113 protein-coding genes, 6 tRNA genes, 3 rRNA genes and 1 other RNA gene (2 of these 123 running past the window's edge) are annotated in these 110028 nt (G+C 67.6%); 59 read left to right on the forward strand and 64 right to left on the reverse strand.

Features of this window, described 5'->3' with window-relative positions; genetic code table 11:
- Positions 1-501, reverse strand: partial view of a 50S ribosomal protein L16 gene (locus LI334_RS11550; RefSeq protein ID WP_227260979.1) — the 5' portion only. It extends 36 nt beyond the left edge of the window; the window shows 501 of its 537 coding nt (coding positions 1-501); the start codon lies at positions 499-501; its stop codon lies off the left edge, out of view.
- 119 nt (positions 502-620) lie between these two features.
- Here LI334_RS11550 and LI334_RS11555 point away from each other — a divergent pair, with 119 nt between their 5' ends.
- The 3 genes from LI334_RS11555 (at position 621) to LI334_RS11565 (ending at position 5183) form a co-directional block, all read left to right on the forward strand.
- Positions 621-1853, forward strand: coding sequence for a carboxylate--amine ligase (locus tag LI334_RS11555; RefSeq protein WP_227260980.1), 1233 nt, complete (start codon positions 621-623; stop codon positions 1851-1853).
- A 375-nt stretch (positions 1854-2228) separates the two neighbouring features.
- The gene (locus tag LI334_RS11560; protein ID WP_227260981.1) at positions 2229-3581 is read left to right on the forward strand and encodes an LLM class flavin-dependent oxidoreductase; all 1353 of its coding nucleotides are present in this window, start codon (positions 2229-2231) and stop codon (positions 3579-3581) included.
- Positions 3582-3617: 36 nt separating this feature from the next.
- Positions 3618-5183: an ATP-binding protein gene (locus tag LI334_RS11565; protein ID WP_227260982.1), complete on the forward strand. Its 1566-nt coding sequence runs from the start codon at positions 3618-3620 to the stop codon at positions 5181-5183.
- Between the two features lie 76 nt (positions 5184-5259).
- Here LI334_RS11565 and LI334_RS11570 read toward each other — a convergent pair whose 3' ends face one another.
- From LI334_RS11570 to LI334_RS11580, 3 genes are all read right to left on the reverse strand, one after another.
- Positions 5260-5457, reverse strand: coding sequence for a cold-shock protein (locus LI334_RS11570; RefSeq protein ID WP_145844272.1), 198 nt, complete (start codon positions 5455-5457; stop codon positions 5260-5262).
- 61 nt (positions 5458-5518) lie between these two features.
- Positions 5519-6961 carry an MATE family efflux transporter gene (locus tag LI334_RS11575; protein WP_227260983.1) on the reverse strand — a complete coding sequence of 481 codons (1443 nt, stop codon included), beginning with the start codon at positions 6959-6961 and terminating at the stop codon, positions 5519-5521.
- Positions 6962-7011: 50 nt separating this feature from the next.
- Positions 7012-7800: an enoyl-CoA hydratase/isomerase family protein gene (locus LI334_RS11580; RefSeq protein WP_227260984.1), complete on the reverse strand. Its 789-nt coding sequence runs from the start codon at positions 7798-7800 to the stop codon at positions 7012-7014.
- A gap of 75 nt (positions 7801-7875) precedes the next feature.
- On the opposite strand from LI334_RS11580, the gene LI334_RS11585 reads away from it, so the two are divergent.
- Positions 7876-8586, forward strand: coding sequence for a lipase family protein (locus tag LI334_RS11585; protein ID WP_227260985.1), 711 nt, complete (start codon positions 7876-7878; stop codon positions 8584-8586).
- A gap of 108 nt (positions 8587-8694) precedes the next feature.
- On the opposite strand, the gene LI334_RS11590 is transcribed toward LI334_RS11585, so the two are convergent.
- Positions 8695-8768: transfer RNA gene (locus LI334_RS11590), tRNA-Phe, on the reverse strand.
- Between the two features lie 200 nt (positions 8769-8968).
- Positions 8969-9041: transfer RNA gene (locus tag LI334_RS11595), tRNA-Val, on the reverse strand.
- A gap of 60 nt (positions 9042-9101) precedes the next feature.
- Here LI334_RS11595 and LI334_RS11600 point away from each other — a divergent pair.
- From LI334_RS11600 to LI334_RS11610, 3 genes are read left to right on the forward strand one after another with little or no spacing between them, the layout of a single operon-like run.
- A complete protein-coding gene (locus tag LI334_RS11600; protein ID WP_227260986.1) occupies positions 9102-9551 on the forward strand; it encodes a DUF192 domain-containing protein in 450 nt (149 codons plus the stop codon).
- Between the two features lie 36 nt (positions 9552-9587).
- Positions 9588-11525, forward strand: a complete 1938-nt coding sequence (locus LI334_RS11605; protein WP_227260987.1) for an ABC transporter ATP-binding protein — start codon at positions 9588-9590, stop codon at positions 11523-11525.
- Between the two features lie 50 nt (positions 11526-11575).
- Positions 11576-12541, forward strand: coding sequence for a TIGR03557 family F420-dependent LLM class oxidoreductase (locus LI334_RS11610; protein ID WP_227260988.1), 966 nt, complete (start codon positions 11576-11578; stop codon positions 12539-12541).
- On the opposite strand, the gene LI334_RS11615 is transcribed toward LI334_RS11610, so the two are convergent.
- From LI334_RS11615 to LI334_RS11630, 4 genes are all read right to left on the reverse strand, one after another.
- On the reverse strand, positions 12538-12714 hold the full coding sequence (locus LI334_RS11615) for an HVO_0416 family zinc finger protein (RefSeq protein WP_227260989.1): 177 nt from the start codon (positions 12712-12714) through the stop codon (positions 12538-12540). The two genes, LI334_RS11610 and LI334_RS11615, sit on opposite strands and share 4 nt — an antisense overlap.
- Before the next feature lie 87 nt (positions 12715-12801).
- Positions 12802-13398, reverse strand: coding sequence for a hypothetical protein (locus LI334_RS11620; RefSeq protein WP_227260990.1), 597 nt, complete (start codon positions 13396-13398; stop codon positions 12802-12804).
- Positions 13399-13470: 72 nt separating this feature from the next.
- Entirely contained in the window at positions 13471-14982 is a 1512-nt protein-coding gene (locus LI334_RS11625) for a carboxypeptidase M32 (RefSeq protein WP_227260991.1), read from the reverse strand.
- 26 nt (positions 14983-15008) lie between these two features.
- Positions 15009-16100: a M20 family metallopeptidase gene (locus LI334_RS11630; protein ID WP_227260992.1), complete on the reverse strand. Its 1092-nt coding sequence runs from the start codon at positions 16098-16100 to the stop codon at positions 15009-15011.
- A 132-nt stretch (positions 16101-16232) separates the two neighbouring features.
- On the opposite strand from LI334_RS11630, the gene LI334_RS11635 reads away from it, so the two are divergent.
- The 3 genes from LI334_RS11635 to LI334_RS11645 all read left to right on the forward strand — a co-directional run bounded on the left by LI334_RS11635 (position 16233) and on the right by LI334_RS11645 (position 19946).
- A complete protein-coding gene (locus LI334_RS11635) occupies positions 16233-18092 on the forward strand; it encodes a PINc/VapC family ATPase (protein ID WP_227260993.1) in 1860 nt (619 codons plus the stop codon).
- 76 nt (positions 18093-18168) lie between these two features.
- Entirely contained in the window at positions 18169-19200 is a 1032-nt protein-coding gene (locus tag LI334_RS11640; RefSeq protein ID WP_227260994.1) for an ABC transporter ATP-binding protein, read from the forward strand.
- Positions 19197-19946: an SAM hydrolase/SAM-dependent halogenase family protein gene (locus tag LI334_RS11645; RefSeq protein ID WP_227260995.1), complete on the forward strand. Its 750-nt coding sequence runs from the start codon at positions 19197-19199 to the stop codon at positions 19944-19946. Before LI334_RS11640 ends, LI334_RS11645 begins: the two co-directional genes overlap by 4 nt.
- Here the strand turns inward: LI334_RS11645 and LI334_RS11650 are convergent.
- Positions 19943-20227, reverse strand: a complete 285-nt coding sequence (locus tag LI334_RS11650; protein ID WP_406675861.1) for an ArsR family transcriptional regulator — start codon at positions 20225-20227, stop codon at positions 19943-19945. The genes LI334_RS11645 and LI334_RS11650 overlap by 4 nt on opposite strands.
- A gap of 106 nt (positions 20228-20333) precedes the next feature.
- Between LI334_RS11650 and LI334_RS11655 the strand changes: the two genes are divergently transcribed.
- The 3 genes from LI334_RS11655 (at position 20334) to hflX (ending at position 23958) form a co-directional block, all read left to right on the forward strand.
- Positions 20334-20636 carry an EMC6-like membrane protein gene (locus tag LI334_RS11655; protein WP_227260996.1) on the forward strand — a complete coding sequence of 101 codons (303 nt, stop codon included), beginning with the start codon at positions 20334-20336 and terminating at the stop codon, positions 20634-20636.
- A gap of 1 nt (position 20637) precedes the next feature.
- Positions 20638-22467, forward strand: a complete 1830-nt coding sequence (locus LI334_RS11660; protein WP_227260997.1) for a ribosome biogenesis/translation initiation ATPase RLI — start codon at positions 20638-20640, stop codon at positions 22465-22467.
- Positions 22468-22638: 171 nt separating this feature from the next.
- Positions 22639-23958, forward strand: coding sequence for a GTPase HflX (hflX, locus tag LI334_RS11665; RefSeq protein ID WP_227260998.1), 1320 nt, complete (start codon positions 22639-22641; stop codon positions 23956-23958).
- Positions 23959-24142: 184 nt separating this feature from the next.
- Here the strand turns inward: hflX and LI334_RS11670 are convergent, their stop codons facing one another.
- A complete protein-coding gene (locus LI334_RS11670; RefSeq protein WP_227260999.1) occupies positions 24143-24664 on the reverse strand; it encodes an archaemetzincin family Zn-dependent metalloprotease in 522 nt (173 codons plus the stop codon).
- Between the two features lie 39 nt (positions 24665-24703).
- On the opposite strand from LI334_RS11670, the gene LI334_RS11675 reads away from it, so the two are divergent.
- The 4 genes from LI334_RS11675 (at position 24704) to npdG (ending at position 27457) form a co-directional block, all read left to right on the forward strand.
- Positions 24704-25093: a UPF0146 family protein gene (locus LI334_RS11675; RefSeq protein ID WP_227261000.1), complete on the forward strand. Its 390-nt coding sequence runs from the start codon at positions 24704-24706 to the stop codon at positions 25091-25093.
- 27 nt (positions 25094-25120) lie between these two features.
- Positions 25121-25987 carry a TIGR01548 family HAD-type hydrolase gene (locus LI334_RS11680; RefSeq protein WP_227261001.1) on the forward strand — a complete coding sequence of 289 codons (867 nt, stop codon included), beginning with the start codon at positions 25121-25123 and terminating at the stop codon, positions 25985-25987.
- Between the two features lie 313 nt (positions 25988-26300).
- Positions 26301-26747, forward strand: a complete 447-nt coding sequence (locus LI334_RS11685) for an OsmC family protein (protein WP_227261002.1) — start codon at positions 26301-26303, stop codon at positions 26745-26747.
- A 41-nt stretch (positions 26748-26788) separates the two neighbouring features.
- Positions 26789-27457, forward strand: coding sequence for an NADPH-dependent F420 reductase (npdG, locus tag LI334_RS11690; protein WP_227261003.1), 669 nt, complete (start codon positions 26789-26791; stop codon positions 27455-27457).
- Here npdG and thiD read toward each other — a convergent pair.
- The 3 genes from thiD to trxA all read right to left on the reverse strand — a co-directional run bounded on the left by thiD (position 27454) and on the right by trxA (position 30192).
- Positions 27454-28770, reverse strand: coding sequence for a bifunctional hydroxymethylpyrimidine kinase/phosphomethylpyrimidine kinase (gene thiD / locus LI334_RS11695; protein WP_227261004.1), 1317 nt, complete (start codon positions 28768-28770; stop codon positions 27454-27456). The genes npdG and thiD overlap by 4 nt on opposite strands.
- Before the next feature lies 1 nt (position 28771).
- Positions 28772-29695, reverse strand: coding sequence for a sulfide-dependent adenosine diphosphate thiazole synthase (locus tag LI334_RS11700; RefSeq protein ID WP_227261005.1), 924 nt, complete (start codon positions 29693-29695; stop codon positions 28772-28774).
- A gap of 227 nt (positions 29696-29922) precedes the next feature.
- Positions 29923-30192 carry a thioredoxin gene (gene trxA / locus LI334_RS11705; protein ID WP_227261006.1) on the reverse strand — a complete coding sequence of 90 codons (270 nt, stop codon included), beginning with the start codon at positions 30190-30192 and terminating at the stop codon, positions 29923-29925.
- A gap of 106 nt (positions 30193-30298) precedes the next feature.
- Here trxA and LI334_RS11710 point away from each other — a divergent pair, with 106 nt between their 5' ends.
- The 5 genes from LI334_RS11710 to LI334_RS11730 all read left to right on the forward strand — a co-directional run bounded on the left by LI334_RS11710 (position 30299) and on the right by LI334_RS11730 (position 32871).
- Positions 30299-30460 carry a preprotein translocase subunit Sec61beta gene (locus tag LI334_RS11710; protein ID WP_227261007.1) on the forward strand — a complete coding sequence of 54 codons (162 nt, stop codon included), beginning with the start codon at positions 30299-30301 and terminating at the stop codon, positions 30458-30460.
- 41 nt (positions 30461-30501) lie between these two features.
- Entirely contained in the window at positions 30502-31095 is a 594-nt protein-coding gene (pdxT, locus tag LI334_RS11715) for a pyridoxal 5'-phosphate synthase glutaminase subunit PdxT (protein ID WP_227261008.1), read from the forward strand.
- The gene (locus tag LI334_RS11720; RefSeq protein ID WP_227261009.1) at positions 31092-31547 is read left to right on the forward strand and encodes a bifunctional nuclease family protein; all 456 of its coding nucleotides are present in this window, start codon (positions 31092-31094) and stop codon (positions 31545-31547) included. The genes pdxT and LI334_RS11720 overlap by 4 nt, the downstream gene beginning before the upstream one ends.
- A complete protein-coding gene (gene hisE, locus LI334_RS11725) occupies positions 31544-31834 on the forward strand; it encodes a phosphoribosyl-ATP diphosphatase (protein WP_227261010.1) in 291 nt (96 codons plus the stop codon). Before LI334_RS11720 ends, hisE begins: the two co-directional genes overlap by 4 nt.
- Before the next feature lie 77 nt (positions 31835-31911).
- Complete coding sequence (locus LI334_RS11730; protein ID WP_227261011.1) at positions 31912-32871, forward strand: NOG1 family protein; 960 nt, start codon at positions 31912-31914, stop codon at positions 32869-32871.
- Here the strand turns inward: LI334_RS11730 and LI334_RS11735 are convergent, their stop codons facing one another.
- Both LI334_RS11735 and LI334_RS11740 read right to left on the reverse strand, forming a co-directional pair.
- On the reverse strand, positions 32872-34170 hold the full coding sequence (locus tag LI334_RS11735; RefSeq protein ID WP_227261012.1) for a TIGR00341 family protein: 1299 nt from the start codon (positions 34168-34170) through the stop codon (positions 32872-32874).
- 39 nt (positions 34171-34209) lie between these two features.
- Positions 34210-34896 (reverse strand): SIMPL domain-containing protein, encoded by a 687-nt coding sequence (locus LI334_RS11740; protein WP_227261013.1) that lies wholly within the window; start codon positions 34894-34896, stop codon positions 34210-34212.
- Positions 34897-34999: 103 nt separating this feature from the next.
- On the opposite strand from LI334_RS11740, the gene engB reads away from it, so the two are divergent.
- Positions 35000-35617 (forward strand): GTP-binding protein EngB, encoded by a 618-nt coding sequence (gene engB, locus LI334_RS11745; protein WP_227261014.1) that lies wholly within the window; start codon positions 35000-35002, stop codon positions 35615-35617.
- Between the two features lie 271 nt (positions 35618-35888).
- Here the strand turns inward: engB and ddh are convergent, their stop codons facing one another.
- Together ddh and LI334_RS11755 are read right to left on the reverse strand one after the other, a co-directional pair.
- Positions 35889-36812, reverse strand: a complete 924-nt coding sequence (ddh, locus tag LI334_RS11750; protein ID WP_227261015.1) for a D-2-hydroxyacid dehydrogenase — start codon at positions 36810-36812, stop codon at positions 35889-35891.
- Positions 36813-36953: 141 nt separating this feature from the next.
- Complete coding sequence (locus tag LI334_RS11755) at positions 36954-38162, reverse strand: NUDIX domain-containing protein (RefSeq protein ID WP_227261016.1); 1209 nt, start codon at positions 38160-38162, stop codon at positions 36954-36956.
- An 89-nt stretch (positions 38163-38251) separates the two neighbouring features.
- Between LI334_RS11755 and LI334_RS11760 the strand changes: the two genes are divergently transcribed.
- The 6 genes from LI334_RS11760 to yciH all read left to right on the forward strand — a co-directional run bounded on the left by LI334_RS11760 (position 38252) and on the right by yciH (position 44486).
- On the forward strand, positions 38252-39013 hold the full coding sequence (locus tag LI334_RS11760; RefSeq protein ID WP_227261017.1) for a coenzyme F420-0:L-glutamate ligase: 762 nt from the start codon (positions 38252-38254) through the stop codon (positions 39011-39013).
- Complete coding sequence (locus LI334_RS11765) at positions 39000-39959, forward strand: 5,10-methylenetetrahydromethanopterin reductase (RefSeq protein WP_227261018.1); 960 nt, start codon at positions 39000-39002, stop codon at positions 39957-39959. The genes LI334_RS11760 and LI334_RS11765 overlap by 14 nt, the downstream gene beginning before the upstream one ends.
- A 78-nt stretch (positions 39960-40037) precedes the next feature.
- Entirely contained in the window at positions 40038-41021 is a 984-nt protein-coding gene (locus LI334_RS11770; protein ID WP_227261019.1) for an AAA family ATPase, read from the forward strand.
- Positions 41018-41998: a DUF58 domain-containing protein gene (locus tag LI334_RS11775; RefSeq protein ID WP_227261020.1), complete on the forward strand. Its 981-nt coding sequence runs from the start codon at positions 41018-41020 to the stop codon at positions 41996-41998. Before LI334_RS11770 ends, LI334_RS11775 begins: the two co-directional genes overlap by 4 nt.
- Positions 41995-44193, forward strand: a complete 2199-nt coding sequence (locus LI334_RS11780) for a transglutaminase family protein (protein ID WP_227261021.1) — start codon at positions 41995-41997, stop codon at positions 44191-44193. The genes LI334_RS11775 and LI334_RS11780 overlap by 4 nt, the downstream gene beginning before the upstream one ends.
- Positions 44193-44486, forward strand: a complete 294-nt coding sequence (gene yciH / locus LI334_RS11785) for a stress response translation initiation inhibitor YciH (RefSeq protein WP_145844410.1) — start codon at positions 44193-44195, stop codon at positions 44484-44486. Before LI334_RS11780 ends, yciH begins: the two co-directional genes overlap by 1 nt.
- Positions 44487-44749: 263 nt before the next feature.
- On the opposite strand, the gene LI334_RS11790 is transcribed toward yciH, so the two are convergent.
- Entirely contained in the window at positions 44750-45103 is a 354-nt protein-coding gene (locus LI334_RS11790) for a rhodanese-like domain-containing protein (protein WP_227261022.1), read from the reverse strand.
- Between the two features lie 47 nt (positions 45104-45150).
- The gene (locus tag LI334_RS11795) at positions 45151-45684 is read right to left on the reverse strand and encodes an NUDIX hydrolase (RefSeq protein WP_227261023.1); all 534 of its coding nucleotides are present in this window, start codon (positions 45682-45684) and stop codon (positions 45151-45153) included.
- Positions 45685-45746: 62 nt separating this feature from the next.
- On the opposite strand from LI334_RS11795, the gene LI334_RS11800 reads away from it, so the two are divergent.
- Entirely contained in the window at positions 45747-46181 is a 435-nt protein-coding gene (locus LI334_RS11800) for a metal-dependent transcriptional regulator (protein ID WP_227261024.1), read from the forward strand.
- On the opposite strand, the gene LI334_RS11805 is transcribed toward LI334_RS11800, so the two are convergent.
- The 6 genes from LI334_RS11805 to LI334_RS11830 form a co-directional block, all read right to left on the reverse strand.
- Positions 46148-46576, reverse strand: a complete 429-nt coding sequence (locus LI334_RS11805; RefSeq protein ID WP_227261025.1) for a DUF5809 family protein — start codon at positions 46574-46576, stop codon at positions 46148-46150. The genes LI334_RS11800 and LI334_RS11805 overlap by 34 nt on opposite strands.
- Positions 46576-46923 (reverse strand): DUF5810 domain-containing protein, encoded by a 348-nt coding sequence (locus LI334_RS11810; protein WP_227261026.1) that lies wholly within the window; start codon positions 46921-46923, stop codon positions 46576-46578. Before LI334_RS11810 ends, LI334_RS11805 begins: the two co-directional genes overlap by 1 nt.
- Positions 46924-46951: 28 nt before the next feature.
- Positions 46952-47434 (reverse strand): GNAT family N-acetyltransferase, encoded by a 483-nt coding sequence (locus LI334_RS11815; protein ID WP_227261027.1) that lies wholly within the window; start codon positions 47432-47434, stop codon positions 46952-46954.
- A 40-nt stretch (positions 47435-47474) separates the two neighbouring features.
- Positions 47475-47675 (reverse strand): hypothetical protein, encoded by a 201-nt coding sequence (locus LI334_RS11820; RefSeq protein WP_227261028.1) that lies wholly within the window; start codon positions 47673-47675, stop codon positions 47475-47477.
- Between the two features lie 79 nt (positions 47676-47754).
- Entirely contained in the window at positions 47755-49743 is a 1989-nt protein-coding gene (locus tag LI334_RS11825; RefSeq protein ID WP_227261029.1) for an aconitate hydratase, read from the reverse strand.
- Between the two features lie 108 nt (positions 49744-49851).
- Positions 49852-50829: a YeiH family protein gene (locus tag LI334_RS11830; RefSeq protein WP_227261030.1), complete on the reverse strand. Its 978-nt coding sequence runs from the start codon at positions 50827-50829 to the stop codon at positions 49852-49854.
- 76 nt (positions 50830-50905) lie between these two features.
- Here LI334_RS11830 and LI334_RS11835 point away from each other — a divergent pair, with 76 nt between their 5' ends.
- On the forward strand, positions 50906-51367 hold the full coding sequence (locus tag LI334_RS11835) for a deoxyuridine 5'-triphosphate nucleotidohydrolase (RefSeq protein ID WP_227261031.1): 462 nt from the start codon (positions 50906-50908) through the stop codon (positions 51365-51367).
- Here LI334_RS11835 and LI334_RS11840 read toward each other — a convergent pair.
- Both LI334_RS11840 and LI334_RS11845 read right to left on the reverse strand, forming a co-directional pair.
- On the reverse strand, positions 51362-52102 hold the full coding sequence (locus LI334_RS11840; protein ID WP_227261032.1) for a DUF6612 family protein: 741 nt from the start codon (positions 52100-52102) through the stop codon (positions 51362-51364). The two genes, LI334_RS11835 and LI334_RS11840, sit on opposite strands and share 6 nt — an antisense overlap.
- 46 nt (positions 52103-52148) lie before the next feature.
- Positions 52149-53990 (reverse strand): ATP-binding protein, encoded by a 1842-nt coding sequence (locus LI334_RS11845; RefSeq protein ID WP_227261033.1) that lies wholly within the window; start codon positions 53988-53990, stop codon positions 52149-52151.
- A gap of 92 nt (positions 53991-54082) precedes the next feature.
- Between LI334_RS11845 and LI334_RS11850 the strand changes: the two genes are divergently transcribed.
- Positions 54083-55000: a VOC family protein gene (locus tag LI334_RS11850; protein ID WP_227261034.1), complete on the forward strand. Its 918-nt coding sequence runs from the start codon at positions 54083-54085 to the stop codon at positions 54998-55000.
- Positions 54997-55638, forward strand: coding sequence for an alpha/beta hydrolase (locus LI334_RS11855; RefSeq protein WP_227261035.1), 642 nt, complete (start codon positions 54997-54999; stop codon positions 55636-55638). Before LI334_RS11850 ends, LI334_RS11855 begins: the two co-directional genes overlap by 4 nt.
- A 619-nt stretch (positions 55639-56257) precedes the next feature.
- Here LI334_RS11855 and LI334_RS11860 read toward each other — a convergent pair.
- Complete coding sequence (locus tag LI334_RS11860; protein ID WP_227261036.1) at positions 56258-57307, reverse strand: tyrosine-type recombinase/integrase; 1050 nt, start codon at positions 57305-57307, stop codon at positions 56258-56260.
- Between the two features lie 117 nt (positions 57308-57424).
- Here LI334_RS11860 and LI334_RS11865 point away from each other — a divergent pair, with 117 nt between their 5' ends.
- The 3 genes from LI334_RS11865 to LI334_RS11875 are packed head-to-tail and all read left to right on the forward strand — an operon-like array spanning position 57425 to position 58835.
- Positions 57425-57718 (forward strand): helix-turn-helix domain-containing protein, encoded by a 294-nt coding sequence (locus LI334_RS11865; protein WP_227261037.1) that lies wholly within the window; start codon positions 57425-57427, stop codon positions 57716-57718.
- The gene (locus tag LI334_RS11870; protein WP_227261038.1) at positions 57718-58002 is read left to right on the forward strand and encodes a hypothetical protein; all 285 of its coding nucleotides are present in this window, start codon (positions 57718-57720) and stop codon (positions 58000-58002) included. Before LI334_RS11865 ends, LI334_RS11870 begins: the two co-directional genes overlap by 1 nt.
- A 32-nt stretch (positions 58003-58034) precedes the next feature.
- On the forward strand, positions 58035-58835 hold the full coding sequence (locus tag LI334_RS11875) for a hypothetical protein (RefSeq protein WP_227261039.1): 801 nt from the start codon (positions 58035-58037) through the stop codon (positions 58833-58835).
- A gap of 399 nt (positions 58836-59234) precedes the next feature.
- On the opposite strand, the gene LI334_RS11880 is transcribed toward LI334_RS11875, so the two are convergent.
- The 8 genes from LI334_RS11880 to LI334_RS11915 form a co-directional block, all read right to left on the reverse strand.
- Positions 59235-60143 carry a hypothetical protein gene (locus tag LI334_RS11880; RefSeq protein WP_227261040.1) on the reverse strand — a complete coding sequence of 303 codons (909 nt, stop codon included), beginning with the start codon at positions 60141-60143 and terminating at the stop codon, positions 59235-59237.
- A complete protein-coding gene (locus LI334_RS11885) occupies positions 60136-60951 on the reverse strand; it encodes a hypothetical protein (protein ID WP_227261041.1) in 816 nt (271 codons plus the stop codon). Before LI334_RS11885 ends, LI334_RS11880 begins: the two co-directional genes overlap by 8 nt.
- On the reverse strand, positions 60948-61514 hold the full coding sequence (locus LI334_RS11890; RefSeq protein WP_227261042.1) for a hypothetical protein: 567 nt from the start codon (positions 61512-61514) through the stop codon (positions 60948-60950). Before LI334_RS11890 ends, LI334_RS11885 begins: the two co-directional genes overlap by 4 nt.
- Before the next feature lie 75 nt (positions 61515-61589).
- On the reverse strand, positions 61590-63734 hold the full coding sequence (locus tag LI334_RS11895; protein ID WP_227261043.1) for a hypothetical protein: 2145 nt from the start codon (positions 63732-63734) through the stop codon (positions 61590-61592).
- 7 nt (positions 63735-63741) lie between these two features.
- Positions 63742-64125, reverse strand: coding sequence for a hypothetical protein (locus LI334_RS11900; protein WP_227261044.1), 384 nt, complete (start codon positions 64123-64125; stop codon positions 63742-63744).
- A gap of 4 nt (positions 64126-64129) precedes the next feature.
- Entirely contained in the window at positions 64130-64486 is a 357-nt protein-coding gene (locus LI334_RS11905) for a hypothetical protein (protein WP_227261045.1), read from the reverse strand.
- Positions 64487-64555: 69 nt separating this feature from the next.
- Complete coding sequence (locus LI334_RS11910; protein ID WP_227261046.1) at positions 64556-66259, reverse strand: hypothetical protein; 1704 nt, start codon at positions 66257-66259, stop codon at positions 64556-64558.
- 864 nt (positions 66260-67123) lie between these two features.
- Positions 67124-67196 (reverse strand) — tRNA-Arg (locus LI334_RS11915).
- 79 nt (positions 67197-67275) lie between these two features.
- Here LI334_RS11915 and LI334_RS11920 point away from each other — a divergent pair.
- Positions 67276-67611, forward strand: a complete 336-nt coding sequence (locus LI334_RS11920; RefSeq protein ID WP_227261047.1) for a CHY zinc finger protein — start codon at positions 67276-67278, stop codon at positions 67609-67611.
- Here LI334_RS11920 and LI334_RS11925 read toward each other — a convergent pair.
- Positions 67608-69014 carry an MATE family efflux transporter gene (locus tag LI334_RS11925; protein WP_227262339.1) on the reverse strand — a complete coding sequence of 469 codons (1407 nt, stop codon included), beginning with the start codon at positions 69012-69014 and terminating at the stop codon, positions 67608-67610. The two genes, LI334_RS11920 and LI334_RS11925, sit on opposite strands and share 4 nt — an antisense overlap.
- 176 nt (positions 69015-69190) lie before the next feature.
- Between LI334_RS11925 and LI334_RS11930 the strand changes: the two genes are divergently transcribed.
- Complete coding sequence (locus tag LI334_RS11930) at positions 69191-69790, forward strand: DJ-1/PfpI family protein (protein WP_227261048.1); 600 nt, start codon at positions 69191-69193, stop codon at positions 69788-69790.
- 261 nt (positions 69791-70051) lie between these two features.
- Here LI334_RS11930 and gnd read toward each other — a convergent pair whose 3' ends face one another.
- From gnd to LI334_RS11955, 5 genes are all read right to left on the reverse strand, one after another.
- Positions 70052-70957 carry a phosphogluconate dehydrogenase (NAD(+)-dependent, decarboxylating) gene (gene gnd / locus LI334_RS11935; protein ID WP_227261049.1) on the reverse strand — a complete coding sequence of 302 codons (906 nt, stop codon included), beginning with the start codon at positions 70955-70957 and terminating at the stop codon, positions 70052-70054.
- A gap of 38 nt (positions 70958-70995) precedes the next feature.
- Positions 70996-72930 (reverse strand): ABC transporter ATP-binding protein, encoded by a 1935-nt coding sequence (locus LI334_RS11940; protein ID WP_227261050.1) that lies wholly within the window; start codon positions 72928-72930, stop codon positions 70996-70998.
- 50 nt (positions 72931-72980) lie between these two features.
- Entirely contained in the window at positions 72981-73823 is an 843-nt protein-coding gene (locus tag LI334_RS11945; RefSeq protein ID WP_227261051.1) for an ABC transporter ATP-binding protein, read from the reverse strand.
- Positions 73824-73825: 2 nt separating this feature from the next.
- Positions 73826-74962, reverse strand: coding sequence for a FecCD family ABC transporter permease (locus tag LI334_RS11950; protein ID WP_343750027.1), 1137 nt, complete (start codon positions 74960-74962; stop codon positions 73826-73828).
- Between the two features lie 89 nt (positions 74963-75051).
- Complete coding sequence (locus LI334_RS11955) at positions 75052-76200, reverse strand: ABC transporter substrate-binding protein (protein WP_227261052.1); 1149 nt, start codon at positions 76198-76200, stop codon at positions 75052-75054.
- A 196-nt stretch (positions 76201-76396) separates the two neighbouring features.
- Between LI334_RS11955 and LI334_RS11960 the strand changes: the two genes are divergently transcribed.
- The 3 genes from LI334_RS11960 (at position 76397) to LI334_RS11970 (ending at position 80706) form a co-directional block, all read left to right on the forward strand.
- On the forward strand, positions 76397-79030 hold the full coding sequence (locus LI334_RS11960) for a valine--tRNA ligase (protein ID WP_227261053.1): 2634 nt from the start codon (positions 76397-76399) through the stop codon (positions 79028-79030).
- 203 nt (positions 79031-79233) lie between these two features.
- Positions 79234-79554 (forward strand): hypothetical protein, encoded by a 321-nt coding sequence (locus LI334_RS11965; RefSeq protein WP_227261054.1) that lies wholly within the window; start codon positions 79234-79236, stop codon positions 79552-79554.
- Between the two features lie 48 nt (positions 79555-79602).
- Positions 79603-80706, forward strand: a complete 1104-nt coding sequence (locus LI334_RS11970; protein ID WP_227261055.1) for an aminopeptidase — start codon at positions 79603-79605, stop codon at positions 80704-80706.
- Positions 80707-80968: 262 nt separating this feature from the next.
- On the opposite strand, the gene rnpB is transcribed toward LI334_RS11970, so the two are convergent.
- An RNA gene (gene rnpB, locus LI334_RS11975) (RNase P RNA component) lies at positions 80969-81280 on the reverse strand.
- 197 nt (positions 81281-81477) lie between these two features.
- Here rnpB and LI334_RS11980 point away from each other — a divergent pair.
- Positions 81478-82107, forward strand: a complete 630-nt coding sequence (locus LI334_RS11980; RefSeq protein WP_227261056.1) for a TIGR00296 family protein — start codon at positions 81478-81480, stop codon at positions 82105-82107.
- Here the strand turns inward: LI334_RS11980 and LI334_RS11985 are convergent.
- Genes LI334_RS11985 through LI334_RS11995 form a run of 3 tightly spaced genes read right to left on the reverse strand, consistent with a single transcriptional unit; the run spans position 82104 to position 86279 of the window.
- Positions 82104-83249, reverse strand: coding sequence for a nicotinate phosphoribosyltransferase (locus tag LI334_RS11985; RefSeq protein WP_227261057.1), 1146 nt, complete (start codon positions 83247-83249; stop codon positions 82104-82106). The genes LI334_RS11980 and LI334_RS11985 overlap by 4 nt on opposite strands.
- A 31-nt stretch (positions 83250-83280) precedes the next feature.
- Positions 83281-84750: an Hvo_1808 family surface protein gene (locus LI334_RS11990; protein WP_227261058.1), complete on the reverse strand. Its 1470-nt coding sequence runs from the start codon at positions 84748-84750 to the stop codon at positions 83281-83283.
- 47 nt (positions 84751-84797) lie between these two features.
- Complete coding sequence (locus tag LI334_RS11995) at positions 84798-86279, reverse strand: Hvo_1808 family surface protein (protein WP_227261059.1); 1482 nt, start codon at positions 86277-86279, stop codon at positions 84798-84800.
- Positions 86280-86363: 84 nt separating this feature from the next.
- Between LI334_RS11995 and LI334_RS12000 the strand changes: the two genes are divergently transcribed.
- A complete protein-coding gene (locus LI334_RS12000) occupies positions 86364-86936 on the forward strand; it encodes a cysteine hydrolase family protein (protein WP_227261060.1) in 573 nt (190 codons plus the stop codon).
- 69 nt (positions 86937-87005) lie between these two features.
- Positions 87006-87446, forward strand: coding sequence for a DUF4385 family protein (locus LI334_RS12005; RefSeq protein ID WP_343750113.1), 441 nt, complete (start codon positions 87006-87008; stop codon positions 87444-87446).
- Here LI334_RS12005 and LI334_RS12010 read toward each other — a convergent pair.
- The gene (locus LI334_RS12010) at positions 87443-88279 is read right to left on the reverse strand and encodes a hypothetical protein (RefSeq protein ID WP_227261062.1); all 837 of its coding nucleotides are present in this window, start codon (positions 88277-88279) and stop codon (positions 87443-87445) included. The genes LI334_RS12005 and LI334_RS12010 overlap by 4 nt on opposite strands.
- A 51-nt stretch (positions 88280-88330) precedes the next feature.
- Between LI334_RS12010 and LI334_RS12015 the strand changes: the two genes are divergently transcribed.
- Entirely contained in the window at positions 88331-89011 is a 681-nt protein-coding gene (locus tag LI334_RS12015; protein WP_227261063.1) for a lipoate--protein ligase family protein, read from the forward strand.
- Positions 89012-89035: 24 nt separating this feature from the next.
- On the forward strand, positions 89036-90307 hold the full coding sequence (locus tag LI334_RS12020; protein WP_227261064.1) for a dihydroorotase: 1272 nt from the start codon (positions 89036-89038) through the stop codon (positions 90305-90307).
- Here the strand turns inward: LI334_RS12020 and LI334_RS12025 are convergent.
- Positions 90295-90738, reverse strand: a complete 444-nt coding sequence (locus LI334_RS12025; protein ID WP_227261065.1) for a hypothetical protein — start codon at positions 90736-90738, stop codon at positions 90295-90297. The two genes, LI334_RS12020 and LI334_RS12025, sit on opposite strands and share 13 nt — an antisense overlap.
- Positions 90739-90820: 82 nt before the next feature.
- Here LI334_RS12025 and LI334_RS12030 point away from each other — a divergent pair, with 82 nt between their 5' ends.
- On the forward strand, positions 90821-91291 hold the full coding sequence (locus LI334_RS12030) for a DUF7529 family protein (RefSeq protein ID WP_227261066.1): 471 nt from the start codon (positions 90821-90823) through the stop codon (positions 91289-91291).
- Here the strand turns inward: LI334_RS12030 and LI334_RS12035 are convergent.
- Positions 91288-92010, reverse strand: a complete 723-nt coding sequence (locus LI334_RS12035) for a DUF7847 domain-containing protein (RefSeq protein ID WP_227261067.1) — start codon at positions 92008-92010, stop codon at positions 91288-91290. The genes LI334_RS12030 and LI334_RS12035 overlap by 4 nt on opposite strands.
- 43 nt (positions 92011-92053) lie before the next feature.
- A complete protein-coding gene (locus LI334_RS12040) occupies positions 92054-92701 on the reverse strand; it encodes a DUF5806 family protein (protein WP_227261068.1) in 648 nt (215 codons plus the stop codon).
- 79 nt (positions 92702-92780) lie between these two features.
- Between LI334_RS12040 and LI334_RS12045 the strand changes: the two genes are divergently transcribed.
- On the forward strand, positions 92781-93149 hold the full coding sequence (locus LI334_RS12045; RefSeq protein ID WP_227261069.1) for a universal stress protein: 369 nt from the start codon (positions 92781-92783) through the stop codon (positions 93147-93149).
- Positions 93146-93664, forward strand: coding sequence for a GNAT family N-acetyltransferase (locus LI334_RS12050; RefSeq protein ID WP_227261070.1), 519 nt, complete (start codon positions 93146-93148; stop codon positions 93662-93664). The genes LI334_RS12045 and LI334_RS12050 overlap by 4 nt, the downstream gene beginning before the upstream one ends.
- Here the strand turns inward: LI334_RS12050 and LI334_RS12055 are convergent.
- On the reverse strand, positions 93661-94101 hold the full coding sequence (locus tag LI334_RS12055) for a universal stress protein (protein WP_227261071.1): 441 nt from the start codon (positions 94099-94101) through the stop codon (positions 93661-93663). The genes LI334_RS12050 and LI334_RS12055 overlap by 4 nt on opposite strands.
- A gap of 81 nt (positions 94102-94182) precedes the next feature.
- On the opposite strand from LI334_RS12055, the gene LI334_RS12060 reads away from it, so the two are divergent.
- The 3 genes from LI334_RS12060 to LI334_RS12070 are packed head-to-tail and all read left to right on the forward strand — an operon-like array spanning position 94183 to position 96580.
- Positions 94183-94968 (forward strand): sugar phosphate isomerase/epimerase family protein, encoded by a 786-nt coding sequence (locus LI334_RS12060; RefSeq protein ID WP_227261072.1) that lies wholly within the window; start codon positions 94183-94185, stop codon positions 94966-94968.
- A gap of 46 nt (positions 94969-95014) precedes the next feature.
- A complete protein-coding gene (locus LI334_RS12065) occupies positions 95015-95452 on the forward strand; it encodes a universal stress protein (RefSeq protein WP_227261073.1) in 438 nt (145 codons plus the stop codon).
- A gap of 36 nt (positions 95453-95488) precedes the next feature.
- Positions 95489-96580, forward strand: a complete 1092-nt coding sequence (locus LI334_RS12070; protein ID WP_227261074.1) for a DHH family phosphoesterase — start codon at positions 95489-95491, stop codon at positions 96578-96580.
- Here LI334_RS12070 and LI334_RS12075 read toward each other — a convergent pair.
- Entirely contained in the window at positions 96577-97005 is a 429-nt protein-coding gene (locus tag LI334_RS12075) for a DUF5807 family protein (protein WP_227261075.1), read from the reverse strand. The two genes, LI334_RS12070 and LI334_RS12075, sit on opposite strands and share 4 nt — an antisense overlap.
- 40 nt (positions 97006-97045) lie before the next feature.
- Positions 97046-97441 carry a 30S ribosomal protein S6e gene (locus tag LI334_RS12080; RefSeq protein WP_227261076.1) on the reverse strand — a complete coding sequence of 132 codons (396 nt, stop codon included), beginning with the start codon at positions 97439-97441 and terminating at the stop codon, positions 97046-97048.
- Between the two features lie 84 nt (positions 97442-97525).
- Between LI334_RS12080 and LI334_RS12085 the strand changes: the two genes are divergently transcribed.
- The 6 genes from LI334_RS12085 (at position 97526) to LI334_RS12110 (ending at position 100805) form a co-directional block, all read left to right on the forward strand.
- The gene (locus LI334_RS12085; RefSeq protein ID WP_227261077.1) at positions 97526-97795 is read left to right on the forward strand and encodes a hypothetical protein; all 270 of its coding nucleotides are present in this window, start codon (positions 97526-97528) and stop codon (positions 97793-97795) included.
- 38 nt (positions 97796-97833) lie between these two features.
- The gene (locus LI334_RS12090; protein WP_227261078.1) at positions 97834-99087 is read left to right on the forward strand and encodes an MBL fold metallo-hydrolase; all 1254 of its coding nucleotides are present in this window, start codon (positions 97834-97836) and stop codon (positions 99085-99087) included.
- Between the two features lie 42 nt (positions 99088-99129).
- Positions 99130-99795 carry a DUF7119 family protein gene (locus LI334_RS12095; RefSeq protein ID WP_227261079.1) on the forward strand — a complete coding sequence of 222 codons (666 nt, stop codon included), beginning with the start codon at positions 99130-99132 and terminating at the stop codon, positions 99793-99795.
- 45 nt (positions 99796-99840) lie between these two features.
- Positions 99841-99914, forward strand: a tRNA-Lys gene (locus LI334_RS12100).
- Positions 99915-100289: 375 nt separating this feature from the next.
- Positions 100290-100502 carry a hypothetical protein gene (locus LI334_RS12105; protein WP_227261080.1) on the forward strand — a complete coding sequence of 71 codons (213 nt, stop codon included), beginning with the start codon at positions 100290-100292 and terminating at the stop codon, positions 100500-100502.
- A 48-nt stretch (positions 100503-100550) separates the two neighbouring features.
- Entirely contained in the window at positions 100551-100805 is a 255-nt protein-coding gene (locus tag LI334_RS12110; RefSeq protein ID WP_227261081.1) for a glutaredoxin family protein, read from the forward strand.
- On the opposite strand, the gene LI334_RS12115 is transcribed toward LI334_RS12110, so the two are convergent.
- Genes LI334_RS12115 through LI334_RS12130 form a run of 4 tightly spaced genes read right to left on the reverse strand, consistent with a single transcriptional unit; the run spans position 100786 to position 103730 of the window.
- Entirely contained in the window at positions 100786-100959 is a 174-nt protein-coding gene (locus tag LI334_RS12115; protein ID WP_227261082.1) for a hypothetical protein, read from the reverse strand. The two genes, LI334_RS12110 and LI334_RS12115, sit on opposite strands and share 20 nt — an antisense overlap.
- On the reverse strand, positions 100959-102464 hold the full coding sequence (locus LI334_RS12120) for a cytochrome b (protein ID WP_227261083.1): 1506 nt from the start codon (positions 102462-102464) through the stop codon (positions 100959-100961). Before LI334_RS12120 ends, LI334_RS12115 begins: the two co-directional genes overlap by 1 nt.
- A gap of 1 nt (position 102465) precedes the next feature.
- Positions 102466-103149, reverse strand: a complete 684-nt coding sequence (locus LI334_RS12125; protein ID WP_227261084.1) for a QcrA and Rieske domain-containing protein — start codon at positions 103147-103149, stop codon at positions 102466-102468.
- Positions 103149-103730, reverse strand: a complete 582-nt coding sequence (locus LI334_RS12130; protein ID WP_227261085.1) for a hypothetical protein — start codon at positions 103728-103730, stop codon at positions 103149-103151. The genes LI334_RS12125 and LI334_RS12130 overlap by 1 nt, the downstream gene beginning before the upstream one ends.
- A 191-nt stretch (positions 103731-103921) precedes the next feature.
- Here LI334_RS12130 and LI334_RS12135 point away from each other — a divergent pair, with 191 nt between their 5' ends.
- Positions 103922-104614 carry a plastocyanin/azurin family copper-binding protein gene (locus tag LI334_RS12135; protein ID WP_227261086.1) on the forward strand — a complete coding sequence of 231 codons (693 nt, stop codon included), beginning with the start codon at positions 103922-103924 and terminating at the stop codon, positions 104612-104614.
- A 167-nt stretch (positions 104615-104781) separates the two neighbouring features.
- Here the strand turns inward: LI334_RS12135 and LI334_RS12140 are convergent.
- The 5 genes from LI334_RS12140 to LI334_RS12160 form a co-directional block, all read right to left on the reverse strand.
- Positions 104782-104857, reverse strand: a tRNA-Cys gene (locus LI334_RS12140).
- 126 nt (positions 104858-104983) lie between these two features.
- Positions 104984-105105: ribosomal RNA gene (gene rrf, locus LI334_RS12145) — 5S ribosomal RNA — on the reverse strand.
- Positions 105106-105220: 115 nt separating this feature from the next.
- Positions 105221-108137: ribosomal RNA gene (locus LI334_RS12150) — 23S ribosomal RNA — on the reverse strand.
- Positions 108138-108397: 260 nt separating this feature from the next.
- Positions 108398-108469 (reverse strand) — tRNA-Ala (locus LI334_RS12155).
- A gap of 108 nt (positions 108470-108577) precedes the next feature.
- A 16S ribosomal RNA gene (locus LI334_RS12160) occupies positions 108578-110028 on the reverse strand (it continues 22 nt past the right edge of the window).
- Together the 16S, 23S and 5S rRNA genes with 2 tRNA genes alongside form the textbook arrangement of a ribosomal RNA operon.

Below are 110028 nucleotides of genomic sequence, written 5' to 3' on the forward strand. Positions count from 1 at the left end.
CACCGTAATCTTGCACGGCGGCGTGATCTTGTTGTACGCGCGGCGGAAGGCTTCCTTGACGACGGCGGCTTCCTCGGGCTGACACCAGGCCGTGAAGATGCGGTCGCCGGGGTAGATGCGGGCGGCCGTGCCGACGGGCACGCCGAACGCCTGCCGCATACCGTCGGAAACGCGGTCTGCGCCCGCGCCGGTCGCCTGCTTGTTCTCGCGGAGGATCTGGTGCGGGAACTTGCGGAGGATCATCTTGTAGTTCCCCTCGCCGAGTTCCTTGATGAGGTGGCGGTTCGCGGAGAGGCGCGCGGCCTCCATCGAACCGTGACGGATCTGGCACTCCTCCTCGGTTTCGAGGCTAATCTGGACGGGGTAGTCCTCCGGTTCGGACTGGAGGTCTCCCATCTTGAACTGTGCGATCTTCGAACCCGGAATGCCCGTGACGTAGTCGCGACGCGTGTACGAGGGCTTATCGATGGTCCGGTACATGGAAGCCGGATTGTCAGCCATGGTTACTACAGGCGTGTTCGGTCAGCGCGCCCATAAACCCATCCTTTTGCGGCGACCGGAGTACCGGCCAGGATTCCCCGTATCGGTTCGTTTTACCCCGCGGCGCGGGAGACTGAGGTATGGCCGAATTCCGCACGCACGACGAACTCGTGGACGCGGTGGCGGACGCCGACTTCGACCGGCCGCCCGCCGTCGTCGCGAACGCACACATCACCGGACTCGGCGTGGCGCGCGCGCTCTCCGCCAACGACGTGCCCGTCATCGCCATCGACCGCGTCGGAGACGGGGCCGCGCCCACGTCCGACGCCGTGGACTTCGCTGGCCGCGTCACCTACCCATTGGACGACCTCGCCGGGTTCCGGGAGGACGTGGAAGCCATCGCGGACGCCGCCGGCCACGACCTCGTGGCGTTCGGCTGTATGGACGAGTGGGTGCACGCGTTCGCGGACGCAGACCCCGACGGCGTCCGCCTGCCGTTCGCCGCGGAGCGCGTGGACGCCGTGCTCGATAAGAGTTCGCTCTACCGCATCGCGGACGACCTCGGCGTTCCCTACCCCGAAACCCGGTGGTTGGACGAGACGAGCGTCGCGGACGCCATCGACGACCTCGGCCTCCCGCTCGTGGTGAAGCCCGCGCTCAAGCGCGAGTTCGAGGAGGCCGTCGGGACGAACGTCGTCGAGGTCGCGACTGAGGAGGAGTTCCGGGACGTCGTGGAACTCGCTTCCGAGGAGGATATCGAGGTGCTCGCTCAGGAGAAGGTCGAGAAGGCGACGGGCGAGGACGCCAGCCTCGCGTCCTACGTCCCGCCGTCGGGCACGAGCGACGCGCTCGGCATCGTCGGGAACGCCCGAGTCCGAAAACCGCTCGGGTACGGCACGTCCTGCGTCGTGCAGCGCACGGAGAACGACGCGCTCCGCGAGCGGGCGCTCGGCGTGCTCGACGAGACGGACTACTACGGCATCAGCGAGAGCGAGTTCGTGTACGACGAGAACCGCGAGGAGTACGTCCTGCTCGACATCAACACCCGGCCGTGGAAGTGGATCGGACTCCCCGTCCAGGCCGGCGCGAACCTCCCGCTCGCCGCGTACGCGGACGCCACCGACACCACCTACGAACCCGGCGAACTCCACGACGCGACCTGGGTGTTCCTCCCGGACTACCTCGAACTCCTCGCCACCGACCAGTCCTTCGTGGACGTCCTCCAACCCAGCGACTGGACGAGCTTCCTCTCCGGCGACTTCACCGAGCGAGACGACCTCACCGCGGGCGTCTACCGGCCCGACGACCCCGACCCAGCCTACCAAATCCTCCGCAACACCCTCGGCATGCAGGACTACTACTGCGCCTGCTAACCCACCTTTTTACTGTGAGGGGGTCGCAAGGCGACCCCCTCCAGCAAAAACCTGGAGGGAAAAGCCGGTCGCCGGAGGCGACCGGTGAATCGCGCCGCGCGCGGCGCGAATGCGTCCCCATTGCCACAACCGTGCCGCCACAGCGACCGCTCCACCGCCTCGCGCGAACGTTCAAATAGGAGGGCGCGGCCAGCGGTCGGTATGTCCTGACGAGTCGCCGCGCGGGGTCGGGTTCGGAGGCGGTGACGATCCCCGCGCGGTCGTAGTGTCACCCGAAAGCCATTCTTGCCGGTGTCGGTGACGAACGGGGGGAGACACCACGCAAACTCGCCGGTGTCCGTCGCTATTAGGCGGTCGCGGCCGTCCCGATACCTAATGAGCGACGACCACCTGCATCTGAACCTCTTCACGATGAACTCCGTGGAGCACGTGACGGTCGGGTCGTGGCGGTACCCCGGCGACCAGTCGCACCGCTACACGGACCGCGAGTACTGGACGGAAGTCGCGCGAACGGCCGAGCGCGGCGGGTTCGACGCCGTGTTCTTCGCGGACGTGCGCGGCGTCTACGACGTGTACGACGACTCCGTCGACCCCGCCATCGAGAAGGCGGTGCAGACGCCGTCGAACGACCCCGCGTACGTCGTGCCCGCGATGGCCGAGGTGACGGACGACCTCGGGTTCGCGGTGACGAAGTCCACGTCGTACAACCACCCCTACCAGCTCGCCCGAGAGCTCTCGACGCTCGACCACGTGACTGACGGCCGCATCGCGTTCAACATCGTCACCTCCTACCTGGAGAGCGCGGCGGCGAACCTCGGGCTCGACGGCCGCATCGAGCACGACGAGCGCTACGACCGCGCGGACGAGTTCATGGAGGTCTGTTATCGGCTCTGGGAGGACTCCTGGGAGGACGACGCGGTCGTTCGCGACCGCGACTCCGGCACGTTCACCGACCCGGAGAAGGTGCACGACGTGGACTTCGATGGAGAGTACTTCCAGGTTCCGGGGCCGCACGGCTGCGAGCCGAGCCCGCAGCGCACGCCCGTGCTCTACCAGGCGGGGTCGTCCGACCGCGGTCGGGAGTTCGCGGCGCGGAACGCGGAGGCGGTGTTCGTCAGTCAGCCGAACGAGCAGGCGGTCACGGACTACATGGCAGACGTGCGAGAGCGCGCCGAGTCGTACGGCCGCGACCCGGACGCGCTCGAATTCTTCCCCGGAATCGTCCCCATCGTCGGGGAGACCGAAGCCATCGCGGAGGCGAAACACGAGAGTTACGTGGACGCCATCGACGTCGAGGGCGTGCTCACCTTGCTCTCCGGGTTCGTGGACATGGATCTCTCCGAACTCGACCCCGACCAGAAGCTCGAACACATCGAGACGGAGGCCATCCAGGGTGTTGTGAACGCGTTCACGACGAACGACGACCGCGAGTGGACGGTGCGGGAGGTCGCGGAGTTCGCGGGTCTCGGCACCACGTCGCCCGTCGTCGTCGGGACGCCCGAGCAGGTCGCGGACGAGCTCGAGCGCTGGCACGACGAGGTCGGCGTGAACGGCTTCAACGTGAAGGAGGTCGTGCGCCCGGACACGCTCCAGGAGTTCGTCGACCTCGTGGTTCCCGAACTCCGCGAGCGCGACCTGCTGCCCGAGGAGTCGTCGTCGGGGACGCTCCGGGAGCGGACGTTCGGCCGTAGCCGACTGCACGAGAGTCATCCGGCGCGACAGGAGTAACGTTCATTCCGTCGGGCGCTCATTCTCCGACGACTGATGGAGCCGACGAGCACCGACGAGGAGCACATCCACGTCGGGGAGACGGCGGACGGCACGCCCGTGGAGTTGCCGACCGTCGACATCCTCACGGGACGCGCGTTCCTCACGGGGAAGTCCGGGAGCGGGAAGTCGAACACGGCGAGCGTCGTCATCGAGGAACTGCTCGACGCGGGCTTTCCCGTCCTCATCGTGGACTGCGAGGGCGAGTACTACGGGTTGAAGGAGGAGTTCGAGTTACTGCACGCGGGCGCTGACGAGGAGTGCGACATCCAGGTCGGTCCGGAGCACGCGGAGAAGCTCGCGAGCCTCGCGCTCGAACAGAACGTCCCCGTCATCCTCGACGTGTCGGGGTTCCTGGACGAGGACGCGTCGGACGAGCTGGTGCGGGAGACGGCGCGGCAGTTGTTCGTGAAGGAGAAGAAGCTGAAGAAGCCCTTTTTGCTGGTCGTGGAGGAAGTCCACGAGTACATCCCGGAAGGCGCGGGGATGGGCGAGACGGGGCGGATGCTCATCAAGGTCGGGAAGCGCGGGCGCAAGCACGGCCTGGGCGTGATGGGTATCAGTCAGCGGCCGGCGGACGTGAAGAAGGACTTCATCACGCAGGCGAACTGGCTCGTCTGGCATCGGCTCACCTGGGAGAACGACACGAAGGTCGTCGGGCGCATCGTCGGCTCCGAGTACGGCGAGCAGGTGTCGGAACTGGACGCGGGCGAGGCGTTCGTGCAGGCGGACTGGACGGACGACGCGGTGTCCCGCATCCAGTTCAAGCGCAAGCGGACGTTCGACGCGGGCGCGACCCCGGGGCTCGACGACTTCGAGCGCCCCGAATTGAAGTCGGTGAGCGAGGGGTTGATGGACGACCTGGCGTCGATTTCGGAGCGCGAGGAGCGCGAGGAAGACCGCATCGCGGAGCTGGAGGAGGAGCTCGCGGCGAAGCGCGAGCGCATCAACGAACTGGAGGAGGAACTCCGGTCGGCGCGGAACGTCTCGATGGCGGCGCGCCAGATGGCGAACGTCCTGACGGCCGAGGGCGTGCAGACGACGCTCCCCACGGACGCGGACGAGGACGTGGAGGCGTTGCGCGCGAAGGTCGAGCGGTTGGAGGACGCGCTCGACGAGGAGGAACCCGAGTCCTACGACATCGAGGAGATTCAGGAGAAGTTCAAGGAACGCGGGGAGGAACTCGCGGACGACCCCGATGCGGCGGCCGACGCCGACAGCGGGGGCGAGCAGTCGGCGCGCGTGGACGCGCTGTTGGAGTCGCCGTCGGTGCGGGTGCGGGTGGAGGCGGCGATACGGGAGTCGCAGTGCAACGAGGAGCGCGCGCGCCGACTGCTGGACGAACTCGACGGCGAGCGCACCGCGCACGACCTCTGCGAGGCCGCGTCCCTGCCCATCGGGGACGCGCAGAGCCTGCTGGACGCGCTGCGGAGTCGGCGGCTGGTGACGCGGAACGCGAACCGCGAGTACGCGTTCGACGGCGAAGAACTGCGGCGGTTGGCGCGCGGCGACGACCCGCGGGGCGCGGTGTCGGAACTGAGCGAGCAGTGGCGGTTCGACTAACGGAGGACGGAGCGGTCGCTACGGGGCGTGAATACGTGGAAAATCTGTTTTGCTACCGTTACCGCGGGGTTACGTCTTATTCGAGGCGCTTGAGGTTCTTCGCGCGAGGACCCTTGGGGGCGTCCTCGATCTCGAATTCGACTTCCTGACCTTCTTCGAGGTCCGGGCCGCCAACGTCCTCCATGTGGAAGAAAACGTCCTCGTCCGCATCCTCAGTCTCGATGAAACCGTAACCGCCAGTGTCGTTGAAGAAATCAACCGTACCAGTTGCCATTACAAATCTATAGAGTGGCTCCCCACTGATAACCCTTCCGCGATAGATACTGTCACCCCGGTTAGTCGTCGGCGGGGGTGCCGGGGCGGAACTCGCGGCTGCGTTCCTTCCAGACGCCGGTGGAGAACCACCAGTAGTTGATTGCGGCGGGGACGAACGTCTCCGCGACGAGGGAGAGATAGAGGCCGACGAGGCCGAGGTCGGTGTACGCGCCGAGCGCGGCGAGCGGGAGCGCGAACCCGAACATCCCGACGAGCTGGCTGTAGAAGGGGACGCGGGTGTCGCCGGCGGCGTCGAGCGGGCCGGCGGCCGCGCCCTTCACGGCCTGTGCGAGCACGGCGATACAGCAGACGTAGACGAACGCGGTGGTCGCGGGGACGGTGCCGGGCGTGGCGTCGGGGCCGATGAACAGGTCGGCGATGGGGTGGGCGAACGCGGCGACGATGGCGGACGCGACGAGGTAGGTGCCGATGGAGAACAGCACCACGTCCTTCGCGACGGCTTCCGCGCCGGCCTCGTCACCCCGGCCGAGGTTCTGGCCGACGAGGCTGCTGGACGCGAGGCCGAACCCCCAACCGGGCGTGTTCATGAGCGCGTAGATGCGGCGGGCGACGGTGTAGGCGGCGAGGACGGTGGTGCCGAAGCTGGCGACGATGGCGAGCATCGGGATGCGGGCGACGGTCCAGACGCCGTTCCGGCCGACGACTGGCGTGCCGATGCGGACGATGTCGGTGACGGTTTCGCGGTCGAAGTAGCGGTCGCGGAGGGAGACGGCGGCGGGGAGGGGGTCGCAGAAGGGGAGGCGGCCGCGGGCGAGGCCGACGGCGAACGCGGTGGTGCCGAGGACGTTCGCGAGCACGGTTCCGAGCGCGGCACCGGTGACGCCCATCCCGAGCCCGAAGATGAAGAGGGCGTTCAGGGCGATGTTGGACGCCGCGCCGCCGCCGCGCACTATCATCGGCGTATAGGCGTCGTCCGCGCCGATGTAGATGCGGCTTCCGACGAGGTTCAGGCCGGCGAACGGCACGCCGAACGCGAGGATGCGGAGGTAGTCCGCGCCGTAGGTGACGGTCGCCGGGTCGTCGGAGAGGAGGCCGAGGAGGTCGGTGGGGAAGACGAACAGGACGGCGGCGAGCGGGAGGGTGAGCGCGAGGACGACGAGGACGCTGGAGCGAATCGCCTGCCCGAACTGGTCGTAGTCCTCCGCGCCGTGGCCCTGGGAGACGAGCGCGATGGTGCCGGCGGCCATCCCGCCGCCGATGGAGAACGCGAGCCCCCAGAACGGGGACGCGAGGCCGACGCCGCCGATGGCGGCTTCCCCGAGGACGATGCCGACCATCGCCACGTCGGCGGCGTTCTTCGACATCCGCGCGAGGCCCGTGACGATGCGGGGCCACGAGAGGTCGGTGGTCGAGCGCACGTGCTGGTGGTCGACGAGGCCGGCCCTGGAGAGGAGGAGGCCGACGCCGAGGATGACCAGCCGGACGGGGTTCGGAAAACGCACTACACCCAACTATTTCGGTTCGAAACAATAGGGGTTTCCATCCGGACTCGTTAGCGTCCGGAGAACTCGGGGTCGCGGCCCTCCAACTGCGCCTCGAAGCCCTCGCGGCGGTCGTCGGTGCCGTAGACTTCCATCGCGAGCGCGTGCTCGTAGTCGAGGCCCTCGTCGAGCGGCACGTCGAACGTGTGTGAGAACGCCCGGAGCGCGTTCTCGACGCCGCGCGGGGCGTTCTCCGTGAGCGAGTCCGCGAGTTCGCGCGCCCGGTCGTCCACCTCGTCGTCGGGCGCGACCTCGGTGACGAGGTTGATACGGTCGGCCTCCGCGGGGTCGACGAACTCGCCCGTCAACACCAGTTCCTTCGCCTTCGCGAGGCCGACGAGCCGCGGGAGGCGCTGCGTCGACCCCTGGTGGGGGAAGATGCCGAGGTCGACCTCGATGACGCCGTACTTCGCGTCCGCGCCGAGCACGCGGAAGTCGCAGGGGAGCGTGAGTTCGAACCCGCCCGCGATGCCCGCGCCCTGCACCGCGGCGACGGTCGGCGTCGTCATCCCGTCGATGGCGTCGAGGAGCGCGCGGAAGTCCCGGTGGAGCGCGTCGTGCTCGCGCACGTCGTTCTCCGCCATCATCTCCAGGTCGAAGCCCGCACAGAACACGCCGCCCTCGCCGCGGAGCGTCGCCGCGCGAACCGCATCGTCCGCGTCCACGGCGTGCACCGCGTCCGTGAGGTCGCGCACCGCCGCGCCGGTGAGCGCGTTCCGCTTCTCGGGGCGCGTGATGACCACGTCCGCGCGGCTGTCCTCGACCTCGATTCGCACGTGCTCGCTCTCGATTGACGGCATACCGTGGCGTGCACGACAGCCCGTGATAAAGGTACGCACGGCAAACGCTTTGGGCGCGCCCGCCCCACTCCGGGTATGCGACGCGTCGACTACGGCGACGGCGACGACCGCCTCGTGTTCGTCCTCGGCTGGGGGAACCGCCCCGAACACGACGGCGTCCAGTGGCTCATCGACCACCTCATCGACGAGGGCTACCGGGTGAGCGCGTTCGAACTCCCGCGCACCATCACGGACTTCGAGCGCGAGTACCTCGCGCCCGTCCAGTCGTTCGTGGACGACCGCGACGAGTACCGCCTCCTCAGCCACAGCACGGGCGGCCTCGTCGCGCGCCACCTCGCCACCGACGACGCCCTCCAGACCCGCACCTACCTCAGCCCCTGGTGGGGGTTTCACGCCGACCTCCAGAACCCCATCGTCTCCCTCGCCACGAAACTCCCCGTCTCGATACCGATTCTGCCCGCCGAAGTCACTCGGGAGAAACTCGGAAGCCTCGCAAGCGACGCCTGGGTCGCCGACGCCCCCGACTACGCCGCCCCCACCTTCCTCCGCGAAGCCAAACGCGCCCAGAACACCCTCCCGCCGTTCGACACCCGGGACGCCGTCTTCTACAACCCCGACGACCCCATCGTCAGCGGCCCCACCATCAAAGACCACACGCCCGAATCGAACCGCGTCGCGTTCACCGACGGCCACGAACTCTTCAACTCCAGCACGCGCGACGACCACATCGACGCCGTGCTCGCCGCCGTCCGCGACGGCGCGAACGCACTCCCACGGCGCGCCTGATGGCGTCGGGGCGCGAGTGACCCCATGGTCACATCTCCGCGGACTCTGCGCCGAGAAACCGCCGGAACGCGTCGCTGTCCGGTGAATGTGTTTCGAGTAGAATCGGAATGCCGCCTCCCCGATTTGAACGGGGGACAGCTCGATCTTCAGTCGAGTGCTCTCCCAGTCTGAGCTAAGGCGGCGTGCATCCCAACCGAGGGGGAGTGCGTGAAAAAGGGTTTCGGATTGCCACCGGACGGCGACATTCCCGACTCGTAGCGCAGAACGAATAGTGGGTTCAGGCGGATTCGAACCTCGGTCGGACGTGCTCACGTCGTTGCGCGCGCCCTCCCTGATTCGAAGCCGCGACCCATTCGCTCGTCACGGTCGCTCCTCGCAGAAGTGGGTCCGGGCGGATTCGAACCACCGGCCTCTTCCTTGTAAGGGAAGCGTCATAACCGCTAGACCACGGACCCGCACCGAATTTTGGCCGGTGAGCGGGGAAAACGTTTGCCTTTCGCCCGACTAGGTGTGGTATGGTGCGTCGTTCGACGGTGGTGGCGGTGGTGTTCGTCGCGGCGCTCGCGGGCGTGGGTGTGTGGTGGTTCGCGGGCGACGGGGTGTCGCGCGCGCACGTGACGGTGGAGACGGCGAACGACAGCGTGGTGTTGGAGATGGTGGTGGCGGACACGGCGCGGGAGCGCTACGAGGGGCTCAGCGGCACCGCGAGTCTTCCCGCGGACGGGATGGTGTTCCGGTACGCGTCGGTGGGCGAGCGGGCGTACGTGATGCGGGGGATGAACTACCCCATCGACATCGTGTTCGTCGCGGACGGCGAGGTGACGGCGGTGCATCACGCGGTGGTGGAAGACCCGCCGCTCACGCGGTACCGGGGGCGCGCGGACTGCGTGCTCGAACTTCCCTACAATTGGACGGCGAGGCACGGCGTGAGCGTCGGAAACGACGTGGCATGTTTCGGTTCGTAGGAAACCCTTTTGTCAGGGTGTCACTTTCTACCAGTAATGAGTACCTTGGACGACGACGACCCGTTCGAGGACGTCCGCGCGGACTCCTCGAACGCGATGCGTCGCTTGTTCGACGAGTACGGGAGGGAGAACCGGTTCGCGTTCGTCGTGGGGGTGGTGGCGAGCCTCTTCGCGCGCGTGCTCGACCTCGTGCCCGCGCTGATGCTCGGGTACGCCATCGACTCCATCCTCTACGACTCCTATCCCTTCCTCGGCTTCCTCCCCGCCGGCCTCCAACCGGCAGGTGACGTGAACCAACTCCTCGTCGCGTCGGGAATCATCGCGTTCGCGTTCTTCGGGGGCGCGGGCTTCCACTGGTTCCGGAACTGGGGGTTCAACTCGTTCAGCCAGCACATCCAGCACGCAGTTCGTACCGACACGTACGACAAGATGCAGCGGCTGAACATGGACTTCTTCGCCACGAAGCAGACGGGCGAGATGATGTCCATCCTCTCGAACGACGTGAACCGCCTGGAGCGCTTCCTGAACGACGGGATGAACTCGGCGTTCCGGCTGTCCGTGATGGTGTTCGCGGTCGGCTGCGTCCTCTTCTACCTGAACTGGAAGCTCGCCATCATCACGATGCTCCCGGTGCCGATTATCGCGTGGTTCACGTACCGGTTCGTGAAGAAGATTCAGCCGGAGTACGCGGATGTGCGTTCCTCGGTCGGGAAGATGAACTCGCGGCTGGAGAACAACCTCGGCGGCATCCAGGTCATCAAGACGAGCAACACCGAGGACTACGAGGGCGAGCGCGTGGAGGACGTCAGCCAGGGGTACTTCGACGCGAACTGGGGGGCGATTACCATCCGCATCAAGTTCTTCCCGGCGCTCCGCGTCATCGCGGGCATCGGGTTCGTCCTGACGTTCCTCGTCGGCGGGTACTGGGCGGCGGTCGGCGCGCCGTTCGGCCTCGCGGGAACGCTCACCATCGGCCAGTTCGTGGTGTTCATCCAGCTCAGCCAGCAGTTCATCTGGCCGATGGCGCAGTTCGGGCAGATTATCAACATGTACCAGCGGGCGCGCGCGTCCAGCGAGCGCATCTTCGGGCTGATGGACGAGCCGTCCCGCATCGAGGAAGACCCGAACGCTGAGGAACTCGACGTGACCGATGGCGAGGTCGTCTACGAGGACGTGACGTTCGGCTACGACGACGAACCCATCATCGAGGACGTGTCCTTCGACGTGGACGGCGGCGACACGCTCGCGCTCGTCGGGCCGACGGGCGCGGGGAAGTCCACGGTGCTGAAACTCCTCCTGCGGATGTACGACCCCGACGAGGGCCGCATCGAAATCGACGGTCAGGACATCCGGAACGTCACCCTGCCGTCGATTCGGCGCTCCATCGGGTACGTGAGCCAGGACACCTTCCTGTTCTACGGGACGGTGGAGGAGAACATCCGGTACGGGTCGTTCGACGCCAGCCAGGAGGAGGTCGTGGAGGCCGCGAAGGCCGCGGAAGCCCACGAGTTCATCACGAACCTCCCGGACGGCTACGAGACGAAGGTCGGGGAGCGCGGCGTGAAGCTCTCCGGCGGCCAGCGCCAGCGCATCGACATCGCGCGCGCCATCCTCAAAGACCCGGACATCATGATTCTGGACGAGGCGACGAGCGACGTGGACACGGAGACGGAGATGCTCATCCAGCGCAGTCTGGACGAACTCACCGAGAACCGCACCACGTTCAGCATCGCCCACCGGCTCTCCACCATCAAGGACGCAGACCAGATTGTCGTCCTCGAAGACGGGAAGATAGTGGAGCGCGGCACGCACGAAGACCTGCTCGCGGAGGACGGCCTGTACGCGAACCTCTGGGGCGTGCAGGCGGGCGAAATCGACGAACTCCCGGACGAGTTCATCGAGCGCGCCGCGGAACGCACGAGCCAGGTGGACGTGGACGAGGACGCGGAGACGACCGCGCAGGACGACGACTGACCGCCGAGGCGGCCACTAACTGTTTTCCGTCGGCGTTCCACGCCCCGAGTATGGAGGTCGGTTTCTTCGCCGCGCACGAGCAGTACGCGCCGAGCACGCTCCTCGACCACGCGGAACTCGCGGAGGACGCGGGGTTCGATTCGGTGTGGACGAGCGACCACTTCCATCCGTGGTGGCACACGGGCGCGCACTGCGGGGCGGCGTGGCCGTGGCTCGGCGCGGCGCTCGAACGCACGGACTCGGTGCGGATGGGGACGGGCGTGACGCCCCCGGTGGGGCGCTACCATCCGGGCTTGCTCGCGCAGTTCGCGGCGACGCTCGGGTCGATGTATCCGGGGCGCGCGCACCTGACGCTCGCGACCGGGGAGGCGATGAACGAGCGCCCGCTGGGGTTCGAGTGGCCGGACTACCCGGAACGTCGCGCGCGCCTCGTGGACGCCTGCCGCATCTATCGGGAACTGATGACCGGCGAGTTCGTGGACTACGACGGCCACTACTGGAATCTGGACGACGCGAAACTCTACACGCGGCCCGACGAGGACGTGCCGCTGTACGTCGCGGGAAACGGCGTGCACTCCGCGGAGGTCGCGGGCCGGTACGCGGACGGCTTCCTCACGCTCGCGCCGATCGAGACGTACGAGACGGAGCTCGTGCCCGCGCTCGAAGCCGGCGCGGCGGAAGCCGGACGAGACCCGAGCGAGGTCAAGCGAATCCGGCAAGCGGGCGTCTCGTACGCCGACGAGTACGCGGACGCGCTCGACGCGGTGGAGTTCTGGACGGGGTCGATGGCGGTCGGGTTCGACGAGGCCGTGGCCGACCCCCGCGAAATCGAGTCACGGGGTCGGGAGATACCGCGAGCGGAGTGGAGCGAGTGGGGGCTCGTCACGGACGACGTTACGGAGGTGCGGGAGTTGCTCGCGCGCCACGAGGACGCGGGGTTCGACGAGGTGGAACTCCTCTCCAGCAGTCCGAATCAGGAAGGGTTCGTCGCGGCGATGGCGGACGACGTGCTCTAGGGCGACCAGCCGCAGACCGTGCAGGTGGTGGCGTCGTCGTCGTGGAGTCCGCCGCAGTCGGGACACTGTTTCTTGTTATAGCTTCGGTCCCACGTCGCGGGCGACGTGTCGTGACCGCGTGCTTCGAGGAACTCGTCGAGGACGCCGTCGGTGGACTCCTGTGCGCTCGACATTACATGCCATGGTATGACACACCACGACTTAAGCGTATCGGGCGGACAGACGGCAGGTATCGAACCGGGAAAACGAGCGGGTGCGGGCTAGATGCTGTCGATGACGCCGCCGATAGCCCCGAAGACGAGCGGGTAGACGAGGCCGGCGAGGAGGACGGCTGCGGAGAGCTCCGGCGCGAGGGCCGCGGTCGTACCGAGCGCGGAGACGGTGTACTCGAAGACGAACACGCCGGCGACGGCGAGCACGAGGTACCCGCCGGCGATACCCGCGCCGACGCCCGCGGCCTGCGCGCCGCTGAGGGTCGCGCGAACGCGGCGCGCGGCGAGGAAGCCCGCGAGCACGAGGACGAGCGCGGGCACGACGTAGTAGACGAGTTTCGGGACGGTGCTGGTGAGCGCGGAGATGGCGTCGGTGAGGCCGCCCGCGGCCGCGCTCTCCAGGTAGTTCCCGGACGCGCTCTCACCGCCGACGCTGACTGCCACCTCCACGTTGTGGGCGTTGTAGAACACCCAGCCGGCGACCTGCCAGCCGGGAATGTCGCCGCTGGACTCGACGCCGTCCACGAGCATGAACGCGTAGACGAGGACGTAGTTCAGGACGTACGCGGCCGCACCGATGGCGGCGCTGACGGGGAGGGCTGACGGAACCGGACTACCGGAACCGGACTGGCGATTCGTTGCCATACCTGAGTCCGGGACGCCCGCACACATAAAATCTCGCACCCGGCCGGCCGTGAAAAAGACGGTTCGCGGGCGTTAGAGGTCGTAGAGGTCGCGGAACTTGGACTCGGCGTAGTCGAGGAAGTAGTCGGCCGTGTAGGGTTCGCCGGTCGCTTCCTCGACGAGGTCGGGCGTCGTGTAGCGCTTGCCGTGCTGGTGGACGTTCTCGCCGAGCCAGTCGTGGAGCGCGTCGAAGTCGCCGGCGGCTACCTTCGCGTCGAGGTCGTCGATGTCCTCGTCGGCGCTCGCGTAGAGCTGGGCGGCGAGCACGCTCCCGAGCGAGTACGTCGGGAAGTACCCGAAGTTGCCGTGACTCCAGTGGATGTCCTGCAGGCAGCCCTCCGCGTCCGTGTCGGGCGTGACGCCGAGGTACTCCTCCATCTTCTCGTTCCAGACCTCGGGTACGTCTTCGACGTCGAGGTCGCCGCTGATAAGGTCGCGTTCGATTTCGAACCGGAGGATGATGTGCATGTGGTAGGTGAGTTCGTCCGCCTCCACGCGGATGCGGTTCTCCGGATAGATCTGGTTCGCGGCCTCGTACACGTCCTCGACAGTCGCGTCGTCAATGCCGTCGAAGTGCTCCTTGAGGTCGTCGAGCACGAGGTCGTAGAACGCGCGACTGCGCCCGATGTGGTTCTCCCAGAGCCGGCTCTGGGACTCGTGGACGGTGAGGTCGCGGGACTCCCCGAGTGGATTCCCGTACTCATCCTGGGGGACGCCGAGGTTGTACTGGGCGTGGCCGTACTCGTGAACGGTGCTCATCAGCGCGCCGAGGGGGTCGGACTCGTCGAAGCGCGTCGTGATGCGGGTGTCGAACTGGTTGCCGGACGTGAAGGGGTGACTGGAGGTGTCGAGGCGGCCGCGTTCGAAGTCGTAGTCCACCTTCGCCAGCACGTCCCGGCTGAGCGCCTCCTGGGCGTCCTCGGGGTAGGTGCCGTCGAAGGGCTGGGCGAGGTCGGCGTCCGCGTCGTTCAGTTCGTCGATGAGCGGGACGAGTTCGTCGCGCAGGCGGGTGAGCACGCGCTCCGCGGTGTCGAGGTCGAGGTAGGGTTCGTAGTCCGCGAACAAGACCTCGTAGGGGTCGGCGTCGGGGTCGATGTGTTCCGCGTACTCGCGCTTAAGTTCCACGAGGTCTTCGAGGTAGGGCGCGAACGCAGAGAAGTCGTCCTCGGCCTTCGCGTCCTCCCACACCTGCAACGCCTCGCTCGACGTCTCCGAGATCTCCTCGACGAGTTCGACGGGCACGGCGTCCGCGCGCTCGTACTGGCGTCGAATCTCGCGGACGACCGCTTCCTGTTCGGGGGTGAGGTCGGCGTCGTCGAGTTCGTCCAGCCACTCGCCCACGTCGTCGTCCGTCAGGAGTTCGTGGTGGATGGCCGACAGCGCCGAGAGCTGTTTCGAGCGGGCGGGCGCGCCGCCCGCCGGCATCATCACCTGCTGGTCCCACGAGAGCACGCCGGACGCGCCGCCGACGTACGTGAGGCGTTCGTACTGGTCGAGCAGTTCCTCGTACGCGGCAGGAGCGTCAGTCTCCTCTGCGGTTGCCATGTGAAAGAGTCACTCGTGGGGACGTATCAATCCTCCCGAACCGGCCAAGCGTTCGCCAGCCCGCGGTAGGTCTCGTAGCAGACGTCGAGGGTGTCGAGGGAGACGCTCTCCGTCTTCGTGTGGGCTTCGCCGGGTTCGCTCGCGCCGCAGACGACGCACGCGGTTCCCTCGTCGGCGAGCCAGCCGGCGTCGGTGGCGTGCGGTTTCACGACGTGCCTGGGCGCGCCGGACTGGGCGTCGGCGGCGGCGTCGAGCACGGCGTCCGCGAACGCGTCGCTCGTGCACTCCATCGGCGGGAGGTCCTGGTCGACGCTCCACGAGACGCCGGGGACGCTGGTGACGCGGTCGAGGTCGGCGCGCTCGCCGGGGACGGTGCGTTCGTCCACGGTGACCTCGCAGGTGTCGGGGATGACGTTCCACGCGCTCCCGCCGTCGATGCCGGTGACGGCGACGCTCCCCTCGACGCGCTCGCCCATCACCTCGACCGCGGGGAAGTCGAGTTCGCGCACCACGTCCACGGCGTCGCTCGCGCGGTAGATGGCGTTCTCGCCGGACGCGGGTTCGCTCGCGTGCGCGGCGACGCCCTGCGCGTAGATGGTGCTGCCGCGGCGGCCCTTGTGCGCGACGACCACGTCGGTGACGCCGTCCGTGGTGTAGCTCGTGGAACCCTCCGCGACGACGGCGTAGTCGGGGGCGTCGTGGCGTTCGAGGTGGTGCCGGACGCCGATGCCGCCCTGTTCTTCGCCGACGAACGAGCAGAAGACGAGTTCGCAGTCGGGGTCGGCGTCCCGGAACGCGACCATCGCCGCGGCGACAGCGCCCTTCATGTCCGCCGCGCCCCGGCCGTACAGCCGGCCGTCCTCCTCGTACACGACGTACTCGCCGTCATCGACCTGTTCGTCCGCGGGCGGCACCACGTCGTGGTGACCGACGAGCGCGACGGAGTCACCGGAACCCTTTCGCGCGATAATATTTCCGCCGTTCGGGGCGTCGTCCCGGAGTACGTCGGCGTCCGTGTGCTCGCGGAGCCAGTCCTCGATTTCGTCGCCGGCGGCGGTCTCGTCCTCGTGGCTCGGCGTCTCGACGAGCCGTCGCGCCAGCGCGTGTACGTCGTCCATACTCGTGGGTGGGTGCGCGGGGGGAAAAGCTGGCCGGGTGCGGGACGCCGGCTGACCGGGCGCGACACGACGAGGCGGCGCGTGTCGGCGGCGACGAACACCCTTATCAGCGGCCCGCAGGTATGTGGGGGTATGAAATTAGTGCCGGACACGAGCGTCGTTATCGACGGCCGCGTGAGCGCGGGCGTCGAGTCCGGCGAGTACGCTGACGCGACGGTTATCGTCCCCGAAGCGGTCGTGGGCGAAATCGAGGCGCAGGCCAACAGCGGCCGGAGCACCGGCTGGGACGGCCTCTCGGAGCTTCAGCGACTCGCGGACCTCGCGGACGACGGCGACATCGACCTGCAGTACGTGGGCGACCGGGCGACCGAGGAGGACATCAAGCGCGCCGCGGCGGGCGCTATCGACGCCATCATTCGGGACGTGGCGGTGGAGCACGACGCGACGTTCGTCACGAGCGACATCGTGCAGTCCGAGGTGGCGAAGGCGAAGGGCCTCGACGTGCAGTACCTCGAACCGCTCGACGAGGAGGCGGGCGCGCTCGACATCGAGCAGTACTTCGACGAGTCCACGATGAGCGTCCACCTGAAGGCGGGCGTGGTGCCGATGGCGAAGCGCGGCGACGTGGGCGACATCACGTACCAGGAGATCGGCTCCACGAAGCTCGACGTTGACACGCTGAAGGAGTACGCGAACGAGATCGTGGACACCGCAAAGCGCACGGACGAGGGGTTCGTGGAGCTCTCCGAGGAGGGGATGACCATCGCCCAGATTCGGGACATGCGTATCGCCATCGCGCGCCCGCCGTTCAGCGACGGGTTCGAGATTACGGCGGTGCGTCCCATCGTGAAGACGACGATGGAGGAGTACGAGTTCGCGGGCGAACTCAAGGAGCGGATGCTCGAACGCGACCGCGGCATCCTCATCGCCGGGTCGCCGGGCGCGGGGAAGTCCACGTTCGGGCAGGCGGTCGCCGAGTTCCTGGACGACAACGGCTACGTCGTGAAGACGATGGAGAAACCGCGCGACCTCCAGGTCGGCGACGAAATCACGCAGTACACGGAGCTCGGCGGGTCGATGGAGAACACCGCGGACTCCCTGCTGATGGTGCGGCCGGACTACACCATCTACGACGAGGTGCGGAAGACGGACGACTTCGAGGTGTTCGCGGACATGCGGCTCGCGGGCGTCGGGATGGTCGGCGTCGTGCACGCGACGCGCCCCATCGACGCGCTCCAGCGGCTCGTCGGGCGCGTGGAACTCGGGATGATTCCGCAGATCGTGGACACGGTCGTGTTCATCGAGGCGGGCGACGTGGACACCGTCTACGACGTGAGCACGGAGGTGAAGGTGCCCGAGGGCTTGATGGAAGAAGACCTCGCGCGGCCCGTGATTCAGGTGTCGGACTTCGAGACGGGTCGGCCGGCGTACGAGATTTACACGTTCAACCGCCAGGTCGTCACCGTCCCCCTCGACGAGGCGGGCGGCAGTTCGGAGTCCGGCGTCGGGAACCTCGCGAAGCAGGAGATAAAGCGCGAGATTCAGTCCGCGACCCGCGGCCCCGTGGAGGTCGAACTCCGCGGGCAGAACACCGCCGTGGTGTACGTCTCCGATGACGAGATCAGTCACGTCATCGGGAAGGGCGGCGGCCGCATCAGCGAAATCGAGGAGCGCCTCGGCATCAGTATCGACGTGCGGACGCTGGACGAACTCCCGGACACGCCGACCGCGTCCGGTGCGGACGGGTCGGGCAGCGCGGAGCCGCAGGGCGAGGTCGTGACGCCCGACATCACCTCCCGGCACATCAACATCCCCGTGGAGAGCGCGAGTCCGGGCGACACGGTGGAGGTGCAGGCGGACGGCGACTACCTGTTCACCGCGACGGTCGGGCGCGGCGGCGACATCCAGGTCTCGCGGGGGAGCGCCATCGCGGAGGAACTCGAACGCGCCATCGACCGCCAGGAGCGCATCACGGTCGTCGCCAACGACTAATTCGACGGTGCTAACACCGAGTGGTCAGAAGTGGAGGCTATGACTATCGGCCGCGGCGGGACGGAGGTGCGTACTCGTGGTTGACGTGTCCCTGGACGGCGTGACGAAGGCGTTCGGCGCGACGACGGCGCTGGACGACGTGTCCCTCGACGTCCGGGACGGCGAGTTCTTCACGCTCGTCGGCCCCTCCGGCTGCGGGAAGACGACGACACTCCGCGCCGTCGCCGGGTTCGAAGAACCGACCGCGGGCGCGGTTCGGTTCGACGGCGAGAACGTTACTGGGGTTCCCGTGGACGAGCGCGACGTGGGCATCGTCTTCCAGAACTACGCGCTCTTCCCGCACATGACGGTCGGGGAGAACGTCGCGTACGGCCTCCGCTTCCGGGACGCGCCCGGCGGCGCGAGCAGGGACGAACGCGTCGCGGAACTGCTCGACCTCGTCGACCTCTCCGGGTTCGAGGAGCGCGACCCCGCGGAACTCTCGGGCGGCCAGCAACAGCGGGTCGCGCTCGCCCGCGCGCTCGCGCCCGGCCCGAGCCTCCTCCTGCTGGACGAGCCGATGAGCGCGCTCGACGCGCGGTTGCGGGAAACGCTACGCCGGCACGTCAAGCGCATCCAGCGCGACCTCGGCATCACAACCATCTACGTCACCCACGACCAGGAGGAGGCGTTGAGCATCTCCGACCGCCTCGCCGTGATGAACGACGGCCGCGTCGAGCAGGTCGGCACGCCACAGGCGGTGTACCGCGCCCCCGAAAGCCGGTTCGTCGCGGAGTTCGTCGGCGACAACAACGTCCTCGACGGCACGGTCACCGGCCGCGAGGGCGGCGTCGCGACGGTGGACGTGGACGGGGAGACGCTCCGCCTCGCGACCCCGGACGGGAGCGCGGGCGACCGCGTGACGTTCTGCGTGCGCCCCGAACGACTCATCCGGGACGCGGCGTCGAACCGCCTCGACATCGACGTGGACACCGCCGAGTTCCTCGGGGAGACGACGAGAGTGTACGGGACGTGGAACGACCGGCAGGTCGTCGTGCGCCTCGACGACGTGCCCGAAACGGACACGCTCACGCTCGGGTTCGCGCCCGAGGACGCCACCGTCCTATGATTACGCTCACGTCCGACTTCGGCACGCCCTATCCCGCGGCGATGAAGGGCGTGATTCTCCAGCGCACCGACGCCCGCCTCGTGGACGTCGCGCACGACCTCCCCCGGCAGGACGTGCGCGCGGCCGCGTTCTGGCTCCGCGAGGTCGTTCCGCACTACCCGCCCGCGGTTCACCTCGTCGTCGTGGATCCCGGCGTCGGCACCGACCGCGCCGCCGTCGTCGTGCGCGTCGGCGAGCACGCGTTCGTCGCGCCCGACAACGGCGTCGTCCGCCCCGCCGCCCGCGCGCTCGACGGCGACGTCGAGGTGTTCGAAATCGACGACGGCGACGCGGCGAGTTCGACGTTCCACGGCCGCGACGTGTTCGCGCCCGCCGCCGCCGACGTACACGAAGCCGGCGTGGAGAACATCGAGGCCGTACCGGGTATCACGCCCGCCGCGGACTGCGTCGACCTCGCGCTCCCCGACGCGACCGTGGAGGGCGACGTGGCGCGCGGCGAGGTGCTGGTCGTGGACGACTTCGGGAACGCCATCACGAACATCCCCGGCGAGTTCGTCGCGGACGCCACTAGCGTGTTCGTGAACGGCGAACGCGCGCCCGTCGAACCGTCGTACGCGCACGTCGGGGTCGGCGAGCGACTGGTGACGGTAGCGAGCCACGAGAACGTCGAACTCGCCGTGAATCAGGGCCGGGGCGCGGACGCGTTCGGCGTCCAGCCCGGAGACAGCGTGGAGGTAACGCGTTAAGTCGCGGTTTCGGCTTCGGTTTCGGCGTCGTCGGGGATCGTGGTGAGGGAGTAGAGGCTCTGGCGAGCGTCGGCGAAGTAGATGTCTTCGTCGACGACGTCGCGGTTTTCGAGGCGTTCGAGCGCGTACCGAACGGTGCGCGCGGACAGCATCGACTCCTCCACGATTCCCTTCTGGGTTTTCGGGCCGTCGTATTCGAGAACCTTGTAGACGAGTTTCGCGCTCGGCGGGAGGTCTTCGAGGACGTCCTCTGCTGCATCCATCGTTACGAATCGAAACATCCCGGACGACCATAAATCTGCGGGAACTCTTCTCGTGGGGTGGTGTGTCAGGGGCGGTCGTACGACAAGCGAACTGCTTTTGAGCGTCCCGCGCGCAGTCCCGGGTATGTCGACCGAGACAGCGCCCCGAATGGACGCTCACCGCCGCGGCGTGGCCGTGACCACGGTCGCCTGCCTCACCGGCGTGGCGGCGGGCGTCCTGTCGAGCGCGCTCGCGACCGGTGCGACGGACACCACCGGCCTCGGGCTCGCCATCGTCGCGATGCTCGTCAACCTCGGGGTGCTCCGCGTGGTCGGCGTGAACGTCAACGAATTCGGCGCGAAAGACCACCTCTACACCGCGTTCATGACGTTCGCGCTCTGGTTCATCACGTGGGGCATCCTCCTCACTGAATCGGTGAGCCTGTAGGATGGCCCAGGACAGCATCGCGGTCGTGGACCTCGACAGGTGCTCCCCCGACCGCTGTAACTACGAGTGCTCGAACTACTGTCCGCCGAACCGAACCGGGAAGGAGTGCATCACGCTCCGCGGCGAGGACGCCGAGACCGGCGGCCCCGACCAGGTGCAGATTTCGGAGGAGATCTGTCTCGGCGAGACCTGCGGTATCTGCGTCGAGAAGTGCCCGTTCGACGCCATCGAAATCATCAACCTCCCGCAGGAGTTGGAAGACCGCGCCACCCACCGGTACGGCGACAACGCGTTCGCGCTCTACGGCCTCCCCATCCCCGAGAAGGGAAAGGTGACGGGCCTGCTCGGCCCGAACGGCATCGGGAAGTCCACGGCGGTGAAGGCGCTCGCGGGTGAAATCACGCCGAACCTCGGGCGCGTCGAGGACGAACCCGGCTGGGACGAGGTCATCGAACACTACCGCGGCACCGAACTCCAGGACTACCTGAAGGGCGTGCGGGACGGCGACATCAACGTCGCGCGCAAACCCCAGTACGTCGACCAGATTCCGGAGACGTTCGACGGGAACACGCGCGAACTCCTCGAACGCGCGGACGAGCGCGGCGTGCTCGACGAGCTCGCGGAACGCCTCTCCATCACGCCCGTGCTCGACCAGGAGATAGACTCGCTCTCCGGCGGCGAACTCCAGCGGGTCGCGCTCGCGGCGACGCTCGCGCGGGACGCGGACTTCTACTTCGTGGACGAGCTCACGCCCTACCTCGACATCGGCCAGCGCGTCACCGCCGCGCGGCTCGTCCGCGAACTCGCCGAGGAGGAGGACAAGGCCGTGCTCGTCGTCGAACACGACCTCGCGGTGCTCGACCTGCTCGCGGACAGCCTCCACGTCGCGTACGGAGAGCCGTCCGTGTACGGCGTCGTCACCGACCCGAAATCCGTGCGGAACGGCATCAACGAATATCTCAGGGGATACCTCGACAACGAGAACATGCGGATTCGCCCCGAAGCCATCGAGTTCGAGGAGCACGCGCCGCGGCCCGTCACGGAGGCGGAGACGCTCGTGGACTACCCCTCGATGGCGAAGTCCTACGGCGAGAGCGAGTTCAGCCTCGACGTCGAGGGCGGGGAGATTCGGAAGAACGAGGTGCTCGGCGTGGTCGGCCCGAACGGCATCGGGAAGTCCACGTTCGCGAAACTGCTCGCGGGCCGCACCGAACCCACGACCGTGAAGGGCGAGGACACCGACCTCGACTTAGACCTCGACATCGCGTACAAACCGCAGTACGTCGAGGCCGACCAGCACATGCGAGTGGACGCCTTCCTCTCCTCGATTACGGACGAGTTCGGGACGAGCTACTGGAACACGGAAATCGCGCAGCCGCTCCAGCTCGACCGCATCATGGAGCAGAACCTCGCCGACCTCTCCGGCGGCGAACGCCAGCGGGTCGCCATCGCCGCGACGCTCAGCCGGGACGCCGACCTCTACCTGCTCGACGAACCGAGCGCGCACCTCGACGTGGAACAGCGCGTGCTCGCGACGCGCGCCATCCGGCGGTACGCGGAGAACCACGAGTCCACGGTGATGGTCATCGACCACGACATCTACATGATCGACCTCGTCTCCGACCGCCTGATGGTGTTCGACGGCGAGCCCGCCCACCACGGCCGCGCCAGCCCCGCCCAGGAGATGCGCGCCGGGATGAACGAGTTCCTCGCGAACCTCGACATCACCTTCCGCCGCGACGAGAACCTGGGGCGACCGCGCATCAACAAGCCCGGAAGCCAGCTCGACAAGCAGCAAAAGCGCGACGGCGAGTACTACTACACGCAGTAAGAACGGGCGGCGTCGAACCCGTCGAGTAGGCCCAAGATTCTTGTAGCCCGCCCGAGTCCGTCGAATCGACATGGAGACCCTTTCTCAGTAGCCGGGGCCGCCGCCCGGTAGCGACTGGGTCGGCCGGCTCACGACGCGTTCGTTCGTCGAGCAACCGACACCCAGAATCCAATGTCACGAGAAGACACAGCGATAGTAGCGAAGCGCGTAGACGAGTCTCCGGCGGACACCGGAGAGATCAGGGCGCTCGCGCGGTCGGCGGGCTACGCCGTCGCCGGCGAGGTCGTCCAGCAGCGCGCCCCGCATCCCGGTCACGAGTTCGGGACGGGCGCGATTGCGGAGCTGCGGCGCGACGTCCGGGCGGCCGACGCGGACGCCGTCGTGGTTGACAACGACCTCGACGCGAACCGGGCGTTCGCGCTCGCCGACCGCCTCCCCGCCGACACGGGCGTCCGCGACCGGAAGCGCCTCGTCATCGACATCTTCGGCGAGCGCGCGGAGACCCGGCGCGCCCAACTGGAGGTGCGGCTGGCCGAACTAGAGTACGAACTCCCGCGGGCCGAGGAGCGCGCGAAGCGCGGCGAGGACGTGGGACGCCGGGGGTTCAAGAGCTCCGGCGAGTCCCCGGCCTCGCAGGTTCGCGCGGCGTACAAGCGCGAAATCAAGCAGGTCGAGGACGCGCTCGCGGACATCGAGACCGCGGACGCGACGCGGCGCGCAGACCGGCACGCGGCGGGGTTCGACCTGGTCGCGCTCGCCGGGTACACGAACGCCGGGAAGTCCACGCTCCTGCGGCGGCTCGCGGACGACCACGCGGTCGGGGAGAACGACCGCCGGCACGCCGACCTCGCGGAGGTCGCGGCGTCCCACGACGGCCTGTTCACGACGCTGAACACGACGACGCGCCGGGCGACCGTCGGCGACCACCGGTTGCTGGTGACGGACACGGTCGGGTTCGTCTCCGGGCTCCCGCACTGGCTCGTGGATTCCTTCGAGTCGACGCTCGCGTCCGCGTACCGTGCGGACGCGGTGCTGTTGGTCGCGGACGCCACCGACCCGCCGGCGCGCCTCCGTGAGAAGGTGGCGACGAGCCGGGACGTGCTCGCCGACCACCGGGACGCGGACGACGGCGTCGTCCCCGTTCTGAACAAGGTCGACGCGGCAGACCGGCTCGACGAGAAGCGGCGGGTCGTCCGCGAGGTCGTCGGCGACCCCGTGTGCGTGAGCGCGCTTGACGGTGACGGACTGGAGGCGCTCGGCGACCGTTTGGCCGCGGCGCTCCCGGAGCGCGAGACGGCGCGGTTCTCGCTCCCGCAGTCGGACGACGCGATGTCGTTCGTCTCCTGGCTCTACGACCACGCGAACGCGGTCGAGGTCACGCACGGCGAGACGGTGGAAATCGAAGTCTCGGGGCGACCCGAGGTCGTGGCGCTCGCTCGCGGCCGCGCGAGTGACGCTGGGGCTGACACGGCGGCGCGTCGAGATTCGTAGCGGGCGCGCCGCCGGGTTTCGCGCTCCACGCTACGGCTCGTCTCAGAGCACGCCGCCCGCTGGCCGCCCGTTCGTATTTGAAGGTTCGCGCGGTCGCGAGGACGGGTCGCGCATTCGCGCCGCTCGGCGGCGCGATTCACCGGTCGCCTTCGGCGACCGGCGTTTTTCCCTCCAAAAAGGTGGGTTAGAAGACGGCGCGTTGACAGCTCCCGCAGAGGGTCTGTTCTTTGCGGTCGACTTCCTGGACGGTGGGGGAGAAGCTCATGGCGCAGCGGTTGTTGTCGCAGTGTTCGAGGCCGAGGGTGTGGCCGAGTTCGTGGACGACTTCCTTGCGGACGCGGTCGGAGAACACTTGGGTGGAGGAGCGGTCGGAGAACCCGCCGTCGCTGGAGGTCTGGAGGCGGTAGGTGGAGACGACGCAGCCGCGGCCGTCGAGGTAGGCGAGGCCGAAGACGTAGTTGCGGCGGCGGTAGTAGAGGTCGTTCGGGGTGAGGGCGATGGCTTTCTCGCCGGTGCCGGCGCGGGTGGCGATGTCGATGAAGTCGCTGGCGCGGTACTGGCCGCGTGCGCTGTCGTACGCGCCGTCGGGGACGGGTTGTTCCGCGGCGAGGGTGACGTCGCAGTCGTAGATGGAGCGGAGGCCGGTGGAGGCCTCGCGCTTGACGCTCGCAGGGACGTCCCCGATGGGGACGATGTCGACACGCATGGGAACGTCTATGCCGTGGTGTGGCATAAACATCCCGACGTGAGCGATTTCGCGGGAGAACTGGTGGACGCGCTGGCGGACGCGGAGCGCGTGGTGGAGGTGGGCGTGGGGCGGCGGCCGGACGTGGCGGCGCGTGTGGCGGCGCGCGGGGTGTCGGTGGTGGCGACGGACGTGGTCGAGCGGGAGACGCCGCCGGACGTGGCGTTCGTGGTGGACGACGTGACGACCCCCGATATCGAGGTGTACGAGGGCGCGAACGTGGTGTTCGCGCGGAACCTCCCGCCGGAACTCCAGCGGCCGGTCGCGGACGTGGCGAGGCGGGTGGGGGCGGCGTGTTACTTCACGACGCTCGGCGGCGACCCGGCGGTGGTGCCGGTGGAGCGCCGGACGCTCGGCCGGGAGACGGTGTTCGTCGTCTCCCGGAACTGATTTTTCGCGGGCGGGGCGAGTGAGTGTATGAACGTGGACACGGTCGTCCTGGACGTGGACGGCGTGCTGGTGGACGTGGCGGACTCCTACCGGCGCGCCATCGTGGAGTCCATCGAGGCGGTGTACGGGGAGACGATTCCGAAGGCGGGGATTCAGTCGTTCAAGGACGCGGGCGGGTTCAACAACGACTGGACGCTGACGGACGCGGCGGCGCTGTTCGTGCTCGCGAAGCGCGAGGGCCTGTCGATGAGTCTGGACGGTTTCACGGCCGAAGTCGAGAAGCGCGGCGGCGGGCTGTCGGCGGCGGAGGCCGTCGTCGAGGCGGCGCTCCCGGCGGACGCGGCGGCGCGCGTGCGCGCGGAGTGGGAGCCGGAACGCCTCCGGGAGACGTTCCAGGAACTCTACCTCGGCAGCGAGTTGTATCGAGAAATCGAGGGCGAAGAGCCCGCGCGGGAGACGCGCGGGTTCATCAACGACGAACCGGTCATCGTCACCGGGGAGACCGTCGAGCGGTTGACGAGCGAGTACGCGGTGTGCGTGCTGACCGGGCGGCCGGAGGCGGAGGCCGAAATCGCGCTCGAACGCGTGGGGCTGGACGTGCCCGCGGAGCGCCGGTTCACGATGGACGACTGGGAGGAGGGGAAGCCGCATCCGCGCGCGCTGGTAGCGCTCGCGGAGCGCTGCGACAGTTCGGGAGTTGTGTTCGTCGGTGACACGCTGGACGACATCGAGACCGCGGTGAACGCCGCGGACGCCGACCCGGAGCGCGACTACCACGGCGTCGGCGTCCTCACCGGCGGCCTGACGGGGGCGGAGGGACGGCGGAAGTACGAGGACGCGGGCGCGACCGCCGTGCTGGACTCCGTGAACGACCTCCCGGCCTTCCTCGATTAGGGGCCGCGCCACGCGAGCGCGAACCCGACGGCCGTGAGGAGGACGCCGAGCAGGGCGAGCGTGGACGCGACGAGGTCGGCGACGGTGCCGACCCACGCGGCGTCGAGGTAGGCGGCGAGCGCGGTCGATTGGACGGCGACGAGGAGGAGGGCGAGCGAGCGCCGCGCGTGCGTGTCATGCCCGGGGGATGTGGCGCGGTGCGACTTCGTGGGTGCGGTCGGTGGTAGTGGCGAGTCTCGCGGCTACCTCGTTTCGCCGGTAAATCCGGACGGCGACGGCGTCTCTTTGCCGTTCGCGGGTGTGGTGTGTTGTGATGAGTTCGGAAACCCAGCTGGCGGAGTTCTCGGTGAGCGCGGAGTCGAACGACGCGGCGCAGACGGTCGTGGAGACGCGCGGCCACGAGTTCGTCGTGGACGAACCGACGGCGAACGGCGGGCAGGACGAGGGGCCGACGCCCGTCGAGTACCTGCTCGGCGCGTGGGCGGGCTGTCTGAACGTCACGGGGCACGCGGTCGCGGACGACCACGACATCACCATCGAGTCGCTCGACATCGACCTCGCGGGCGGCCTCGACCCCCGGAAGCTCCAGGGGCGCGCGGACGACGTGCGCGCCGGCTTCCAGCACATCGAGGTCGAACTCGACGTGGAGTCCGACGCGACCGAGGCGGAGTTGGACGCGTGGCTCGCCGCCGTCGAGGAGCGGTGTCCGGTCGCGGACAACCTCACGTCGGAGACGCCGACGACGCTCGGGTTCGCGTAGAAGCCCGACATTCTTATTCGCGGCCCGGGTGACGTACCGGTATGCGAATCGCGTTACTCGGCGGCACGGGCGACATCGGCGAGGGCCTCGCGCTCCGCTGGGGGTACGACACCGACCACGACATCGTCATCGGGTCGCGCGACCCCGCTCGCGCCCGCGAGAAGGCCGGGGAGTACGAGACGGAGCTGGACAGCCGCGGGCTCGACCGGAAGATTACGGGGTTCGAGAACGCGATGGCGGCCGACCGCGCGGACGTGGTCGTGGCGGCGGTGCCCGCCTACCACCTCAGCGACACCGTCGAGTCGGTGGCGGAGAAACTCGACGAGGACACGATTCTCGTGTCGCCGGCGGTGGGGATGCAGCGCGACGAGGACGGGTTCCACTACAATCCCCCAGGTGCGGGGAGCGTGACGGCGCTCGCGGCGGACGCCGCGCCGGACGACGTGCCCGTGGTGGGGGCGTTCCACAACCTCGCGGCCGACCGCCTCGCGAACCTCGACGTGGAACTCGACCTGGACACGCTCGTCGTGGGCGACGACGACGACGCGAAGGGACTGGTCGCGGACCTCGGCGGCGAAATCGAGGGTCTGCGCGTGCTGGACGCGGGGCCGCTCGGCGTCGCGGCGGAGGTCGAGTCGGTGACGCCGCTCGTCATCAACATCGCGATGAACAACAAGGGAATGCACGACGTCGGCGTGACGTTCGACTAGCGCGGTCGCTCGCCGACGGCGCACGCGAGCGCGAGGAGGCGGTTTTCGAGGGCGTCTATCGAGTCCGCGAGGAGGCGAACCATCGGTTCTTTGCCGTGCGCGCCGCCGTCAGCGATAGCGTGGGGTGCGCGCTCGCGGGTTCGCATCGCGCGGTCGGCGGTCCAGTCCATCGTGCCGTCGGCGTCCGCGGGTTCGTTCGTCCGGTCGAGGAACACGACGTCGTCGAGGGCGTCGAGCGCGGCGTCGGTGCGGCGGACGTTCGCGGCCGCGGAGACGGTCGGGTCGTGCTGGCGGACGCCGCAGAGGAGGCGGGCGACGTGGCTGGACGCGCCGCGGCGGACGCCGGCGGGCGCGCGGACGCCGTCGACGGTTCGGGTGAGGCGACCGTCGGTCGCGACGATTTCCGCGGGTCGCGTCGCGCCGTCGGGGGCGGCGGCGAGCGTCGTTCCGACCTCGGGAATCACGCCGGCGGGGGCGGCGCGTTCGACGGCGCGAACGGCGTCGGTCAGGGCGTCCGCGGTTCGCGCGGTGTCGGCGTCGGTGTGGAGGGGGCCGAGGTGGTTCACCGGACCGTCGCCCGCGCCGAGGTCGAGGCCGCGTTCGATGGTTCGCACGACGTAGTCGGTGGCGGCTTCGACGGCGTCCGGGAGCGGAGTGCCGGCGGCGAGTTCGGCGGCGAGCGCGGCCGAGAGCGTACAGCCGCTCCCGTGAGTGGTCTGGGTGTCGATTCGGTCGTGTTCGAACGTCGTCGCGTCGTCCGCGACGAGGACGTCCACGGGGTCGCCGTCGAGGTGGCCGCCGGTGACCAGCACGGCGTCCGCGCCCAGGTCGCGGAGGCGGTCGCCCGCGCGCCGCATGTCGGTGGCGTCCTCGACGGTCGTGTCCGCGAGGAGTTCGGCCTCGGGGACGTTCGGCGTGAGGAGCGTCGCGCGCGGGAGGAGGGTGTCGCGGACGGCGCGGACGCCGGCGTCGTCGAGGAGGCGGTCGCCGGACTGCGCGACAACAACGGGGTCGACGACGAGCGGCACGGCCGGAAGGGCGTCGGCGACTGTCTCGACGGTGTCGGCGGACGCGAGCATCCCGGTCTTCGCCGCGGCGACCGGGAGGTCGTCGCAGACGGCTGAAATCTGCGAGGCGACAGTGTCCGGCGGGACGCGGTGGATGTCGCGGACGCCCGTGGTGTTCTGCGCGGTGAGCGCCGTGACGGCGGACGCGCCGAACGCGCCGCGCGCCTCGATGGCCTTGAGGTCGGCCTGCACGCCGGCACCGCCGCCGCTGTCCGAGCCCGCGACGGTGAGCGCGACGGGTCGCATCTCAGTCGTCCGCGACGGCGGTCGGTTCGACGCCGAGTTCGACGGGCGGCGCGTCGCGGTCGAGTTCGTCGAGCGCGACCTCGGCGGCGCGCTTCCCGGAGAGGAGCATCGCGCCGAACGTCGGCCCCATCCGCGTGAGACCGTGGTAGGTCGCGGTCGAGAGGCCCGCAGTGAGGAGGCCGTCGTGCACGAGGCCGGTCTCCTCGACGACCTTGTCTTCGGAGTCGGAGACCCACATCGAGTCGTGGCCCGGGGAGTCGTGGCCGGGCGCGCCGTACTCGCCCTCGCCGCTCGTGTCCATCCCGGTCGCCTGCGTGGTGTCGATGCCGGGCGCGTCGAGCACGCCGCGCTCGTGGAGTTTGGAGACGACGACCGCCTCGTGGCCGGTCGCGTCCACGACGAGGTCGGATTCGACGGCGACGGGGTCGACGCACGTCAGTTCGCGGGGGAGCGAGTGGACGGGCGTCCAGTTGAGAACCGCGCCCGCGACCCGGTGGTCGTCCCGGACGACGACGTCCGTGAACTCGGTCATGTTCTGGACGCGCGCGCCGGCGTCGCAGGCGGCTGCGATGAGCGCGCTACTGCAGTGGGGGGCGGACGCGACGTAGAGGCCGTCGGACTCCTCGGACTCCTCGTAGGGGACGCCGAGTTCGTCGAGAACCGCCTGTCCGGGGTCGCGGACGGTGAGTTTGTTCATGAGGAAGCCGCCGAGCCAGAACCCGCCGCCGAGGTAGTTGTTCTTCTCGACGACGGTGACGTCCACGTCGCGCTCGGCGAGTTCTTTCGCCGCGGTGAGGCCGGCGGGGCCGCCGCCGACGATGATGACGTCGCTCTCCGTGCCGTCCATGAATTCGCCGTGCCACGACTGCGCGATGGCGCGGGTGACCTGTGCTTCGCCGGTGTCCGCGAATCCGTCGAACTCCATTACATCACTAGGTGGTACAACTGAGTAATTAAAGGTGTGGGGTCGGCGGATACGACTCCCAAAGAACCACGAATCAGCAGACACAGCACCTATTCCCGGCGGAATCGCGAGTGGGAGAAGTGGAAGGGTGTCGGGCGACGGCGCAGGTACGACTCCGGACGCCTCGGAGAGACCGACGGAGCAAGAGCTACGCGGTGGAGGGGTGTCGCGAGAAATACCGGGGCCGATTACGCGCCCGCTTCCTCGAAGGCGGCTTCGAGCTTCTCGGCCTGCGTCACGCCGACGAAGCGCTCGACGATGCCGTCGTCGTTCTCCACGACGATGGTCGGGATGGAGCGAACCTGGTACTCGTTCGCCACGTCCTGGGCGTCGTCGACGTCGATCTTCTCGAACTGGACGCGGTCGCCCCACTCCTCTTCGAGCTCTTCGAGAATCGGGTCTTGCGTCTTGCACGGGCCACACCAGTCGGCGTAGAAGTCCTTGAGGGTGACAGTCATCGGTCTACTCGGGTTTGCCCTTCCGCTCGCATAAGGGTTTCTCAGAGCACGGCGCTTGCCGCCACCCATGGAAAGGTTTAGGCGGCCCGAGCGACGAATACGGGGTATGAGCAGTGGTCAGAACTCGGGCGGCCTGATGTCGAGCGCGGGACTCGTCCGGTACTTCGACTCCGAGAGTTCGAACGCGATTCGCGTCGGTCCGAAGTCCGTCGTCGCGTCCGGCGTCGTGTTCGGCATCGCCGTCCTCGTTCTCAGCATGATGTTCTGAGTTCCGGGGCGCATAAACCGCTCCCCCGCGAACCTCCGCGTATGACTCTGACAGCCGGTGTCGTCGCCGTCCAGGGCGACGTCAGCGAACACGGCGACGCGATTCGGCGAGCGGCCGCGAACCACGGCCGGGACGCCGAGGTCGTCGAAATCAGGAAGTCCGGAATCGTCCCGGAGTGCGACGTTCTCTTGCTCCCCGGCGGGGAGTCCACCGCCATCTCGCGACTCCTCGCCCGCCAGGGTATCGACGACGAAATCGAGCGGCACGTCAAGACCGAAAAGCCCGTGCTCGCGACGTGCGCCGGCCTCATCGTGGCGTCCCGGGACGCGCGCGACGAGCGCGTGGAGACGCTCGACCTCGTGGACGCGACCGTGGACAGGAACGCGTTCGGCCGGCAGAAGGACAGCTTCGAAGCACCGCTGGACGTGGCGGGCCTGGACGAGCCGTTCCCGGCGGTGTTCATCCGCGCGCCCCTCATCGCGGAGGTCGGCCGGGACGTGGAGGTGCTCGCGTCCTGGGACGAAAAGCCCGTGGCGATTCGAGACGGTCCGGTCGTCGGCACGTCCTTCCACCCCGAGTTGACGAGCGACAGCCGCATCCACGACCTCGCGTTCTTCGCGGAGGCCGAGGCGTGAGCGACCTCCTAGACGCCTCCGTGGAAGCGGTGAAGGTCGCGGGAAGCCCGGACGGCCCCGTTCCCGTGCTCGTGCTCGCCGTGGACGGCCGTCGGGACGTGCTCCCCGTGTTCATCGCGTTCGAGGAGGCTGAGTCCATCGCGCGCGGCCTCGACGCCGAAGACTTCGGCCGCCCGCTCACCCACGACCTGACGCTCGACCTCGTGGAGGAACTCGGCGGGCGCGTCACCCAGGCCGTCATCCGGGGCGTCGAACAGGGGACGTTCGTCGCGGACATCCACCTCGACACGCCGCGCGCGAACACGGTCGTGGACTGTCGGCCGAGCGACGCCGTCGCGCTCGTCGCCCGCACGGACGCGCCCATCAAGGTCGCGCGCGAGGTGTTCGAGGACGCCCGCGAACCGCTCGCGAACTACGCGGACTTCGACGACATCCGGGAGGTGGCGCGATGAGCGACGACCTCCTCCGCGACCTCTACGCCGTCATCGAAGACCGCAAGGAAACCCTCCCCGAGGACTCCTACACCGCCAGCCTGTTCACGCACGAGAAGGGCGAGAACGCCGCGCTCGAAAAACTCGGCGAGGAAGCCACCGAGTTCGTGCTCGCCGCGAAGGACAGCGACCGCGAGGAACTCGCGCACGAGGGCGCGGACATCGTCTACCACATGCTCGTCGTCCTCGCGCAGAACGACGTGGACATCGAAGAACTGCTGGACGAGCTTCGAGAGCGGCGGGGATAGCCATATCACCGAGCGACGTGCGGCGTTCGCGCGTCGAAAAACGCCTTCTTTTAAGTGTCGAGTGAGTACGTGTGGGTATGATTTTCGAGGACCTTCCGACGACCCCGAAGTCGGAGGAACTCATCGACAAGGCGTTCTCGCGCGCGGCGCGGTCGGGGCGAGCGAAGCACGGGCGGGAGGCCCAGGAGTCGATGCTGCAGACGGCGTCGAACATCCTCTCGGACAACCTGGAGAACGTCGTGACGGCGTGGCCGGACTTCGGCGAGGTCGACCCGTTCTACCGCGAGCTCGCGGACGCGGTGGCGGACGTGGACGAGATTCGGTCGAGTCTCTCCGAGGTCGGGTGGGCGTCCCGGAAGACGAAGGACCTCGGCCGCGAGTACCAGGGGAAGCTCCCGGGCGACGTGGAGGGCGCGCGGAAGCTCCGCAAGCAGGGGTTCGCGCGGATGGGGTCGGTGATGCGCGAAATCGAGGACGACCTCGAATACTTGAACGACGTGCGGAACAAGCTCGCGAAACTCCCCGACATCCGGCCGGACGAGCCGACTATCGTGGTCGCGGGCTACCCGAACGTGGGGAAGTCGTCGTTCGTGAACTCGGTGACGAACGCGCGCAACGAGACCGCCGAGTACCCGTTCACGACGACGGGCGTCCGGGTCGGGCACATCGAGCGCGACCACATCCGCTACCAGCTCGTGGACACGCCGGGCCTGCTCGACCGGCCGCGCGAGGAGCGAAACGACATCGAGAACCAGGCGGTGTCGGCGGTCGCGCACGCCGCCGACGCGGTGCTGTTCTTCCTGGACGCGAGCGAGACCTGTGGGTACGAACTCGACGACCAGTACGCGCTCCTCGACGGGCTTCGCGGGGAGTTCGCGGACGCGCCGTTCGTGGTCGCGTGCAACAAGAGCGACCTCTCGACGGACGCGGACGCGGACTACTTCCTGAGCGTGGAGACGGGCGAGAACGTCGGCGCGGTGCTCGACGCCGCGGTCGAGGCGGTGGATTACGACGCCGACCTGCCGTTCGAGAACTGATTAGCCGCTCGCGCTGTCGATTTCGATGAACCGCACCTGTACGGCCACATCGGTGCCGAGCGCGGCGTCGATTCTGTCGTCGAGGACGTTCGCAAGTCCGGGGTAGGTTTCGCCGGGCGGCGCGCCGACGGTGACGACGACGCGCGTCGGGGACTGCGTGAACACGATGCCCTCGCTGAACTCCACGTCGGCGTCGAGGAAGATGATGTCGGCGTACTCGGGCGCGGTGAGCGCGGTTTCCGCTTCGGCGGAGACCGTCTGCTCGGTGTTCGCGTGCTGGTAGGACGCGAGCGTGACGCCGCCGAGGAAGACGGAGAGCACGATGATGCCGGCGAGGAGCGCGCCGACGCGTTTGAAGGTCGCGGCGCGGGCGTCGGACTGCCGGAACCAGTCCTCGGGGCGATACCCCGACAGCCAGAGCACGCCGAGCGCGGCGAGGTTGATGGAGAGCATGTTCACGAGCACGAGCACGCCCGACCCGAGCGCCATCGACGGGAGGCCGTACGCGATGCCGACGCCGACGGTGGCGGCGGGCGGGATGAGCGCGACGGCGATCATGACGCCGACGAGCGCGGAGGAGACGCCGGTTGTGAGGCTGACCGCGCCAGCGACGCCCGCGCCGAGCGCGACGGCGAGCGAGAGGAAGTCGGGCGCGAGGCGCTCGCGGACCTGGCCGATAGTGGAAGGGTCGAGGCCGGGGGGGATGAGGTTGAGGGTGCGGACGCCGAGCGCGAACACGGCGGCCGCGGCGACGGCGAGGCCGAGGCCGAGCGCTTGCATGCGGACGCCGCGCCGGAACAGGTCGGCGTCGTCCACGACCGTGCCGACGCTCGCGGCCATCGCGGGGCCGATGAGCGGCGCGATGACCATGGAGCCGACGACGGTCGCGGGGGAGTCGAGGAGGAGGCCGGCGGTGGCGATGACGGCGCTCACGACGGTCATGATGGCGTACGTCGGAACCGCGGACGCGAGGTCGCTCGCCTTCGCCTTCAGTTCCTCTCGCGCGATTCGGTCCTCGCTCCCCTCCTCCTCGTACTCGGCTTCGAGCTGGTCGAAGTGCCGGGAGATGACGGTTTCCGCGCTCAACACGACCGTGTAGGCGTCCTCGCCCAATCCGACCTCGCGGAGGGTGGCGAGCACGGGTTCGACGGCGTTCGTCGGCAGGGGGAAGTAGACGACGGCAGTGTACTCGCGGCCGCTGGCTTCCTCCGTGACGACGTAGTCCACGCCCTCGTCGTCGAGCGCGTCGAGCACCGCGTCCCGCTTGCCGGCGGGAATCGTCACCTGGATGAGTCGCACGACGCCACCGACGGCGCGCGGGGAGAAATGGTTTCGGGGTTACGCGACGCTGAACGTCACTGAGACGCTGGCGGTCACCGCGACTGAGCCCTCGCGGATGTCGGTGCTGGCGGTCGAGATGCCCTCGCTGTAGACGTACCCCACGTCGGACGAGGAGACGGTCTGGACGCCCGTGACGCTGAGGTTCGCGGCGGCGGCGAGCGCGTCCGCGTCACCGCGCGCGTCCGAGACGGCGGCGGCGAGCGCCTGCCGGTGGAGTTCCTCGCGGGTGTCCTCGCTGAGCGTGAACTGCACGCCGTTCACGCGGTTCGCGCCGTTCGACAGCGCCACGTCCACGAGGAACCCGGCGTTCTCCACGTCGTCCGAGGTCACGCGGAACGCGTGGACGCCGCGGTAGGTCTCACCCGTCTCGCGGTCGCGGACGGAGAGGTCGTAGCGGGACGTGACGATGTCCTCGCTCGCGACGCCCTGGGATTCGAGCGAACTCGTCAGGTCGGCGGCCGCGGCGTCGAGCTGGTCGCGCACGTCGCTCGCGGAGTCACCGGACGCCTCCACGGCGACGTGGAGAACGACCTGGTCGGGCGTGGCGTAGATGGTTTCCGAGCCGGAGACGTCGATGGTCTTCGATGCCGTGTCGTCGGAGGACGCGGCCTGGACGCCGCCGAGACAGCCGGCGGTCGCGACGAGCAACGCGAGTCCGAGCACGGAGAGCAGTTTCTTCGACATACAGCCGTCGAGAGGACGCCCCGGGGTATCAACCTCGCTATGACTCAAATCGCGGCTTGTGTTACGACGGCAGGCTTACCCGCCGGGACGAAGTACGACGAGTATGTTCGAAACGCGGCCCGACCGCACCGACGAAGTCGCCCTCATCGGGCGGTCGAACGTCGGGAAGTCCACGATTATGCGCGAGCTCACGGGGCACACGTTCACCACGGGCGGGAAGCCCGGCGTCACTCGGGAGCCGAACCACTACGACTGGGCGAGCGAGGACTTCGTCATCACCGACCTCCCTGGGTTCGGGTACATGCAGGGCGTCCCCGAGGAACGCCAGGAGTCCATCAAGACCGACATCGTCCACTACCTCGAAGAGTACGCGGACAACATCCTCGTCGGCGTCATCGTCCTCGACGGGAAGAGCGCCGTCGACATCATCGACCGCCACACCACCGAGGAGAGCATCCCGCACACCGTCGAGATGTACCACCTCCTCCGCGAACTCGGCGTCGACACCGTCATCGCCGTGAACAAGATGGACAAGGTGGACGACCGGGACGACCGCCTCGACGCCATCGCCGACCGCTTCGGTCTCCTCCCGCCCTGGAAGCAGTGGACGGACACCATCGCGCCCATCACCGCGAAGAAAGGCAACATCGGCGCGTTGGAGGACGCCATCAACAGCCACCTCGAAGACCACAAGCGCCACGACCTCAAGAAGTTCTTCTAGCCCACCTTTTTCTTCGTCGGGTTCGCCGAAGGCGAACCACTCCTCGAAAAATCTGGACCAAAAACTCTCGCTCGCTCCGCGAGCGAGTAGGCTGCGAACGCGTTACCGCACTGCTTCAACACCGCACCCGAACCAGTTCCGAACCGCGACCAGGTGAACGTTCAAGTAGGAGAGCGCGGCCAGCGCGCGGTATGTTCTGAGTGGTGGCGCACGGGAGCGGATTCGGTGAGCGGCGACGAATCCCGTGCGCGCGGTGTGTCGCCCGAACGCCCTATGCGACGCGGTTGACGAACTCCTCGTCCGCGTTCGCGTGGAGGACGTTCTGTCGGACGAGGTCGGCGATGTGCTCGTAGTAGTCGCGCTCGGCGGCGGCGGCGTGCGGCGTGACGAGCACGTCCTCGTAGTCCCAGAGCGGCGAGTCCGAGTCGAGGGGTTCGTCCTCGAACACGTCCAGCGCCGCGCCCGCGAGTTCCCCGGCGTCGAGCGCGTCCACGAGCGCGTCCTCCTGTACGACCTCGCCGCGCGCGACGTTCACGAGGTAGGCGTCGTCGCGCATCGCGGCGAACTCGTCGGGCCCGAACAGGCCCTCGGTGTCGTCGGTGAGCGGACACGCGAGCGCGACGAACCGCGCGTCCGCGATGGCGTCGTGGAGGTCTTGCGGGCCGTACACCGCCCGCGTGTGCGGCGTCTTCACGGGCGTGCGGCGGACGCCGGTGACGCGCATCCCGACGCCGTCGGCGCGCCGCGCGATACCCTGGCCGAGCGCGCCGAGTCCGACGACGGTGAGGCGTTCGTCGAACAGCGTGAACGGCTCGTCCCAGTCGGGTCGAGTCCACTCCCGTTCGTGCTGGGCGTCCCGGAACGTGTGGAGGCGGCGCGCGAGCGCGAGCATCTGCCCGACCGCGTACTCGCCGACGGACGCGCCGTGAATCCCGGAGCTGTTCGTGAACGCGACGCCGGCGTCCGCGAAGTCGTCCAGCGGAAAGCGGTCGTAGCCGGCCTGAATCGAGTGCACCCACTCGACGCTGTCGAGGAAGGCGTCGCGGTGGAGGAACGTCACGACCGCGTCCACGCTATCGAGGTCGTCGCCGACGATGGACACGTCGGGGTCGACGGATTCGAGCGCGTCCCGCAGGCGTTCCGGCGGGAAGACGATGGAGACGGAGTCGTGGATACCGAGGTGGTCGATGTTCATGCGAGTAGCTACCGAAGGCGGGCGATTGAACGTTGTGGAACGGGCGACTCGGGAAGAAGTCCTCGTCACAAGGGGCTCGGTGGGGGTAACACCTCGTCACTGTCGCCCACTCGCGGTTGGGCGTCCCCGAGTATAGGCGTTTCACTCCCAGTCCGCGAGCCGTCGGTGTTCCGCGGCGACGCGGTCGATGGCGTCGGCGTCGAGCGCGCCGGTCTCGGTGACGACCGCGTCCACGAGGCCGCGGGGCACGGTCTCGAACAGCGGCGCGGTCACGTCGATGTCCGCGTCGCCGTCGTAGACGAGCGCGTGCTCGCTCTCCTCGGTGGGTTCGACGCGCTCGGGCGCTAGCTTGTCGCGGGCGCAGACGGCGTCAACGGGAATGCCTGCCTGGTCGGCGGCGAGCGCGAGCGGGTACGTGCCGGTCTTGTTCACGAGGCCGCCGTCGGGCTGGACTGCGTCCGCGCCGACGAGCACGCGGTCGGCGGCCGCGAGCAAGCCGGGCGCGGCGGCGTCCGTCGTGAGCGTCACGTCGCACTCACCGGCGAGCGATTCGGCGACCGGGACGCCCTCTCGCTCCGGGCGTGACTCGGCGACGACGACGCGGTCGGGGTCGCCGGTTTCGAGCGCGCGCCGGACGGTGCCCGAGCGCGAGAGCGTGACGACCGTTTCTCCCGCGAGCCGGTCGGCGGCCCGTTCGGCGGCGCGGTCGTCCGCGGCGGCCGCGTCGTCGATGCGTTCCTGAACGGCGTCACCGAAATCGGCGTCGTCGTCAGCGGACGCCATCGCGCGGTTCACGCGGTTCGCGACGACGACCATGTCCCGGGCGGCGCGGAGGTCGCGGGCGACCGCGGCGAGGTCGTCCCGGCCGTCGATGGCGGCGTCGCGGAGGACTTCGAGCGCGCGGAGGGAGAGCCACGCGGAGCCGTGGTCGCGGTCGTCGCGAACCGTTTGGAGCGTCGGGGCGACCCGCCGGTAGGACGTCCAGAGGTCGGGGACGGTGTCGCGGCGGCGTATCTCGACGGGGTTCACCCACTCCCAGTCGGTCGTCTCTTCGTTCGGCGTCACGTCGCGGCGCTCGCAGTCGAAGAGCGCGGGGTGGACTGTCCAGCGGGTGCCGCGGTCGGCGTCCTCGACCGTGAAGGGGTCGCCGCGGCGGACGAGCGTGCAGGCGTCCCGAAGCCCGGTCTCCTCGTCGATTTCCCGCCAGGCCTGTTCGTCCGGTCGTCCTTCGGCGTGGCCGGCGACCATTCCCCACCGGCCGGCGTAGGAGCCGACGGCGTCGCTCCGTCGGAGGAGCAATACGCGGCCGCGGTTGCGGAGGACGCACGTGACGACGTCCACTTCGTCCATACTCGTGTTCGGGACTGCGGGCACATAGGCGGTGAGGCCGGAACGTCCGGTACCGCCGTCTCTTTCACGCGACGGCGAACACTGTGGGTATGGAAGCGTTCGCAGTGCCCGGCCTCCCCGAAATCGAGGCGGGCGACGACCTCGCGGCGCTCGTCGCGAACCGCGTGAGCCTCCGCGAGGACGACGTGGTGTGCGTGGCGAGCACGGTGGTGTCGAAGGCGGAGGGGCGGACGGCCGCCCTCTCGGACTATCCGGCGGGGCCGCGGGCGCGCGAAATCGCGTCCCGGCTGGAGTCGGTGACGGGCGAGGAGAAAGACCCGCGGTTCGCGCAGGCCGTGCTGGAGGAGTCCACGGACGTTCTGATGGACGCGCCGTTCCTCCTCACCGAGACGCGGTTCGGGCACGTCGGCGTGAACGCGGGCATCGACCGGTCGAACACGGGCGGCGACGACCTCCTCCTCTTGCCGAAACAGCCGTCGGAGAGCGCGGAGCGCATCCGCGATGGGTTGCCGGTGGACTGTCCGGTGTTGGTGACGGACACGTCGGGCCGGCCGTTCCGGCACGGCCAGCGCGGCGTCACCCTCGGCTGGGCGGGGATGCCGGCGTCCCGGGACTGGCGGGGCGAGGAGGACAGGGACGGCCACGAGCTCGAAGTGACGGTCGAGAGCGTGGTGGACGAACTCGCGGCGGCGGCGAACCTCGTCTCCGGCGAGGGGAGCGGGGGGACGCCCGTGGTGGTGGTGCGGGGGTTCGAGTTCGGCGACCACGACGGCTCCCAGGAGCTCTACCGCGAGGTGTCGGGCGATTTCGTGCGGCAGGCGCTCCGGGGGTGGTCGTATGAAGGGCGTTGAGCTCACGCCGGAGGTTCCGGTTCGGGAGGTCGCGTCGTTGGCGTCGCTGGCGGAGGACGAGGGGTTCGACACGGTGTTCGCGTCCTCGCACTACAACAACCGCGACCCGTTCCAGGCGCTCGCGCTCGCGGCGGACGCGACCGAGGCGGTTCGTCTGGGGCCGGGCGTCGCGAACCCGTACGAGACGCATCCGGTGACGCTGGCGTCGAAGGCGGCGACGCTGGACGAACTGAGCGGCGGGCGCGCGGTGTTCGGCGTCGGCGCGGGCGACGCCTCGACGCTGCGGAACCTCGGCGTGGAGCGCGACCGACCCTTGCGCCGCGTGCTGGAGTCGTTCAAGGTCGCCCAACAGTTGTGGGACGGCGAGCGCGTCGAGCACGACGGGACGTTCGTCGCGCGGGACGCGGGCCTGAACTACGAGCCGGGCCGGATTCCGGTGTACGTGGGCGCGCAGGGCCCGCACATGCTCCGGATGGCGGCGAAGCACGCGGACGGCGCGCTGGTGAACGCGAGCCATCCCGACGACTTCGCGTGGGCGCGCGACCGGCTCGACGAGGGCCTGGACGAGCGGCCGGCCGAGCGGGGGGCGTTCGAGGCCGTGGCGTTCGCGTCGGTGAGCGTCGCGGTGGACGGCGAGGCGGCGCGGGCGGCGGCGCGGCCGCCGGTCGCGTTCATCGCCGCGGGCGCGGCCCCGCCCGTGCTCAACCGGCACGGCGTGAGCCGCGACCGGGCGGCGCGCGTCGGCGAGCACATCGAGGCGGGCGAGTTCGACGCGGCGTTCGACGCGGTGTCCGAGACGATGCTGGACGCGTTCTGCGTCGCCGGCACGCCCGACGAGGTCGGCGCGCGCCTGGACGAAATCCGGGCGTACGTGGACGGCGTGGTCGCGGGGTCGCCGCTCGGCCCGAACCGGGAGGTCGCCATCGAACTGCTCGCGGACGCGTAGCGGCGGGCGTCGGGACGACCAACAGACATAGGTTCCGGTAGCCCCTCCGTGGGGACGATAGGCACGCTCCTTGCTCACATGACTGACTCCCTCGAACCCCCGTACGCGACGCCGGACGCAGCACCGCTGTCAGCCGCGGACGCGAGCGACCTCGCGCGTTCGCTGGTCGAGAACGTCGAAACCGTCATCGTCGGCAACCGGAGCGCCATCGAGCACATCGTCACCGCCGTGCTCGCGGGCGGCCACCTCCTCCTCGAAGACGTGCCCGGGGTCGGGAAGACGATGCTCGCGCGCGCCGTCGCGCGCTCCGTGGACGGCGACTTCTCCCGCGTGCAGTTCACGCCCGACCTCCTCCCCGCGGACGTGACCGGGTCGCACGTGTTCAACGAGAAGACCCGCGAGTTCGACTTCCAGCCCGGCCCCATCTTCGGGAACGTCGTGCTCGGCGACGAAATCAACCGCGCACCCCCGAAGACGCAGGCCGCGCTCCTCGAAGCGATGGAGGAGGGCCAGGTGACGGTGGACGGGACGACGCACCCGCTCCCCGACCCGTTTACCGTGATTGCGACCCAGAACGCGGTGGAGCGCGACCGAACGTACGAACTCCCGGTCGCGGAGGTCGACCGGTTCACGAAGAAACTCCACCTCGGCTATCCGAGTCCGGACGAGGAGGTCGCGGTCATCGAGCGCGCGGTCGGCGACCACCCCATCGATTCCGTGGACGCGGTGGCGTCCGTCGCTGACTTGCGGCGGGCGCGCGCAACCGCGGCGTCGGTGACGGTTGCGGAGCCGGTGCGGGAGTACGTGACGCGGCTCTCGGGGTACACGCGCGAGCACGCGAGCCTCGGCGTCAGCCCCCGCGGTTCCATCGCGCTGGTGCGGGCGGCGCAGGGCCGCGCGACCCTGGACGGCCGGGAGTACGTGACGCCGGACGACGTGAAGGCGGAAGCGCCGTCGGTGCTCGCGCACCGCATCCGCGCCGACCCGGGCGGCGCGGTCGGCGGCGAGGCGGGGGAGCGAATCGTCGAACAAGCGCTGTCGCGCGTCGACCCGGAAGCATGAGCGTTCGGCCGACGCGACGGGGATGGGGCGTCCTCGCGGTCGCGCTCGCGGGGTTCGCGCTCGGCTGGCTGTTCGGCGGGCGGAGCCTGAACGTCGTCGTGATGCCCGCGGCCGCGGCCTTCGTTCTGACGGGCGTGTACGTCGCGCGCTACGACCGGCCGTCGGTGACGCGCACCGTCCCCGAGCACGCCCACCAGGGCGAGACGCGGACGGTGGACGTCGCGGTGGACGCGCGCCACGAGTACCCCGTGACGGTTCGGGAGACGCTCGGCGAGGGCCTGCTCGGGAACGGTCTGCTGGAGACGGTGGCAGACGGCCGCGAAGTGTCGTTCGAGGTGGAACTCGCCGACCGGGGCGAGCACGGCGTCGGGCCGACGGAACTCGTCGCCATCGACCCGTTCGGCCTCTGGACGCGGACGTTCCGGTACTCGCAGGTCGACCGCGTGACGGTGTTCCCGCGCGTCCACGACCTCACGGACACCGCCGGCCTCCTCACGGGCTACATCGGCGTGACGGACGAGCGCGGGCAGTTCGAGGGCCTCCGGGAGTACCAGCGCGGCGACCCGCTGCGGGACGTGAACTGGCGGGCGAGCGCGAAACGCCCGGGCGACCTCGTGGTGACGACGTTCGCGGGCGAGGGCGCGACGAACCGCGTCGTCGTCGCGGCGGACGCCGGCGGCGGGCGCGCGGACGCGGTGGCGGAGGCGGCGGCGAGCGTCGTCGCGCACCTCCTCGACGCCGGTATCTCCGTCGGCGTCGTCACGGCCGCCGGGTCGGTGTCGCCCGCGACCGGGGACGCCCACCGCCGGGTCGTCTTCGGCCATCTCGCCGCGCTCGGCGACGGTCGCCTCCCACGGGGAGCCGACGAGGACGCCGACATCGTGGTTCGGTCGGCCGCACAGCGCGTGGAAATCAGCGCGGGCGACCGTGCGCGCCGGTACCGGGACGTGGTGGGCGCGCGGAGGGCAGAGGCGTGAGCGACCGGTTCCCGGTGCGGCCGTGGCGGCTCGCCGCGCTCGCGTCCGTCGGCCTGGTGTCGGCGTCGTTCCTCTCCGTGCTCTACCACGTCGTGGACGTGGTCGGCGGTGTCTCTGTGTTCGGCCCGCTCGTCGTCGCCTCGTTCGCACTCGCGGTGGTGTTCCGCGCGCTCCCCGAGCGGTTCGCGGGCGCGCTCGCCGCCGTCCTGCTCGCGGGCGGCCTCGCCGTCTACGTCGTCGTGATGCCGGACGTGTACGCCGCCGCGCTCTCCGTAGACCGCGTGCTCTCGGACACGGTCGCGCTCCTCACCGGGTTCTCCGTGCTCCGGATGGCCGAGGCGGGCGCGTGGGCGCTCGCCGTCACGCCCGGCCCCGTCTTCCTGACGTGGTACTTCGCGCTCCGCGAGAACTACGCCGCGAGCGCCGCGGTCGGCGGGCTGACGCTCGGGTTCTTCGTGCTCACGGGCGACAGCGGCGCGGTCGGGACGATGGTCGGCGTGCTCGGCGCGTTCGGCGCGCTCGGGTTCGGCACGCTCGACGTCCACCACGCCCGCCGCCGGCAGGTCGAGATCGTCGGCGCGGTGCTCGCGGTGGCGGTGCTCGCGTCCGCGACGGTGAGCGCCGTGCCGAGCACGGGCAACCCGCTCGTCCCGCAGTCCGCGACCGCGCCCGAGGGGTCGCTCGCCGTCGCCGGCGACCGCGTCGGCGTCGGCGGCAGCATCACGCTCTCCCCGAAAGTCCAGTTCGTCGTGGAGTCCGAGCAAGCGGAGTACTGGCGCGCGGGCGTCTACGACCGGTTCACCGGCCAGGGGTGGGTGCGCGCCACCGGCCCCGACGACGCCGGCGTGCTCGACGACCCGCCCGGGCGAACCGAGCGCGTCACGCAGGAGGTGACGGCGCGCCAGCCGCTCGGCGTGATGCCCGCCGCCGCGACCCCGGTTCGGGTGTCGGGCGCGGACTACTCGGTGAGCGCGTTCGGGAACCCGCGGCCCGACGGCGCGCTCGACAACGGCGACTCCTACACGGTCGAGAGCGCCGTCCTGAACCCGACGACGACCGAACTCCGGACGGCGGGGACGGACTACCCGAGCGACGTGCGCGACCGCTACCTCCAGGTGCCGGAGAGCACGAGCGACGCGGTGCGGTCGCTGACCGCGAACGTCACCGCGGGCGCGGAGACGCCGTACGCGACGGCGCGCGCGGTCGAGTCCTGGCTCGAATCGAACAAGGAGTACTCGCTGTCCGTGCCGACGCCGGACGGCAACCTCGTGAACCAGTTCATCCTCGAACAGAACGCGGGCTACTGCGTCTACTACGCGTCCGCGATGACCGTGATGCTGCGCACGCAGGGCGTACCCGCGCGGTACGTCGTCGGGTACACGCCCGGCCAGCGCGTCAGCGAGGACACCTGGGTCGTGCGCGGCGTCGATTCGCACGCCTGGGTCGAGGTCTACTTCCCGGACGTGGGCTGGGTGCGCTTCGACCCGACGCCCGGGAACCCCCGCGAGACCCAGGAGACGCAGACCGTCGAGGACGCCCGTGAGGAGGGCGTCGAGGGCGTCGACACCGAGGGGAGCGAGGACGGCACGTACACCACGACGACCACGACGACCACGACCGCGTCCGGGAACACGACGACCGGGAACACGTCCACGCAGATGCCCGGTATCGGCCCCGACCGCGGGATTCGCACCGTCGCCGACCCCGGCGGCGGGAACGTCACCGACCCGGCCGCAGACGGGAGCGGGGGAAGTGGCGGCGGTGGCGTGCTTCCGGACGTGCCGCCCGGAACCGCGGCCGTGTGGACGGTTCTCGTCGGCGGCCTGCTCGCCGCCGCGCACCGCTCCGGCCTCGCGGCGCGCGCGTACCGGTTCGTCTGGGTTCGCACCACGCCCCGCGGGAGTCCCGAGGAGCGCGTCACCGGCGCGTTCGAGCGCGCGCTCTACCTCGTCGAGCGCACCAACCGCCCGCGGAAACGCGGCGAAACCGTGAGCGAGTACCTCGACGCCGTGCGCGCCGACCGCCGCGCCCGCGAACTCGCCACGCTCCGCGAGCGCGCGACCTACGGCGGCACCGTCACCGACGAGGACGCGGAGCGCGCGACCGCGCTCGCCGCCGCCCTCGTCGCGGAAACCGACCGCCGGACGCGCCCGGCGACACTGTTTAATAGGACGATTTCCTACTTCAAACCGTAATGTCGGAAGTCTGCTCGACGTGTGGATTGCCCCAGGAACTATGCGTCTGTGAGGACGTCGCCAAAGAGTCCCAACAGGTGTCAATCCGCATCGACGAGCGCCGCTACGGAAAAGAAGTCACCGTCATCGAAGGACTCGACCCGAAAGACGTCGACCTCGATAGCCTCTCCTCGGACCTCAAATCCAAATTCGCGTGCGGAGGCACGGTCGAAGACGGTGAAATCGAACTCCAGGGCAATCACTCCGGTCGCGTCGAGGACTTCCTCCGCGACAAGGGCTTCAACGTCGCCTAACGACCTTTTGCTCTGCGTGCGCCCTTCGGGCGCACTCGGCAAAAGCTCGGGCAAAAGCACTCCTCCTTCGGTTCGTTCCGTCCCTCAGTCGTCGGCCTCGCGCCGGAGGCGCGAGTGAACCGCTTCGCTCAGGCGCTTCGAGCCGTTCGTTCGCGGAAAAGCAGGGTGTGTCTCAGTCGGGAGCGGTACGCGCTCGTTCCGTTCCGTTCCGTTGCGTACAGTCTCGTAATCGGGCAAAACCGCATCGAACAGGAGTGACAGGGTTAGAACGGGCTTTGCGGGCCTTCGTCGGCGTCGGGTTCCTCGGTGTTCGAGTCGAGCGGGCCGTCCCAGGCGTCGAGGCCGCCGGCGAGGCTCTCGACGGGCGTGTCGTCGCCGATGCCTTCGTAGGATTTGATGAGGCTGGCGGCCTGCACGCTGGATTTGCCGTGCGGGCAGACGGTGACGACGTGGTTCGCGCCGGCGAGCGCGTCCACGCGCTGGGGGAGCTGATTGAAGGGGATGTTCTCGCTGCCGGGGATGTGGCCGTGGTCGAACGCGAGGCTGTTCCGGATGTCCACGACCCGTACGTCGTCGAGCCGAGACTGGAGTTCGTCGGGCTCGATTTCGCCGTCCATACGAATCGAGTGGGTCGTGTCGCGGTTAAGCGTCGCGGTCGCGGCCGTCAGAGGTAGCCGTCCGCGGCGGCGAGGAGGAGACCTTCGAGGGTCGCGTCGTTCGCGGGCTGTTCGGCGCGGGCGCGGGCGAGCGCGTCCTCTCGGGGGACGCGTTCGACTTCGATGAACTCGTTATTGTCGAGTTCGCGGCCCTCCATGGACTCGGAGAGGCCCTCCGCGACGACGATGCCGCGGTTGTGGCGGAGGACGCCGGTGGCGACCGCGAACTCCTGAAGAAGGGTGACCGTGTCCGCGTCGTAGCCGGTTTCCTCGCGGAGTTCGCGGCGCGCGGCGGCCTCGTAGGACTCGTCCTCCACGATGCCGGCGACGAGTTCGAGGCAGTGCGCGTCGATGACGGGCCGGTACTGGGAGACCATCACCACGTCGTCGCCGTCGAGCGCGACCACGACGACGGCGTCGGGGAGCGACGCCCAGTAGTAGTTCTTCTCGCTCCCGTCCGGCTGTTCGAGGCGGTCGTACCCGCCCGTGTACCACGGCGTCTCGTACTCCGTGACCGACTCGCGGAGCGTCCAGTCGTCCATACCGGGTGTTCACCTCGGAGACCATGAACACACTTATTCGGGCCGCGACGCGATCTGCGTGTATGAGCACGCCCGCGGTGTCGGAGAGCGAGGGACGGTACTTGAGCGCCATCCTCCTCGTGAGCGAGACCGCGGGCCGCCCCGCGAAGACGGGGGAACTCGCGGACGAACTGGAGGTGAGTCCGGCGAGCGTCACGGAGCGAATCGGAACGCTCGCCGACCGCGGGCTCGTCGCGTACGAGCGCTACGAGGGCGCGACGCTCACCGAAGACGGCGAAGCCGTCACGCGGGAACTCCTCTGGAAGCGCTGTCTCGCGGAGAACCTCGTGAACGACGAGGCGGACGCGGACGTGGAGGCGTTCGGGCACGCGCTCTCCGAGGACGTGGCGGCGGCGCTCAAGTCCTTCATCGACCACCCGTGTTCGGGCGAGTGTAGCGCGCCGGACGCGGAGTACAGCGAGTGTCAGTCCGCGGTTCGCGAGAGCGTCTCCCGGTAGAACTTCCCGTGAACGATGCGGCGGAGGGTGCCGCGCGCGGCCGCGGGCTCGTTCTGGTAGGACGCCGTCACGACCGTGTTCTCGAACGGCACGACGTGCCACGCGACCTTCTCCACGTCGTCGCTCCCGTTCTCCACGACCTCGTACTCGTAGTCCGCGAGCCAGTCCTCGAACTCCTCGCGGGTGCCGGAGTGGACTTCGAGGAGGTTCGCGAACAGGGCGTCGCGCGCGGTCTCCACGACCTCGCCGGTGACGCGGTCGTCGTACTCCTCCTTGCTGAACTCCATCGCCTTCGCCACCTCGCGAGTGACGTTCTGCGCGGCCGGTCCCACGTCCTCGTAGGCCGCGCGAACCTCGTCCGCCGTTTCGGGTGCGAGAACGCCGTGCGTCTCCATCACTCGTCCTCCCCGTCTTGCATCTCGCGCGTGAGTTCCATCGCCTCCTCCACGATTGCCTGCTGGTCGCCGCCCAGGTCGTCGCGGCCGTACCCGCCCTCCTGCGCGAAGTGCTGTTCGGCGTGCGCGTGGTCGCCCTCCTCGAACTCCACGTCGGACTCGGGCGCGTGCTCGACGACGACCTCGCCGAGTTCCGCCTGACTCATCTCGTTCCAGTCGGGCGCGTGCTCGTCGAGCCACGCCTCGTGGTCGGCTTCGTCCAGCATCGCGGCGAACGCGACGTGGTTCGCGAGGTGGTCGGCTTCTGCCTGCGGCACGCCACAGACGGGACACTCGTAGCCACTCATGACTGGAGAGACGAGCGCGAGACACTAACTACTCGTGGTTCGCGAGTCGCGCGACCATCACGAACGCGTCCTCGCCGTCCGCGTAGTACCGGTCGAGGGTGCGGTAGTACTCGAAGCCCTTCTCGCGGTAGAGGCCGATGGCGGGGTCGTTCGACCGGCGGACTTCGAGTTTCGCGGAGCGCGCGCCCTGCGCGCGGAGAACCGCGAGCCCGCGGTCGACGAGCGCGCCGCCCAACCCCTGGCCGCGGTCGTCGGGGTGGACGGCGAGGTCTTTGATGTGGCCGAGCGGCCGGCCGTGGTTCGGAATCGTGTCCGCGACCACGAACCCCGCGAGCGCCGTCTCCTCGGGGCGTTCCGCCACGAGGAAGCCGGGTTCGCCGAGGTAGCGTTCGAACGCCGAGAACGGCCACGGCTGCTCGAACGCCTGTTTCTCGATGCGGAACACGTCCAGCAGGTCGCCCTGACCGGCCTGCCGGATGCCCGCGTACTGGAACGGCCCACCCGACGCCATACGCGAGTCTTGGCGTGGCGCGGGTAAATGGCCTGCGGCCCTAGTCCCGGGCGAGGTACGCGTAGAGCGCGGCGACGAACACGCCGCCCACGACGGTGGCGAGCGTCCACTTCGTGCCGGAGTCGGGCGCGTGCTCGTCCGAATCGACGTTCACCCAGACCACGGACAGCAACCAGACAGCGAACACGACGTAGACGGCGCGAGCGTGCGGGATTATCGAGTCCGCGGGCAGGAACTCCATACAGGAGGAAGGGCGAGCGCGCACGTATAGGTGGCGCTGTCGCTACGCGACCCGAAAAAGATAGAGAGAATACGTGGGGTTAGTCGTCCGCGGGCGACGCCGCGCCGCTGTCGTCCTCGTACTGCTGCTTCGTGAGGGAGAGCTTCCCACCGGCAGCGAGGATGCGGCGTTCGCGCTCGGACGCGTCGAGGTGACCGGTCGCCTCCCAGTCGTCGTTCACGCGCACCGTGAACTCCTCCTGGCCGGACTTGACGGCTTCCTCGACGTCGTCGACGATTTCGATGTCGTCGCCCTGTTCGATCTTCGCGTACGCCTCCTCGTCGATGGTGAGCGGGAGGAGACCGAAGTTGAACAGGTTCGCCTTGTGGATGCGGGCGAAGGACTGCGCGAGCACGCCCTCGATACCGAGGTACATCGGGCAGAGCGCCGCGTGTTCGCGCGAACTCCCCTGACCGTAGTTCTCGCCGGCGACGAGGAACCCGCCGTCGGACTGCTTCGCGCGCTCGGCGAACGTGTCGTCGACGCGCGAGAGCGTGAACTCGGAGAGTTTCGGGACGTTCGAGCGGAACTTCAGGATGTCGGACGTCGCCGGGATGATGTGGTCGGTGGTGATGTTGTCCTCCATCTTGAGGAGGGCTTCACCTTCGAGGTGGGCGTCGAGCGGGTCCTTGAGGGGGACGTCGCCGATGTTCGGGCCCTTGATGAGGTCGTCGTCCACGGCCTCGTCGGGGCTGATGATGTCGGGGTCGTCCTGGCCCATGCCGGGGCTGTACGTCGAACCCATCTCGAGGCCGGGGGCTTCGAGGTCGCCGAGTTCGTCGGCGAGGTCGCGGGGGTCGACGATTTCGCCCTTGATAGCCGCGGCCGCGGCGACCTCCGGCGAGCAGAGGTAGACGGAGTCGTCCTCGATGCCCGAGCGACCCTCGAAGTTCCGGTTGAACGTCCGGAGGCTGACGGAGTCAGACGCCGGGACGTGACCGATGCCGATACAGGCACCGCAGGTCGCCTCGCTGAAGTTGACGCCGGCCGCCATCATCTCGGCGGTCCAGCCTTCGCGGGCGAGCATCTCGCTGGCCTGCTTCGAACCGGGCGCGACGATCATCTCGGTGTGCTTTGCGACCTCGCGGTCTTCCACCATCTTCGCGGCGGGGAGGATGTCCTCGTACGCGCCGTTGGTGCAGGAGCCGACCATGACCTGTTCGACGTCCTCGCCCGCGACTTCGCGGACGGGCACGACGTTGTCGGGCATGGAGGGCTTCGCGATGAGGGGTTCGAGGTCGGAGAGGTCGATGGTGACCGTGTCGGCGTACTCCGCGTCCTCGTCCGGGGAGAGTTCGACGTACTCGTCCTCCCGCCCGATGCGGGAGAGCCAGTCCTTCGTCTTCTCGTCCGTGCCGAAGATGCTGGAGGTCGCGCCGAGCTCCGTCCCGAGGTTCGTGATGGTGGTGCGCTCGGGGATGGTGAGGGACTCCGCGCCCTCGCCCGTGTACTCGAAGATCTTGCCGACGCCGCCCTTGACGGAGAGGCGGCGGAGCATTTCGAGCGCGATGTCCTTCGCGGTCGCCCACTCGGGGAGTTCGCCTTCGAGCTGGACGTTCACGACTTCCGGCACTTCGACGTAGTACGCGCCGCCGCCCATGGCGACTGCGATGTCGAGGCCGCCCGCGCCGATTGCGAGCTGGCCGAGGCCACCGGGGGTCGGCGTGTGGCTGTCGGACCCGAGGAGGGTCTTGCCGGGCGCGGCGAAGTTCTCCTTGTGGACCTGGTGGCAGATGCCGTTCCCGGGCCGGGAGAAGTACGCGCCGTAGGTGCCGGCGGCGGAGCGGAGGAAGCGGTGGTCGTCCGTGTTCTTGAAGTCGAACTGGTACGTCTGGTGGTCGCAGTACTGCGCGGCGAGTTCCGTCTGGACTTCGTCGAGTTCGAGCGCTTCGAACTGGAGCCAGACCATCGTCCCCGTCGTGTCCTGCGTGAGGACCTGGTCGATCTCGAGGCCGACTTCTTCGCCGGTCTCGAGCTCACCCTCGACGAGGTGGTCGTCGAGGATTTTCTCGGTAATCGTCTGTCCCATAGCGTCCGAAACTCAACTGTCTACGATTATAAATCCCGCGTGTTTCAGGACGGGCGTATGTCCCTTATACACACGGAGAGAGTGCGTATGGGGCCGGATACCAGTCGTCTAGAGGAGCGCGGTGACGGCGACGAGGGAGAGCGTGCCGACGACGAGGAGGGTCGCGGCGACCACGAGAACCGGGCGGAGGCCGGCGTCGCGGAGGGCGTTGAGGCGGAGGTCGAACCCGAGGCCGGCGAACGCGAGGAGGAAGCACGCCTCGGAGAGCGCGCCGAACCCGCTCGCGACGGGGGCGGGGAGGACGCCGGTGGCGGCGAGCGCGGCGAGCGCGACGAAGCCGACGAGGAACCCGGGAATCCCGGTGGTGAGCGCTCGCGCGGGCCGGTCGGCGTCTGCGTGGACGACGGCGTACGCGAGCGCGAGGACGCCGATGGCGGTGTTCCGGACGAGTTTCGTGACGGTCGCCCACTGGCCGGCGACGGAACCATACGTAAAGCCGGCGGCGGTGACGGGGCCGGTGGAGAACATCGCGAGGCCGGCCCAGACGCCGAACTCGCGGGGGGTGAGCGCGAGCGCGTGTCCGAGGAGTGGGAAGGCGGCGAGCGTGACGGCGTCGAAGACGAGGACGGTGGCGGCGGCGTACGCGACGCGCTCCTCGGCGGCGTCGATGCTCCCGGCGACCGCGGCGACGGCGGAGACGCCGCAGACGCTCGCGCCGGCGGCGAGCAACGACCCGGACTCGCGGGAGAGGCCGGCGACGCGCGCGCCGAGTTCGGTGACGAGAACCGAGAGCGCGACGACCGCGGCGACGAGCGCGAGGAGGAGCGGGCCGACGGCGGCGAGCGCGCCGAGGCCGAGGGTCGCGCCGAGCGCGACGATACCGGCTTCGAGGAAGCGGCCGTGGAGCGCGAGTCCGGGCGCGAAGCGGGCGGGCGTAGGGAGGGCGTTCGCGGCGAGCGCGCCGAGCGCCACCGCGAGGAGGAGCGGACTGCCGACGCCGGCCGCGCGGGTGGCCGCGACGGCGACGGCGGCGACGAGCACGAGGACGAGGAGGCCGGGCGCGCGCCGGCGGACGCGTTCGCGCATCGCCTCCTACTTGGCGGGCGGACGTGAGTGCGTGTCGATTCGACACGCCTAACGTGCTCGTGACGGAGGGAGAGGTATGTTCGAGAGTGGCGCGTCCGTCGCGGCGGCGCTCGGCGGCGTGGACGACGAGCAGGTGCAGCCGAACGGCGTGGACTTGACGCTCGCGGGCGTGTACGAGCAGACGACGCCGGGCCGCATCGGCGTGGACGGAAAGGACGTGGGCGACCGGCGGGAACTCGCGCCCGCGGACGGAACCTACTCGCTGGAACCGGGCGGGTACGTCGTGGAGTACGCGGAGACCGTCCGCATCCCCGAGGAGCACGTCGGGTTCGTCTACCCGCGGTCGAGCCTCCTCCGAAACTCCTGCATGCTCAACACGGCGGTCTGGGACGCCGGCTACGAGGGGAAGGGCGAGGGCTTGCTCCAGGTGCATCACGCGGTCGAACTGGAGGCGGGCGCGCGAATCGCGCAGTTGGTGCTGGCGGACGCGGAACACGAAGCGACGTACGACGGGAGTTATCAGGGCGAGCGGCTATGAGGCGTCGTCCGGGACGGTGATGTCCGTCTCGGTGCCGTAGTCGCTGAACGTGATGGTGAGCGTCTGTTCGAGCGTCTGCCCGTCGATCGTGAGCGTCATGTCGAGCGTGGCCTTCTGGATGCGGTGCGTATCGACGGCGACGTACTGGGTCACGGAGACGGACTCGACGGACACGTCGCCGTCGATGGAGTTCCGGTTCTCCGCGTAGGACGTGACGCTCTCGGGGTCGGGCTGAACCGAGAGCGCGTACGTCTCCACGCCGTCAACGGTGGTCGTGTTCAGCACGGTGACCTCGGCGTCGGTGAGGAACGCGACCTGTCGGTCGGTCGGCGTGCTTGTCCACGCGCCCTCGGGCGTGGGCTGTGTCTGCCAGACGCCCTGCGAGTGGACGTAGGCGGTGTCGCCGACGACGTACGTCTCGGTGGTCGCGGAGTTCGACTGGTCGCCGCGGGTGGCGGTGGCGTCGGTTCGCTGGTACATGCGCTCCGCGGTCTTGTTGACGACGCCGGTGAGGCGGAGCGTGGTCTGGATGTTCCCGAGGTCCTGGTCGATGTCGGCGTCGAACTCGTAGGCCGTGACGTTCGCCATCGCGTCGAGCGTGTCGGCCTGCACGTCGTCGGCGGAGGCGTTCACGTTGGACGCGGTGGTGGTCGGCGACGAGTCGGTGAGGCCGGCGCAGCCGCTGAGCGCGACCAGGCCGGCGAGGAGGACGAGGGCGACAGTGCGGCGGTGCATACACGCGAAGGAGGAGTCGTCAGGCGTTTGTAGCTTACGCCTGGTTTCAGTCCGAGAGAGGGAGGCGGACGCGGAACGCCGCGCCGCCGAGGTCGGCGTCGTCCGCGACGGTGAGGGAGCCGCCGTACGTCTCGACGATACGGTGACAGAGGTTCAGGCCGACGCCGGTTCCGCCGCTCTCGACGCCCTTCTCGCCGAGGTCGAACACGGCGTCGCGGCGCTCGGGCGGGACGCCGGGGCCGTTGTCGGCGACGGTGACGACGACGGCGTCGTCCGCGCGTTCGCCGGAGACGCGGACGCGGGGGGCGTCGGTGTCGTTGTGTTCGACGGCGTTCGCGAGGAGGTTCTGGAACACGTCGGGGAGGAGGTCGTCCCCGACCACGTCGGCGGGAAGGGGCGTGTCGAGTTCGAACGCCGCGCTCGGGTAGGTGTCGCGGGCGTCGTCCACGGCGTCCTTCACGACGGGCGCGAGCGCGAGCGAGTCGAGGTCGCGGTGCTCGCCCTCCACGGCCTTCATCAGCGACCGCATCGTCTCGATGCGGTCTTCCATGTCGTCCGCGCGCTCCTCCAGCGTGTCGAGGTAGTCGGTCGCGTCGTCGTCCACGTGGTCTTCGAGGACGGTGGCGCGGGCGTTGATGACGTTCACGTCGTTCAGGAGGTCGTGGCGGAACGTGCGCGCGAGCAGTTCGAGGCGCTCGTGCTGGTCGCGCAACCGGGCTTCGCGGTCGAGGCGCTTCCGCGTCTCGCGGAGGTGGGTGCCGAGGAGTTCCGCCGCGGTGACCTGGGAGTCCTCGAACTCGTCGTCCGTGATGCTCGCCTGCAGGACGGCGTCGTCGCCGACCGGAACCGTGAGCACGGTCGCGCCGTCCACCTGCCGGGTGGTCGCGCCGCCGTCGGTCGGGACGGCACCGGGTTGGATGCGGTCGATGCTCTCCCAGTCGAGGGCGTCCCGGGTGCCGCGCGCGGCGACCACGTCGCCCTCGGCGACGACGCACGCGGCGTCGAACCCGACGGCGGTTCGGAGGGCGTTGAGGGTGCGGTCGTACGCCTCGTTCTCGGTGTCGGCGGCGGAGAGGTCGGACGCGACTCGGTGGAGATGTTCGAGGCGTTCGCGCGCGGCGGACTCGCGCGCGAGGTGTTTCTGTTCGGTGATGTCGGCGATGCGGACGTGCGCGCGGACGGCGTTCGCGGTGGTGATGGGGGTGGCGTTGACGAGGAGCGACCTGTCGCCGTCGGGGCCGTCCCACTCGAACTCGACGGCGTCGCCGTCGGCGAGCGGGCCGGCGAGCGAGTCGTACGTACCGTTCACGCCGGGGGCCTCGGAGAGGATGGCGGCGATGTCGTCGTAGCGCTCGCGGAAGGCGCTGTTTGCGGACTCCACGACGGGGCCGTCGTCGAACCGGACGGTGGCGATGGCGTCCTCGGCGTTCTCGTAGAGCGCGGACAGCCGGTCGCGTTCGAGCGCCAGTTCCGACTCGTTGCGGCGGCGGCGGGAGTCGTAGATGCCGATGCCGAGCGCGACGACGCCGCCGAACACGACGGCGTCGAGCGCGATGAAGTAGGGTTTGAGGTCGTTCTGGACGAACTGCTGGATGCCGAGCACCCACGCGAGGAGCACGGCGAACGCGACGAGGACGCCGAGCGACCACTTCGCGGCGTTCACGACGTACTCGTCGCTCCAGTCGCGCGTGTACAGCCAGAGACCGCCGACGACGAGAGTGAGCGCGAGCGCGAGGCCCGGCGAGTTCTCGAACAGCGTCGACCACAGGGGCTTGTGGGGCGGGTTCGTCCAGTCGTCGAGGATGTCGAGCAGGGGGAACCAGAGGAGTCCGACGCCGAGCGCGCTGACGAGGCCAGCGGACGTGACGCGTCGGAACGAGACAGCCATTACGGGAGATAGTGGGATTTCTGTCAAAAGGCTGTGGGCCGAACTCGCCCCGGCCCGACAGCCTAACCCGTTCGGGTGCGAAGCCGGGGGTGATGCCCGCCGACAGTCCGGGACTCCACCACGTCACGTCGCTCGTCGCGGACGCACAGGCGAACGTGGACTTCTACACGGGCGTGCTGGGGTTGCGCCTCGTGAAGCACACGGTGAACCAGAAGGACATGCTCACTCGCCACCTGTTCTACGGGAACGCGTCCGGGGAGCCCGGCACCGTCTACACGTGCTTTCCGTATCCGAACGAGGTGCCCGCGCGCCCCGGGAAGCCGAGCGTGCCGGCGGCGATGTTCGCCGTCCCCCCGGGGAGTCTCGACTTCTGGCGCGACCGACTCGACGCCCACGGCACCGAGTACGAGACCCGAGAGCGACTGGGCGAGACGGCGCTCCGGTTCAGCGACCCCGCGGGGACGACGCTCGAACTCGTCGGAGCGGCCTCGCCCGTGGAACCGTGGACGGCGAGCGTCCCCGACGAGCACGCGATTCGGGGGTTTCACGGCGTCACGACCCTGCCCGCCGACCCGTACGCCACCGCGAGCACGCTCGAAACCTTCGGCTTCTCGCTCGACGGCGAGGACGGCGACCGGGTGCGGTATCGCGCGCCCGGCGACCGCGCGACCGTCGTGGACATCCTGAACCGGGACGCCGAGTACGGCCGCGAGGGCGTCGGCTCCATCCAGCACGTCGCGCTCCGCGTCCCCAGTCGAGACGACCTCATGGCCTACCACGACCGCCTCCGAGAACGCGACCTCCGCGTCTCCCGGGTGCGCGACCGCCGGTACTTCGAGTCGCTGTACGTCCGCGACCCCGGCGGCGTCCTCTGGGAGCTCGCGACCGAAACACCGGGGTACACGCTCGACGAACCCCGCGAGAAGCTCGGTGAGTCGTTCGTCCTGCCGGAGTTCTTCGCGGACGACCGCGACCTCATCGAATCCCAGCTCCCCGAGTTGGAGACGTGACCGTCCCGCACGCAGACCAGCCGATAGTCGTGTCGGGCGCGCCCCGCGGTGCGGCGGACGCGGGCGTCGTCCTCCTCCACGGCCGCGGCGCGACCGCGCAGGGCGTGACGAACCTCGCCGCCCCGCTCTACCGGCACGGCGTGACGTTCTTCGCGCCCGAAGCGGAGCGGAGCCGCTGGTATCCGTACGCGTTCGACCAGCCACGGGAGCGCAACGAACCACACCTCTCCGGCGCGCTCGCTCGCGTGGACGCCGCGCTCTCCCGCGCCCGCGACGCCGGCCTCCCAGCGGAGCGCGTGCTCCTGTTCGGGTTCAGTCAGGGCGCGTGTCTCGCCTGCGAGTACGCCGCCCGACACCCCCGCAGATTCGGCGGTGTCGTCGCGCTCTCCGGCGGCCTGCTCGGCCCCGTCATCCAGTCGGACGAGCACGCGGGTAGCCTGGAGGACACCCCGGTCTTCCTCGGGGTCGGCGCGGACGACGACCGCGTGCCCGTCGCGCGCGTCCGCGACACAGCCGAGGCCTTCGAAGCGCTCGACGCCGACGTGACGACGACGGTCTACGACGGCGTCGGACACGAGGTCACGGACGACGAGTTCGACCGCGCGAACGCGCTACTGAACGGGATTCTCGCCGGATAGAAACGAAGCGGGGTTCGTGTCACCTGACCCCCGGCTTCGACTGAACCACACACCACGACCAACCTTAATTGTACTTGTTACAGTGGAGTTTACTCGTCCGTCCGATTCACCACCAACCGCTGTAACGCGATACGCACCCAATACCCCGCCTCCTCGTCCTCCACGTGGTCGAGCGCGTTCTCCAAACACTCCTCCACACTCTCACCCCCCGAACTATCCATACGTCCACACCACACACAAAAACACAAAATAGTATTGGAGAACCGACACCGAAAAACCACCCTGGCACACTCCACACCCTCAAAAGTAAACAAGCCACTCATCAACTGCCGAACAGAATAGCGGGCTCGACGGGAGTCACGCGAGCGAACAAAGTGAGCGAGTGTGACTAAGCGAGACGCCTCCGGCGTCTCGCGGAGTCGCCCCGTTTTTCGGCGAACTTCGTTCGCCGTAAAAACGGGCTCGACGGGATTTGAACTAACGCGAGACTCGCTTCGCTCGCCTCGCTGAGTTCAGAATCCCACTCGCTGCGCTATTCGTTCTCGCTTCACTCGAACAGAATAGCGGGCTCGACGGGTCTTCGCTTCCGAGGTTGCGCATGGGGTGGGGGTTATCGTTCTCAGTCATCGTTCAGGAACTGCCAGCGACGATCTGCTTTCTCGCGCTGCGATGCTCGGTCGTAGTGCTTGTCCAGCACGTCCTCGCTCGCGTCGAGGCGGTCGGAGACGACGCCGCGCGGCACGCCGTCGTTCCGGTACTTCGTCACGCGCGCTTTCCGCACGTCGTGTGGACTCCGCGCTGAGGGGCAGCTGCTCGCGCCGTCCGCGGTCGCCCACTCGCACGTATCGGGTTCCTCTCCGTGCGGGCAGACCACGCCGACACGGCAGGGCCGCGTCCACCGATAGAACGTCTGGCGAATCGACGAGGATGAAACGCGCCCATACCTGGTAGTGACGAGCGGCCGCCGCCCGTGGTCGTCCTCGACGTTCTTCCGGGGGCCGTCGATGTAGTCCTGGAGCGTCGAGGCGACCGACCGACTGATTCGGTTGTACCGCTCGCCGTCGTCGTCGTTCTTCAGGGGAGTTCCAGACCCGGGCCGATGCACGTAGTTCAGTCCCGGCGTGTCCGTGTCGAGGTCAGCGTCTCGGAGGTCGAGCGCGCGCACGCCGCCGCTCCGCGCGCCGGTGTGCCAGATGAGCGTCCAGATCACGTGCTCCCGACTCGCGTACTCGTACTGCGAGAGGTAATCGAGAATCGGCGGCACTCGCTCGGGTTCTATCGTCGAATCGCTCACTTCCTCGTGCTTCGACAGCGAGGGCAGCGGCACCTTCTCGTAGAGGTCTTCTTCGACGGCCTCGATCTGCGCGCAGAACCGAAGGAACGAGCGGAGCGTCGCCAGCGCGCCGTGAATCGTCTTCGGTGCGAGTTCGTCTGTCTTCCCCTTCGAGTACCCGCCGTTTCTGCGCCAGATACGGAACTGGTAGAGATCGCGTCCGTCGAGGTCGGCCATGCTGTCGATGCCGCCGTGCTCCCGACACCACTCGACGAACGCACGCAGATGACTCTCGTGAGACACCTGCGTCCAATCCGCCGCGTCGTGCTCCATCGACTCCAGATGCATCTCTACAGCATCCGAAGGCGGAATCGGTTCGAGATTGGTATCAGCCATATACCCCACCATACTGGACTAGGTTTGATATAGTTAACGACGATTGTAATCGCACCACTACCAGGTATATAACACACCGGACGTGCGATAAGGAGTATGAGAAAATCGGGGAAGTGGATGGTTCTCCTCGACGACAGAATCCTCGAACTGTTCGAGGAGACGGGAGAGGAATATATGTCCCCGAGCGAAATCGCCGGGCACAACGTGATTCCGTACAGCGTGAGCTACGTCAGCCAGCGGTGTAAGAAACTGGCCGAGCACGGGCTGTTACAGCCGGTCGGGAACGGAGTCTACACGATGACCGACGAGGGACGCGCGTACCTCCGCGAGGAGTACAACACAGCAGAGAACAGCGGAATCGAGGTAGAGAACGAGAACGCTACCGGAGTGAGTGAGGAGGACGAAGCGTAATGTCGGTTCGCCGGATGGGACGATGGATGTACCCCGTAGACGAGCGCATCCTCGAGCACCTGGACGACACCAACTGGGCGACACCGCAGACGATGGCGCGCGAGTTGGAGTTCGCCCAGATCGACGCGGACGAGCGCACCATCGAGAAGCGTTGCCAGCTCCTCATCGAGCGCGAACTCGTCGCGCCCGTAGTTGAGGACAGCGAGATGGTTGAGATTACGACGTGGGGGCAGGCCTACCTTCGAGGCGACGTAGCCGCGGATATGTTGCGGTCGTACCCGTAGCGAATATTACGGCGCGGGTTTTCTGTCGGTTCGTGTACCGATTCGAGCCGGACGAGATAGACGCCGAACGAGCAGACCATCAGGCCCTCCTCCAGGGCACGAAGGGCGACGACCGAGACGCGAAACGAGTTGGTAACCTCGGAGAAATCGCGTTCGAGCGGTTCTGCCGCGAGTACCTACCGGCGGAGATGTGGACGTGGATGAACGAGGAAGCGATTCGGCGGTGTAACCCGGAAAGCTTCTCGAAGTACGACTTCGAGGTGTTCGGCTTCGAGGTGGACGTGAAGACTTCCCGCGACATCTCCGCGTTCACACCCGAAGCACTCGCGGAGAACGACGACGAGGACGACATCATCGTGATGGTGTGGCACCGCGACAACGAGGACGCCCTGATTCTGCTCGGCTGGGAGTGGGTAGACACCATCACGACGAAGATCGAGATGGAGGAGAAGTACACGGGCGAAACGCCCGCGAAGCTCGAACCCATCGCCGCGAGTCCGATGAACGAACTCATCGACCTCGGTCCGAACACCGCGCACCTGAACCAGATGCCGGAAAATCCGTTCTCACCGGGCGACCGTGTGAAGAAGAAGGAGGGGCATCGCGGAGATCCCGCTGTGGTCATCGAGGTGCTGCCGCCGGAGACGGAGGCGAGTATCTACGGGAACACGATGGAGGAGGAAGCGGTGAACGTCGCGTTCCCCGACCACCTCGACGGCGGGCCGGGCGACTGGGAAACAATTCACGAGGCGAAACTGGCGTCGTACTGCGACGACCAAGACATCAAGCTGTACACCTACAAGCACTCGAACTTAGAATTTGCAGAGGAATAGAGACCAGAGTAACTGTAACCCTTGGTTCAACCTCCTCCAGCAATAAGTATAGATTTCTTACACATATTGCCTCGGGGGTAATTATATCAAACTGTTAAGTTGATCTATTAGTTACCATCAGGTACCGGGACGGGATGTTCCGGTGTCTACTGTGCATTGGACACAGTTGGGTTAGGTAGCTACCGAGAACGGTGCCAAACCGGGCGCGAGAAACGTCACACACTTCTCGCATTCACACCCCGGTTGACCGCACTGTTCTTCGCAAAAACAACTGGATAGTCACAACTAACCACTTACCCCAGACGGCGGCCGTCACCCCCCATTGAGGGGGGATTCGGCCGCCCGTCCGACCGCCCGGAACGACGCCGGGACGGGACAGCATCAGTCACGAGACGGCCGCTATCCACCGAACAACTGGTGGGCGACAGCGTCCGGGTGGTACTCCGTATCTGCTTCGGGGAGGTTCCCGAGGTCGCGAACCGTCTCCGCATCCTCACCGACACCAGACCGGAGTTCCGCCGCGTACTCCTCAACGTGTCCGTCCTCGTCGAGCACACGCTGACAGTGCAACTGTACCGAGTCCGGCATCTCCCGCAGGTGCTTCGCAACACCCATACCGTCCTCGCGGTGGGCGAGAAACAGCATCACCGCGTGCCGCTTCGCAGCGAGCCGCGTAATCTCACCCATCCGCTCGCGTACCTGGTGCGAGTTCGACGTGCCTTCCGCGTGGTCGAGCGACGCGTCGTCAACCAGCACGAGCTTCCGCCGCTCCGGCTCCGCTTCGAGGACGTCTTCGAGTTCGTCGATAGACTCGACTTCCTGGTAGTCGTCAATCCAGCGCGCCGAGATATCGTCCCGCGGGACGTTCCCGACGACGAGCAAGTCCTCGACGAATCGATCCGTGAGATCGACGCCGAGGAACCCGACGTTCGTCTTGCCGTTGTTCGTCCCGCCGGTCAGCACGATGATGCGACCGACGTACCGCAGCACCTTCCAGAACTCCGCGAGGCTCTTCACGTACCCCGTATCGAGGTCGTTGTCCGTGATGCCCGTCTCGAACGCGACTTGCGACGAGTTCCCGGCGGCAATCGCCTTCGTCGTCCGTTCGGAGCCGGTAATCCCGATCGCGTCACGGGCGCGCGCCGTCGCCGCGAACGACCCGTCCTTCCCGGACTTCTCCCACGCACGGGCACGCCACGAGAGGTTCCGAGCCAACTCAGCCGGGACGCGGCCAGTCCACTCGGGGAGTTCTACTTCGTCCTCTGCACGCAGCGCCTCTCTCAGCTTCGCAGGGTCGAGGTCACCCATCGGTATCACCGCCGTCGTCGCGCGCGAGGTCGTTCGCCTTCTCGATTACTTCCTTCTCCAGTTCGTCGCCGGCACCGTCGCCGTCAGCAGCCCCATCTTCTTCCTGGAAGGCGTCGGCTTCATCGGGGCGCTCGTCACCAAGCGAGTCGAGCATCTGACTGATACCCTGTCCGTTCGGCAGGGTCAGCTCGTCGTACGTCGCGTCCGACTCCGCGACCAGCGACTCAGCCATCCGCCGAACCTGCGCGCGGAACGTCCGTTCGAGTTCCCCGAGCTTCACGAGTTCCTCTTCCTGCTCCTCCCAGATCTGCGACGTGTAGAACAGCATGTTCTCCATCTCGTGCGGACTCATCACCGAGCGCGTCGTCCCGATCGCCTCGAGGGCGTCACGATCGAACATCAACACGAGGTGCAGGGGTGGCGACGTACCGAGCGACACGGCGTCTCCCCACAGCATTTCTAGCTCCTCGAACTCACCGGGGTCGAGCCACTTCAGCCCGAACTTCGGCGGATGATGCCGCGGGTCGAAGTACACGATACCGTGCTGTTCGGGAGCGCGCGCCCGGTAAATCGCGAGCGGCACAGCGACGAGTGTCGCCGCGCCTTGCCCGACGAGGAACGCGAGCACGAGCACGGGAAGCCACGCCGGAATCGACGGCAGACCGACCGTGACGGCCGCGACCGATAGCGCGAGACCGCCAGCGACAACGAGGACAGCGGCAGCGAGCAGCCACCAGCGCCAGCGGTACAGGACGCCGCCCTCGGACTCGTGCACCGCAGGCAGGTTCTCCGGGTTCGCGTCGCTCATACGATATCATCCCGGCTTTTCAGCCGCTTGCTGACAAGACCGAAGATGATAGTCGTCGAGACGACGCCACCCGTCGAACCGGCAAGCGCGACGAACCACATCGCACCAGTCGGGACGAGTCCCGGGCCGACACCGCCACCGGGTTCAACCGGGTTCGACCATGCGAACTGGTGTTCCACGTCGAGCGACACGACGATAGTCTGGTCACCGTCCCGAACGGACGCCGGCACCTTCACGAGCACGCTCGTTTGGGGCGGGACCGTGAACGAGACACCGGCCACACGACCGTGCCCGGACGCCACGATCGAGTTCGAGTCCGTCGCACCGAGCGTCATCGCGACCTGCTTCGTGTTCCGAACCTGGACGAGCGCGTAGCCCTCGCTGTGCCACTCCACGTTGTGCACGGTGACGCCCTCGATAATCGTCTCCTCGACACTCCCGAGGTCGCCGTCGTCCTCGAGCAGCGCGACGATACCGTAGCCCGTGCTCCGGTAGTCGTTCGCGCCCGACGCCGGCCCGCTCGTCGTCGTGTTCGTCCCGACAGGCAACTCCTGAGCAGCCACAGGCGCACCAAACGCGGGCAGCGTTACAGCGACAACCAGCAGTATGAGTATAAGTTTGCGCATAAAGAGAGAAGGTTAGAGTCGGCTCCAGAGTGCGATTAGGAACGGCCCGAGGATCGGTCCGACGAGCAGGACGATGCCGAATCCTGCGATGCCGATACCGATCAAGCCGTACGGGAGATCGGGGACAACGTCACCGGGAGTCGGCACCCAGTCGAACCAACCCGATGGGTCGAAGTTGGGGCCGTTGCCACCGCCGCCGGTGGCGTCGGACTCGTCACCGTCGTTGTCCTCGTCCATCATCTCCACGAGTTCCTTGTACTGCTCTTGGTTCGCCTTAACCTGCTCGAGCACCTTCGTCAGGTTCGACTCGTTCGGGTCGTTCGCGTGTTGCGTCGCGTTCTCGACCTCCTCGCCGTCGGCGTTCGTGATAGACTGCACCGTGATGTCGCCGCTCGACACCACAGCCGTCCGCGAGGTCACATCCGTCTCGTAGGTGCCGTTCACCCACTCACCGGTCTCATCGGTGTAGATGATGTGCACGGGCTTCGTGAGGTCGGCACCGTCGCCAACTGAGTACGTCATATCGTTCGTCCACGTGCCGTTCGGCGGGGTCGAGTCCGTCGCTATCCAGCCTGAGTACGTGTTCGTACTGTTGATTTGCTGGCCGTCAACGACCGATCCGGCCAGCACGTCAACCTCTACGGTCTTGCTCACGTCCGTGAGCGAGTACCCCAGAGAGGACAGCAACATCGCGCGCCACGACTGGTCGCCGCGATCGCTGGTCTCCATCGAGTGCTGGATGTACCAGCTGGTCGTGTGGTAGTCCTGCGCGCTGACGTTCCCTGACTGGAGTTTCTCGTACAGCTGGGACAACAGCCCACCGTTCGAGTCACCGAGCACCTCGATGACCGCGTTATCAACGCTCTCCAGTTCGTCGTGACGAGCGCGGAACTGGTTCGTGTAGGACTCCCGCGTGGTGACGTTGTACACCCGAATATTGTTCATATTCGTGTGGTCGCCATCAGTCAGTTCGAGCGTCCTATCCGACGGCGTGAACGTGTGTACCGGCCCGTTCGAGTTCGAGATCGTCACCTCGCCCTCGTTGTATGTCACGGTCACCGTGACACCCGACCCGGATTTCTGCGGGCTGGGTGTGTTGGGGCCGTTGATGTCCGTCCAGTACGAATACTGACCTTGGCGGGTCTCCACGGTCACGTCTCCAATCTGGAGCATCGTATCGGACTCGCCGTCAACGGGGAGATTTCCGAGCGAGAGATCTACCTTAACCTTCTTCGCTTTGGTCAGGTCGATACTCCGCGGGAGACCCGTCCCGTCGTACGTCGGGCCGAGCGATTGCGTGAACGTCGCCGTGTTGATAAGGTCTACCCAACTGCCGGTTTCAGGATTCCAGACCTGCACGAGCACATCCTGTGTGAGCGGGTTCACCGTGTCGATAGCGCCACCGGACTCAAGGCTGTCACTACTATCGTTGTACTTCCAGAGTGTCGGCACCACGACCTGCTCGCCGCTCGCGGTCACGACCGTCGTCGCCGTGGACTTGTTCGCCGCGAAGTCCGGACTGGTGACACGGGAGACCTTATAGCCGGTCTTGTACGTGCCGTTATCGTTGATGTAGCCGATACGGATGTTGTCAGCGACGCCCGCGTCTTGAGCCTGGTAGACGAGACCCGCAAGCGCGTTGGTTTGCGAGAGGTACTGCCGCCACAGGTGCAGCTGCTGTTTAGCGACGCGCTCGTGAGCGGCGGTATGCGCGTCGGTCACAGCACTGATTTCCTCAGAGCCGTTGGTGACGGACTCGATGAACGCCGTCCGACCGTCACCGATAGCCGGGTTCTGGAGGCGCTGGGCGTAGTTATCCCACTGGTCGAAGTACTGCATCGTGAACGCCTTGTCCTCGAGCGCGAGCGACGCGAGCCGCCGCGCCGCCTCCGTCTCCGTGTCACCATCGATGGTGTTACCCTGCATATAGCACGGATTCGGATTCGCGTGCGTCACGCCGTCCTCCTGCGAGTACGCATTCGTGCCGCCGTACCCACGGAAGAAGCCAGAGAGCCAGCCGAGCATGTTCTCCTCGCTGTTACAGACTGTCACGTCGTCGCTCGACGCCGCGGCCGGTGTGGCGGCGAAGCCGACACCTCCGAGGACAGTCGAGACAACGACGAGCGCAGCCAACAGCGATGCAAAACGATTGGTCATCACTCGGTCACCGTGAGACGATCGCACCGACGACCATCATCGCGGTGAAGAACCCGATGCGGCCGTAGATGCCGAACGCATGCACTCCATCCTGCACAACAGGCAGGGCACTATACGCGACCATCAACGCCGTGACGACCGCCACGTACCCTTTCTCGAATTGGTGGTAGTAGCGGAAGTCACGCGTGTTCGAGGATGCGAACGCGAGCGCGAAGAACGCGAGCGTCGCCCCCAGCGGGTAGTACTTGTGCTGGGTGAGGAACGCCACCACGGGGTCAAGCAGCCCCGTCATGATGAGCGAACTCAGGCCGAACGCAACGGCCAGCGCAGCACTCCCGACGTTGATGAACGAGAACGACTTCTGCCACGACGACCGACTATTGCGAGCCATCGGTCTACTCCGTGCGCACCTCGTAGCGCACACCTTCGCCGCGTTCAGTTTCGTACGTTTCACCAGTGTTCTTGATGCCAACCACGTCGCCGCGGCCGACGTTCGCCTGGTCGATTTGCCGATCAACCGAGGCGTTACCCCACATCAGCTTCTCCTCACCGGGGCCGAGGCTAAGCCGGTAGACGCGGCTGTTGTACTCCCCGCAATCCTCCCGGATTTTGCGGAGTTCACCGACGACAGACTCACCGTCTTCGAGGTCGAGCCAGTCATCCGAGTCGTCTCCGAGATCGTCTTCGTCGTAGTCTCCCTCGACGGGACTCAATGCAGCGAAACCGCCCGAATCGTCCTGGTCAGATGCCATGACATACTAGGGTACTAGACGTACAGACTAGGTGCTAAGCGTCCCTCAGTGAAAGTAAAACTCGACACGCTATGCCCGCGCCTCCTCGATGAGTTCCAGTCCCGACTCGAAGTGTTCCGGCGCAAGACCGGCTTGCGCCAGCACACCGAGCGGGTCGAGGGTCGTGTTCACCGCGAGGGTTCGCACGCGCTCGAACGCCTCATCGAGTTCTTGCTGTTCAGCAAACGAGCGCTCTCGAACCACCGGGTCGGGGTGCAACAGCGCGACCCACTGCTCCACGGGCAGCGCACCGAGCGTCCAGTCATCGACAACGTTCGCGAGACGCAACTCGCATCCGCAGCTGCACTCGTCCGGCGTCCCGTCACGCCACGGGTCGAGACTGCGCGCGAGCACGTCACACTCACACAGCACGTAGGTCGCCGGGTCGTTCAAGAACTGCGCGACCTCGCCACGTGTTTTCGGAAGAGTAGGAAGCATCAACGGCCGCATATCTACGCCACCACCGCTGGCAGGCCGTTCCTCACCGTCAGATTCGATAATCGCGTCCATCCGCCAAGACGGGGGCCGCTCTACAGATTCCGTGACTGTTCGGACGCCCCAGTTGGGATCAACGCCCGTTTTCCGTTCCACCGCCTCCGTCGCTGACGGCCATCGTTCACCGACCGGCTTGTCGAGCCAGTCTTCCTCGTCCTCCTCGAGGCCGTCCACGTCACCAGCACCGTCCGTAACAGGTACCTGCGTACCGTGTTCACGGCGTGCAGCGGTCAGCGTCTCGTAGTGCTGGGGAATCTGCCAGGGGCTTCCACAGCAGCCACACTCGTATTCGACGCCGCGACGCGACGAGCGTACGATACGCTCACCGTGGTTGAGCGTCTGCTTAGCGCGGTCGGACTCGGCTCGTTGTTTGCACGCGTCCGCAGCGATCGCGCTGTTCGCGGTCATCGAACGGGTCGCCTTCTGGCTCATCGTGCTCCACTGCGTCGCCGCCCACGCGATGTACGCGGGCGGCCGTTCCAGGAAGTCCTCCTCGGCGCTGCTGATGTACTCCGCCGCATAGGCACTCCACGACTGCACGTCGTCCTCACCGTCCCACGGGTCGTCGCCTGCGACCCGTCGCACGGAGACCGCATCGTCGCCATGTCCGCCTTCGCCTGCGAGGTCGCAAACATCGACGTGCTTCTCAACGACCGAACGAAGCTCGTTCTCGAGAACGGTGGTGCAGTCTCCAGCTCCAATCGGGGCAGCGTCGAGCAGCACCATCACGTGATGGTGACCGTATCCGTGGTTCAGACCACCGCCGGGGTGTGGTTCGCCCTGCTTGTGGTACACCCAATCCGCAACACCAAGCGCATCCAGCTTGTTATACAGCGTACGGTAGACACCGTTACTCCACGAGTTGGCTATAGCGCGGTCGTGGTCGGCAGGGCCGACGCGTTCGTCATCGGGTTTCGACGAGGCGGAGAGTGTGAGAATCACGCTGTGCGGGTTCTCGTACTCACCGCTCGCCTCCACACCAGTCGGGCGTTCGCCGCCGACCGTTTCGCGTTCGATGGCCTTGAGACGAGCAATCTCGCGGGCGCAGTAACTCGGTTGCCACGAGTTTTCGAGTTCAATCTCGAACTCGGCGTACTCAGCATCGCCTTCGTAGCCGCGTGCGAGTCGCCCACGACGCCCGCGAGCGCGTTCGTACCACGCGAGCATCGATGCAATCCCATCGAGCCACGTCGCAGCGTACCGTTCTGACACCTCCGTCACAGTCACCGACTTCTCCATCGGACGCAGTGGTTCCGTTTGGGACTCCGTGATGACCTCTTCCGTGACTTCTCCGCGGAGAGTCATTTCATTCGACTCAGATAGCGGCACGAGCAGGCGCGAACCGAACTCGTCCCAGACCTCTGCGAGGCGATGCGCCGGGTGCGGTAGCTCCCGGTCTGGGTCAATCTCGATTTCATCGAGACCCGAATTCTTAATCGCGCGTTTCAGCGCCCGAGACGCATTTGTCGAGTTAGTCTGGTTGGCGGGCCGAGACCGCACCGCAGGGGGTCCCGAGGTACTCACAGCACCACCCCAGCAACAGCTACACGCACAGCCGCTCCGTTCCGGAACGAGGACGGTCGCCTTCGGCTCCCTGTGTTCCGGGCGCGTCGGCGCCGGTCGCTACGCTCCCGGCGTCGCCGTGCCGGGCTTTCACCCGTCCTCCACTCCGCTACAGAGTACTCAGACGGGAACCCGCATCCCCGCCGTTGGCGGTGGGCAGGTCCGGTCACGCTTCAGCGAGACCCACACGCGTCGCCCAGCGGAGATCGGGTTCGATCTGGTCAACCGGCTCACCGCGCTCGAGCACGGGAACCGAGTGACAGCCGCGGCACTCGCGGTAGCGAGTGCAGCTGTCCGTCACCGGGTTGAAGCAGACCTCGTGACAGGAGTGGCAATGATAGAGGAGCCACGAAGCGAAATCCGACACTACGCACCACCCCGGTTTGCGAACGTCAGGCCACGACGGCGTGGGGGCGCGTTCAGGAGGTTGTTTGTGTCGTTATTTGACGGTGGGCAGAAACCAGAGACGCGGCCGTTCGGGGCCGTTACGCTACGCTGAGAGGTGTTTTGGGTTTGTATCCAGAACGAGCCGCTACGGTACGGGCTCGACGGGATTTGAACCCGCGGCATCTTGGTCCGGAACCAAGTGCTCTGTCCACTGAGCTACGAGCCCTCACGTTCGCTAGCGGTGTTGCGGCTTTAACGCTTCTGGAATGGGTAGGTCGAAGGGGCCGCGGGCGGAAACCGAGGGTATGGAGGTCGTTCACGGCCGGGAGGTGTACGGAGTGGGTGTGGGGCCGGAGACGCGGTGTGCGCACTACGATTCCGCCGTGGACGTGATTGCGATTCGGTTCGCGTGTTGCGGGGAGTACTATCCGTGTTACGAGTGCCACGAGTCGGTGGCCGACCACGAGGCGGCGGTGTGGGAGGACGCGTCGGCGCGCGCGGTGCTCTGCGGGGTGTGCGGGCGGGAGTTGACGGTGGGCGAGTATCTCGATTGCGAGAACACGTGTCCCGGCTGTGGGGCGGCGTTCAATCCGGGGTGTCGCCGGCACTACGACCGGTACTTCGCGGCGGACGTACGCTAGGCGTCCGAGGAGTCGGGGCTGGGGCCGGAACCGGGGCCGGAGCCGTCGTCGGGGCCGTCGTCGGGGCCGTCGTCGATGACGGTTCGCTTCCAGGTGCCGCGGAGGAACCACGCGACGCCGACGATTGCGCCGAGGACGTTCCCGCACATCATGCCGAGCCAGATGCCGGTCGCGCCCATGTCGAGGACGAACACGAGGAGGTAGACGGTGGCGACGCGGCCGAGCCAGAGCGTCACCATCGAAATCGCCATCGCGGTCTTGGTGCTTCCCGCGCCGCGGAACGCGCCGAGGACGACCTGGAGGACGCCGATGAACACGAACTCGATGGCGCGGATGCGGACGTACTCGCTCCCGAACGCGATGGTGGCTTCGGCGTTCTCGACGCCGGGTTCGATGAAGACGGAGACGATCGGGCGCGGGAAGAGCGCGGCGACGACCGCGATGCAGAACAGGACGGCGGCGGCGACTTTCGCGGCGAGCCAGACGGCGCGCTCGGCGCGCTCAGCCTGGTTCGCGCCGAGGTTCTGGCCGACCATCGTGTTCGTCGCGCGGCCGAGCCCCATCGCGGGGAGGAAGACGAGGCTGACGAGGCGGTTCCCGAGGCCGAACGCGGCGACCACGGCGGGGCCGAAGGACGCGACCATCGCGGTCAGGGAAATCATCGCGAGCGCACTCGTGGACTGCTCGGCGGCGCTCGGCGTGCCGACGCGCACGATTTTCGACACGAACCCGAGGTCGGGGTAGAAGTCGGCGAGCGCGACGTCCGGGCCGGCGTCCGTGAAGAAGAGGACGTACGCGCCCATGATGGCGGCGACGAACCGCGCGAAGATTGTGGCGATAGCGGCTCCGACGATACCCATCTCGGGGAACACCCACCAGCCGAAGATGAGGAAGGGGTCGAGGACGACGTTAATGGCGACGCTGACGAACATCACGCGCATCGGCGTGCGGGTGTTCCCGTACCCCCGCATCAGACTGGAGAACACGAAGAACCCGAAGAGGGCGGGCATCCCGAGGAAGAACACCTCCATGTAGTCGGCGGCCAGCGGGATGACGACCGCGGCGGTCTCGGCGTCCGCGGGGAGCAGGGAGAGCATGTCCCGCGTGATGAAGTGGCCGACGACGCCGAAGACGGCGGCGAGCGAGCAGACGAACCCCATGGTCTGCGCGGCGACCTTCCCCGCCGACCCCTCGCTCTTCGCGCCCGTGTACTGCGCGACGAGAATCGAGCCGGCGGTGGTGAACCCGCCGCCGACCGAGATGAGGAAGAAGATGAGGGGGAAGGCGAGGCTGAGGGCGGCGACGGCGTTCGACGACAGCCTCCCGAGCCAGAAGGTGTCGGCGAGGTTGTACGCCACCTGGAGGAGCTGAATGACGACCATCGGCCAGGCGAGCGCCAGCATCGGCCGAATCAGGTCGCCTTCCGTGATACTACTCTCGACGCGGGGCTCTGACACTACCCGAGACTAGCTACGAATCGAAATGAGCGCTTCGACTTCAGCGCCGCGACGATACGGCCGCACCGACGGAACGGTCGGGCGCGGGCGAACGTTTTGGTGTCGGCGCGCGAATCCCCGGTATGGACAGAGAGCGCATCCAGACCGTGTCCGTCCTCGTCTACGACGGATTCGACGAACTCGACGCCGTCGCGCCCTACGAGGTGTTCGCGAACGCCGGCCTCGACGCCAGCATCGTCAGCCCGCACGGCGCGTCGGTCGTGGAAGCCAGCCACGGCCTCCGCGTCGAAACCGACCCCGACCACGACCAGCCCGACCTCGTGCTCGCGCCCGGCGGCGGCTGGAACGACCGCGACCGACCGGGCGCGTGGACGGAGTACGAGGACGACACCATCCCCCAGTACCTCGCCGACGCCCACGAATCCGGCGCGACCGTCGCCGGCGTCTGCACCGGCGGCATGCTCCTCGCGCAAGCCGGCCTCCTCGACGACCGCCCCGCCACCACACACCACACCGCCACCGCCGACCTCGAAGACGCCGGCGCACGCCTCGCCGACGCACGCGTCGTCGACTGCGGCGACGTCCTCACCGCCGCCGGCGTCACCTCCGGCCTCGACCTCGCCTTCCAGCTCGTCGAAACCATCCGCAGCCAAGACGTCGCCACCGACGTCAAACGAGAAATGGAGTACGAACCCCGCGGCAAAACCCTCGTCGCGCGCTAACAGCCCCCAGTCTGGCGCTCACTCGCTGCGAACCACGTCGGCTCGCGGCTACCGCCGCTCGCTATTTCGTGCCTCACGCCTCACTCCGTTCAGCGTTCGGCTGTATCGTGGTTCTCGCTCGTTCGCTTCGCTCACTCGCTGCGAACCACGTCGGCTCACGGGTCGCATCCGCTCCCCGTTCGCGTATTCCGTGGCGCTCACTTCGTTCGCGCCACGACGGCTCGCGCCTCGTCACACTCAGCGCTCGCTAGTCCGTCGCCCTCACTCGCTTCGCTCGTTGCGGGCGACTTCGTGCCGCCCGAACCCGTACCGCAATCGATTCGCGAGGCGGCGGGAGAACCGGCCGTCGCTCCGGGAGTCGAAGCGTTCGGCGAGCGCCTGGTAGATGAGGGGAACGGGGACTTCCTGGCGGAGGGCTTCCTGCACGGTCCAGGTGCCCGTGCTTCCGCCTTCGACGCGGTCCGCCACGTCGCCGAGGTCGTTTCCTTCCTCGCGGAAGGCTTCCTCGCAGAGTTCGAGGAGCCAGCTTCGGATGACCGCGCCGTTGTTCCACGTGCGAGAGACTTTTTCGAGGTCGAGGTCGTACCGGCCGTTCGCGAGGAGTTCGAACCCTTCGCCGTAGGCCTGCATGAGCGCGTACTCGACGCCGTTGTGCACCATCTTCACGTAGTGGCCGCTCCCGGTGTCGCCCATGTGGTCGTGGCCGTCGGGGCCGGTGGCGACGGCGTCGAAGACGGGCGCGAGTTCGTCGTACGCCCACTCGGGGCCGCCGACCATCAGGCTGAAGCCGAGTTCCGCGCCCGCGGGGCCGCCCGAGGTGCCGCAGTCGAGGTAGGCGGCGGGGCAGAACTCCGCGCGCCGAATCGAGTCCTCGAAGTAGGAGTTCCCGCCGTCCACCACGATATCCTCCGACTCAAGATGGGGTTCGAGGTCGTCGAGCGCGGCGTCCACGGGGTCGCCCGCGGGCACCATCATCCAGATGCGTTTCTCCTCGCCGAGGGTCTCCGCGAGTTCGTCGATGGAGTGCGCGGGCGTCGCGCCGGCGTCAGCCGCCGATTCGACCGCGTCCTCGTCGATGTCGAACGCGACCACGTCGATGCCCGCGTCCAGGCATCGGTCTACCACGATTCGCCCCATCCGTCCGAGGCCGAGCACGCCGAGTTCCATGTAGGAAGGGAGTGCTCCGCCCTCTTAGCGGTGGGTGATTAGGTCTCGATGTCGAGTTCTTGTTTGAGGCGGTCGCGGTCGCCGGTCTGGGCGTTCCAGAGCGCCGCGTACACGCCGTCGGCGTCGAGGAGTTCCTGGTGCGTGCCGCGCTCCGCGACCTCGCCGGCTTCCACGACGAGAATCTGGTCGGCGTTCTTCACCGTGGAGAGCCGGTGCGCGATGCTGAACGTCGTGCGGTCTTCGCTCAGGCGGTCGAGACTGCGCTGGATGAGGAACTCGGTCTCGGTGTCCACCGCGGACGTGGCTTCGTCCAGAATCAATATCTCGGGGTCTTGGAGGACGGTGCGGGCGATGCTGACGCGCTGGCGCTGGCCGCCGGAGAGCTTCACGCCCCGCTCGCCGACCCGGGTGTCGTAGCCGTTCGGCATCTCCGTGATGAACTGGTGGGCTTCCGCGGCCTTCGCGGCCTCCACCACGTCCTCGCGGTCGGCGTCGAACTCGCCGTACTTGATGTTCTCCGCGATGGTGCCGTCGAACAGGAAGGTGTCCTGGCCGACGTACCCGATAGCGCCGCGCAAACTTTCGAGGGTCACGTCCCGGATGTCGTGGCCGTCCACGCGGATTTCGCCGCCGTCCACGTCGTACAGCCGCAGCAGGAGTTTCAGAATCGTGGACTTCCCCGCGCCCGTCGGCCCGACGAGCGCGGTGGTCTCGCCGGGGTCGGCGTCGAAGCTCACGCCGTCGAGAATCACGTCCTCGTCGGCGAGCGGGTCGGGGGTGTCGTCGTCGGGGTCGCCGTAGGGGTCGCTCTCGTAGCCGAACGTCACGTCGTCGTACTCGACGCGGCCCTCGACGGGCGAGATGTCGGTGGCGTCCGCGTCGTCCTGAATGCGGACGGGGATGTCGCGCAGGCCGAACACGCGCTCCGAGGACGCCTTCGCGTTCTCGTACTGGTCGACGATGTTCGACACCTCGGCGAGCGGCGTGACGAACCGCTGGGTGAGCAGGATGAACGTCACGAACTCGCCCGTGGAGAGCGTGCCGGAGAAGAACAGCGGCGGCCCCTGAAAGAGCCAGATGCCGCCGACGACGAAGGTCACTGCAAAGGAGAGGCCGGCGAGCAGTTCCATGCCCGGCCGGTAGAGGTAGTTGAGCTTCAGGACGCTCATCGTGTCCCGGAAGAAACTGTAGGAGGCGTCGCGGACGCGCCCGGTCTCGTAGGACTCCGTGTTCGAGGTCTTCACGAGTTCGACGCCCGACAGGGCGTTCTCCAATCGGGTGTTGAGGTCGCCGATGCTCTGGCGCTGGGCGACGTACCGGGGTTCGACCGTCCGCATGAACCAGAGGGTGAGGACGACGATGAGGGGGATGGCGGCGAGCGTCACGATTGCGAGCTGCCAGTTCATCCAGAGCATGATACCGGCGATGCCGACGACCATCACGGCGAGCCGCGCGGTGTTCTGGAGGGCGTTGTCGAGGAAGACTTCGAGATTGCTCGCGTCGTTGTTCAGGACGGACATGACCTCTCCCGTCTGTTTGTCGTCGAAGAACGTCATGTCGAGGCGCTGCATCTTCTCGAAGGAGTCGGTGCGCACGGCGTGCATCACGCGGTGCGCGAACAGGTTCGCCGCCACGCCGTACAGCCACGTGAACACCGCCGTCACGAAGAACGCGACGACGATGGCCACCGCGGCGAACTGGAACTGCGCCGCGTCGGGCGCGGTCGCGGGCAGCCACGACGCGGGCACCACGGGGAGCGAGAACGCCGAATCCCCCGTGAACACGCTGTCGATAGCCGCACCCAGCAAGAGCGGGGGCAGGAGGCTCGCGGCGCGCGCGACGACGTTCGCCGCCATCCCGCCCGCGAAGTACTTCCACTCCGGCACACCGTACTCCGAGAACAACCGATAGAGCGGTCGTTCGACGCGGTCGCGGTACGTGTCGAACACGCTCTCCTCCTCCGGCGTAGACATCTACCCGTACGTCGAGAAGCAGGGGGATGAGGGCTGTGGTAGCGGCCAGCCTATCGGTCTAACGCCCGCCGCGGGAGGATGCGGGGGTCGCCGTCGTCGAAGTCCACCGCGGCGTCCACGCCGAACACGTCCGCGAGCAACTCCTCGGTGACCACGTCCTCGGGCGGCCCCCAGTCGTACACCTGGCCGTCCCGCAGGGCGACGAGGTAGTCCGCGAACCGCGCGGCCTGCTGGAGGTCGTGCAGGACGACGCAGACCGTCGCGCCGCGCTCCTCGTTGAGTTCGTGGATGACGTCCATCACGCGGAGCTGGTGGTGGAGGTCGAGGTACGTCGTCGGTTCGTCCAGCAGGATGGTGTCGGTCTGCTGGGCGAGCGTCATCGCGATCCAGACGAGCTGTTTCTGGCCGCCGCTGAGGTTCCCGAGGTCCTCGTCGCGGAGGTGGGTGATTCCCGTGAGTTCGATGGCGCGCTCGACGGCCTCTTCGTCCTCGGTGGTGCGGCCGTCGAAGAAGCCCTTGTGGGGGTAGCGGCCGTGGTGGACGAGGTCTTCGACGGTGAGGCCGCCGGGCGCGTTGTTCTCCTGGGAGAGCAGGCCGAGTTCGCGCGCGAACTCCTTGTCCCCGAGGTCGGCGATGTCGCGGCCGTCGAGCACGATGTCGCCGCCCGCGGGCGCGAGGTGGCGGGCGAGCCCGCGCAGGAGCGTGCTCTTCCCGCTGCCGTTCGGCCCGACGAGCGCGGTTATCTCGCCCTCGGGGATGACGAGCGTGTCGCAGTCGACGACGGGTTCGCCGACGTTCGCGTACCGGAGTTCCAGGTCGCTCGCGCGGAGCTTCGCGTCCGGCGTCTCGTTCGCGGTGCCGTCGGTCGAATCGGTGGAGTGTGTCTGTGACATGGCTAGAACTCGCTGACGTCGCCGTTCCGGCGCATCAGGTAGAGGAAGTACGGGCCGCCGATGAGGCCGGTGACGATGCCGACGGGAACCTGCACCGGCATCAGCGCGAGGCGCGCGACCACGTCCGCGACGACGACCAGCGCCGGCCCGAGGAAGAGCGAGCCGAGGACGAGCCGTCGGTAGTCGCTCCCGACGACGGTGCGGACGGCGTGCGGGACGACGAGGCCGACGAACCCGACGAGGCCCGCGACCGAGACGGCGGTCGCGGCGGCGAGGATGGCGAGCGTGGACACGCCGAACCGGACGAGTTCGACCGGCATCCCGAGCGAGCGCGCGGTGTCCTCGCCGAGCAGGAGGACGTTCAGGTGGCGGGCGGCGAGGAAGATGGCGGGCACGACGAACAGCGTGGGGAGCGCGGCGAGCCGGAACTGCTCCCAGTCCACGCCGGTGAGAGAGCCGGTCGTCCACGCGATGGCGGTCTTCACGGCCGCCGTGCTGTCGAGGAAGTAGAACAGGCCGGTCTGGAGGGACTGGAAGATGGTGGCGACGATGACGCCCGCGAGGACGAGGCGGACGGGACTCGTGCCGCCCTGCCACGCGATGGCGTACACGAGGAAGAACGCGATGGAGCCGCCGACCGCCGCGGCGAACGGGAGCGCGGAGAACTGGATGCCGACGACGGGGAGGACGACGTACGCGCTGGAGAAGAACACGAGCGTGAGGAGGACGGCGAGTCCCGCGCCGCCGCTCACGCCGAGGATGTACGGGCTCGCGAGTTCGTTCCGCGTGACGGCCTGGAACACCGCGCCGGAGATGGCGAGGTTCATGCCGACGAGGATGCCGATGAACACGCGCGGCATCCGGATGTTCCAGACGATAATCTGGGGCGTCGTCATCCACTCCGGGAACTCGTTCCCGAGGAGGGCGGCCGCCCACACGTCCGGGTTGAAGACGATGCGGGGGTTGGTGACGACGGAGAACGTCTGGGCGATGGTCATGTCGTACGACCCGAACCAGACCTGGACGAACCCGGCGACGAGGACGGCGAGGACGCTCCCCGCCATGAGCGTCAGGAGGCGCTTATCGCGCGGCGCGACCAGCGACCGAATCGACTCTCGCGTGGTCGTCTCGTTACTCATCGAGCGACCCCCGTTCGCGGGATGTCACTCGTCGCCTGGTTCGCGTCATCTACCCCAAGAAAGCTTAGGGACGCCTAAATCCGTTGCGGTTAGGCGTTCCCGTTCGCGATGTCGGAGACGCGCTGCGGGTCGTACAGCATCTCTTCGACGCCGTAGAGCTGTTCGGCGGCGCGCTGGGTCACGACGAGGTTCGAAATCGGGCCCTGGTAGAGCGGGCCGCCGCGGTACACGTCGCCGTTCTGGACGGCGGTGAGCTGGCTCGCCGTGTTGTCCGCCTCCATCGGCGCGACGACGGACTCCTGGAACTCGTCCGCGGTCATGCTCTCGCGGCCGCGAATCATGAGCGCGTCCGGGTCAACTTCGAGCAGGGTCTCGTAGTCGATGGTACCGCGACTGGAGAGGAAGTCCTGGACGTTCGCCTCCGCGAGCGCGTCCCGGACGTTCAGGTCGCGCCACTGCTTGTGGCTCGTGCCGCCGCCGACGAGGTAGGGGTAGAACGAGGACTCGGAGGCGGGCCAGAGGATGGCGATGCGGGGACGCTCGGAGTCCGCGGTGGGGACGAAGTCGAGGTTCGACTGGAAGTCGTCGTGCAGGCTCGCGAACGCCTCGTAGCGCTCCTGCGCCTGGAATATCTCCGCGACCTTCTCGAACGCCTCGTACAGCGTGTAGTACTCGTAGTCCTCGTGCCAGGGGTAGGTCTGGGAGAAGATGGAGTTCCCGATGATGGGCGCGACGCCGTTCGCTATCTCGTCCACGTCGGCCTGATTCCACCCGAAGCGGTTGATGAGGAAGTTCGGGTCGAACACCTGCACGTCGATGCCGTGTTCCTGTTCGAGCGAGTAGAACAGTTCCTTCGAGACGCCGTCCTGGTAGAGCGACGTGGTGTCGCTCTTGTCCGCGGAGACGCCGGGAATCTCGTCGTAGTAGTTCGTGTGCCAGCGGTTCGCGAGCCAGAGCGCCTTCGGCTCCTCGACGCCGAGCGCGAGCCCCATGTCGGCGTAACTGCCGTTGTTCGCGATCCACGTCTCGGGCACCTCCTCGAACGTCACGTCGCCCGTGGGCACCATCGACACCGTGTACGGCGTGCTGGACTCCGTGGTGGTCTGTTCGGTGGTCGTCGATTCCGTGGTCGTGGCGTCGGTCGTCGTGCTGGTGGTCGAGTCGCCGCTACTCTGACAGCCCGCGAGGGCCGCGCCGAGCACAGCGCCGGTCGTGCCGAGGAACTTCCGTCGATCCATACCTGTTTAGGCCAGCCTAAACGATAAGAAACCACCGGTTTTTCGGCGGCCCTAAACGCCGGGGACGGGAACTTTTAAGCACGCACGACCGCACGATTCGGGTATGCGCGTCGCTCTCTCGGTAGTACGTGGATAACGCCCTCGCCGTTTCTGACGCGCGAACCGCCCACGACCGACCAGCGACGACTCTCCAGTCATGACAGACGTTCCAGCGGACTACGACCCCGACGAACTCGAACCGCGCCTCCAAGAGCGATGGCTCGACGAGGAAACCTACGCGTACGACGGCGACGCCGACACCGCGTACGTCATCGACACGCCGCCGCCCTACCCCACGGGCAACCTCCACATCGGGCACGCGCTCGGCTGGAGTTACATGGACTTCACCGCGCGCTACCACCGGATGCAGGGCCGCGACGTGCTGTTCCCGCAGGGCTGGGACTGCCACGGCCTCCCGACCGAGGTGAAAGTCGAGGAGAACGAGGACATCCACCGCACGGACGTGTCCCGCCAGGAGTTCCGGCAGATGTGCATCGACCACACCGACGCCCAGATCGCGTCGATGAAGGACACGATGCAGGAACTCGGGTTCAGCCAGGACTGGAACCACGAGTTCCGGACGATGAACCCCGAGTACTGGGGGAAGACCCAGCACTCCTTCACGGAGATGGCGGACGAGGGCATGGTGTACCGGGACGAACACCCCGTGAACTGGTGTCCGCGCTGCGAGACCGCTATCGCGGACGCCGAGGTCGAACCAATCGAGCGCGACGGCACCCTCCACTACGTCACGTTCCCCGGCGTCGATAACGACGACCTCGAAATCGCCACCACCCGCCCCGAACTGATGGCGGCGTGCGTCGCGATGGCCGTCCACCCCGACGACGACCGCTACGACGGACGGGAGGACGACACGTTCGAGGTGCCGCTGTTCGGCCACGAGGTCGGCATCATCGAGGACGAGGAGGTCGACCCCGACTTCGGGTCGGGCGCGGTGATGATCTGTACGTTCGGGGACAAACAGGACGTGGACTGGTGGGCCGAGTACGACCTCGACCTCCGCGCCGTCTTCACGGAGGACGGCCACCTGAACGAGGACGCCGGCGACTACGCCGGCCTCACCATCGACGAGGCGAAGGAAGCCATCGCGGACGACCTCGACGCCGAGGGCTACCTGAACGACACCGAACCCACCGAGCAGTCGGTGGGCGCGTGCTGGCGGTGCGACACGCCCATCGAGATTCTCTCGAAGGAACAGTGGTTCGTCGAGGTGGACGAAGACCTCGTGCTCGACCTCGCGGAGGACGTGGAGTGGATTCCCGAGCACATGCACGACCGCCTCGTGGACTGGGCGGAGGGCATGGAGTGGGACTGGGTCATCAGCCGCCAGCGCGTGTTCGCGACGCCGATTCCCGCGTGGGAGTGCGAGGACTGCGGGCACTGGCACATCGCGGACGCCGCCGAAACCCCGGTCGACCCCACCGAGGAAGACCCCGCCGTCGGGACCTGTCCCGAGTGCGACTCCGCGAACTGGACGGGCGAGACGGACGTGATGGACACGTGGATGGACTCCTCCATCACGCCCCTCCACATCTCGGGCTGGCCCGAGGACATCGACCTCGACGAGTTCGACCCCGTGTCGCTGCGGCCGCAGGGCCACGACATCATCCGGACGTGGGCGTTCTACACGCTCCTCCGCACCGGCACGCTCACCGACGAGAAGCCGTGGGAGGACATCCTCGTGAACGGGATGGTGTTCGGGCCGGACGGGAACAAGATGAGCAAGAGCCGGGGGAACGTCGTCGCGCCCGACGACGCCGTCGAGGAGTACTCGGCGGACGCGCTCCGGCAGGCGCTCGCGCTCGGCGGACAGCCCGGGAGCGACGTGCAGTTCCAGTGGAAGGAAGCGAAGTCCGCGAGCCGCTTCCTCACGAAACTCTGGAACATCTTCCAGTTCGCGAGCGGGCACTTCGACGAGGACACGCCCGACATCGACGCGCCCGCGTACCGGGACGCCGACGCCTGGATACTCTCGAAACTCACGCGGGTCGCGGACGACATGGAGGCCGAGATGGAGGCGTACCGGTTCGACGCCGCGCTCCGCGAACTCCGCGAGTTCGCGTGGAACGACCTCGCCGACGACTACGTCGAACTCGCGAAGGGCCGCCTCTACAACGGCCGGCCCGGCGAGCGGGACGCCGCCCGGCACGCGCTCTACACGACCGTCTCCGCCGTCACGCGGATGCTCGCGCCGTTCAGCCCCCACCTCGCGGAGGAAATCTGGACGTACCTCCCCGGCACCGAAGGCAGCGTCCACAACGCCGAGTGGCCCGACCTCGAGTTCCACGACGAGAACGCCGAAGCGAAGGGCAGCGTCATCGCCGAAACCGCGAGCGACGTGCGCGCGTGGAAGTCCGAGACCGGCCGCCCGCTGAACGCCGAACTCGACCGCATCGAACTCTACCTCGAAACCGACGTCGAGGGAGCCATCGACACCTACGACCTCTCCGAAACCGTCAACGCACCCGTGAAAATCGAGACCGGACGGCCGAACGTCGAACTCGTCCCCGTCGACGTCGACCCGGACGACTCCCTCATCGGCCCCGAATTCCGGAGTCAGGCCGGCGCGGTCATCCAGGCGCTCCAGGACGCCGACCCCGCCGTCATCAAAGCCCGGAAAACCGAGGGCTCGATACCGCTCGACCTCGACGGCGAAACCGTCGAACTCGACCCCGAGATGGTCGACATCGAGGAAGACTACCGCGCCGAATCCGGCGAAGAAGTCGCCGTCCTCGAAACCGAGTTCGGGACGGTGCTCGTCTACCCCTGAACCGTTTTCCGGATCGAGGTCGCTGACGCGACCCGCTCCCCGCAAAAATCTTCACCACCGCCAGACGTCTTTGACTTCTGGCTGTTCAGCCAGAACGCATCGCGTTCTGGCGATAAAAAGCGCGACGCGGCGAAGCCGCGCCGTGCGGAAGCGGAGACGCATCCCGCACCGCCGCCGTCCCGCACCGCCGCACCGGCGAAAGGTTGGAGGGACTGGACGGTGACGCGACGGACGTGACGCTCGCCGGGTGGCTGATTGCCGTGGGCCTCGTCGCGCTCCCCGTTCTATTCGGGTACGCGTACTGGCGGTACCGGCGTGGCGACCGGAACCGTAAGGCCCTGCTCGTCGGGGTTGGTGCCGGCGGCGTGGGCTGGGCCGGCCTCCTCCTCCAAGCCGAGGAGCGGTGGCTCGCGAGTCCGTGGGACGACGCGGCCGCCGTCCTCGCGGTCGCCTCGGTCGCTGTCGGCTTCTACGCGCTCTACCTCGCCTACTGGCGGGAACCCGACGCGGACGGAACCGGATAGCCCTCGTCGAACCCGATTGTTTTTGCGGGCGGCGGAGTGAGCGACTGTATGGACGACCGAGTGCGAGAGCATGCGGAGACGCTGGTGGATTGGAGCGCGCGAATCAGCGAGGGCGACGACGTGGTGCTCTCGGTGTCGGAGGACGCGCACGAACTGGGTGTCGCGGTCGCGGAAGCGCTGGGGGAGCGCGGCGCGAACGTCCACACGACGTACGGGTCGGCGGAGGTGTCGCGGGCGTACCTGCGCGCGCACGACGGCGACTTCGACGAGAACCCGGAGTTCGAGCGCGCGCTCTACGAGCACGCGGACGCCGTGCTCCGCCTGGGCGGCGGCCGGAACACCGCCGCGAGCGCGGACGTGCCATCGGAGACCCGGCAGGCGTACGGGAAGGCCCGCGAGGGGATTCGGGAGGCCCGCATGGACACCGACTGGGTGAGCACGGTGCACCCGACGCGGTCGCTCGCCCAGCAGGCCGGGATGAGCTACGAGGCCTACCAGGAGTTCGTCTACGCGGCGGTGAACCGGGACTGGCAGGAGCTCGCGGACGAACAGGCGAAACTCAAGGAGGTTCTGGACGACGGCGAGGAGGTTCGCATCGTCTCCGAGGGGACGGATTTGACGATGCGCATCGACGACCGGGTCGCCGTGAACTCCTGTGCGAGCGTGGCGTACGACTCCCACAACCTCCCCTCGGGAGAAGTGTTCACCGCGCCGTACGCGACCGAGGGCGAGGTGCTGTTCGACGTGCCGATGACTATCAACGGCAAGCGCGTGCGCGACGTGCGCCTGACGTTCGAGGACGGCGAGGTCGTGGACTATTCGGCTGCCCAGAACGAGGAGGTCATCCGGGAGGTCGTGGAGACGGACGAAGGAGCGCGACGGCTCGGCGAGCTCGGCGTCGGGATGAACCGCGGCATCGACCGCGTAACCGATAGCATCCTGTTCGACGAGAAGATGGGCGGGACGGTTCACCTCGCGCTCGGCCGGGCGTACACGTCGAACTTCCCCGAGGGTCGGGAGGGCGACGCGAACGACTCGGCGGTGCACGTCGACCTCATCACCGACCTCCGGACGGGCGGCCGTCTCGTCGTGGACGGCGAGACCGTGCAGAAGGACGGCGTCTTCCGCTGGGAGGACGGCTTCGACGGATAGCGCGTGCTGGTCGGGGCTAGCAGGCGGCGCTACGGGTTCCGGGCGCGGCGCGCCGCGCAACCGCGGGACGCGCCCGGTCGACGGTTACGTCACGCCCGGTCTGGTTCCGTGTTCCTATGTGAAGGTTCGGCGGTGCTGGCGGAACTGACGCCGACCGCGAACGAAGTGAGCGGGCCGACGAGCGACCAGCGCTGCTTCTCGCGACTGGTCGAGATTTTGCCGAGCGCTGTCGCTGCGCGACAGCGCGCAGCGCAAAAGGTCGAGCTGCGGGGAGTAAGCCCCCTTCTGTTCGGTCCGGCATTCGGCTGAGCGTCCGCGCGGGTGCCCGAGCTACCGTGGTCGCACGGACTTGCACCGGCGGGGGTGGCCGTTCCATCGGTTCTCCCGGGTCTGCCCTCTGTGGGTTACTTCCCCTTCTCGCGTCGGGGGTCGCGCACGTCCTCGGTCGCCGGGAGGCGTGTCGTGTCTGTTCCAGTGCCAGCGGTCTCCCGCTCCGGACGTGTGTCCGGCCGCCTGCTCGAGCGGTGGGGGGACTTTCCTCATGCGTGTGCACGGGAGCCGGACTCCCGCTGCCCGACTGGTAGTGGGGGCGAGCGCGGGTTAAGGCGTTCGGTACCCGGGGGTGTTTTGTGGCCGCCGGACTGTTCGTTCGCGTGGTTGACATTCCTGGAAGGCGTGTTTTCGGGGGCGACGGGCGTCGAGAACGGTCTGTCACGATTGTGGATGTGAAGGGAAGGGTTGAAGTTGGAATCGTACATATATGTGCTCGTAATGTCCGAGGCCCAGTCAGTCCACCTCTCCTTCGAAGACGGCGCTCGGGCGGTCGAACTCGCACGGGACTCCGTGGAGGCGTTCGTCCGCAACGGGCAGCGAGAGCAGCCGGGCAGTATGCGGGACGCGTTCTACAACCGTACGGGCGCGTTCGTCCGGCTCGAATCGACACGCGGCCGCGGCCGGCTCCGGGGGTGTGCGGGGGCACACGAAACGGCCCGGGAGCTCGGGAACGGCACGAAGCAGCTCGGTCACGCTATCGTCGACGCCGCAATCAAGGCCGCGAGCGACGACTCCTGCGGTTCGGAAGTCGAACCCGCTGAGCTCGGGACGACCCGGGTCTCGGTCTGTACCGTCTCCAACCTCCTCCTCACGGACAACCCGGACGAGGACCTCGAACTCGGCACGCACGGCGTCGCCGTGGACGGGAACGGCCAACACGGCTGGATGTATCCGACGGTGCCCGTGGAGAACGACTGGAGCGTCTACGAGTACCTCGACCGCACGTGCCGGAAGGCCGGCCTCGCACCTGGGGCGTGGGAGGACGACGACGTGATGGTGACGCTGTTCGAGGGCCAGGTGTTCCAGGAGCGCGAACCCGAGGGAAGCGTCGAGCAGCTCTCGAACTAGAAGACTCGTTCTGCGTCCTCGCGGGCGTGTTCTCGCGACTCGTCGAGGTCGAACTCGCGGACGAGTTCGCCGTCCCGAATCAGCGGCTGGAGGAGCGACTCGGCGTCGTCGGGGCCGCGGCCGGCGAGCGCGACCTCGTGGCCGCCCTCGCGGGTTCGATAAACGTCTTTCTTCCCGGAGAGTTTCCCGCGTTTCGCGCAGGGGTCGCCGTCGCGTTCGACGATGTCGAGCGCGAAGTCCACGGGGTCGGCGTTCGAGACGTAGCCGCCGACGCCGAACCCCTGTACGTGCTCGCGGAGCGCGTCGAGGTCGCTGGGGCCGAGGCCGCCGCTGACGAAGATGCCCACGTCGTCGTGGCCGCGGGCGTCGAGTTCCCAGCGGACTTCCCGGATGATGTGTTCGAAGTTCCCGCGCCGGCTGCCGGTGGTGTCGAGGCGGATGCTGTCGAGGGCGTCCCCGAGCGTGTCGGCGGCGCGGAGGGCTTCGTCCTTCTCGTCGGAGTACGTGTCCACGAGCGCGACCCGCGGCACCTCGGCGGGGACGGCGTCGTCGAACGCGCGCCACGCGTCCTCCTGGTGGCCCGCGCCGAACGCGATGACGAGCGCGTGCGGCATCGTCCCGGACGCCTCGCGTTCCAGAACGTCGCCCGCGGCGACGTGACTGAAGCCGTCGAGGCCCGCGAGGAGGGCGGAGCGCTCTATCATCGCGGCGATGCTCGGGTGGACGTGGCGCGCGCCGAAACTCAACACCTGGGAGTCGGGGGCGGCGCGGCGGGCGTCGAGCGCGGCGGTGGCGACGCCGGACGCGTGCGAGAGGAAGCCGAGGAGGCTGGTCTCGTAGCGCGCGAACTCGCGGTACCGTCCTTCGATTCGCAGGACGGGGCCGCCGTCGAACAGGGTTCCCTCGGGGAGCGCGTCCACGTCTATCGGGAGGCCGGCGAGGAGGTGGGCGGCGTCCTTCACGCCCGCGAAGAGTTCGAACTCACCCGTAGGGAACTGGTCTGCGGTGACCTCCGCGACGACCCGCGGGTTCTTCCCGGCGTGGTCGAGGGTTTCGAGCGTCCGGTCGAAGTACGCGTCGGTCGCACGGCCGTCGGCGATGGCGTCCGTGGGCACGATGTCGAAGCCGTGGGACTCACTCATACCCGGTGGTCTCGCGCCGCGTCGAAAAAGACTACGACGTGGGGGTGCCGGCGTGCACGTCGTCGAGTTCACTCGGGCGCGGCGCGTTCACGATGGTGACCGTGTCGCCGGAGACGGAGACGTGGAAGGCGTCCGCGAACTCGCTCGCGCCGTCCGGAATCGTGTAGACGCCGTTCCCCTGGGACTGTGCGCCCCAGTACGCGAGGAGGTCGCGGTAGGTCGCGGCGAACTCGCGGGCGTCCGCGGGAGAGTCCCAGACGGACTTCCAGACGTACGCGGCGTCGCCGCTATTCTTGTACGCGTAGAGCTTGTCGCCGTCCCAGCCGTCCACGGGCGTCGTCGTGTAGTTGATGGGGTCGGACGAATCGACGTTCCCGGCGTCGTTCCGGTTCAGGAACTCGTTCGGGCTGAGGACGTACGGCCGGGCGGCGGTGTCGTCCATCGAGGACTCGTAGGCGGGGTACGCGAACATCCCGGTGAGGCCGGCGACGCCGAACTCCGCGTACGGCGCGCCGCTCGACCGCGTGAGCCGCGTCCAGTCGCCGTCGGAGCGGTCTTCGAGACTGACCGCGGTGGGTTCGTCCACGCCGTACGTCTCGGGCTGGGCGACCTGCTCCGAACTCGCGGGCGGGTCGGCGTAGAGGTCGCTCACGGCGTCCCAGCCGCCGGACTGCTCGACGGACGCGACGAATCCGGGGCCGTCGCTGTACGGGAAGTACTGCGTGAAGTAGATGCCGTAGTGCAGGCCGCTCCCGCCACTCCCGCTATCCCCGCCGTCGTCGCTCCCGGAGGACGCGGGCTGACTGACGCACGCCCAGTCGTCGCCGCAGTGCGCCTCGTAGCGCTGCGCGACGAGTTCGGCGTCGCCCTCGATGAGGCCGAGCGCGGCGCTCCGCGCCTCCAGCGTGGAGCCGGAGAACCCGAGGTCGAAGTTCCGGTACTGGAGCGCGTGCACGAGTTCGTGGCCGAGCGTCGTCTCGGAGAGCACGGGCGTCGCGGTGTCGCTGATGATGACGATGCGGTCGGCGCTCGGACTGTAGTAGCCCGCGACGCTGGACGACGTGGTCTCCGAGGACTCCTCGCTCCCGCTCTCGCTCTCGCCGACGAGGAACAGCGCCTCGTAGCGCACGTCGTCGAACGTGATGCCGGTACTCGACCCCGACCCGCCACTGCCGCTTCCGGTCTGTTCGCGGTAGGTCTCGCGGCTGATGACGGAGACGGGCACGTCCTCCTCGAACTCGATTCCCCGAATGTGTTCGACGCGCGCCATCGCGCGGTGGACGACCGCGTCCTGTTCAGTCGCGTTCAGGCCGTCGGAGACGGTGACGGGGAGCGATTCGTTGTACCAGTAGCCGTGCTCCCAGCCCAGTCGGTCGGACGCGGGGTCGGCGGGCGCGTCCGCCGCGCCGGCGAGCGTGGGGTCGTCCGTCGGCGCGTTCGCACAGCCCGCGAGCGCGAGCAGGCACGCGAGGCCGAGGACGGCGGCGAGCCGAGTGTTCACACGCGTACTGCGGTCACGAGGAAGAAAAGGCTACCGTCGCCGGACGGTCAGGCGGTCTCGTGCACGTCGTCGAGTTCCTCGACGGTCGGCGCGTTCACGATGGTGACCGTGTCGCCGGACACCTCGACGGAGAACGCGTCCGCGTACTTCCCGTCCGGAATCCGGTACGTATCAGTGGACACCTCGGTCGCGCCGAGGTGGTCGAGGACGGCGCGGTAGCCCTCGACGAACTCCTGGGCGTCCTGCGGGGAGTCCCAGACGGACTTCCAGACGTACCCGGTCTCGTTCGTCTCTGTGGAGTCGTCGCGGACGTACGGCACGAGTTTGTCGCCGTCCCAGCCGGCGGTCATCTCGTGGTCGTAGTTGTACGCGTCGAGTTCACCCGAGGCGGAGAAGAAGTCCTGGTAGGGGATGGCGACGTTCCGCACCGCGCCCGCCTCGTTGGACGCGACGTAGCTCTGGTACCAGAGCGCGACGTACATCCCGCCCTCACCGAACTCCGCGTAATCGACGCTGTTCGGGCCGAGGTCGGGCACCGACCACTCCGCCGTGCTCGTGTCCGCGACGGACACCTCGGTGGGCGCGTCCTCGCCGTACGTCGCGGGGTGGATGGTCTGCTCCGTGCTCGCCGGCGGGTTCTCGTACACGGCGTTCACGGCTTCCCAGCCGCCGTTCTCCCGAATCTGCTGGACGAACGGCGGGCCGTCGCTGTACGGCTGGAACGTGATGGCGTACATGCCGACGTGGAGGTCGGACGACGACCCACCGCCGCCGGAGGACTCCGGCATCAGGCAGTCCCAGTCCTCGGTACACCGCTGTTCGTAGAGGTAGTCCACGTAGTTCCCGTCGCCCTCGATGATGCCGTCGATGGCGTTGTGGGACTCGGTCGTGGACTGGTCGTAGCGCGTGATGTTGAACCGCTGGTCTTGGAGCGCGTGGAAGAGCTCCTGGGAGAGCGTCACCTCGTTCATCTGGGGGTTCTCGCTGTCCGAGACGATGACGATGCGGTCTTCGCTCGGACTGTAGTAGCCGCCGACGCTCCCGGCGGTGTTCGAGCGCTGCGCGGCGATAGCGCTCTCGTTCTCGCCAGTCATGAACACGGCCTCCCACTTCACGTTCTGGTGGAGGCTCGCGTTCCGGGACGGCTCACCGCCCGACTGCGTCTGGTTCCGGAACTCGGCGCGCGTGATGATGGAGACGGGAACCGTGGTCTCGAACTCCAGCTGGCGCACCTGCTCGACGCGCGCCATCGACCGGTTCACGACCGCGGCGAGTTCGCTGTCGTTCAGGCCGTCAGAGCGATCCACTTGAATCGGTTCGTCGTACCAGAGTCCGCCCTCCCAGCCGAGGCGGTCGGTCTCGGGGTCGGCGTACTCGTCGGTGTTCGTGCCGTCCGTGCTCGTCGCGTGGGTCGTCGTCGCGTCCGTGCTCGTCGGCGCGGGCGTCGTCGTCTCGGAGGAGAACGGGCTCTGACAGCCCGCGAGGGCGACCATCGCGACCAGGGCGACGGCGAGTATTCGACGGTCCATATCCGAACCCCGACCTCGAACAACTAAAACCCCGTACACGTCCGGCGCGTAACCGTTTTGCCGGCCGCGGGAGACACCCCCTGCATGGAGTTCGACCCCGACCGAACCGCGCTGGTCGTCGTGGACATGCAGAACGGCTTCTGTCACCCCGAGGGAAGTCTGTACGCGCCCGCGAGCGGCGACGCGGTCGACCCCGTCGCGAGCCTCGCCGAGCGCGCCCGCGACGCGGGCGTCACCCTCGTGTACACCCGGGACGTGCACCCGCCCGGCCAGTTCGACGACACCCACTACTACGACGAGTTCGAGCGCTGGGGCGAACACGTCGTCGAGGACTCCTGGGACGCCGAACTCGTCGCCGGCCTCCCCGACCCCGACCACGTCGTCGAGAAGCACACCTACGACGCCTTCCACGAGACCGAACTCGACGGCTGGCTCACCGCGAGGGGGATCGACGACCTCCTCGTCTGCGGGACGCTCGCGAACGTCTGCGTCCTCCACACCGCGTCCTCCGCCGGCCTCCGCGACTACCGGCCCGTCGTCGTCACCGACGCCCTCGGCTACATCGAACCCGACCACAAGGAGTACGCCACAGACCACGCCGACTGGCTGTTCGGCGAACTCACCGACCGCGACAGTATCGACTTTGCGCCGAACTGAACGCGCCGAGCGCGGTAGCGCACCGTGACCGACCTTCCGCCGCCCGCCGAAGTAGACTCGCTCGACGACTTGCCGGCGGACGAGAACGGCGTGTACTGCGTGGATTTCCGCGAGCATCCCGAGTACTATCGAATCGACCGCGGCGAGCAGGGGGTGTTCAAGGTGGAGCCGTACAAGTCGGAGTTGTTGCCGCTGTGGGGGTACGCGGACGCGGGGACGGCGGCGGAGAGCGCGGTAGCGATTCGGGAGAGATTCGAGGAATACCGCGAGCGTGGGGAGTTCGTGGGGATGGATATGGCGCGGAAGTACCTGCGGATGGGGTACACGCGGGCGATGCGGTACGCGCGGTATCCGGGCGGCCGGAAGTACGTCGATGGGGAGGAGCGCGACCCGGTGGAGTGGGCGGACGCGGAGAAGCGGCGGGCGGCCCGAATCTACTGGCACGCGCTCCAGTCCGTGACGGCAGACTCCGTGTACCGGGCGTTCCGGGAGCGCTGGCCGCGCGTCTAGTCGAGGCGGACGGGGTCGTCGGTCGGGCGGAGAGTCACGGTCACGTCGTCCCCGGGAGCGAGGTCGTGGCCGTCGGCGAACACGAGTTTCGCGCGGAGGCTGTCGCGGCCGCAGAACAGGGAGAGACCGGTGGCGGGCCGGTCGTTCGCCCGCACCTCGACGCCCGCCCACGTCACGTCGCGGCCGTCCGGCGTTCCGAGCGCGGCGTCGAGGAGCGGCAGGGGGGCGTCGCTGCCGCCGAGCTGGCCGCCGTGGCGGTAGTGGGGGATGCCGCCGTCGAGCGGGCGGCCGTCGTCGCTCCCGACCGCGGCGAACGTTCCCGGATTCGGGTGGGTGGGCGCGTCGAGCGCGACGTACGTCCTGCCGGTCTCAGCGACGGTTCCGGTGCCGTCCCACGGGACGCCGCGCACGCCGATGTCGATGTCGAGGGGGAGATTGCCGGACGCGCGCACGGGGTCGGCGTCGCGGGCGCGGAAGCCGAGGTGGAGGTGGTTGTCCACCCAGGGCGCGAAGAACCCCGAGCGCACCAGCTCGCCGAGGGAGTCCCCGACGGCGACCTCGTCGCCGACTTCGACCGCGGGTTCGACGTGGAGGACGCGCGCGAGGCGGTCGCCGGTGTCGATGACGACGAGGTGGTCGCGGTCGCTCGCGTACGGTTTCGGGGGACAGCGGACGGTTCGGACGTGCGTGACGGTGCCGGCGACGGGGCTGGGCGCGTCGTTCGAGTCGGGGTAGAGGTCGATTGCGCGGCCGGCGTCGTGCGCGGGATACGGCGAGTTGTAGAGGGAGAATCGGGGGTAGCGTTCGAGGACGGCGGCCGGCAGGCAGACCATACGGGTGGGTTACACCGAGCGCATTTACCCGTGTCGCGCGAAGGGAGGGGTATGCGCGTGGTTCGTGGCGTGGCTGACACGCGGACGGGGGACGGCGAGGTGACCCGGCGGCTCACGGAGCAGGTCGGGGAGTCCGGCGAGCCAGCCGTGCGGGTGTGGCGGCCGGATCGGCAGGTGGCGTTCGGGCGGCGGGACGCGCGGGCGGACGGCTACGAGGCGGCGCGCGAGGCGGCGCGCGAGCACGGGTTCGCGTCCGTGGAGCGGAGCGTCGGCGGGCGCGCGGTGGCGTACACGGGAACGACCGTCGCGTTCGCGCGCGTCGAACCCATCGACGACATCCGGAGCGGCATGGAGGAACGCTACGAGGCGATGGTGTCGGACGTACAGCGGGCGTGCTGGCGGCTCGGCGCGCCCGCGCAGCGCGGCGAACCCCCGGAGTCGTTCTGTCCGGGCGCGTACAGCCTCCAGTACCGGGGGAAACTGGCGGGGGTCGCCCAGCGCGTCACGTCGAACGCCGCGCTCGTCTCCGGCGTGCTCGTGGTCGAAGACCACCGCGAGATTGGGCGCGTGCTCGCCGACGTGTACGGCGAACTCGGCCTCGCGTTCGACCCGCGGTCGGTCGGGAGTCTGGAGCGCGCGGGCGCGACCACCGACCCCGTCGAGGTCTTATCGGAACTGGAGACGGCGCTCGCGGGCGCGACCTATCGAACCGAGAGCGTCCGTCAGACTTAGGCCCGTACTCGCCGCACTCGACGTATGCGCGTGATTCGGAACGCGGCGCTCGCCGACGGCCGCCGAGTGGACGTTCGACTCGACGGCGGCCGCATCGACGCCGTGGGCGACGACCTGGACGGCGAACTGCTCGTGGACGCGAACGGGAAACGCCTCCTGCCGGGAATGATAGACGTGCACGTTCACTTCCGCCAGCCGGGCGCGAGCCAGAAGGAAACCTGGACGACGGGGAGTCAGTCGGCGGCCGCGGGCGGCGTCACCACCGTTGTCGACCAGCCGAACACGAACCCGCCCACCGTCACGGGCGCGGCGTTCGACGAGAAGGACGAACTCGCGAGCGAGTCGCTCGTGGACTACGGCGTCAACGGCGGCGTCACCGAGAACTGGGAGCCGGACTCGCTGTTCGAGAGGCCGCTGTTCGCGCTGGGCGAGGTGTTCCTCGCCGACTCGACCGGAAACATGGGTATCGACGCGGCGCTGTTCGCGGCGGCGGTGGAGCGCGCGGCCGACGAGGACGTGCCCGTCACCGTGCACGCGGAGGACGCCGACCTGTTCTCAGAGGACGCCCGGGAGCGCTCGGACGCGGACGCGTGGAGCGCGTACCGCACGCCGGAGGCGGAGGAAGCGGCGGTGGAGCGCGCGGTCGCGGTCGCGGAGGGGTCGGGCGCGCAGGTGCACATCGCGCACACCAGCACGCCGGAGGGCGTGGACGCGGCGCGCGCGGGCGGCGCGACCTGCGAGGTGACGCCCCACCACCTCTTCCTCTCCCGGGACGACCTCCCCGACCTCGGGACGTTCGGGCGGATGAACCCGCCGCTTCGCTCCGAAGAACGGCGAGAAGCGGTGTTCGAGCGGCTCCAATCGGGTGCGGTGGACGTGGTGGCGACCGACCACGCGCCGCACACCCGCGAGGAGAAGGACGCGGGCATCTGGGACGCGCCCTCGGGCGTGCCGGGCGTCGAGACGGCGCTCCCGCTCCTCCTGAACGCCGCGCGCGAGGGCGAGTTGTCCTACGAGCGCGTGCGGGACGTGACCGCCGCGAACCCCGCTCGAATCTTCGACCTCCCGCGGAAGGGACGAATCGAGGCCGGCCGGGACGCGGATTTGGTGCTCGTCGACCCCGAGAACGTGCAGGAAATCCGGGGCGACGACCTGCACTCGAAATGTGGGTGGACGCCGTTCGAAGGCTTCGCGGGCGTGTTCCCGGAGTGGACGATGGTGCGGGGCGAGTTCGCCTACCGGGAGGGGAAGTTCGGGAGCGCGCGCGGCGAGAACGTGCGGCGTCAGAGGTCGTAGCCGCCGTCGGCGCGCGTCGACACGTCGTACCACGAGAACGCGCCGGTGTCCTCGACGACCAGCGACACCCAGGAGTCGTCCTTGCCGTAGGGTTCGAACGCCATCGTCCGCGCGTCCTCGCGTTCCGGCGGGTCGCCGTCGACGGTGAAGGAGAGCGTGTACGTCGTCTCCTCGGTGAAGACGCTCGGAACGAACACCGCTTCGCCGGGCCGGAGGGACACCGTCGACTCGACGGGCTGCCGTCCTTGGTCGGAGCCTGCGGTGTCCGTGAGTTCGACGCCGAGCGTGTGCGGGAGACGATGGCGGTTCTTGAATCCGAGACTGCCGACGGGTGGTTCTCGGGAGTCGGTCGCGGTTTGACAGCCCGCGAGCGCCCCGGCAGCGCCCGCTCCGAGGGCGGTGAGGAGGGCGCGTCGCGTCGGGAGACGCATACCCGAACCCATTCGTTTTTTGTTAATAACATTTCGCTCTGCGAGGGGAATTCTTTTCGGCGCGGCACGCGCCCGTAGTGGCATGAGCGAGGACGTGACAGACCCGCGGGCGGGTGCGTGGGCGGCGACGGTCGAGGACATGGCGGCGACCGCTGACGCCTACGACGACGCCGGCTGGGACACGTACGAGGTAGAGCCGGGCGACACGACACTGCTGGCGACCGAGGACGCCGAGCGCGCGGACCTCGACGTGGTCGTCACCGGGCCGGACTACGAGACGGTCACGGGCCTCATCGAGGACGGCGTCTCCTTCACCGAGTACGAGGTGCTCACCGCGACCGAAGCGGGGACGGTGTACGTCGTGGTCGTGATGGAAGACCCCGACCGCGAGGTCGCGCTGTTGTTCGCGGGGATGTACGGCGAAGACGACGCCGCGGACGCCGCGGACGCGGCCGCGGAGCGCGGCGAGTTCGTGGTTCACCTCCGCGGCCTGGAGGAAGAACCGGTCGAGTTCGTGTACGAAGACCCCGGGTTGTTCGCGGGCGAGGACTAGTACGGACGGCGTTTCACGTCCCGGTAGTAGTGGAGGTAGACGACGTGCATGAACGCGGACGCGAGCACGGTGAGCGCCGCGGCGACGAGCGCGCCGGGCGTCAGCGAGAACGCGGCGTCCCGCGGGACGGCGTCCGTGAGGAAGAGGAAGGCGACGGCGGGCGGGAGCGTGACGGCGAGGCGGGCGACCGCGAACGCGACCGCTCCGCCGGTGTTCTCGGAGACGAACTCCTTGCTCTCCCGGAGGGCGTTCGGGCCGCCGACGTCGTCCACGACGACCGCGGCGGAGACGAACTGCAGGACGAACACGGCGACGAGCACGCCGAAGACGAACGTGATGACCGCCACGACGTTGAGGACGGGTATGAACGCGAGCACGACGAGCGCGAACGTGGCGGCGACGACGAGACCGAGAATCGTGAGGTTCGCGCCGAGGAGGTGGAGGACGCGCTCGCCGTACGTCTCGAACGCGGCGGAGAGCGGGACGCGGTCGTCGCGCTCGGCGTCCGCGTACACCAGCGACAGCGCGGGTATCGTGAGGAAGGGCGCGACGAACATCGAGAGCGCGGACCCGACGAGGTTCGCGGCCTGCCCGCGAAGGACGAACCGCGGGGCGTTGAGCGCCTGCACGGCGGCGAGGAGGGCGACGACGACCGCGAACGCGTCGGGCCGTCGTTTCACGAACGATGCGGCGCGGCCGAACGCCGTTCCGAGCGACATACAGGCCTGATTTCTGCGAACCCGAAAAAACGGTTGTGGGAGATTAGTCCGCGGTGGTGAGGTCGCCGCCGCAGTGCGGGCACTCCTCGCCGTGGCGGAGTTCGTCGCTCGCCTCCCGGACCTCCCGCATGACGCTGGAGATGCGTTCCTCGGCGTCGAGTTCGTCTTCGACGGCGAGGTCGACACCCTCGACTTCCAGCAGGAACTTCGCGACCTCCGTGGCTTCGTACATCACGTCGTCCAGTTCGTCCGCGGTGAAGAAGTCGCTCATCGCGCCGTAGAGGAAGGTCGCGCCCGCGGTTCGAACCTTGTCCTCGAACGCCGCACGCGCCTGATTCACCGCCTGCGGCGTGTACGTGTCCGTCATGAACGGCACGAGCTCCGGGAGGTTCTCCCCGATCTTCGTCATCTCCACGCCCGTCTCCGTCCGGAAGTCCGCGCAGAGCCGCGCAATCGCCCACTCGCGGGCCGTGATGTAGGTGCGGTCGCGGAGGAACTCGTTCACGCGCTCGTACTGCGCGCCGTCCATCTTCGTGAAGCGGTCGTAGGAGACCACGTCCTCGGGCACGTCGTCCGCGTCCTCGCTCCCGGTGTCCTCGGGGACGCCGGGCGTGGCGTCTGATTCCGGTTCGTCGTCTTGCGCGTCCGCCCGAGCGGCGCGCTCCCCGGCGGGTTCGGCGTCCTCAGTCATACTCCCGGATAGCGAGTACGGCCGCAAAAGGGTGTCGGGGAGGACAACGCTTTACTCGGGAGAGGGCGACGACTCGGACATGAAGGTCTTGCTCGGAATCGGCGGCAGCGAGGACTCCCTCGACGCGCTCTCGAAGACCGCGGAGCGCGCGCGGGAGGCCGGCGACGACCTCACGGTCGCCATCGTGGAGAACCCGGAGAGCGACCGGACGCCTGACGAAATCGAGGACGCCGTCGCGCGCGTGCTCGACGAGTACGACATCGACGCGACCGTCCGGCACGTCTCCGGCGACCCCGGCAGTCAGCTCGTGACCATCGCGGAGTCGGAGGACTTCGACCAGATAGCGCTCGGCGGCGGTGAGCGCAGTCCGATGGGGAAACTCCGACTCGGCCACATCGCCGAGTTCGTACTCCTGAACGCGCACGTCTCAGTCACCCTCGTCCGATGACCGTCGACGAATATCCCGACACGGCGTCCGGGCCGTTCCCGTCCCCGCCGTCGTCGTTCGTGGACGGCGACGACCGCGACATCGAGGTGCGGGCGTTCGACGAGGACACGGACGCGCTCGTGGAGATGTACGTGGACTTCTCGCAGGAAGACCGCGCGCAGGGCGTGCCGCCCGTCGGCGAGGACCGCGTGCGGGACTGGCTGGACACCCTCACCGCGGACGGCTACAACGTCGTCGCGTGGCACGACGACCGCGCGGTCGGGCACGCCACGCTCGTCCCGGACGGCACGGGCGGGTACGAACTCGCCATCTTCGTCCACCAGGACTACCAGGGCGCGGGCATCGGCACCCGCCTCCTCCGGAACCTCCTCGGGCACGGGGCCGAACAGGGCGTCGAGCGCGTGTGGCTCACCGTCGAGCGCTGGAACCGCGCGGCGGTCGCGCTCTACGAGAAGGTCGGGTTCGAGACCGTGGACACGGAGAGCTTCGAACTCGAAATGGCCATCCGCGTCTAAACCGAGAGAACGGGCTGGCTCGCGTAGAGAAGGACGTACTCGGCCGCTTTTTCGAGAACCGCGGAGCTGTCGTCGCCGGTCTCGCGGGGGACGACGAGGAAGTCCGCGTCCAGGTCGTCGGCGGCGTCGAGGATGACGCTCCCCGGGTGCGTCATCTTCCGCGTGGTGGAGAACCCGAGCGCGATGGATACGTCGAGGGGGACGCGGTCGTCCGCGACCGCGCGGAGGTCGTCCGCGAACGCCTCGGACTGGTCTGCGACGGCGTCCTCCGACACCTCGCCGGACTCCACGCGGCGCGACACCTGTTCGCCGGCGACGAAGAGCGCGTGGAGGGTGGCGTCGTACTTCTCGGCGATGGCGACCGCGTACTCGGCGGCGTTGACGGACTCCGCGCCGCCGTCCACGGGAACGAGCACGGTGTCCACGTCGAGGGGCATACGCGGACGTGCGTCCCGGGACGGTAAAAAGACTCCGCGCTCCGCAAGCGCTAAGCCGCCGGGTGCGAACCATCGGAGTCCATGCGCTCGCTCGACCTCGGCTTCACGCTCGGCCTGGAGATGTCGTTCGCCCCCACGGTTCGCTGGGCGGCCGACGAGGGGTTCGACTTCGTGGAACTCCTCCTCGACGGCCCGTACGCCCGCCAGCGCGTCGAACCCCGGACTGGGGAGATGGCGGACGCGCTCGACGACCACGGCGTCGGCGTCGTGGTGCACTTGCCGTTCAACCCCGACCCCGGGTCGCCGTTCGCGCCCGTCCGCGAGGGCGTCGTCGAGGAACTCGTCGCGGGCATGGACACCGCGGTCGAACTCGGCGCGGAGAAAGTCGTCTTCCACCCGTCCTCGGACGCCTGGCGGCTCGGCTGGAGCGACGAGGAGACCCGGGAGTTCGTGCACGACAGCCTCGACGCGCTCGTCCCCGCGGCGCGCGAACGCGGCCTCGACCCCTGCCTCGAAAACATCGTCTCCAGTTACTACGACGCCACGACGTTCCCCGAACTCCTCGAACGCTACCCCGAGGCGTCGATGACGTTCGACACGAGCCACGCCCATCTCGCCGGCGTGAGCGCCGACGAGATGGGGGCGTTCCTGCGCGCGCACGGCGAGCGCGTCCACCACCTCCACCTCGTGGACACGCGGGGCGACGCCGACGAACACCTCCCCGTCGGGATGGGGCGTCTCGACTTCGACCCCGTGTTCGACGCGCTCCGGGAGACCGAGTGGGCGGGGACGGCGACGCTCGAAATCGGGACGAGCGACCTCGACACCATCGCGGTCGGGAAGAAGCACGTGGACGCCTACGAGTGAGGGGGTCGCGCCATCATTTATGTCCCGGGGTGTAGAAGACGCGAGTATGATAGGGACGGTCGTCATCGCGACGGACGGCTCGGAGAGCGTCGAGCGCGCCGTCGCGGTCGCCTTGGACCTCGCGGAGCGCTTCGACGCGGACGTGCACGCGCTCTACGTCGTGGACGCCGGCGAGGTGGAGAACGCGCCCATCGACCTCCGGGAGGAACTCCGCGCCGCCCTGACCGAGCGCGGGGAGACGGCGACCGGGCACGTCGTCGAGCGCGCGAACACCGGGGTGACCACGGCCGTCCGGGAGGGCCGGCCCGCGAACGAGATTCGGGCGTACGCCCGCGAGGTGGACGCGGACGTGGTGGCGACGGGCACCCGCGGCCGCCACGGCGAGAACCGCTTTCTCGTCGGATCCGTCGCGGAACGAGTCGTGCGGACGTGTCCCGTGCCCGTGTTGACGGTGCGGCAGATGGCGAGCGACGAGTCCGCATAGCGGCGTCCTTTTCACCCGAGGTGTTCTCTCCCGTGTATGAAGGACTGGGTTATCGACGACGAGAACCTCTCCCTGGAGCGCAAATCCCTCCTCCCGGGGACGGGATTTTTCGTCCCGGACGGCATCGAAGACGAGCGCGAAGACCGCGAAATCGAGGCGCGCGCGCAGGACGCCGGCGTCATCGTGGTCACCGACCCGGACGCCGACGGCCTCGCGTGCGCCGCCATCATCCGCGAAGTGTACGGCGAGGGCGCGCTCATCCCGACCGGCCCGCACGAGCTCGCGGACGGCATCCGGCGCGCCGCCGAGTACGGCGAAGCGGGCGCGCGCGTGTTCATCTGCGACCTCTGCCCGGACGACTACGCGGACGTGGAGGTCGAACTCGGCCTCCTCACCGAGCACGCGGCGTCCGTGCGGTGGTTCGACCACCACCAGTGGACGGACAGCGCGAAACGCGGCGTCCGCGACGCCGGCGTCGACCTGGTCGTCGGCGAGTCCGACGAGGAGTGCACGGCGGACGTGGCCGTCCGCAGCATCGAAGAGGACATCCCCCGCCACCTCATCGAACTCGCGGCGGTGACGCGCGACCACGACCTCTGGCTGAAAGAAGACCCGCGCTCGGACGACCTCGCGGACTACTCGCACTGGGTGGACGACGAGGAGTACGCCGACACCGTGCAGGAACACGGCCCCGACCTCCCCGAGTCGGCCCAGGAGTACCTCGCGGAGCGCCGCGTCGAGAAGAACGACCTCATCGAGCGCGCGGTGAGTCGCGCCGAGATGAAATCGGTGAACGGCGTGACCGTGGGCGTGACCTACGGGCGGTGTTCGCAGAACGAGGTCGCGGACGAACTCCGCGAGCAGGGCGCGGACGCCGCCGTCGTCGTGAAACCCTCGGGGAGCGCGAGCATCCGCGGGAGCGAGGACTTCGAGCGGTGTCACGAGGTCGCGCGCCAAGTGCAGGGCGGCGGCCACCCGCGCGCCGCGGGCTGTAAACCCCACATCTACGACGACATGATGGACTACGCCCACCACTGGACGACGCAGGGCGCGGTCGCGAAACAGAAAATCCTGGACGCGTTCGCCTCCCTCCCCGACGACGAGGAGGGCGCGGACACCGAGCGCTAGACGACCCAGCGGTCGGAGTACGCGGTGCCGCACTCGCAGTACGCGTACGCGTGCATCACGTCGCCCTCCGCGTACAGACCGCCGACTTCCTCGTTTTGCTCCTCGAAGAACGCGAACACGAACTCCGTCTCGTGGTCGCTCGCCGGTTCGTCGGGGTGCTTGCTCGGGCAGTCGCCGCCCGCGAGCGAGTCCGCGATGTCGCCGTTCGTCCCCATCGCCTGCTGGCTGAACTGCATCGCCTCCATCCCTGTCACCTGCTTGAAGACGCTACGGCCCTGGTCGCCGGGGACGACGAGGACGATGCCGTCGTCGGTGCGTTCGCCGTACTGTTCGAGCGGCCCGAGGTCGCCCACCATCCCCTCGGTGAGGTAGACGGCGACGTGTTCGGGGTGCTCGCCGTCGAGGAACTCCTCGTACGTACTCATCGCTGGTGGTTCGTGGCGTACGCGAAAAAGCGCGGCGACTCTACTCGGCGTCTTCGTCCTCGCCGAGCAGGGAGGCGACGGATTCCTCGCCGTACTCGGTGATTTTGACGTTGAGCTGGGCGGTCTCCTCGGAGACCTCGCGGCCGCGAACGCTCACGCGCTTGCGTTCGCCGTCGCGGCTGGGGTTGAACCCGGGGCCGCCGCCGAGCAGGAGGTCGGCGAGCCCGCTCCCGCGGACGTCGGGGCGCATCGGACGGCCGGCGGCGTCGCTGCCGCCAGTCAGTTCGACCGTGTAGCCGGTCAGTCCCACGGCGTCGCCGTCCACTTCGTCGCCGAGTTCCCGACCGAGGAATCGATTGGCGTCCTGTCCGTCAACTTCGAACTGGTGGCTCTCACCCGCCTCGGGGTCGGCCACCACGACATCGAACGTAGCCATACCCGATAGGAGAGGGAGAGTGCCCTAAAACCCGTCGAATACGCGTCCCGAGCGTTGAAGGCCGCGCGAGGCGAATCCCGGAGCGTGAACCGTGACCGCGTGCGGGGTGCGCTCTCGGAGTTCGCGGGGAGCGACGCCGAACGCCGCGCGGTCGCGCGCGCCGCCGGCGACCTCGCGGACAGCGGCCGGTACGAGGACGCGACGGGCCGCGAACTCACCGCGGCGGAACTCCTCGAACACCTCCGGGACGCCCCAGAGGAGTTGGTCGCGAGCCGGTGGAACTGGTGGATGGGAAGCCTCGACCTCGCCTACGGGGGGTTCGGCGAGTTCCAGGTGCGGCGGTGGCGGGAGTAGCGACGAACCCAAACCGCCGGGGCGGATAGACTGGCGTGATGGAGATACGGTTTCTCGGTGGCGCGCGCGAGGTCGGGCGGAGCGCGATTCTCGTGGACGACAGCCTCCTGCTCGACTACGGGATGCGCACCGGGAACCCGCCGCAGTTCCCGTTGGACGCCGACCCGGACGCGGTCGTCGCCTCGCACGGCCACCTCGACCACGTCGGCGCGCTCCCGAGTCTCCTCTCCGGGGACGCGCGGCCGCCGATTCACTGGACGCCGCCGACGCGAGACCTCGCGAACACGCTCGCCAGGGACACCCTGAAACTGCACGGCGGCACGCTCGCGTGCCCGTTCACGGAGACGGACGTCCACCGGATGAGCGAGGTATCAGTGACGCACGGCTACGGCGAGTCGTTCGAGGCGGCGGGGTACGAGGTGACGTTCTACGACGCCGGCCACATCCCCGGGAGCGCGCACGTCCTCGTCGACGACGGGGAGACGCGCCTGCTCTACACGGGCGATTTCCACGTGGACGACCCGGACGCGGACGGCGTGGGCGGTCAGCGACTCGTCGCGGGGTCGCGGGCGCGCCCGGACGCGGACGCCGTCATCGTCGAGAGCACGTACAGCGACGTACACCACGACCCCCGGGGCGCGGTCGAGGAGCGGTTCGCGGAACGGGTCGCGAACACCGTCTGGGAGGGCGGCACGGTCGTCGTGCCCGCGTTCGCCATCGGCCGCACCCAGGAGGTGCTCATGGTGTGCGACGCGTACGACATCGACTGCTACGTGGACGGGATGGGGAAGGACGTGACGCGGAGCGTCCTCCAACACCCCGCGTTCCTCCGGGACGCGGACGCGCTCCGGCGAGCGAAGGGACACGCGCGGTTCGTCACCGGACGGCAGGGACAGAAGAAACGCATCGCCGACCAGAACACGGTCGTCGTCACCACGTCCGGGATGCTCTCGGGCGGCCCCGCGATGACGTACGTCCCCGAAATCGCCGGCCACCCCCGGAACCTCGTCGCGTTCACCGGCCACCAGGTCGAGGGAACGCCCGGCCGGGAGTTGCTCGACACCGGCCAGACGGAACTCGACGGCCGGCGGATGCGGGTGAGCGCGCGCATCGACCAGTACGACTTCTCGGCGCACGCCGACCGCGACGGCATCCGCGGATTCCTCGATTCCTATCGGGACGCCGCGGTGCTCGTGAACCACGGCGACCGCTGTCCGGCGTTCGCGGCCGAACTCCGCGAGGACGGCTGGGACACCCGTGCGCCCGAGCGCGGCGAGCCCGTCAGGGTCTGACGCGACGAACAGACGTTTGTACGGACGGCGGCTACACCGGGTATGACCGAGACGCCGGACGACCTCCCGCCGACGGACCGCGAATCCCCCGTGGGGGAACCCGTCATTCGCGGTGACGAACGCGTCGTCGGCGACCACGCCGCGAACGCGGTCTCCTTCGACCCCGACGACCCCGAGCGCGTCGCCGCCGCCGCGGACACCGTGCGCGCGTTCGCCACCGGCGACCTCGGGGACGACCACCTCGCGATGCTCCGCGGGGCCGCCGCGTGCGCCGCGCTCGTCCGCGCCGAACAGTCCTACAAGGCCGCCGCCGAACGCGCCGGCGACGACGTGACCGTCCCGTTCATCCGGAAGTGGGCGCGCGTCCACGACCTCCCCCAGCCGGTTCGCCGGCACGTCGCCGTCGGCCACATCCCGCCGACCGCCGCGAAACACATCGCGCGCGTCGGCGGCGACGCCCGCTACCGGCTCGCGTGGGCCGTCCTCGACAACGACCTCACCGTCCGCCAGGTGCGGCAGGTCGCGAGCGACGTGAACGACGGCCGCGCCCTCGGGGACGCCCTCCGCGACCACGGCGTCACTCCCGGCGAACTCACCCTCACCCTCCCCGCGAACGCCTACCGCGACCTCCGCCGCCGCGCCGCCATGACCGACACAGACCCCGGCGACATCGTCGCGGACGCCCTCGACGCCTACCTCGACGAGTAACCGGATGGTAAACGTTTAACCACGCCAGCACCCAGATGGGAATGAGGGCCGGTAGCTCAGTTTGGCAGAGCGTCTGGCTTTTAACCAGACGGTCGCGTGTTCAAATCGCGCCCGGCCCGCTTTTGCGACGACTAACGGTGCGGAGCAACGCGGCCAGCGATTTGGACGCAGCGAACAACGCGACGCGTTGTGAGTGAGTGTTCAAATCGCGCCCGGCCCGCTCCACCTTTTGCGCTGCGCGAGCCTTCGGCTCGCTCGGCAAAATCTGGACCAAAAGCACTCCTCCTTCGCTCCACTTCGTTCCGCTCAGTCGTCGGCCTCGCGCTTCGCGCGAGTGAACCGGCGACCTACCGGGCTCTGCGAGCCACTCGGTCGCCAGATGCATATTCAAATCGCGCCCGGCCCGCTCCTCTTTGAACAACGCCCGCGAGAGACCGGCGTGTGCGGGAGGTTGTTCCGGTAGTGCTTTTGGTGTCGAGTTCGAGGTGGCGGGTATGAACCTGGATATCGGCGTTTTCGAGGACGAACTCGACGTTCTCGGTGTGGTTGTCGGCGTGCTGGTCGCGCTGATGGGCGTGGGGACGCTCGTCGGGATGCCGTGGCAGTACGCGAACAGTGCGGTGGTGACGGTCGGACAGATAGTGGGTGCGGTGTCGGCTATCGTCATCGGCGCGGGGTTGGCGTACTTCGTGCACTCAACGGCGTAACTCTCTGTTTTAGGAAGGGATAACGGACGCGAGCGCGTACGTGTCGGTATGTCGGTTCGGGTGACGGTGTACTCGCGGGCGGACTGCCACCTCTGCGAGGACGCCATCGAGACCATCGAGTCCGTCCGGGAACGCGTGCGGGTGGACGTTGCTATCGAGGAGGTGGACGTGGACGACGACCCCGAGTTGCGGGCGGCGTACGGCGAGCGCGTGCCGTACGTGTTCGTGGACGGCGACCCGGCGTTCAAGTTCCGCGTGGACGCTGACGAACTCGAAGAACGACTCAGTCGTCCACGTCGATAAACACGGTCAGGAGACCGAGAACGAGACCGAGGAGCGCGGCGGGAATCGCGTACGCGCCGGCCGCACCGCCGAGCGCGGCGGTGAGGAGGAGTAATCCGAGGAGTTTCGACCCCACATCGAGCGCGCGGTACGCCCGAGGGGCCAGGGACACCATCAGTCGTCCTGGCTGGCGGCGCGCGCGGCGGCCGCCTCGCTCGAATCCTCGATGCCCTTCCGTTTCTTGCGCCGAGCGAGCATCACGTAGACGAGGACGCCCTCGACGAGCGGCACGGCGACGGTCGCGACCTGGAGGGGGAGCGTGACCTCCGCCGTCGTCACGGGCGGCTGCGTGAACACGAACGTGAACAGGCCGCCGAGCACCGGAATCGGTGCCGCCCAGTGCACGATACCGCTGACGACCGTCGCGACGGTCGCGTTCATGCCGGCCATGGAGAGCATCACGATGAGCGCGATAGCTCCCACGCCGACGGCGGTCGGGAACGGCCGGTCGAGCGGGTCGGCCGTGAAGTGGACTTCGTTCTTCGAGTAGTCGATGAACGGCCAGAGCGCGAGCACCGTCGCGATGATACCGGGGACGATGACGCCCGCGACGAACTCACCGACCGGGATACCGCCGAGCGCGCTCGAAATCGCGTCGTGGAACGGGATGGCCGGGATGATTTTCAGCACGCCAAACACCCACATGAAGTACCAGTCCGGCCCGACGTTCGCCGGCGTGCTCGTCGGGTCGCTCGGCCCCCAGATGGGGAGGCGCTGAACGGGGAAGAACGCCGCCAGCAGGAACAACACCGCGAACGTCATCAGGAACACGACGATGGTCACCATCGCCTGGTTCGGGAACAGCGGCGTGCCGACGACGTAACTCTGGTCGTCGGAGTCAGGGCCGCCGTCGGACTCGTGGCGCTCGCCCTTCTGTTCCGTGTGCTTCTGGCGCACCAGCAGGAACATGTGGACGGCGATGAGGCCGCCGATGACGAGCGGCACGAGGAACACGTGCATGAAGAACAACCGCGGAATAACCGTCTCCGAGGCCGCCGGCCACGCACCGCCGAACACGAGGTACTGGAGCTGCTCGCCGATGAACGGAATCGTCCCCGCTATCTCGTACCCGATACCGGTCGCGGTCGCGCTGTACTCGTCGAACGGGAGCGCGTACCCGAGGAAGCCCTCAAGGATACCGAGGAAGATGAGGGCGGTGCCGACGAGCCAGTTCAGCTCGCGGGGGTTCCGGTAGGAGCCCGCGAAGAACACGCGGAGCATGTGGAGGCCCATCGCGGCGACGAACAGGAACGCCGCCCAGTGGTGCACCATCCGGAGCGTCATCCCGAACCGCGTACCGTACGTTATCTGGAGGACGGACGCGAACGCCGCCGGCACCTCCGTGCCCGCGTACGCCGCGACACGACCCGTGTACTCCACGGCCGTGGTGCTCGGCGTGTAAATCAGACCGAGGAACGTCCCCGTCAGAACGAGGATGACGAACGTGAACAGACTCACCTCACCGAGGAGGAACGAGCCGTACGCGTCCTCCGGGAACGCCTTCCCGAGGAACGTATCCCCGAGGTCGAGACGGTCGTCGAGCCAGCGGTAGACACGGCTCGGGTTCTCGTCCTCAGACGCCGTCCCCTCCGCGGGCTGCTGCTCTGTTTCCGTACTCATATCACTCTCCGCCTCCCGCCCCGATGGGCGCTTCGAAGTGCCCGGTCGCCATCAAGAGGTCGCCCTCCTCCGTCACGCCGATTGGGAGCTGGGGGAGCGGGCGCGGCGCCGGCCCACCGACGACCTCACAGCCGTTCAGGGGGTCGAACACGCTCTGGTGGCACGGACACAGGAGGTCTTGGCCGTCGCGCTGACTGACCTGACAGCCCGCGTGCGTGCACACCTTCGAGTACGCCGCGTACCCCTCGACGACGCCGTCGAGATTCGTCGGCTCCGCGTACTGATCCTGCTCGAAACGGATGAGGAGGGTCGCGGTCTGTCCCGCGGCCGTGAGCGCGCCGCCGCCCTCGGCCTCTGGGAACACAGTCATCATCTCCCCGCTCCCGGCCGGAATCGCATCCAGGCCGACGCGGTTCCCCTCCTGGTCGACCAGGTGGGTGCCGCTCACGTACATCGTCTCGTACGTCAGCGTCGTCGTGTCCTTCACGGCCGCGGAATCGACACCAACGAGGCCGTTCACCGCGAACGACCCGATAGCAGCCGACCCCGCGATACCCGCGAAGAGCTTCGCCGCGTTCCGACGAGTCTCCACGAGCGTATCCCGCTCGGGAATCTGCTCGGGTTCTCCCTCTGGCTCCGGTTCCTGTTCCGCCTCCGCCGTCGTGGTGTCGTCGTTCGTGGACATTAGTGGTCGCGTTCCTCCGCAACGTCGATACTCGGGATGAAGTACGTGTAGTAGAGCAACACCGTCTCCGCGAGGCTCACGCACAACAACGCCCCGTAGAACCCGAGGAACTGGTGGCGGGCCGCGCCGAACACTTCGCCCGCGAACAACGCCGCGAACACGACGGTCGCGAACGTGAACCCGCCGACGAGCCACACGCCGGTCAGGTTCGCCTTCGCGGGCCAGTACGCGACGACGCTCCGGTACTCGGACTCCAAGTAATCGGGGAGGTCGAGGTCTGTTCCATCGGTCGGTTCGATCGGCTCACCCGAACGCCCCACGCGGTGCGCGAACCGAATGCTCGCGAAGAGCACCCCGAACAGTCCGAACAGACCCAGCCAGGTCACGACACCCGCGACGTTGACGTTAATCTCCGTCGGCGCGTCGATGAAGTACCCGGTCGGGTTCAGCGAACTGTTCGGCGCCGGCTGGAGAGCGATCTCCTCGCCCCCCGCGTGGCCGCCGCTCGCCAGAGCGACGAACCACATCGGCACCAGTACGGCGCTGATGAGCAGTACGATGACAGCGGTTTCCCGTCTCATATCAAGCTTCGTGTCCATGACGCCGCCCGGAACCGGACGACAGTCGATAGTTGGACTTCTAGTGGGGAAATTGGGAGAGACATACATCGTTGTTTCGGTTACGACGAAGGCGAGACGGCCGCCCAACCGAAACCACTTCAACGCTCGCCGTCCCAACCCCAACTAGAACCGTCCACACGGACACACTAACCATGAACAGGAGGGAATTCCTCGCGGGCGCGGCCGGGACGAGCGCAGTCGCGCTCACCAGCACCACGGCCACCGCCCAAGAAGACGGCGAAGGCAGCGACCCCCGGCAAGGAAGCGGCACCGAGGACGACCCGTACGTCGTCAACATGTACACGGAGAGTAGCGAATACTACTTCGACCCCGTCGGCCTCCACATCGAACCCGGCGACACCGTCCAGTGGGTGAACGCGTCCGGCGACCACAGCGCAACCTCCTACACCACGGACAACCCCAGCGCGTCCGTCCGCCGCGTCCCCGAAGGAGCCGCGAGCTTCAACAGCGGCACCCTCACTGAGGACGGCGCGACCTACACGCACACCTTCGAAACCGAAGGCACCTACGACTACTACTGCATCCCCCACAAGACGCTCGGCATGGTCGCCCGCCTCGTCGTCGGCGAACCCGGCGGCCCCGCCACCGAAGGCTCCATCCCCGACAGCGTCGGCTCCGGCGTCGTCCCCGACTCCGAAACCATCGTCGAAGAACAAGCCCTCTCCTACCCCTTCATCCCCAACACCGGCGCGGGCTCCCTCCCCGGACTCGCCGTCGGCGCACTCGCACTCTTCGGCCTCGGGAACGCCTACATGCTCAGCGAGTACGACGTCCTCTCCGGCCGCTACAAGAACTCCGACGACACCCAGACCGGACTCGAATAACCACTCCACTCCTTCTCGCGACCCCACTCCGACACACGCAACCCCGGGTTCACGCCCGCGAAACTACCCTCCGGAACCACGGCGTTGCCACTCGACGACACAGCAAGACACGACAGCTCGACGGCTCTCGTCGAACCACCGGCTACCGAACGACGAGGACAGTAGAAAGCCAAGGGCCGGATTTGAACCGGCGATGGGCGGCTCTGCAGGCCGCTGCGTTAGGCCGGACTCTGCCACCTTGGCACACCTCTCGCTTAACCGCCAGCCGATTTAGGGATTGCGGAACGCCACCGCACAGCGCAACCGCTCCCCGACATAAATGCAAAAAGCCCCGAACAGCACGACTGCTGTTCGAGGCTAAGTATGAATGGTAGGCGGCGAACCGGATTTCCCAGAGGCTCGCGCACTCCAGTACTGACCGGAACGCAGGCGGGCTTATCTTCCGTGTTCGGGATGGGTACGGGAGTCGCCCCGCCGCTATGGCCGCCTTAACGCCGACCCACGGAATCGAACCGTGGTACGCCAAACGTCGGTGGTCAAACTGACCGTGTAATACGTGCAATCCAAATTGCGCCTGGACTCGCTCAACATCGTGTCGAGCGTACGAATGTGTGGCTTCGATCTGTTAGTGCTCGCGGACTGAACGCCTCGTTGCCTCGGCGCGTACATCCCGAGTCTATCGAACTCGTCTTCTACGAGTGATCTCAGCGGTGTCTCTTTTCCAAGTGGGTTTCGAGCTTAGATGCTTTCAGCTCTTACCCCGTGCTGCGTAGCTGCCCGGCACATGCCCTCTCGGACAACCGGTACACCAGTGGCAGCCGTTCGTAGTTCCTCTCGTACTATACGAACGTTCTCGTCAGACACCGAACACCCCCAATAGATAGCAGCCGACCTGTCTCACGACGGTCTAAACCCAGCTCACGACCTCCTTTAATAGGCGAACAACCTCACCCTTGCCCGCTTCTGCACGGGCAGGATGGAGGGAACCGACATCGAGGTAGCAAGCCACTCGGTCGATATGTGCTCTTGCGAGTGACGACTCTGTTATCCCTAAGGTAGCTTTTCTGTCGCTTATGGCCCGCATCGGGCGGGCTCATAAGATCGCTAGACCACGCTTTCGCGTCAGCGTCCCTCGTTGTGTAGGACACTGTCAGCTCATCTTATGCTCTTGCGCTCTTCTCCGAGTCTCCGACTCGGATGAGATGAACTTAGGGCGCGCTCGATATCTTTTCGAGCGCGTACCGCCCCAGTCAAACTGCCCGGCTACCGGTGTCCTCCTCCCGGAGTGAGGGTCACAGTCACTGACGGGTAGTATTTCACTGATGGCTCGGTGGCCCGCTAGCGCGGGTACCTGTGTAACGCCTCCTACCTATGCTGCACATCAGCGACCGTGTCCCAGCGACAGCCTGCAGTAAAGCTCTATAGGGTCTTCGCTTCCCCTTGGGGGTCTCCAGACTCCGCACTGGAACGTACAGTTCACCGGGCCCAACGTCGGGACAGTGAGGCTCTCGTTGATCCATTCATGCAAGCCGCTACTGAAGCGGCAAGGTACTACGCTACCTTAAGAGGGTCATAGTTACCCCCGCCGTTAACAGGTCCTTCGTCCCATTGTACTGGGTGTTCAGATACCTGCACTGGGCAGGATTCAGTGACCGTACGAGTCCTTGCGGATTTGCGGTCACCTATGTTGTTATTAGACAGTCGGAGCCTCCGGGTTACTGAGACCTGCCCCATTCCGGGGCAGGCATCCCTTATCGCGAACTTACGGGACCAATTTGCCGAATTCCCTGACGTCGGTTGTCCCCGACAGACCTTGGCTTTCGCCGCCAGAGCACCTGTGTCGGATCTCGGTACGGATATCATACTCGCTTTTTCATGGGCCCCAGGTACCATCGAGTTTGCCTATCTCAAGCTTCGCTCGCTTCGTGCCATTACGGCTTCCACGGGCTTCCTTGATTCGACCGGGCGATAGCCCGGCTCGATGTTTCCTGAGGCGTCAGCTTTGGGTGTATGATAGCACAGGAATATTAACCTGTTTCCCTTTTGTCCCGCTCGAATTACGACGGGACTTAGGACCGGCTAACCCTCGACTGATGAACATTGTCGAGGAACCCTTGCTCTTTCGGTCGTCGGGATTCTTACCCGACTAACGCTGCTACTATGGCCAGGATTTTCTTCCCTATTCGGTCCACACGATCTCTCGACCGTGCTTCCGCCCGAACAGAGTGCCAACCTACAAGATCACGATGTTACTCGTGCTGCTAGGTCTCGGTGACGAACTTGAGCCCCGATCATTTTGGGCGCTCCAAACCTCGGCCGGTAAGCTGTTACGCTTTTCTTAGAGGGTAGCTGCTTCTAAGCTCACCTCCCGGCTGTCTAGGGCTTGGAACAACCTTCAATCGCACTTAGTTCGTACTTTGGGACCTTAACCAAGCTCTGGGTTGTCTCCCTCACGGTGCACAGGCTTACCCCGCACACCGGATTCCCTGCGTCAGCGGCGTTCGTAGGTTCGGAGTTTGACAGGGGGGCCAACTCCTCTCGGAGTTGGACTCCCCAATCGGTCGCTCTACCCCACGAACTACCTCAGCAGAGGTCATGCTTCGACATGTTTCGGTTGGAACCAGCTGTTGCCGAACTCGATGGGCCTTTCACCCCTATACGAATGTCACGGGAGGGTATTGTAAGACACCAACCCTAACAGGCCTCCACATGGCTTTCGCCATGCTTCACCTTGCACTCGCATAGATCGTCCGGTTTCGGGTCGTGTCCGTTTGACTCCCCGCCCTTGAAGACGGTGGCCCTGGTCGTAAGACTGCGGCCGTATCGGTTTCCCTATGCCTTCCTGGATACTCCAGTTAGACTCGCCAAACAAACACACTCCCTGGCTCGTTTTTCAAAACGTACGACGGAACATCGGCTCCTCTTCAGTCCTACTGCGACCTTGCGGTCGGGTCGTTCGTGAAGAGGCCTTTTATGCCCCGTCGCTCCATCGCCACTTGATTTCAGGCCCTATTTCACCCCCCGTTTGAGGGTGCTTTTCAGCGTTCGCTCACGCTACTTGTTCACTATCGGTCTCGGAGAGTACTTAGTCTTGGCCGTCGATGCCGGCCATAGTCACGAGGAATTTCCGATCCCCGCTACTCTGGAACTGACGCACGCCGTACTCGACTGTATTACGGGGCTGTCACCCTGTATCGCGCTCCGTTTCAGGAGACTTCAGACAGACTTTCGGGCGATGAGAGTCAGTCCGAACACCACATTGCCCGTGAGGGCTTCGGTTTGGACTGTGCCGCTTTCACTCGCGGTTACTAACGGCGTCCCGTTCGGTTTCTCTTCCTGTCGGTACTAAGATGTTTCAATTCCCGACGTTCCCCATTGCGCAAAGCAATTGTGAAGGGATTCCCATTAGGAAATCCTGAGTTCTTAGCCTCCGTGCGGCTCCCTCAGGCTTATCGCAGCTTGGCACGTCCTTCTTCGGCTTCCGAGCCGAGCCATCCACCAAGTGGCACAGTAGCCACGTTGATACTCACCACAGAGTGGTGAGAGACTCACCATAGAAATGGTGAGGATTTGGATTTCGCTCATCACGAATGATGAACGAGTCCAGTGGACGCCTGGATTGCACGTACACACGGTCTTCATCGCACGTCCCGTGGGTGACACGGGAGCGTACATCGACCCTTCCCAGCCACGCTCTCGCCGGCTGGTGCATCAGTCGAACTCAACTCATCGTTGCGCCGTGTTCCACTTAAGGGACACGGTTCACGACCGAGTCGAGAGTAATGGACCCACTGGGATTCGAACCCAGGGCATCCTCCTTGCAAAGGAGGCACTCTACCACTGAGCTATGGGCCCACCTCCGAACTGGAGGTTCGTTAGCCCTGATGGATTGTAGGTGTCCGATTGGGCTCAAGAGAGCCAATCGCCAAAGGTGAGCCAGAGCAACGCTCTGGTCTCGATCGTTGGAGGTGATCCAGCCGCAGATTCCCCTACGGCTACCTTGTTACGACTTAAGCCCCCTTGCGAAGCCCAGATTCGACCACCGCATGGTGGCCTCATCCGGACCTCACTCGGGTGCTTTGACGGGCGGTGTGTGCAAGGAGCAGGGACGTATTCACCGCGCGCTGCTGACACGCGATTACTACCGAATCCAGCTTCATGAGGACGAGTTTCAGTCCTCAATCCGAACTACGATCGAGTTTAGGAGATTAGCTTCACCTTTCGGTGTCGCATCCCATTGTCTCGACCATTGTAGCCCGCGTGTTGCCCAGAACATTCGGGGCATACTGACCTACCGTTGCCCGTTCCTTCCTCCGTGTTAGCCACGGCAGTCTCCCTAATGTACCCAGCCACGACAGGCGTGCTGCTGGCAATTAAGGATGCGGGTCTCGCTCGTTGCCTGACTTAACAGGACGCCTCACGGTACGAGCTGACGGCGGCCATGCACCTCCTCTCAGCAGCCTCGGGTAAGGTCATCAACCTGACCGTCATTACTGCTGTCGGTTCTGGTGAGATGTCCGGCGTTGAGTCCAATTAAACCGCAGGCTCCTCCGGTTGTAGTGCTCCCCCGCCAATTCCTTTAAGTTTCATCCTTGCAGACGTACTTCCCAGGCGGCCCGCTTCTCGGCTTCCCTACGGCACAGCGCAGGCTCGTAGCCTGCGCCACACCTAGCGGGCATCGTTTACAGCTAGGACTACCCGGGTATCTAATCCGGTTCGAGACCCTAGCTTTCGTCCCTCACTGTCGGATCCGTCCTCCTGAGGCGCTTTCGCCACCGGTGGTCCGTCCAGGATTACAGGATTTCACTCCTACCCCGGACGTACCCCTCAGGTCTTCCGGTCCCAAGCCACACAGTTTCCGCTGGACGCCTGCTCGTTAAGCGAGCAGATTTCCCAACGGACTTGCGCGGCCAGCTACGGACGCTTTAGGCCCAATAATATCGGTCATCACTTGGGCTGCCGGTATTACCGCGGCGGCTGGCACCGGTCTTGCCCAGCCCTTATTCGTGAACCACCTTACGGTTCACAAAAGCGAGGGCTCTATGCCCTCGCACTCGGAGTTCCCTTATCGCACTGTCGTGCAGTGTAAAGGTTTCGCGCCTGCTGCGCCCCGTAGGGCCCGGAATCTTGTCTCAGATTCCGTCTCCGGGCTCTTGCTCTCACAACCCGTACCGATTATAGGCACGGTGGGCCGTTACCCCACCGTCTACCTAATCGACCGCAGCCGCATCCTGTGGCGCCGGAGCGTTTCCAACTCCACTCCTTCCAGAAGAGGAGTCTTATGAGGAGTTAGCCTCAGTTTCCCGAGATTATTCCTCTCCACAGGGTAGCTTGGCCACGTGTTACTGAGCTATCTGCCGCGAGTATGAACTCGCACAACTAGCATGGCTAAATCGAACTCCGATAGCAATGAC

This window comes from Salarchaeum japonicum (genome assembly GCF_020614395.1).
Classification (GTDB): domain Archaea; phylum Halobacteriota; class Halobacteria; order Halobacteriales; family Halobacteriaceae; genus Salarchaeum; species Salarchaeum japonicum.

Excerpts from the sequence above, each read along its gene's own strand:
- LI334_RS11895 (WP_227261043.1), bottom strand. The coding sequence starts at position 63,734 with ATGACCAATCGTTTTGCATCGCTGTTGGCTGCGCTCGTCGTTGTCTCG.
- LI334_RS12070 (WP_227261074.1), top strand. The coding sequence starts at position 95,489 with ATGAAGGACTGGGTTATCGACGACGAGAACCTCTCCCTGGAGCGCAAA.
- LI334_RS12045 (WP_227261069.1), top strand. The coding sequence starts at position 92,781 with ATGAAGGTCTTGCTCGGAATCGGCGGCAGCGAGGACTCCCTCGACGCG.
- LI334_RS11755 (WP_227261016.1), bottom strand. The coding sequence starts at position 38,162 with ATGGACGAAGTGGACGTCGTCACGTGCGTCCTCCGCAACCGCGGCCGC.
- LI334_RS11710 (WP_227261007.1), top strand. The coding sequence starts at position 30,299 with ATGAGCAGTGGTCAGAACTCGGGCGGCCTGATGTCGAGCGCGGGACTC.
- LI334_RS12075 (WP_227261075.1), bottom strand. The coding sequence starts at position 97,005 with ATGAGTACGTACGAGGAGTTCCTCGACGGCGAGCACCCCGAACACGTC.
- LI334_RS11565 (WP_227260982.1), top strand. The coding sequence starts at position 3,618 with ATGGAGCCGACGAGCACCGACGAGGAGCACATCCACGTCGGGGAGACG.
- LI334_RS11985 (WP_227261057.1), bottom strand. The coding sequence starts at position 83,249 with ATGAGTGAGTCCCACGGCTTCGACATCGTGCCCACGGACGCCATCGCC.
- LI334_RS11955 (WP_227261052.1), bottom strand. The coding sequence starts at position 76,200 with ATGGATCGACGGAAGTTCCTCGGCACGACCGGCGCTGTGCTCGGCGCG.
- LI334_RS11865 (WP_227261037.1), top strand. The coding sequence starts at position 57,425 with ATGGTTCTCCTCGACGACAGAATCCTCGAACTGTTCGAGGAGACGGGA.
- LI334_RS11635 (WP_227260993.1), top strand. The coding sequence starts at position 16,233 with ATGAAATTAGTGCCGGACACGAGCGTCGTTATCGACGGCCGCGTGAGC.
- LI334_RS12050 (WP_227261070.1), top strand. The coding sequence starts at position 93,146 with ATGACCGTCGACGAATATCCCGACACGGCGTCCGGGCCGTTCCCGTCC.
- LI334_RS11760 (WP_227261017.1), top strand. The coding sequence starts at position 38,252 with ATGGAAGCGTTCGCAGTGCCCGGCCTCCCCGAAATCGAGGCGGGCGAC.
- LI334_RS11880 (WP_227261040.1), bottom strand. The coding sequence starts at position 60,143 with ATGGGTGACCTCGACCCTGCGAAGCTGAGAGAGGCGCTGCGTGCAGAG.
- LI334_RS11925 (WP_227262339.1), bottom strand. The coding sequence starts at position 69,014 with ATGCTGGCGCTCGCCTGGCCGATGGTCGTCATTCAGCTCCTCCAGGTG.
- LI334_RS12055 (WP_227261071.1), bottom strand. The coding sequence starts at position 94,101 with ATGCCCCTCGACGTGGACACCGTGCTCGTTCCCGTGGACGGCGGCGCG.
- LI334_RS11650 (WP_406675861.1), bottom strand. The coding sequence starts at position 20,227 with ATGTTTCGATTCGTAACGATGGATGCAGCAGAGGACGTCCTCGAAGAC.
- LI334_RS11605 (WP_227260987.1), top strand. The coding sequence starts at position 9,588 with ATGAGTACCTTGGACGACGACGACCCGTTCGAGGACGTCCGCGCGGAC.
- LI334_RS12010 (WP_227261062.1), bottom strand. The coding sequence starts at position 88,279 with ATGGTCTGCCTGCCGGCCGCCGTCCTCGAACGCTACCCCCGATTCTCC.
- LI334_RS12130 (WP_227261085.1), bottom strand. The coding sequence starts at position 103,730 with ATGAGACGGGAAACCGCTGTCATCGTACTGCTCATCAGCGCCGTACTG.
- LI334_RS11765 (WP_227261018.1), top strand. The coding sequence starts at position 39,000 with ATGAAGGGCGTTGAGCTCACGCCGGAGGTTCCGGTTCGGGAGGTCGCG.
- LI334_RS11805 (WP_227261025.1), bottom strand. The coding sequence starts at position 46,576 with ATGGAGACGCACGGCGTTCTCGCACCCGAAACGGCGGACGAGGTTCGC.
- yciH (WP_145844410.1), top strand. The coding sequence starts at position 44,193 with ATGTCGGAAGTCTGCTCGACGTGTGGATTGCCCCAGGAACTATGCGTC.
- LI334_RS12115 (WP_227261082.1), bottom strand. The coding sequence starts at position 100,959 with ATGGTGTCCCTGGCCCCTCGGGCGTACCGCGCGCTCGATGTGGGGTCG.
- LI334_RS11910 (WP_227261046.1), bottom strand. The coding sequence starts at position 66,259 with ATGGAGAAGTCGGTGACTGTGACGGAGGTGTCAGAACGGTACGCTGCG.
- LI334_RS12025 (WP_227261065.1), bottom strand. The coding sequence starts at position 90,738 with ATGCGTCTCCCGACGCGACGCGCCCTCCTCACCGCCCTCGGAGCGGGC.
- LI334_RS11800 (WP_227261024.1), top strand. The coding sequence starts at position 45,747 with ATGAGCACGCCCGCGGTGTCGGAGAGCGAGGGACGGTACTTGAGCGCC.
- LI334_RS11945 (WP_227261051.1), bottom strand. The coding sequence starts at position 73,823 with ATGTCACAGACACACTCCACCGATTCGACCGACGGCACCGCGAACGAG.
- LI334_RS11730 (WP_227261011.1), top strand. The coding sequence starts at position 31,912 with ATGATTTTCGAGGACCTTCCGACGACCCCGAAGTCGGAGGAACTCATC.
- LI334_RS11810 (WP_227261026.1), bottom strand. The coding sequence starts at position 46,923 with ATGAGTGGCTACGAGTGTCCCGTCTGTGGCGTGCCGCAGGCAGAAGCC.
- LI334_RS11790 (WP_227261022.1), bottom strand. The coding sequence starts at position 45,103 with ATGGACGGCGAAATCGAGCCCGACGAACTCCAGTCTCGGCTCGACGAC.
- LI334_RS11930 (WP_227261048.1), top strand. The coding sequence starts at position 69,191 with ATGGACAGAGAGCGCATCCAGACCGTGTCCGTCCTCGTCTACGACGGA.
- LI334_RS12135 (WP_227261086.1), top strand. The coding sequence starts at position 103,922 with ATGAACAGGAGGGAATTCCTCGCGGGCGCGGCCGGGACGAGCGCAGTC.
- LI334_RS12090 (WP_227261078.1), top strand. The coding sequence starts at position 97,834 with ATGGAGATACGGTTTCTCGGTGGCGCGCGCGAGGTCGGGCGGAGCGCG.
- LI334_RS11830 (WP_227261030.1), bottom strand. The coding sequence starts at position 50,829 with ATGCGCGAACGCGTCCGCCGGCGCGCGCCCGGCCTCCTCGTCCTCGTG.
- LI334_RS12035 (WP_227261067.1), bottom strand. The coding sequence starts at position 92,010 with ATGTCGCTCGGAACGGCGTTCGGCCGCGCCGCATCGTTCGTGAAACGA.
- LI334_RS11630 (WP_227260992.1), bottom strand. The coding sequence starts at position 16,100 with ATGGACGACGTACACGCGCTGGCGCGACGGCTCGTCGAGACGCCGAGC.
- LI334_RS11645 (WP_227260995.1), top strand. The coding sequence starts at position 19,197 with ATGATTACGCTCACGTCCGACTTCGGCACGCCCTATCCCGCGGCGATG.
- LI334_RS12040 (WP_227261068.1), bottom strand. The coding sequence starts at position 92,701 with ATGACTGAGGACGCCGAACCCGCCGGGGAGCGCGCCGCTCGGGCGGAC.
- engB (WP_227261014.1), top strand. The coding sequence starts at position 35,000 with ATGTTCGAAACGCGGCCCGACCGCACCGACGAAGTCGCCCTCATCGGG.
- LI334_RS11585 (WP_227260985.1), top strand. The coding sequence starts at position 7,876 with ATGCGACGCGTCGACTACGGCGACGGCGACGACCGCCTCGTGTTCGTC.
- LI334_RS11980 (WP_227261056.1), top strand. The coding sequence starts at position 81,478 with ATGTCCGAGGCCCAGTCAGTCCACCTCTCCTTCGAAGACGGCGCTCGG.
- LI334_RS11840 (WP_227261032.1), bottom strand. The coding sequence starts at position 52,102 with ATGCACCGCCGCACTGTCGCCCTCGTCCTCCTCGCCGGCCTGGTCGCG.
- LI334_RS11620 (WP_227260990.1), bottom strand. The coding sequence starts at position 13,398 with ATGGCAACGAATCGCCAGTCCGGTTCCGGTAGTCCGGTTCCGTCAGCC.
- LI334_RS12105 (WP_227261080.1), top strand. The coding sequence starts at position 100,290 with ATGAACCTGGATATCGGCGTTTTCGAGGACGAACTCGACGTTCTCGGT.
- LI334_RS11700 (WP_227261005.1), bottom strand. The coding sequence starts at position 29,695 with ATGGAGTTCGACGGATTCGCGGACACCGGCGAAGCACAGGTCACCCGC.
- trxA (WP_227261006.1), bottom strand. The coding sequence starts at position 30,192 with ATGACTGTCACCCTCAAGGACTTCTACGCCGACTGGTGTGGCCCGTGC.
- gnd (WP_227261049.1), bottom strand. The coding sequence starts at position 70,957 with ATGGAACTCGGCGTGCTCGGCCTCGGACGGATGGGGCGAATCGTGGTA.
- LI334_RS11570 (WP_145844272.1), bottom strand. The coding sequence starts at position 5,457 with ATGGCAACTGGTACGGTTGATTTCTTCAACGACACTGGCGGTTACGGT.
- LI334_RS11610 (WP_227260988.1), top strand. The coding sequence starts at position 11,576 with ATGGAGGTCGGTTTCTTCGCCGCGCACGAGCAGTACGCGCCGAGCACG.
- LI334_RS12020 (WP_227261064.1), top strand. The coding sequence starts at position 89,036 with ATGCGCGTGATTCGGAACGCGGCGCTCGCCGACGGCCGCCGAGTGGAC.
- thiD (WP_227261004.1), bottom strand. The coding sequence starts at position 28,770 with ATGCGACCCGTCGCGCTCACCGTCGCGGGCTCGGACAGCGGCGGCGGT.
- LI334_RS11970 (WP_227261055.1), top strand. The coding sequence starts at position 79,603 with ATGGACGACCGAGTGCGAGAGCATGCGGAGACGCTGGTGGATTGGAGC.
- LI334_RS11885 (WP_227261041.1), bottom strand. The coding sequence starts at position 60,951 with ATGAGCGACGCGAACCCGGAGAACCTGCCTGCGGTGCACGAGTCCGAG.
- LI334_RS11580 (WP_227260984.1), bottom strand. The coding sequence starts at position 7,800 with ATGCCGTCAATCGAGAGCGAGCACGTGCGAATCGAGGTCGAGGACAGC.
- npdG (WP_227261003.1), top strand. The coding sequence starts at position 26,789 with ATGCGAATCGCGTTACTCGGCGGCACGGGCGACATCGGCGAGGGCCTC.
- LI334_RS11940 (WP_227261050.1), bottom strand. The coding sequence starts at position 72,930 with ATGTCTACGCCGGAGGAGGAGAGCGTGTTCGACACGTACCGCGACCGC.
- LI334_RS11860 (WP_227261036.1), bottom strand. The coding sequence starts at position 57,307 with ATGGCTGATACCAATCTCGAACCGATTCCGCCTTCGGATGCTGTAGAG.
- LI334_RS11950 (WP_343750027.1), bottom strand. The coding sequence starts at position 74,962 with ATGAGTAACGAGACGACCACGCGAGAGTCGATTCGGTCGCTGGTCGCG.
- LI334_RS12015 (WP_227261063.1), top strand. The coding sequence starts at position 88,331 with ATGCGCGTGGTTCGTGGCGTGGCTGACACGCGGACGGGGGACGGCGAG.
- LI334_RS11815 (WP_227261027.1), bottom strand. The coding sequence starts at position 47,434 with ATGGCGTCGGGTGGGCCGTTCCAGTACGCGGGCATCCGGCAGGCCGGT.
- hflX (WP_227260998.1), top strand. The coding sequence starts at position 22,639 with ATGTCACGAGAAGACACAGCGATAGTAGCGAAGCGCGTAGACGAGTCT.
- LI334_RS12000 (WP_227261060.1), top strand. The coding sequence starts at position 86,364 with ATGGAGTTCGACCCCGACCGAACCGCGCTGGTCGTCGTGGACATGCAG.
- LI334_RS11775 (WP_227261020.1), top strand. The coding sequence starts at position 41,018 with ATGAGCGTTCGGCCGACGCGACGGGGATGGGGCGTCCTCGCGGTCGCG.
- LI334_RS11680 (WP_227261001.1), top strand. The coding sequence starts at position 25,121 with ATGAACGTGGACACGGTCGTCCTGGACGTGGACGGCGTGCTGGTGGAC.
- LI334_RS12065 (WP_227261073.1), top strand. The coding sequence starts at position 95,015 with ATGATAGGGACGGTCGTCATCGCGACGGACGGCTCGGAGAGCGTCGAG.
- LI334_RS12125 (WP_227261084.1), bottom strand. The coding sequence starts at position 103,149 with ATGTCCACGAACGACGACACCACGACGGCGGAGGCGGAACAGGAACCG.
- LI334_RS11900 (WP_227261044.1), bottom strand. The coding sequence starts at position 64,125 with ATGGCTCGCAATAGTCGGTCGTCGTGGCAGAAGTCGTTCTCGTTCATC.
- hisE (WP_227261010.1), top strand. The coding sequence starts at position 31,544 with ATGAGCGACGACCTCCTCCGCGACCTCTACGCCGTCATCGAAGACCGC.
- LI334_RS11685 (WP_227261002.1), top strand. The coding sequence starts at position 26,301 with ATGAGTTCGGAAACCCAGCTGGCGGAGTTCTCGGTGAGCGCGGAGTCG.
- pdxT (WP_227261008.1), top strand. The coding sequence starts at position 30,502 with ATGACTCTGACAGCCGGTGTCGTCGCCGTCCAGGGCGACGTCAGCGAA.
- LI334_RS11920 (WP_227261047.1), top strand. The coding sequence starts at position 67,276 with ATGGAGGTCGTTCACGGCCGGGAGGTGTACGGAGTGGGTGTGGGGCCG.
- LI334_RS11995 (WP_227261059.1), bottom strand. The coding sequence starts at position 86,279 with ATGGACCGTCGAATACTCGCCGTCGCCCTGGTCGCGATGGTCGCCCTC.
- LI334_RS11770 (WP_227261019.1), top strand. The coding sequence starts at position 40,038 with ATGACTGACTCCCTCGAACCCCCGTACGCGACGCCGGACGCAGCACCG.
- LI334_RS12120 (WP_227261083.1), bottom strand. The coding sequence starts at position 102,464 with ATGAGTACGGAAACAGAGCAGCAGCCCGCGGAGGGGACGGCGTCTGAG.
- LI334_RS11905 (WP_227261045.1), bottom strand. The coding sequence starts at position 64,486 with ATGGCATCTGACCAGGACGATTCGGGCGGTTTCGCTGCATTGAGTCCC.
- LI334_RS11825 (WP_227261029.1), bottom strand. The coding sequence starts at position 49,743 with ATGGGACAGACGATTACCGAGAAAATCCTCGACGACCACCTCGTCGAG.
- LI334_RS11555 (WP_227260980.1), top strand. The coding sequence starts at position 621 with ATGGCCGAATTCCGCACGCACGACGAACTCGTGGACGCGGTGGCGGAC.
- ddh (WP_227261015.1), bottom strand. The coding sequence starts at position 36,812 with ATGAACATCGACCACCTCGGTATCCACGACTCCGTCTCCATCGTCTTC.
- LI334_RS11850 (WP_227261034.1), top strand. The coding sequence starts at position 54,083 with ATGCCCGCCGACAGTCCGGGACTCCACCACGTCACGTCGCTCGTCGCG.
- LI334_RS12110 (WP_227261081.1), top strand. The coding sequence starts at position 100,551 with ATGTCGGTTCGGGTGACGGTGTACTCGCGGGCGGACTGCCACCTCTGC.
- LI334_RS11615 (WP_227260989.1), bottom strand. The coding sequence starts at position 12,714 with ATGTCGAGCGCACAGGAGTCCACCGACGGCGTCCTCGACGAGTTCCTC.
- LI334_RS11600 (WP_227260986.1), top strand. The coding sequence starts at position 9,102 with ATGGTGCGTCGTTCGACGGTGGTGGCGGTGGTGTTCGTCGCGGCGCTC.
- LI334_RS11660 (WP_227260997.1), top strand. The coding sequence starts at position 20,638 with ATGGCCCAGGACAGCATCGCGGTCGTGGACCTCGACAGGTGCTCCCCC.
- LI334_RS11625 (WP_227260991.1), bottom strand. The coding sequence starts at position 14,982 with ATGGCAACCGCAGAGGAGACTGACGCTCCTGCCGCGTACGAGGAACTG.
- LI334_RS12060 (WP_227261072.1), top strand. The coding sequence starts at position 94,183 with ATGCGCTCGCTCGACCTCGGCTTCACGCTCGGCCTGGAGATGTCGTTC.
- LI334_RS11870 (WP_227261038.1), top strand. The coding sequence starts at position 57,718 with ATGTCGGTTCGCCGGATGGGACGATGGATGTACCCCGTAGACGAGCGC.
- LI334_RS12030 (WP_227261066.1), top strand. The coding sequence starts at position 90,821 with ATGAGCGAGGACGTGACAGACCCGCGGGCGGGTGCGTGGGCGGCGACG.
- LI334_RS11845 (WP_227261033.1), bottom strand. The coding sequence starts at position 53,990 with ATGGCTGTCTCGTTCCGACGCGTCACGTCCGCTGGCCTCGTCAGCGCG.
- LI334_RS11740 (WP_227261013.1), bottom strand. The coding sequence starts at position 34,896 with ATGTCGAAGAAACTGCTCTCCGTGCTCGGACTCGCGTTGCTCGTCGCG.
- LI334_RS12080 (WP_227261076.1), bottom strand. The coding sequence starts at position 97,441 with ATGGCTACGTTCGATGTCGTGGTGGCCGACCCCGAGGCGGGTGAGAGC.
- LI334_RS11820 (WP_227261028.1), bottom strand. The coding sequence starts at position 47,675 with ATGGAGTTCCTGCCCGCGGACTCGATAATCCCGCACGCTCGCGCCGTC.
- LI334_RS11835 (WP_227261031.1), top strand. The coding sequence starts at position 50,906 with ATGTTCGAGAGTGGCGCGTCCGTCGCGGCGGCGCTCGGCGGCGTGGAC.
- LI334_RS11655 (WP_227260996.1), top strand. The coding sequence starts at position 20,334 with ATGTCGACCGAGACAGCGCCCCGAATGGACGCTCACCGCCGCGGCGTG.
- LI334_RS12095 (WP_227261079.1), top strand. The coding sequence starts at position 99,130 with ATGACCGAGACGCCGGACGACCTCCCGCCGACGGACCGCGAATCCCCC.
- LI334_RS11960 (WP_227261053.1), top strand. The coding sequence starts at position 76,397 with ATGACAGACGTTCCAGCGGACTACGACCCCGACGAACTCGAACCGCGC.
- LI334_RS11670 (WP_227260999.1), bottom strand. The coding sequence starts at position 24,664 with ATGCGTGTCGACATCGTCCCCATCGGGGACGTCCCTGCGAGCGTCAAG.
- LI334_RS11560 (WP_227260981.1), top strand. The coding sequence starts at position 2,229 with ATGAGCGACGACCACCTGCATCTGAACCTCTTCACGATGAACTCCGTG.
- LI334_RS11795 (WP_227261023.1), bottom strand. The coding sequence starts at position 45,684 with ATGGACGACTGGACGCTCCGCGAGTCGGTCACGGAGTACGAGACGCCG.